Raw genomic sequence first — 115343 nt, forward strand, 5'->3', positions numbered from 1 at the left:
TTATTGCTGTGTTGTCTATATTAACAAGAAGCTGATAAAAATATGCAAATGGATAAAAAACTATTACAACGGTATATTGAAGGTAATGTCACGACAGAAGAAATAGAATCTGTTGTCGACTGGCTGGATCAGGATGAAAAGCATGTCAAGGAATTTATGTCTTTACATAAGCTGTATGATATTTCCATCATGAATCAATCGAAACAACAACAAATCCAAAGGAAGATGAATACATCCGTATCCCTGAAACGGATTGCGATCGAGTTGTTGAAGATTGCGGCTATTGTACTCATATTGATAGGAGGAAGGTCGTTATTGGATAAGAAGGAAACCGAAGAGGATATTCTCTTGTATCAGACATTGTTTGTTCCTTCAGGACAGCGTGCGGAATTGACTCTTCCGGATAGTACGAAAGTGTGGTTGAATGCACAATCCAGATTGATTTATCCCGTCACTTTCCAGAAAAACAGCCGCCAGGTCGAACTCGATGGCGAAGCTTACTTTGAAGTTATGCGTAATGAGAAGTCTCCTTTCATAGTAAAGACAGAGAAAATGAATATAAAGGTTTTGGGGACGGAATTTAATGTTTCTGCCTATTCGGAAGTCCCGGAATTTGAAATCTCCTTGTTGAAAGGGGTTGTTGAACTGGCCTCTGTAAACTCTTCCAACACTTACAAGATGAAGCCGGGAGAACAGATACGATTGGTCTCCGGGAAATACATATCCACAGGAATAAAGGATATGGATTATTTTAAATGGAAAGAAGGATTACTCTGTTTTACCAATTCACCGATAGAGGAGATCATTCATAAATTGTGCCTCTATTATGATGTAAAAATCGAGGTGGCGGCATTGCCTTTCCTGAAAGAATCCTATTCTGGTAAATTCCGGGTAAAAGACGGCGTAGAACATGTGCTGAAAGTATTACAGCTGGAGCACAAATTCTCTTATAAGATAGATAATGAATTAAACCTGATAACAATAAAATAGAAAGCCTATGATTAGAAGATAAGAAAGAACCTAAAAAAACCGGATTATGTTGCAACCATAATCCGGCCAAATGTCGGCCTACGACGTAATTAGCGAATTTAAATCAAGTACCAACATTTTAGATCAGTACAAATTTATGAAAAAAAAATGTACAAGGACATGTTATGTCCTGTTATTAAGCGAATTTAAACACCTTTATAGAGTTATGAAGTTAACCTTTGCTTTTATACTACTGTGTGTATCAACGGTTTTTGCTTTTAATGCAAACTCGCAGAATGCGCGTATCCATATTGATGCAGAGAACGTACAGGTACGGGATGTTATTAAACAAATAGAGGAACAGACCGATTATCTTTTTGTTTATAACTATAAAAAAGTGGATTTGAGTCAACAAATCTCCCTGAAACTATCGGATACGCCTGTGTCTGAAGTTTTACGCAGGATATTTGAAAACTCGGATATCATTTATGCAATGGAGGGCCACAATATCATGCTGATGAAGCGGGAATCCTTACCGCAACAACAGAAAAAACGTATCCGCGGATACGTTGAAGACCAGCATGGAGAACCGGTAATCGGAGCTAATATTGTGGAAAAAGGAACCGGCAACGGTACGGTAACCGATGTAAACGGCACTTTCTCTTTAGAGGTAGCTATCAATGCAACCTTACAGATATCTTATATCGGATATAACGAACAAGAGGTTAAAGTAGCCGGAAAAGATCAGATATCGGTTACGCTCAGAGAAGATATGCAGGCATTGGACGAAGTTGTTGTAGTGGGTTACGGAACTCAACGGAAAGGGAATATGACCGGAGCTATCTCGAATATCAAATCCGGAGAACTAACCGTTTCCCCGATTGCCAGTACTTCAAATGCATTGGCTGGACGTCTTCCCGGCTTGGTTGCAGTGCAGTCCAGCGGACAGCCGGGTGCTGATGCTGCTGCCCTGAAAATACGTGGTTTCGGAGATGCTTTAATTATTGTGGACGGCGTTGAATCCGACTTTAATAATATCGATGCCAACCAGATAGAATCTATTTCCATCCTGAAAGATGGTTCGGCTTCTATTTATGGAGCAAGAGCCGGTAACGGTGTTATTTTGGTAACAACCAAACGGGGTATAGATTCGAAACCTATGTTCTCATTGAACGTTTCCGGGACTTTCCAGGGAGTGACTAAAATTCTGAAACCGTTATCGAGTGGGCAATATGTGGAAATAAAGCGTGAATCCCATTTTAATGGCGGAGGTACTGAAGAGAATGCCCCTTATACCAAAGAGGCTATGCAAGAATATTATAAAGGAACGAATCCGCTTTATCCGAATACGGATTGGTATGATGTGTTGATGCGGAACTGGTCACCACAGCAGCAATACAATCTTTCCGTCAGAGGGGGATCCGATAAGATCAAATATTACGGATTTATCGGTTTCATGGATCAGCAAACAATGATAAAGAAGCATGGAGGTAATTACCGTCGGTATAATCTGCAATCGAATATAGATGCAAAAATCAATAACAGTTTATCATTCCAGTTGGATGTAGTCGGTATTTTTGAAGACCAGAATACACCAGCTCGCGATATGGGAGTAGGTGGATATATGTGGGAAGATTACTGGTCTACTTTGCCTATCTATCATTCCAGTTTTCCGGATCCTACTAAGATACCATTTGCCCATGGCGGCGGAATGGGTGGACTACATATCACTTCAAACAGCGAACTGTCCGGGTATTATCAAGGCCGTAATCAGAAGTTCCAGGCTACAGGGTCATTGAACTATAAGGTTTTGCAGGTAGAAGGTTTATCTGCTAAATTCTTCGCGAACTATGTATTGGATTACAAATTCGGTAAAAACTTTACCAAGCCGGTCGACTTGTACACATGGGATCCGGAGAGTGATACCTACACACTGGCCGGAGCATTCGGCGACGTTTCCCGATTAACCCATACTGTCTCAAAAAGCCATACTTTGACTCTCCAGGGAATGGTCAACTACGATCGCATATTCAATGAAAAGCACCATCTGACAGCTGCCGGTATTTTCGAATGTATCGATTATCGTACCGATAATATATCGGCCGGAAGAACAAATTTCCTTTCAACGGAGATCGATTACCTGTTTGGAGGAAGCACGATCGGTATGTATAATGACGGGGATGCCTACGAAATGGGGCGTATGAGTTTCGTCGGCAGGTTCAACTATGCCTATGACAGGAAATATCTGATCGAAACAATTATCCGTGCGGATGCTTCGGCCAAGTTTGCTAAAAGTCACAGGTGGGGTTATTTCCCCAGTGTTTCTTTAGGATGGGTGATGTCTGAAGAACGCTTCATGAAGAATATGGATGTATTGGATAATTTGAAGTTAAGAGCCAGTTATGGGCGTTCGGGTAATGATGCCGTCGGTAGTTTCCAGTATCTGACCGGTTATAACTTCAATAAATTATATATGTACGGGAGCAATATTATTAAAGGACTTGCTTCTACTGGGCTTGCCAATCCTTTTCTCACTTGGGAAACGATGGATATCTACAATGTCGGAGTCGATTTTTCTCTCTTTAACCGGAAGCTCTATGGTGTTGCAGAAGCTTTTTACCGGGATCGGAAAGATATCCCTGCCAAGCGGCAATCCTCTCTACCTTCTTCTTTTGGTGCTGTCCTTCCGGAAGAAAACCTCAACAGTATCAATAACAGAGGATTCGAATTACTGTTTGGTACTTCGGGAAATGTGAAAGACTTTGTATATGATATTAGTGGCAACATATCCTGGTCGAGAGCTAAATACGGTCATTATGAAGAGCCAGAGTACACCGATCCGGATCAAATCCGTATAGAAAAGCGTTCCGGCCAGTGGGTTGATCGTGTGTTCGGATATAAATCGGACGGTTTATTTACAAGCCAGGCAGAAATCGATGCACTTGGTTTCGACCAGGATGGCAGCGGTAATAAAAATCTGAGACCTGGAGATGTCCGTCTGGTAGATACCAATGGAGATAAGGTATTAGACTGGCGCGACCAGGTCGAAATAGGGAAAGGCAGTATTCCTAACTGGATGTTCGGTGCAAACTTCAACCTGAAATATAAGGGATTCGATTTGTCTCTCTTATTCCAGGGGGCATTCGACTATTATTCGAATTTATCCCTTGAAGTGACTCGGGAAACATTCAATGAAAGGTGGACGGAAGAGAACAACGACCCTCACGCCCTTATCCCGCGTGTTGGAAGTATAGCTCCGACAGCCAATTACGCTTCCGATTATTTCTACAAAAGAGCCCGTTATATACGTTTGAAAACAGCATCTTTTGGATATAATCTGCCTAAAAGACTCATCACAGCCATGAATATAGAAAAGGCCAGGGTCTATTTATCCGGGACTAATGTCTTCACTCTTAGCAACCTGAGTAAATACGGTATAGATCCTGAAGCACCGAATATCGGGCATTATTATCCGCAGCAAAGAACGATAAGCCTGGGATTAAATGTAACATTCTAGTACTAATAACGTAAAATAATACGAAAATGAAAAGAACGATTCTATTTGCAATTATATCGGCTTGTATTCTTTCATCCTGCGATATTCTGGATAAAAAGCCGTTAGGATATATTTCAGATTCGGATGTGTGGTCCGACCCGAGTCTAATGGACAGTTATCTGGCCGAGCTATATGCCCAAACACCTGTGTTCACCAATGATGCAACAAGTACCGAATGGGATAAATACAGTGCCATCCAGGTCGGAATGTTCTATGTAAATGAACTTTCCGATGAGTGTACTTATAACTGGGGACTTCAAAACAGGGGTGACATCATCCGGTATAAAGGAGGAAACTGGACTATACGAGGTGGATTACTGGAATACTGGGAGCTGCCTTACAAGACAATCAGGAACATAAATATTTTCCTGGACAATATAAAGATGGCAAATGCCTCTGGCGAATATATTAAAACCCGTGCTGCTGAAGCCCGCTTTTTAAGAGTTTTTAATTATTTTGCTATGGTAAAAAGGTATGGAGGCGTCCCTCTGATTACCAAAGTGCAAGAGTTGAATGATCCGAAAGAAGAGTTGTATCCCAAGCGGAATTCAGAACAGGAAATCTATGATTTTATCTTGTCGGAAGTAGATGAAATCGTAAAAGATTTACCGGAACAAATCGAGTCGGCTGAGTTAGGCAGGATCAGTAAATATGCAGCATACGCCCTTCAATCGAGAGCTGCGCTATATGCCGGCAGTATTGCCCGCTATGGAAAGGTGCAGTTGGACGGCTTGTTGGGAATACCGGAGAATATGGCTGACAGCTATTACCAAAAGTCGTATGAGGCATCTAAAGCGATTATAAACTCAGGTATGTATACCTTGTATGACAAAGAGGCGGATAAGACGGAGAATTTTAAAAATATCTTTTTAGTGAAGGACAATCCGGAAGTAATCCTGGCGCGGAAATACAATGGTGTCTCCGATGGTGGCATTGCCTGGAAATATGATTTTGCCCAATCGCCTAAACCACAGGCATGGAATGCAGGGAATAAAAATGCTCCTTACCTGGAAATGCTCGAGTCGTTTGAAAAGATAGACGGAACTCCGGGAACCATCGACAGGCAAGAGTTAACATCCGGTCTTTATTCCATAGACGAACTTTGGGGAAACCGGGATCCAAGATTTCATGCTACCTTCTATACCGAAGGAACGCCTTGGAAAGGAGGTACGATAACTTTTTATAACGGACTTATAAAAGAAAATGGAGAGATTCAATCCGAAGGTTCATATAACGGAGTATTGGCACAAGGTGACCAAAGTGTAGACGGTCGTTTCGGTACAGGTTTCGGAGTTATGAAATATCTGGATCCGGATGCCAACAATATGGAAGGTATAGAAAATTCGAAAACCGACTATTTAGTGTTCCGCTATGGAGAGATCTTTTTGAATCTGGCTGAAGCTGCTTTTGAATTAGGAAAGCCTGGAGAAGCACTCGACGCGGTCAATACGATTAGAAACAGATCCGGGATGCCTTCCAAAACGAACATCGATAGGGAAGCTATTCGCGCGGAAAGAAAAGTAGAATTGGCATTTGAAGGCCACCGTTACTGGGATTTGAGAAGATGGAGACAAGCAGAAACGGTTCTGACGGGAGGAAGATCCGGTATTCGTTATTATCTGGATTATGCTACAAGAAAGTATAAAGTGGGAATAATAGAAAATGTGGAGATCTCTTTTGGCGATGGAGGAACACTTCCTTTGTTCAGGCCGCATTATTACTATTTCCCTATTACGACGACACGGACAGGGGCTAATCCGGATCTTATTGAAAACCCTGGATATAATTAATGTTGTAGTAAACACGAATATCCGGAAATAAGAAGGGAATGTAATCTGAATGACACTATGGTAATCGGATTACATTCCCTTTATTTTTATTATGCAACTTGTGCTGTTATTTCTTCACCGGCGGATAATCCAACGTATAATGCAACCCGCGGCTTTCCTTTCTTTCTATCGCCTGGCGCATGATCAGATACCCTACATTAATCATATTACGCAGTTCACAAATATCCTTCGAAGCGACCGACCGTTTGAACAAACTTTCCGTTTCCTCGTAAATGATATCCAGGCGATCCCATGCACGTTTCAGACGCAGGTCGGAACGGACGATGCCGACGTATGTACTCATGATCTGCCCCACCTCTTTTACACTCTGGGTGATCAATACCATTTCTTCCAGCGAAGTGGTACCCTCATCGTTCCATTCAGGGATACTTTCCTGGTAACTTAATGAGTCGATGATATTAAGACTATGTTTGGCCGCAGCGTCGGCATAAACAACCGCTTCGATCAGCGAGTTGGAAGCCAGGCGGTTGCCGCCATGAAGACCGGTGCAGGAACATTCGCCTACGGCATACAGGCGGTCGATAGAAGAACGGGCATCCAGGTCTACCTTGATACCGCCACACAGATAATGCGCCGCAGGAGCAACCGGAATATAATCCTTGGTAATATCGATACCCAGACTCAGGCACTTTTCATAAATATTGGGGAAATGCTTCTTCGTCTCTTCCGGATCTTTATGTGTAACATCCAGATAAACATGATCGTCACCACGTGTGTCCATTTCATTCTTGATGGCCCGTGCCACGATATCTCGCGGAGCCAGCGAAAGACGTTTATCGTACTTTTGCATGAACTCCTTTCCATCCAACGTACGCAAAACGCCACCATAACCACGCATCGCTTCCGTGATCAGGAAAGAAGGACGATCGCCGGGATGATACAATGCCGTCGGGTGGAATTGAACGAACTCCATGTCTTTTACAGTCCCTTTGGCACGGTAAACCATCGCGATACCATCGCCGGTAGCCACCAACGGATTGGTGGTAGTCTGGTAAACAGCTCCGACACCACCTGTCGCTATCAGGGTCACTTTCGAAAGGAATGTATCGATCCGTCCGTCCGGATCCATGATGTAAGCACCGTAGCATTCTATATCCGGCGTCTGGCGGGTGACGGTGACACCCAGATGGTGCTGCGTCAGTATTTCAATTGCAAAATGATTTTCAAAGACAGTGATGTTAGGATGCTTTTGGATCGCCTGTATCAGGCTGTCCTGTATCTCGGCACCCGTATTATCCTTATGGTGAAGGATGCGGAATTCGGAATGGCCGCCTTCACGATGCAGGTCGAAGTTCCCTTTTTCATCTTTATCGAAATCGACACCCCAGCTGATCAGCTCTTTGATTTGTTGAGGAGCGTTGCGCACAACCTTTTCAACAGCATCGCGATCGCTGAGCCAGTCGCCCGCAATCATTGTATCTTCAATATGTTTATCGAAGTTATCGACGATCAGGTTTGTCACCGAGGCGATACCCCCTTGTGCGAAATATGTGTTAGCTTCTTCCAGATTAGTTTTGCATACCAGGGCAACTTTCCCTTTACTGGCTACTTTAAGTGCGAAACTCATTCCTGCAATACCGGAACCTATCACTAAGAAATCGAATCTTTGTACCATAAGACATTACTGTTTAGACCGCCAAAGTTAGGAATTAACTTTTATGGTTGTACCTTTAGATGCCCCCTTTCCTTATAAATAAGGCTGAAATAGATATTCTTTTGCTATTTTTAAAGGAATAGCCCTGAACATTCGGGGGCTTCCCCTGTTCTAACATGGCATTGGATATCCGGCTTATTATTAATACTTAAACGTTTTGAAATATGAAATCTAAAGTTTTACTGTTAGCTTTAGCCTCTATGTTGGCAGGCGGGGCTATGGCACAGGATTGTACATTCTTTTTCCCTACGACAAAAGGTACTAAACTAGTGAAAAAGAGTTATGATGGCAAAGGTAACCTGTCAGGTGTGATGACTTATGTAGTGGATGAGGTGGAAAACAAACAAGGCGGACTGGAAGTCGAAGCCGATTACGTGTTCGTCAATAATAGCGGAACGGTTATCGATAAAGGCGAGCTGGAAGCTTTTTGCCAGGATGGCGAATTCTTTATGGATATGAAAGAGATTCTGTCCAACCCGTCTTTTGTTACTACAACGAATACCGCAGTGGCTGCAACTGATGCCGTGATCAATTACCCGAGCGTAGCACAGGGAGCTTCTTCGGATGATGTCTATTTCGACGATGCAGTGATCAACATTTATTCAAAGAAAAACCGTAAGGACAGAAAGAATATCTCGATTTACGACCGCGAATATGTGAAAACGGAAGAGATTACCACTCCGGCAGGAACATTCGATTGTACGAAGGTAAAATTTAAAATCAAATCACGTTCCCCGAAAGAAACAATCGAAGGTTACGGATACGAATGGTATGCTCCTAACATTGGAGTTGTCCGTACAGAACAATACAACAATAATAATGTATTGCAATCTTATTCCGTACTCGAAGAAGTAAAATAAGAGGAGTTCCCGTATTCGGCTCCTGAGTGCCCCGCAGTTTCTTCCGTAGGAAACTCCGGTTTCCCTAGGAGGAAATTACAGTTTCCCAGGGAGGAAACGCCAGTTCCCTATTCGGGAAACTCCAGTTTCCTAAAGTAGAAACTACGAGGAAACTGTAATCGACTGACAATTATCGTTATATCCTTTTTATGGGAATAAGGGGATTCAAGTAAAATATATTCCTTTTTGGAATTGTTTGACCGGTTTAAGTGGATACGCTGTTGCTGTGAAGCGGCGGCGTATTTTCTTGGTATTTTTACCAGAGACCAACAAGAACTAAGGTTTAAATATCCCCCATTTGGGATACAAATCCCCCAAAATAAGGCAGCATAGGTACTTCTTTTCCCTATTTTTCGTGTAAAAAGTAAGATATTCAGGCAAAATAAAGGCTATTATTAGCAAAAACTACCTTAGTTCTTGTTGGACTATGTTATTATTGTTCTTGTTTTCTTCTTTGAACTGGCTGGGGGTAACCCCTTTTATTTGTTTGAATATTGTGCTGAAATAACGTTGGTAAGTGAAACCCACTTCAAATGATATTTCGGAGATACTCAGGTCCGTATGTATTAACATGGAGGATGCTTTCTCTATTCTGAGTTTGTTGATGTAGTCATTTACTCCCATATCGGTGAGTGCTTTTACCTTATTATATAATGAAGCGCGGCTCATTGCCATATTACCCATTAAGAATTTGACATCCAGATCCGGATTTGACAGATTAGTATAGATCAGGTTATTCAGTTTAACCAAGAAAGTCTCATCTGCATTACTGATTGTCGAATCTTGCGGCAGAATAGTAGTTGCCCTCTCTTTGTATTTTTGTTTTATAGCCTCCCTGCTTTTCAGCAGATTGACAATGATCGTGAGAAGAAAATCCAGTTCAAATGGTTTTGACAGATAAAAGTCCGCACCGAGTTTATAACCGGTGGATGTACTATCCTGATCGCATTTGGCTGTAAGCAGAATAATGGGAATGTGGCTGATCTCGACATCTTCTTTGATATGCCGGCATAGTTCGTATCCATCCATACGCGGCATCATAACATCACTTACAATGATATCGGGTTGCCTTGTTTTTATGAGATCCAATGCCGTCATACCATCTTCTGCCGTATAAATATGATTGAATACGTCTTTGAACGAATCTTTCAGAAACATGCGAAGTTCCTGTTTGTCTTCGACGATTAATAATGAGTAGTTGGAACATGAAACGTTTATGGCAGATATATCCAGGGGAATAGGGATGTTTTCGCTGTTGTTGTCGTTCATCATTTCTTCCGGCAAAGATGTATCGGTGAGGATAGGTAATTCATAATAGAATGTTGCCCCTTTATCCGTATTGTTATAGGCACCGATGTTTCCTCCATGCATTTCGATTAATATTTTGGCATAAGACAGGCCGATGCCGCTACCGCTTTTATTGTGTTCTCCTTGGTAAAAGCGACTGAATAATCTGCCGGAATCAACATTCTGTAAACCAATACCCTGGTCTTTGACGGAAATCCGTACAAAGTTATTCATCCGTTGGGTCGATATTGTTATTTCTGTCTGCTGGTCGCTGAATTTTAAAGCATTCATAAGCAAATTGGACAGGATGATCTGGCATTTCCATTCGTCAAACCAGATATATTCGATAGAATCATCCAATTCGTATTGCAAGTTGATCTTTTTCTCTTCATATTCGTTTCTGAAATCCTCGGATACCGAGCGTACCCATTCATTTAATGTATGGGGAAGTTTCTGCAACGGCTCTTCTCCTGTTTTAATCCGGTTCAGGTCCAGTACCATGTTGATAATGTTTTTCATCTGCCGGGCCTGCTTATATATGCTGTTTAACTGATCTTTGATCAGTTCGGGTTTGAGCTTGTCGTTACTTCTGTCGATCAATCTTTTTAAAGGGGCATAAATCAGTGTTAATGGTGTTCGTAGTTCATGGCTGATGTTTACAAGGAAACGTATTTTCTCCTCATTGACAGTCTGTTCATGTTCTTTCATTTCCCATTTCAACTTGTTTTCTTTTTTCCGGATAATCAGATACACTATACCTGATAGCAATGTGAGAAATAATAGGATCATGCTGGAAATAAACCAATTGCTTTTATACCAGGGAGGCGTTATATGGAGTGTGGCAATCTTTATCGGCTGGCTCCAGATGCCGCTTTTTGTATTGCACGATACCAGGATGGAATAACTACCGGGGTTTAATGACGGTAATTCCAGCTTGTGATTATAGGATTCGATGTATTGATTGTTGAGGCCGGAGATACTGTAACGGAATAGAGCCTTGCGGAATACATCTTTTTCATTCAGGTTGATGGCTATGGATAAAGAGGTATAATTCCAGGGAATATTGATATTCTTCTCTTTCTCATCAAATTTGTTCATATAGGAGCTTCCGTTAAATATAATGTCGGCCAGTTCTATCTGGGGTTGTAGTTTATCGTTGTAGGATATGTTTTTATCAATTTTTACTAAGCCGTTTGTTCCTGCCAGATAAATGTTATTGGTTTTTGACGGTTTCTGGTACATGAATAATATTTCATTGGGAGAGAAGCCGTCCGATTCGCTCCACACAACGAATCTGTTCTCATTTATCACATAAGAGAAAAGCATGTTCTGGGCGCATATCCAAAGCCTGCCCTGGTTATCAAGAAATAAATGGGTGATGTTATTGAATAACCTGGTCTCAATCCTGTGTAAAATCTTTTCATTCTTGTTGTAATAGCTGAGTCCCCGGTCGCTGCCGATCCAGAATGTTCCCTCTTTATCGTATGAGAGTGAATGGATTGTTTCGGAAGGGTCGACACTGAATAAGATATGTATACTGTCATTTTTCTGTAATCCTTCCAGCACATAATGTTCTTTGATCAGGTAAGTCAGGGAATCGTCTGCATAAACCAGGTTAAGCGCTCCGGGATCAATTTCTTTCTCATTCATCTTGAGAGAAGAGAATTGTCTGGTGACCGGGTTATAGATAAGTGCACTTTGCGACAAGATATAGATTTTGTCTTCAGCAACTTTATGGGTAAGCGGCATGTATCCGGAATAACACTCCTCGATATTGGTGTCGTGGTCCAAAATGGTAAAAGGTTTGTATTCTCCTGTCTTTTTATTGAAGATAAAAACTTCTTTGCTATATAATGAGACAAGCAACTCAGAACGGGACAAAGATGTAATTGAAGCGACTTTATCTCCGTAGGTGGAAGGATAATGTCTGAACTTTCCTGTAAAAGGATTGTACCGGTTTATGCCTCCGCCATCCGTACCGATCCATAAAATACTGTCTTCGTCTTCGTGCAGGCTGATTATTGCTTTTTCGCTGAGTCCGTTAGTATTATTCAGCGCTACGTCTTTATATGTTTTTATATAGGTCTCTTTGATTCCGAATATGCCGCCTCTGACACTGCCTGCCCATAAGTTGTTTTCACTGTCTTTGTAAAGGACGGTGATGGAGTTTACCGGAAGTGAGCTGATATCACCGGGAATATGTTTTATGCAGCTGATTTCCTGGGTTTGAAGATTAAGTATATTGATTCCTCCTCCATCGGTCCCCATCCAGAGATCTCCGTCTTTCTCCAGGATGTCGAGAACTATATCATTACTTAATTGAGAGTTTTTGGTGGTGTAATTGGCTATTAGTTTTCCGTTCGGGCTATAGCAGAATAGTCCTTTATTGTAGGATGATAAATAGATATATCCGTCTGATCCCAGATATACGTCCAGCAGGGTGGTATGATTTCCGAACGGAAGTTTGTCCGTATGACCGGTTTTGTAATTATAGGTAAACAGTCCGTTGTTTTTGGTCGCAATAAGGACCAGATGATCGCTGAAAGATAGCAGCTTAATGATATCATGCAGCGGCAGATTGTTTGAGTCGAAGACTGCTTTCTGTAATTGTTTGTTTTCGGGATCGTATGTATAGAGACTGCTCTCTGCCCCTAGTAAAAGCCGGTTTGGTAAGTTCAGGTATGAGAAAACCTTTTCCTTGAGAATCAGGTCGAAAGAATTATTCTCAGGATTGTATAGGGCGAGCCCTGTATTGGTAGAGATCCATATATTCTTTTGCTGGTCTTCTGCAATGAACTGGATATAGTTACCGGGTAAGGAGTGAGGGTTTTCTTTTTCGTTGAAATAGTTTTTCAGCTCATACTGGTCGAAGCAATTGAGACCGGATTTGGTTCCGATCCACAGCATTCCCTTGTGGTCGCACAGGATACAGTTTATGCTGGACTGCGACAAGCCGTTCTCTATAGCGATCTGTTTAAAATAATAATTCGTATTGCTACCCCAACTATTACCGATGTATCCGCATACAGAGAACAAACAAAATAAAAATGTAATAATATGTTTAATCATTGCAATTTATTTGCTACAAAGATATATTTAAATATTAAGTTTCAAAGTAATTTCACCTATATAAAATATATCTGCATCTTTAGCTTACTCCTTTGTTTATGGGCTTTTTAGATGAAAATAGACAATAGAGGAACAGATTTAGACAGGATTTGATGCCTTTTCATTCCGAACCGCATACTTTTGCCAGCGTATGGATTATATACATAAAATAATTAAATTTTATAATCTTAGATCTATATGAATGTTCCTTGGTTTTATAAATCTTAAATTGAAATTCTTATGAGGAAAATTGTAATTCTGTATTTACTATGTTTAGTTTGGTGTACAGGTTTTGCGCAGCAAAAGATAAACGGAGTCGTCTATGAGGCTGAAACGATGGAGCCGCTGATTGGTGTAGCGGTAATGGTAAAGGGTACAACGAACGGCCAGACAACTGATCTGGACGGTAAATTTTCTATTACAGCTTCTGTCGGTGAAACACTTTCCTTTTCTTATTTAGGAATGGTGACACAAGAAGTGTCTGTAAAGAGCGGTATGGCGGATCTGACTATTAAATTAGTGAAAGATGCCATGAATATAGAAGAGGTGGTAGTCGTTGGATACGGTGTCACCCGTAAACGTGACCTGGCCGGGGCTATTACTTCATTGAAAACCGATGAAATAAAGGCTGGTGTTGTAACCAGTACGGCACAGTTGTTAAAAGGCCGTGCAGCTGGTGTACAGGTAAAACAAAACTCGACGGAACCGGGTGGAGGTATTTCCATTCGCGTCAGGGGAGCTTCTTCTATCAGTTCGAACAACGAACCATTGTATGTAATCGATGGCTTCCAGACAGAGATCGGAAACCAGATCAACCCCGAAGATATCCAGTCTATCGAGATCCTGAAGGACGCCGCTGCTACAGCTATCTATGGTGCAAGAGGTGCTAACGGTGTTGTTCTTATTACAACAAAGAAAGGTACGAAAGGAGCATTCAATGTCAGTTACTCCTATAATGCATCTGTGAAGAACCTACAGAACCCTTGGAAACTGATGGATGCCCAGGATGTGATGGGTTATAATATGAAAGTGTGGGAAGATAACGGCAGTTCCGGTAACCCTCCGTATACTCAGGAAGAACTTCAATATAAGGGAGCAGGAACGGACTGGATCGATGCAACCACAAGGACAGCAATGACACAGACTCACCAGTTCTCTATTACCGGAGGTAGCGATAAGATGACTATGTCTATTTCAGGTAACTATCTGGATGATCTGGGCGTATTGCAGAATACTAATTTCAACCGTTTCAGTGGCCGTATGAATATGGATTACAAATTGAACGATAGAATTCGTTTCGGTTCAAATCTTTATATGGCCCGTTCCAACAAGAACTTTCTGAATATGGGTACGAATACGACTACCGACAACGTTATTTATAACATCTTCATGATGTCTCCTTTGACAACTGTCACCGGTGATGATGTATTTGGTAAAAAAGGGAAGAAACCGGGCATCTTCAGTGAATTGAACGATGTGGATTTCGAAGATATCACAAATAATATGTATGTTACCCTGTATGGTGAAGCCGATATCCTGAAATCATTGACAGCACGTGTTCAATATACATACAGCAATGATAACGAAAAATATCAGAAGTACTATCCGAAAAGTACGAATGTCGGTAAAGCCAACGACGGTCTGGCAACGATCTGGAACTATAAGAATGATAAACAACAGATGGATGCTTTATTGACCTGGCACCAGCAGTTTACGGAAAAACATGACGTGAAAGTTGTTGCCGGTACGACCTATACCAAACATATCTACGAACAGAACGGAATGCAGGGGTTCGGTTTCTCTACGGACGAATTCTCCTTCAATAATATGGGAGCTGCCCAAACGGTACAATGGATCAATTCTTCCAGGGAAGACAATACGACCACTTCTTTCTTCGCAAGAGCGGAATATGTATTGAACCAGAAATATATTATCAATGCTTCTATCCGTGCAGACGGCGCTTCAAACTTCGGACCGGGTAATAAATGGGGATATTTCCCATCCGCTTCTGTAGCCTGGCAATTGGGTGACGAACCTTTTATGAGTTTCATCAAACCATTGTTCTATGATTTTAAACTGAGAGCCAGCTATGGTGTTACCGGTAATGACGGAATCGGTAATTATCTTTCACAGCGTAAATTTGCCATGACAGACGTATATCTGGGGGGCGGTTCGATCGTGAAAGGTATGTATCCTTCCAATCCGGAAAATAAAGATCTGAAATGGGAATCTACTTCACAGCTCGACCTGGGTATCGATTTTTCTTTGCTGAACAAGCGTATTGAAGTGAATTTCGACTACTACGATAAACGTACGAAAGACCTGTTGAATCCTATTTCAGTATCCAGTTCCACGGGTGGTTTCCAGACCATGACGGGTAATAACGGTAAAATCCAGAACAGAGGTTTTGAATTGTTCATCAAATCCAATAATATCATAAACCATAACTTCAGTTGGAATACGACATTCAACATTTCACGGAATAAGAACAAAGTGCTGGAACTGAATCAGGGGGAAGCCCGTTTCGAATCGGTTAGTCCGCAAGGCTGGTACAACTGGGAAGAATACGCTATGCTGAAGGAAGGTTACCCGTTGAGTTCATTATACGGTTATGTATTTGAAGGTATTATCCAGACTGGAGAAACGTATGCCGCACAACCGGGATCGGTTCCGGGTGACCCGAAGTTTAAAGACCTGGATGGTGACGGACAAATTACAATCAATGACCGTGAAGTGATTGGCGACGGTAATCCGGATGTGATCCTGGGTATCGGTAATAATTTCAAGATCCGTGATTTCGACTTCTCATTCTTCTTCGACGCCTCTATCGGTAACGACTTGCTGAACTTGTCGCGTGTGGTATTGGAAGACAACAACCGGTTGATTGATTCGAAAGACAGATGGACGCAGCATAATCCGTCCAATGAGATACCACGTAACGGATATAGAAAAGATGCCGGTGTTAAATACGGTTCTTATATTAACTCACGGTTTATTGAAAATGCAAGTTACCTGAGATTGCAGAATGTGGAACTAGGCTATACGCTGCCGTTGCAGAAATGGGGAAATATGTATAAGTATGTCAAGAACCTGCGTGTATTTGTCGGTGCACAGAACCTGTTTACCATCACCGGATACACAGGCTTTAACCCGGAAGTAAGTACGAATGGCGGTAAAGCTGTTTCACAGGGACTTGACTTTAGCTCTTATCCTGCTTACAGGACATTTAACTTTGGTGCAAAAATAATTTTTTAAATGAATACGGTTATGAATAACATATTGAAAAAAGGATTGATATATACTGCGGCTTTTCTTTCGGCAGGCATCATTACTTCTTGTGACAGTACACTGGAGGAGGTTGTCTATTCGGAACTGACATCAGAGAATGCATTTAAAACGAAAGACGATGCGACGGCAGCTGTTAACTCGATGTATGAACCTCTCCATGGGGTATCCAACAGGGCAATTTTCTATCTGAACGACATGACGACAGATGCCTGTTTCATGAAAGAAATGGACTGCGAGTTGTTGAATGAACAGAAAATGAGTACCAACCAGGATGTTTCGTCTTCCTGGAACGGTTATTATAAGATTATCAGCCGTGCGAATATCGCACTTGATAAGATCCCTGAAATTCCTGATACAGAATTCGGGGATGACGAGGCTGTCGCTGCAGAACTGAAGAGCAGATTATTGGCCGAAGCTCATTTCATGCGTGGTTTTGCCTATTATCAACTGACGGATTTATATTATACCGTACCATTGGTTGTTAGTAGTGATGTGGCTGTGGATGCCATCCTGCCTCCTGCTTCGATAGAAGAGATCGAAACACAGATCGATACGGATCTGAATGCTGCAAAAGGAGCATTACCCCAGAGCTATAGCGATAAACTGGATGCAGGAAGAGCAACTTATGGCGCAGCAGCAGGTTTCTTGTGTCGCCTCCATATGAGAGCTGCCGGCCGTGCCCGTTTGTCAGGGGGAGATGACGTGTCGGAATGGAGAAAGGCGCTCGAATATGCAAATGAAGTACTGGCGCTGAATGGCGGTGTTTATTCATTGCAACCGAAAGTATGGGATGTGTTCAACCCTGAAACAGATGCAACCTTATATAATAATGAGTTGATCTTTACTGTACGTTCCAGCCAGGATATTCCTTCCGGAAGCTCCGATATAGGTATGAACTTTACTCCGTGGGATTACGATATGGGATGGAACCTGTTCAGTGTCCCTCTGGAACTGACCTGGGTGTTCGATAAGGCGGACGAACGTTACTCAGAATTGCTGGTTACCCAGTTCAGAAACGTTTATGATAATGATGCTACTCCGAAGCCCAGATATTATATCATACCGGAATCAGTAGAAAAGGTAGGTACTGTCTATGCGGATTCAGAAACACAGACAATCAACGAATTGGGAGCTTCTTATACTAAAAAGTATAAATACCTCCGTCCGGGTACTTATAATTATAATACCAAGAATAACATGCCGATGCTTCGTCTGGCTGACATCATCCTGTGCAAGGCTGAAATCCTGAACGAACTGAACGGACCGACACAGGAGGCGATCGATTTGATCAACCAGATCAGAAGCCGTGCGTTCCAGGACGATGCCCACAATTTGTCTTTGGCTGCTTATTCTTCAAAAGATGCTTTACGCAGTGCCATCTGTGACGAACGTCTTTTTGAGTTGAACAATGAAGGTGTACGCCGTCCTGACCTGATTCGTATGGGATTGTGGAAAGATCGTTTGAATAAATATATAGCTGCCATAAAAGTGAAATCAGAATGGCGCCAGAAGAACTCAAAAGATCCGAATGCGGATTACACGTCCGAATGGAAAGTGTATCCTCAGGACCTGACGGATAACGATATCAGACGTTATTTCCCGGTACCGAAAAGAGAACTGGATCTGAATCCGGATCTGGCAAATTGCAGAAGTTTTTCCAAATAATTGATAGACAGATAGGTGCCTGCTTTGACAGGTGGCCTATCTGTAAATTTTACCACAATGAATTATAATAGACTGAATATGAAGAAATATATAGGCAGGATTCTTTTTTTGATGTTTATCCTGTGCACAGTCAACACCTATGCACAACCTCCGAAGAAAAAAGTCTGGAACTTTAATGATCTGGAAGGATGGGTGTATGCGCATCAGGATGATAACCCAGATCACCAATGTGTGTTGAAGAAGGGTAAGTTGCACATTTTTACGCGGGCCGGTTCATGGGACAGGAAGAAAGTCCGTACAACTGATAAAATTTATACGACCGGACGCTATACTTGGAAAACTTATATCCCGGAAATGGGGAAAGGAGATCAGGCCAGTGTCGGCTCCTGGATTTATTGTGATGACCACCATGAAATCGATTTTGAAGTAGGATATGGGAAACAGGCGGTACGGGAAGAGCTGGGAGCCGGACCTGATGAGATGATCGCCTATATGACTACGCAGGATCATCCGTTTAAGTCTGTCCCTGTAAAGATAAAAACAGGATGGCACATCTTTGAAATAGACCTTACTCTGGTGGATGGTAACTATAAAGTCGATTGGCTGATAGATAAGAAGATTGTCAGTACGGTACAGCAAACTTTTGGTACAGCTTTCGCATTTTATATCTTTTGCAGTGTTGAGAATCTGAAGTTTATAGGAGACAATCTTCCGGCACAGGAAAACTATGGTATCTTTGATTATGTAAAATACAGGTATCACGAATGATCCGTTAGCAGGACTCTGTTCAACAAAAATATAATCCCGTGAAAAATATAGTAACTATCTCATTGACGATTCTTTGTATTATATGCCTGGGTGCATGTAACAGTGATCTGGAAATAATAAAATCTGGAAAAAGTGATTATGTCATTGTAGTACCCCAATCTCCTACAATGATAGAGCAAAGAGCAGCAAAGGAACTGAATGAATATCTTAATAAAATAGCCGGAGTGATGCTGCCGGTCGTTGAAGATAACGTTACTCCTGTCGATTATGAAATTTCGATAGGGAATACCAATCGGCTTATTCCTTTGGCCATTTCACTGGATAAGCTGGAACAGGATGGTTTCTATATTAAAACGAATGCACATAAACTCTATATAATGGGTGGCAATAGCTATGGCACTCTCTATGGTGTTTATGAATTACTGGAAAAATATTGGGGATGCAGGAAATATACGCCTGCCGTGGAAGTCGTTCCGCAACGGTCGACAGTCTTATTGCCTGCCAATATAGATGACTGGCAGGTTCCGGTTATTACATCCCGGAATATGCTATATGTATGTGCCAATGACAATGCTTTTTTTGATTGGTTGCGGTTGACGCAGACTCCTACCAGTTGGGTGGACAGAGGCAAATGGGGGTTCTGGGTACATACATTCGACCGACTGGTCCCTCCCGGAAAGTATTTTGACCGGCATCCGGAATATTATGCAATGAATGAAAAAGGGGAGCGTGTTCCTTCGCAACTTTGTCTGAGTAATCCGGAATTGTTGAACGTTCTTTGTAAAGAACTCGATTCCTGCATATCTGAAAAGCCGGAAGCGCTCTATTGGTCGGTCAGCCAAAACGATAATTACAATTACTGTAAATGCGCAGTCTGTAAAAAGGTTTACGAAGAGGAGGGGAGCCCTTCTGGGTTATTGATCCGTTTTATTAATAAAGTGGCGGAGCGCCATTCGGATAAGATAATTTCAACCTTGGCCTATCAGTTTACCCGTAAAGCCCCTAAACTGGCGAAACCGGCTGGGAATGTGAATATCATGTTCTGTAATATCGAATGTAACCGAAGCAAGCCGATTCCTTTGGATACATTGAGTGCAGGCTTTAGAAAAGATATGGACGACTGGGCAAAAATATCTCATAATATACTTTTGTGGGATTATATAGTGCAGTTTAGCAATTTGTATACTCCTTTCCCTAATTTCAGAACCTTGCAGCCTAATATGAAATATTTTGCAGGCAATCATGTCACTTCCGTTTTCTCTCAGGGTAATCCGGAGCCTGCCGGGGAAATGTGTTATTTGAGAGCTTATGTCTCGGCTAAGTTACTGTGGAATCCGGATTGCGATTTGGATGCTGTGATCTATGATTTTCTGGAAGGTTATTATGGACAGGCCGGGAAATACATTAAAGAATATATGACCTTATTACATGATAATCTGGAGAAAAGTGGGGAGGAGCTAAGCATTTTCGGGAATGCTCTGACACCAGTCAATGGTTATTTGTCACCGGAGAATCTGGATGCCTATAACCGGTGTTTTGATAAGGCGGAGGAAGCCGTTGCCGGTGATAAGGACCTGACGGCACGTGTACAGTTTGCACGTCTACCTGTTATCTTTGCTGAGTTGGAACAGGCCAATCTGATGCCTGTCGGCAAAAGAGGATTTCTGGTTGACAACGAAGATGGAAACCTGGCGGTGAATGAAGATTTTATGCATAAATTAGATCATTTTATTTCTTGTTGTAAAGAAAATAATACACGTCGTTTATGCGAATGGATGACACCGATAGATGAATATAAAGAGGAAATGACGAACGTTCCCTTGCAATATCTGAAGTTTCTGGCTAAAGGAAACAAAGCGTTGGGAAAGCCTGTTACAGTGAGCCTGCCGTTAACCCAATATTGTGCAAAAGGTACCGGATCATTGACGGATGGCGTGTTGGGTGCCCGCAATTATGATGAAAACTGGTTAGGATTTAAACACGACGACTTCGAGATAACGGTTGATCTTGGAGAAAAAGAAATTGTTTCGGAAGTCGATGCCCGGTTTATCCAGTCTATTCTCGATCGTCTTTTCCTGCCGGAAGGAATGGAGGTGTTCGTTTCTGTTGATAACCGGACATACAGTTCCGTCGGTCGGATAGTGAATGAGATGGATCGGAAAAAGAATTATAAAACGAAAGTTTATGAGTTGAGATTCACTTCTTGTGAGGCTCGTTATATAAAAATTAAGGTTAAAGTAGTTCCGGTTTGTCCCATGTGGCATCGAGATGCCAGAAGTGATGTATGGACCATGGTGGATGAAATAGCAATTCGTTAATCAATAAATGTGATATTATGAAGCTAATGAAGTATTTGTGTATGATGTTACTGCTCGCATTCGTAGCGTGCAGTAATGATCCGGAAGGTGAGGTGCCTCCGACGGAACTGATTCGGGCGATACAGGTAGCCCCCAAATCGGATAATGTGTTGAGGATGGATGTCAATATAGAGTTCAGGCAAGCCGTGGACTATCAGATCGAGTATTGGAAAAGTGATGATGAAGCATCTAAAAAGATGACGGCACTGGCCGAGGCTGACGGTTCTTCTACCTCTACGTTAGTTTTATTAGAGCCTGAAACCGAATATACTTTTAAGGTAAAGGCTTCGACGGGAGCAGCTTCGACGGTCTCCGAAGGATATACCTTTACAACATCTTCGCTGCCATCAGGTGTTCCAGTCTATTCGATGCCCATCAATAAGATGGAAGAAGATCTTCCCGGTTATATCCTGTTGATGAAGACAGATAAACCCGGTTATATTACGATGGTGGATACTAAAGGTAACATTGTCTGGTATCAGAATATGGAAAAGGCTGTACGTGTGGCTAGTTTTGATGAGAAAACGAATACAATCTCCTGCATCATAGGTGCTTATGCGGAAAAGGATTATACCGGCAATGAAATCGTAGTGATGGATCTGACGGGGAAACGACTGCTGGATAAGGTATTTGATAAATTCTATGTTCACCATGATATCCGTCGCATGCCGGACGGGAACCTGATCCTGGTAAATTATACTCCTAAGACATTTGATCTGACAGAACGTGGAGGGAGTAAAGAAGAGATAGTATGGGGAGACGGCTATACAATCTTCGATATGGAAGGTAACAAGCTCGAAGAATGGGATTGTTTCGGCGAATTGCATCCGGCGGATGATCCTAATATCATGGAAATGGTACCGGTTACCAGCGTATTGGAGAATCCTATATGGTATAAAGATGATTGGCTGCATGCCAACTCGGTTAATTTTGATTCTGAAGGTAATATTTATATGTCTTTTAACTGGAGAAGTGAGTTGTGGAAGATAGAGAGAAAGACGGGGAAAGTTTTGTATAGGGTTGGTAGAGAGGGTAATGTCGATATGCCTGCGGCTGGTTATGCAAACGGTATGCATAGCGTTGACCCGTTAAAACCGAATGAAGTTCTGGTGTTTGATAATGGCATTTACAATCATCTTTCCCGTGCATTGATCTATTCGGTCGATGAAAAAGCCCGGAAAGCGGAGGTGACTATGGAAGTGACTTTACCGGAATACAGCTCTCCTTATATGAGTAATGTCCAGATATTGAATGACAATTTATTGATGTTCGGTTCGACACAAACCAGCACTGTTGTCTTTACGGATAAGAAAGGGACAATTTTACGCACGATCTTGGGATTACATCAGTCCTACAGGTCGGTTTATATACCTGAGATAGAGTATTGAATACGATCGAAATAACCTTTTACAATGAATACGCTGTTTCTGTAAAGTTACAGCGTATTCATTTTTCAGGGGATTTTTCGGATAGGAACAAAGAACTATAAAAATAACGGAATGAACTTGATTATAAGGATAAAAATGCTTAATATTGCTTATTACTAACTTTAATACGTAAAGTTATGGAAAAGAAAGCATTTAGAAAACGGATGATAACTCCGAAACATCTCTCGATTGCCGTTTGCCTGTTAATCATTTTCGGGTTATTCTATTTGAATGATGTGCCCTGGTTTATCTATGTTGCAGTTGTAGCGATCGCTTGCGTTGCCTTCCAGCCATACAGAATAGACAGTAAATACCTGACACAAGGAAATTTTGTGGCCATCCCTGTTGAAGCAATCGATAAAGTCTTTGTAAAAGAGTCGGGTAGCGTGGTAGTATATTATAGTAAACCTTATAAAGACGAAGAATATACGAACACGGTTCATCCGGTCGATACCGAAGGTTTTGTGGCGGCTTTACAACAAGTAAATGAAGAAATGACTATCTTGCGCGAAAATTCGTAAAATGGATAGAGTCTTTAAATCTAAGATCGGTTGGTGGTATCATTTGCTGATCATTGTGCTGGCAGTTTTGTGTGTGGTATCCGTATTGCACCAGAATGTTGCGGCTATTGTTATTTCGTTGGTCGCCAGTGCATTGACATTGCATGTGTTTTTCAATACCTATTATGTGGTTACGACAGACGGCATGCTGCTGCTCCGTTGCGGTTTCTTTCCTAAAAAGGAGATCGCTATTGCCGATATAGAGGCGCTGCAACCTTCTATCCTTCCGGTTTTCAGTTATTCTTTATCATTGGATAGAATCGTTATCTGGAAGAACGGACAGATGTGGATGCTGATATCTCCCCAGAATGAGAAAGAATTTGTCAAGCTGCTGAAGAAGTTTAATCCGGATATCGAGATTAGGAGTAATGCCGGGTTGTTATAACAAGAAAATAGAATCACAATATAAAACTTAATTAAATCTGATAACATGAAATACGATGTTGCTATAATCGGTGGGGGACCTGCCGGTTATACTGCGGCCGAAAGAGCGGCTGCCGGTGGACTTTCTACCATACTTTTCGAGAAAAACGCATTAGGCGGTGTCTGCCTCAATGAAGGATGTGTTCCAACAAAAACATTGCTTTATTCGGCCAAAGTGTATGATACCATTAAACATGCACAGAAATATGCCGTCAAAGCGGAGAATCCGACATTTGATTTTCCTAAGATCATTGCCCGTAAGAATAAAGTGGTAAAGAAACTTACCGCCGGTATCCGTATGAAGATGACGGAACATGGAGTGGTTGTAGTCAACGGTGAAGCTGAGATAAAAGGGCGTGCCGCTGATGGAACCATAACTATTGCCTGTGGTGAAGAAACCTATGAAGCGGCCAACCTGCTGCTGTGTACCGGTTCTGAAACCGTGATCCCGCCGATCCCCGGTCTGGCAGAGACAGAATACTGGACGAGCCGTGAAGCCTTGCAGACAAAAGAACTTCCCGCCTCTCTCGTGATTATCGGTGGAGGAGTGATCGGTATGGAATTTGCCTCTTTCTTCAATAGCATGGGAACGGAAGTACATGTGGTGGAAATGCTGGATAAGATATTAGGCCCGATGGATAAGGAACTATCCGAAATGCTTCAGGCTGAATATGCCAAAAGAGGGATCAAGTTCTATCTGGGCCATAAGGTGACAGCTGTTCACGGTGGTGAAGTCACTGTCGAGAAAGAGGACGAAAGCTTTGTTATCAGTGGAGAGAAAGTCCTGCTGAGTGTAGGCCGGCGTCCGGTGACCAAAGGTTTCGGCCTGGCAACTTTAGGTGTCGAACCTTTCCAGAACGGTATAAAAGTGAACCAATATATGCAGACTTCTCTGCCCAATGTATATGCCTGCGGCGACATCACGGCCTTTTCTTTACTCGCTCATACGGCTGTCAGCGAGGCTGAAGTAGCGGTGAAACATATCTTGGGAAAAGCCCGCGACGGAATGAGCTATAAAGCAATACCGGGTGTTGTATATACAAATCCCGAAATTGCCGGTGTTGGTAAAACGGAAGAAGAACTTCAGGCGGAAGGTATTCCTTATACGGTAAAGAAATTACCGATGGCTTTCTCCGGTCGTTTTGTGGCAGAGAATGAACAGGGAAACGGAGTCTGTAAATTGATCCTGGCCGAAGATGAAACAGTGATCGGTGCCCATCTGCTGGGCAATCCGGCTTCTGAACTGATCGTTATCGCAGGTCTTGCAATAGAAAAAGGCATGAAAGCCGACGAGTTGCGGTCGATCGTTTTCCCACATCCTACCGTTGGGGAGATTATTAAAGAAGCATTGTTCGTTTAATTACTTGGTTTAAATAGTTTCACCCTGATGAAACAACTGTTTCACCTAGGAGAAACAAGTGTTTCATCAGGGTGAAACTATAATCAGCAAAGCATTCGGATTTCCTGTTTTGCTGATTTTTTGTTCTGCCTTATATTATTCCCTATCTTTGCAGAGCTAAATTGCAATGCATGAATATGTTTGAAGGATATGTGGGAATTCGTTTGTGGGACGGACAGTTGGTGGATGATGTGATCTTCTCATTGCTGCTATCCTTGCTGGTTGCTTTTGCTGTTATATTCCGGGCTAATTATCAGCATTTTATAAAGATGCTGAAGGATGTCTTGTATTTAAAGGAACGGCAGAATCTGTTTGACGAAACAGTAGGGAAAAGTGAAACTTTCTTCCGCCATTTTATGATATTTCAGGCGCTTTTTCTGTGTAGTATAGCTCTGTTTACTATTGCCCGTACAAGAGGTATAGCCAGCCATTTAGGTGAGAAAGAAGTCCTTTTTACAATTGTTTTTATTTTTTGTGTGCTGTTCTTGTTCTTCCAGTTTAAGCAATTTTGTTATTCGCTGTTGGGATTTATTTTTGCTTCTCCTGAAAAATACAGATTTTGGAAGAAAAGTTATAATGCAACAATGGGTAGTTGGGGCATTTTATTATATATTCCTGTCCTTTGGTTATTATTCGTAGGTAGTAAAACAGTAGCACCCGTTATATTGTTTTGTATTTTCTATTTTTTGTGTCGTTTTGTAATAATTTATAAGACAATACGGATATTTCACAAGAATAATGCAGGTTTATTATATATTAGTTTGTACCTTTGCACCCAAGAAATTTTACCTCTTATATTTTTGTATGAAGGTATGATTTTTTTGTATAACTTTATCGAGACGAGTACTCTATGGCATTGAACATCAAAAAGTTGTTGGTATCGCAACCGAAGCCTGCATCCGAGAAGTCACCGTATTTCGACATAGCAGAGAAATACGGGGTTGAAATCGACTTCCGTCCTTTTATCAAAGTAGAAGCTCTTTCATCTAAAGAGTTCAGACAGCAGAGAATTTCTATTCTGGACTATTCGGCGGTAATTTTTACTGCCCGTACAGCTATTGACCACTTTTTTCATTTATGTGAAGAACTACGTGTCACCATTCCGGAAACAATGAAATATTTCTGTATGACGGAAGCTATTGCAGTTTATCTTCAGAAGTATATCGTGTATAGAAAACGTAAGATATTTTTCGGTCAGACCGGGAAGCCTGAAGATTTGGTTACCGTTATTGCAAAGCATGCGAAAGAAAAATATCTTGTGCCTGTATCAGACGTGCATAAAGAAGATCTGACCGCTATGCTGGATGCAAAGAAGATTAACTATACAAAAGCTATTATGTATAGAACAGTAAGTAACGAATTTGCAAAAGATGAGAAGTTCGATTACGATATGCTGGTATTCTTCAGTCCTTCAGGTATTTCTTCTTTATTGAAGAACTTCCCCGATTTTAAACAGGAAGATATAAAGATCGGTTGTTTTGGTCCTACTACAGCGAAAGCGGTAAAGGATGCCGGCCTCAGGCTGGATGTGGAAGCACCTACTCCCGAAGCTCCCTCAATGACGGCTGCTTTGGATTTATATCTGAAGAAAGAGTTGGGTGGAAATAAAAAGAATGGAAAATAAAAGGTATACCCTTTCTAAAGAAGAGCGCCTGTCGTGGAAACGTTACATTGACCTGTTGTTTGAAAAAGGACAATCGTTTGTGGCGTTTCCACTGCGGGTCGTTTATTTACCGCTGGAAGAAGAGATGGCTGCTCCTGTCTCTATCCTGATCAGCGTTCCCAAGAAAAAATTCAAACGTGCCGTTAAACGAAACCTGATCAAGCGTCAGGTACGTGAAGCCTACCGGGTACGTAAATATGATCTGATCGATCCGTTGACAGAAAAAAATAAGCGAATGCTCGTTGCCTTCCTGTATCTGGACAAAGAAATACATCCTTTTACCGATATGGAGAAAGCAATGACGAAAGCAATCAAAATATTGCGTGACAAAGAATAATGAAGAAATTCTTTACTACACTCCTTCTGTTGCCGGTCTATTTCTATAAATATTGTATCTCTCCTATGACACCGGCTTCGTGCAGGTACACACCTACTTGTTCCGAATATGCTGTGCAAGCCCTGAAGAAATATGGCCCGATCAAAGGGCTTTACCTCGCTGTTAAACGACTGCTCCGATGCCATCCCTGGGGTGGAAGCGGGTATGATCCGGTGCCGTAAATATGATTTACTACGATATACATACTCATCAACCCTCGGTTCATCCGGAGGATATCGCAATCGTAAATACGATTATAAGGGAGGAATGTGATTTATCCATGCCTGCTCAATGGTGCTCTGCCGGTATTCATCCGTGGTATATACATAATGTAGATAAGCAGATTTCCTGTCTTGAATCGGTTGCTTCTTCCTCTGCTATTGTCGCTATTGGTGAAGCCGGACTTGACAAGCTGGTGAAAACGCCTTTAGATATTCAGAAGAATGTTTTTTTAAGGCAAGCCGTATTGGCTGAAAAGTTGAATAAACCACTTATTATTCATTGTGTAAAAGCCTGGGGAGAACTTATTGCTGTCAGAAAAATAGTGAAACCTCATATCCCCTGGATCATTCACGGCTTTCGTGGTAACGGAGAACTCGCACAGCAATTGATTTTACAAGGTTTTTATCTGTCTTTTGGAGAACATTTTCAGATATCGTCTTTATGTAAAGCTTGGCCGGAACGTTTGTTGATTGAAACAGATGAATCGTCCTGTTCCATACAAGATATTTACCAACGTCTTGCTTCAGGTCTCCAAATCTCTGTTAATGAGTTGGGTAATCAGGTTAATCAAACGGTAGGCCGTTTGTTTCCGACCATATGATAAAGCTTTCTAAGTTGAATAAATGTTACGCTTTTGTTCACTTTATGATTTGTGTGTCTACATAAAGTCGTATCTTTGTCCGCATTAACTATATAATAATGAATAATTAAAACGATGAATTTTGTTGAAGAATTAAGATGGAGGGGCATGATTCATGATATGATGCCCGGAACAGAAGAGCAGTTACAGAAAGAAATGACTTCTGCTTACGTAGGCATTGACCCGACGGCCGATTCATTACATATCGGACACCTTGTTAGTGTAATGATGCTGAAGCATTTGCAGCGTGCCGGACACCGTCCTATCGCTCTGGTCGGTGGTGCCACCGGTATGATCGGAGACCCTTCAATGAAGTCGGCAGAACGTAATCTGCTTGATGAAGCAACGCTTCGTCACAATCAGGACAGCATCAAAAAGCAGTTGTCGAAGTTTCTGGATTTCGATTCAGATGCTCCTAATGCAGCCAAGTTGGTAAACAACTACGACTGGATGAAGGAGTACACCTTCCTGAATTTTATCCGTGATATCGGTAAACACCTGACAGTTAATTATATGATGGCTAAGGACTCTGTAAAGAAACGTCTTAGCTCCGAATCGAGTGTAGGTATGTCTTTCACTGAATTTTCTTACCAGTTGTTGCAAGGATACGATTACCTGTTCTTGTATCAGAATGAAGGTTGCCGCCTTCAGATGGGTGGTTCCGACCAATGGGGTAACATTACTACCGGTACGGAACTGATCCGCCGTAAAACAGGTGGTGAAGCATTCGCTCTTACTTGTCCGCTGATCACAAAAGCAGACGGAGGTAAATTCGGTAAAACAGAATCAGGGAATGTTTGGCTGGATCGCCGTTATACATCTCCTTATAAATTCTACCAGTTCTGGTTGAATGTAAGCGATGCCGATGCTGCCCGTTATATTAAGATCTTTACAGACTTGAGTCAGGAAGAGATTGCGACACTGGAAGAAGAACAAGCAGCAGCAGCTCACCTTCGTCCGTTGCAGAAACGTCTGGCAAAAGAAATCACTGTAATGGTTCACTCTCTGGAAGACTATGAGGCAGCTGTTGAAGCTTCTAATATCTTGTTTGGTAACTCTACCCACGAATCTTTGATGAAGTTGGATGAAGATACGCTATTGGCTGTATTTGAAGGTGTTCCGCAGTTTGAGGTAAATCGCGATGAACTGAGTGCCGGTGTGAAGGCTATCGACCTGCTTACAGAGAAGGCGGCCGTTTTCGCGTCGAAAGGTGAAATGCGTAAATTGGTGCAGAGTGGCGGTATCAGTATAAACAAAGATAAACTGGCTGATGCAGAAACTATTATTGACTGTTCTTCTCTGTTGAATGAAAAATATATGCTGGTTCAAAGAGGTAAAAAGAACTACTATCTTCTGCTTGCAAAATAAGAAAATTGCAAAAAATGCTTGCAGGGTAAGATTTTATTCTTACCTTTGCATCGCTTTAGATAAAGCGCCGGATTGTCTCATGGTGTAATGGTAGCACTACAGTTTTTGGTTCTGTCTGTCGAGGTTCGAATCCTCGTGAGACAACACACAATCGAAGAAAGCCGTTTATTATCAGTAAGATAGTAGACGGTTTTTCTTTTGCGGTAAGAATAGCGGTAAGAATTTCTCCCAACTTACGAACAGCCTCATTCCCTCATCTTGACAAATTGATTTTTAGTGTTACCTTTGTGATATCAATCAGTTAGATGTACAGCGGTACTCGTTGGTTGGTTTAACACATAGCGGGTCGGGGTGGTTCCTGGCCCGTATTTATTAAAACCCTAAATATTCATATAATTTTCTCCTTACATCATCAGTCTCCTTCCCCAATATTTGTGCATTGATTGAAGTAAGAACTTCTATATCATCCCTTAAATTTCTTTTCACAATTTCCTCCATTGATATCCCTTTCCAAGTTCGATACCCAGAACTCCATGCATTAAAGGTTGGATCATCTCCTGCTTCATATTCATATTCCGCATCAATATCATAAGGAATTGTAAATTCAATCAAATCGCAATCTGTAGGAGTTATCACAAATACATCATTCCTATATTGAGAAAAGTCAAATACAGATTTATGCAGCCTCCATTCTCGCAACCACGTAAAATCATAGGATTTTGGTTCAAACTCCAAGCATCGCCACTGTACATCCTCAGGAAATAACTTTAGTTCTTCTCCTTTCCCATATATAATATTTCGCGCGCCAAGGTTATATAGCAAATCTCTTGGTAAACCTATACCAAACTCTGTATACATGGGCCTAGGATACTGTTTCATAAGATCAAACATCTCTTTACAAGAAGTCAGCGGAGCTTCTGTAAAACATATTACACCTTGATCAGACCTCAAGCACTCCTCTGTAAGTATTTTTGAAAGAATAGCCTTCGGAGTATTATTACCTTTAATAAAGTGGAATAAATAAGGGGTAAGATCCTTTCTCTTATTCCTTATTTCAGTTGATCGATTTTCCATCTTCTTAATTGATTTTTCCGTAAAAATACAAATAAAGGCCGAAATGAGAATTCCCATAACGGCCTTATTTCTTTTTAGAATAACTGATACATCAGTCTTATTTTCTCAAAAGCCCAGGTCATTACCCCGGAATTCTCCGGATCTCTTTGCTCAAACCTCATCACCTCCTCGTTATACACCTGCTCAACACAGGAACAATTCCCGAAAACCAACATTGGTTTTAAGAGGTTATCATAATAAATCGTATCGGCGCTTACCAGGTAACACTTCTCGTCAATGGTATGGATAATGAAAAGCAGCTTGCGCTGAAACATGGGAGAGCTCGTCCCTTCTTTGTTTTTTGTGCTTATCTCATTCATGGGTTCACCTCCAATCCTTCGCAAATATCAGAATAAACGGTGTAACCAACCATCTCGCCTAGGCTACTACACAAACCGCCTATCTCCATCTCTATATCCAAAAACTTACTGCCATACAGCTTAGATACATCATTTTTCGCCTCTGCAAGATCACTAATACGGTGCTTAACATTAACGAGGTCTTTTATTGCATTTATCAATATCTCCCGTTCAGACTTCAATGATAAAGGCTTTTTCATAGCTTTACCTCCTTTCCTTCGATTACGTCTGACATGATACTGAACCCAATCATATCACCAAGATCGCTTAAACAAGAAAGCAAACGTTCCTCACAATCTTCAAGTTGCTTGCCATAACTCTCAGAGACATCACTATCTTCCTCTGCTAGTGACAATACTGTATGGCGAGATCTGGAGATATCACAGATCAATGTATAGATTTTATCCCGTTGAGGCTGGAGCGATATATAGTTTCTCACTTCTGACCTCCTTTCTGTGTTTCCAGCTTTTGGTTCAGCTGTACATTTTCCTTCTGCAGGTTCTCGATGAGGTGGCGCTGGTAGCTGATCATTCCCTCGATTCTTCCGATCCGGCGGCCGGCATCATAGGCGGCTTGGAGCTCTAGAGTTGGATACTTACCCGTTTCGTGGGTAGACGTTACAACCGGCTTACTATTGTTCTGCTGGTTGTAAATTTCATTGTTCTTGGTCATGCGAATGAAATTCACGGGCATAAAAAAGGCTGCCCTTCCCTTTTGTCCGACCAAGAACAATTGTTAAACATTAAGCTGTAACAATTCGCAGGAATAAGGCAGCCCCATATCTTTTGATATAGGCAATACATAGCCACGTAGACACTAATCAGTGTTACAAACTTAATATTTATATGTCTTTGTTCTGGTCGGAACGCCGCAAATGTAGGAAAGTTTTTTAATTTGTTCTTCTTTTGTCTTGTTTTTATTCACAGCAAATCGCATATTTGTAATTAAATAGTAAATTCCATCAAAAATAATTTAGCATGATAGATCCTATTTTTTCAATACTATATCAAACGAGCAATAAAGTTATCCATACAGGGACTGGATTTCTTGTATACAAAAATGGGGTATTTATTACTGCAGGGCATGTGTTTAGGAAAAAGGAAATCAATGGAAAACCTATTTCTAATGAATTGTTCAGAGCTGTTTTCTTTCATAATGGAGAACCCGTTATATACAAAATAAAACATACTCATTATAAATCAAATAAAATATGGCAACAGAAATATCCGGAATTCTTAGATATTGCTATAGGTTTACTAGAAGATTGTAATCTCGATTATCTGAGACTGGATAGAAGGCGTCCATTGAAAGGAGAACAGTTATGTGCAAAGGCTTACATAAATCAAGAAACACATAGCTACGGTGATTGTTTTTCCAATTTAAAAAATCTAACTTTGCTAGAACCTAAAAAATTGGATAACATGATAGTGTTAGAAGATAATGCCCTAATTACAGACCTTCCCCAATATTACAAAATGAAAAGAGATGAAGTACCTATTAAATATTTTTACAACAATTGTATTACATTATCAGAGAAATTTATACCATCAGCTAGTGGATGTCCCATTTTAGATGAAAGAAATTACGTACGGGCTATGCTTATAGGTGCTCCTAGTAAAGAGATAGATTTATCAATCACATATGCGTTATTAGCTAAGCATTGTTCAAAATCAATACAACATAGAAGTCCTTACATATATGAGCCTTTTGAATATTTATCGATTGACAAATAAAATGGCTTCGCCTGTCCCTTTGTCCTACACCAACCAAGGCAGTTACGGCCATTAAGCCGTATCAAGGGGGTACGAAGCCGCTATATCTATATCCGCAAAAATACGGATACGAAACGATCGGGCATAAAAAATGCCGACATAAAGATATGTTCGGCAGACGCTTCCACCTTGGTTGATAAAATAGGACGGGGCAAATATAGGAAAGTTTTTGGGGATTTTGTTGGTAGGTGTGAAAAAAGTGAATAATTTTGAGAAAATATAAACAATTGCATACAATGAATGAATTTGTATACCATTACACAACTTTATCTGCAATACCTGGTATTGTAGGAAGAAAGTGTTTGTGTTTTTGGGCAACTCATAGGGCTTTTCTTAATGATCCACAAGAAGGAGTATTTGGTCGTTCGATATTAAAAGATATTCTTCCTGGCTTTTCCTACTATGACAATTTTGAAACATTCATATTGTCTCTTTCTGCTAATATTAACTCAATTCCCATGTGGACTTCATATGCAGATGGAGGGAAAGGAGTAGTGCTTAAATTAAATACTAAGGCTTTATTGGATATAAGGCCCTCAATAAATATGACTCCTTGTTTTTACGGCCAAGAAGCACGTATTGAAGCTCAAAAAATGGTCAATATGACTAAATTGGGTATTATTGATCTTGGACAAGACCCAAATTCATCTGATAATCCTATTAATAATAAATCAAAAGCAGAAGAAATAAGGTTTTATACACAAATGAGAATGTATATAAATTTATTGAATTCTATAAAAGAAGAATATTATCGTTATGAAGAAGAATTCCGGATTTACAATGGATCAGATCCTGATAATGTAAAATTTAGAGAAAGGAAAAATATTTTAATCCCATATATTGAGATGTGGTTTCCTAAACAGGCTTTAAGTGAAATTATTATTGGACCAGCGAATAAAGAAGAACTGACTCCGGCATCAATTACTCAACTTTTGAAATATAGAAATTATAATAATGTGCTTGTAACAAAATCTAAGTTGCAATTTAGAGGGTAAAACTAAATTTTATAGTAATGAAATTAACAGATCAACAATTAAGAAAATTAGGAGCAGTTTTGGTTATTCATAAATGTCCTAATTGTGGCGATGAGAATAGAAGAATTCTTTCACCTGATATTTGTCATATTGTGGCATTGGAAACGACAGAAGGGGAAACAGAGGTTGCTAAAATGGGAGCAATGCCATGTGTAATGGCAACATGTAAGGAATGTGGCTATGTATCACTTTTCAACTTGAAGGTATTGGACGTTCTTAACCTGAATTCAGAATTGGACTGACAAAGATAGTGTAGTGAAAATTTCATTTGTGTCTTTTTTATAGCGTCGGAAAAGTCGGATTCTATGTATTTCACAGAATACAGCGTGAAGACAATTCAAATATGACAGATACAGAAGAATATAACAAATACAACGTATTGACTGGGGACTGGTATAATGTCTATTCCTCAGATTGCGCATACTGCGATTTGCGTAAGGAGAATTTCAGTGCAATGTTTCTTTGTTTAGGCTTAGAAGATGAGGTGCCTCTTAATATTTTATGTGGCCTCGAAAGTTGTTCTGTGTTTTCTGGAACACGTCCCGAATATCTTCAAAAAAGACGAGATATGAAAAAGCTTTGATTGCTTTTTTATATTGTCAAGAAAGTCAGATTTTCGCAATATCTACCTGAACGATTCGTTCCATCAAGTCAAGCCTTAAAGCTATAATTTTGTAGTTTTAGTGAGGCCGGATTTCTAGCCTTGCAATCATCTATAAGTTTGTCGAAGTAATGTTTATAATATCCACTAAATCAGCCAAACTATAATTCTGTAGTTTGACCTGCTGTCGCAAATCACGACGGTAGGTATAGTGGAGTCGTGAAACACGACGGGGTCTCTTTCTACGCCTATCCCAGGTCTTATCGATAGTTCCAATGACTCGCCGTAACATATCGTTACATCAGGGGGCAAAAGAGCCCCCCTGTAATCTGCCTGGAACAATCTTCCGGTAAGGTTAGGACTATTCTTCCGATCCTTATACGTGCTTCACGGAGTAGGAGTTGATGGTTTACCGATCCCTTGCACTTCTGTGGTTATGAGGTATCTACCATTGGGTGCCGTAAAGCAGTCGTACAACCTCGGTGCCGTACACCGTAGTTGTTAAGATTATCTATAAAAACGAAAGTAGTCCGATAGACCATCACACAAGGATGTGCAATCCAAGGCTGAATCTGTCAGGCTACTTTTTTTAGAAACGATGGTGAAACTTCCGTCTCCTTCCCTGTGTGCTTTCGCGCGGGATAACTTGAAGTAACACCTTCTTTTTACAAAAATATAAATAATCTCCTATAACGCAAAATTTCAGGCCTCAACTATTGTGCTCAGTACAACGGTTGAGGTCTTTGTTGTTATGCTGAGCATAATAACCCAAAAGGCCCGGTCACCAGCCCCGTGGAACTACAATCCACGACTTAGTGAACCGGGCCTTTGCTTTTATAGTCAGCCCTCTCGGAACTGCAATCCGGGAACTTTACTAAATACGCTTACACTACAAAGATATAAACCTTTCGCACAGTATCCAACTATTGGCCGGATGCCCATAGTTCTCGCGCGCGTTTTAGGGACTCTAATAATTTCGGATCATTCCAGATCATCGCAGGGTAGATCTGGCTGTTCAATCTCCGGAGCCGTTATGTCCGGACATTCTTCCGGTAAGATATTCCCTACGAAAGGATCTACCGGATCGCAGGCTTTTACCATCATGGCGAACCTCTGCCTGGTTTCCTTTCGTGGGAAAATGTTCTTTTTGGCCATTACCGGCTTTTAACATAAGGTGAACACTCATAATCCCGGACGGTAGGCTTTACCGTGTCGTCCTCATCAATGGTAAAGAAACCGGCCACATCTACGAGATTACTCGTAATCTCGCCTTTTATCATCTGGTAGAATCGGTTTAAGGCTCTCGTTGCCGCCTTATGAGCCTCATACATTTCTTTGGCCTTTGGTGTGGTCACGTAGATACTGTTCGCTTCTCTAAGAGCTTGTATCGCCTTTTCTGTGACGACAATATTTCCTTTCTCGTCAACGGATATGTACTTAAGTAAATCGTAGATCACATAACTATCCAACTTTTTATCCAGCTCCGCCAACGCAGCCGATACCTGTCCCAGCATCTCTTCCGCTTTTCGTCTCGCCTCATCCCGTAAATACATGGAAGGCGTTTCTTTTTCGATTTGCGCCATTATCTCTTTTCGGATAGCCAACATGTTATCAAAAAGGAGATCTTTCAAATATGCACCCGAAATAGGCCCCAATCGCAATCTTTCGAACTCTTGTTTTACTTTTCTTACAGCCGGAAGGATAATGTCTTGAAGTTTACCTAAACTTTTCCGTACTTCGAACTCATCTACATGAATCAGGATAGGTTCCTGTTGATCTTTTGGATCATTGCTTTTCTTTTAACGTTCTTTATTCAAATCTACTACACCATTGTTGAGATATTCACTACCATTCATCAGGTAAGCCCATTCCTCAACCGTCCGATCTTCCGGAACTGTATCTACATGACGGGAAACACGCCTTACATGATCTTCCGGATCATCATCCATATCCAAAGGCATTACACCCGGCGCGTTGGAGCCAGATCCATTCATAAACTCTGTCAGCTCCTGCTGGCTCATCTCATCTAAACTCTTTTCCATAAACTGTCTGTTTTTAATTCTTATTCTTGGTCGTTGACTAACACGACCTTTCTTGTTCTCATGAATGTCTCACATAGCTCTTGTATCCTCTTTCTCGATCGTCGGGATACCGCTCTTATTTCTGCTACCCTCCCAGTCAATCGCAAGGAATGCAATAATTCCACGATAGCAGAGTAAACGATCTTATACGCCTGGTATAGGACTTTCTTGTTCTCTGGGCCCGGCCATTTAGCAAAAGGCTCCCCTGCAAAGAACTTAAAAGTGAATACCCGTCTTTCCAATTCCGTAAGATCCAACCGATCGAATATATACCGAATCAGCCTCATCTCCCGGAGAGCTGTCTCGGCCTTGTCCCGTTCCTGGTCAGTCTCATCCATGATATCCAGATGTTGCCAGTTCACATTCTCATCTATCGGGATCGGTTTGTATTTATGCCGGTATGGTGAGGTTACAGACGTGATATTGAGTTTTATCATCTGAAGTACGAAGTAATCGAGCTCCCGGTATCTCCCTTTCTTTGCCTCATGCATTCTGAGCAAATAAGCCAGATCCTTCTCTAGCAACATCACCAATACCTCATTCAGGACATCTACCGCCTCATCGGGCATACAAGCGAGAGAGCAATGATATTTTGAGTAATCCAGCCATCGATCATATCGGGCTGTTATGTAACTGTTGATAATTTCTGTTCCCATAAGCCACAAGTATTATATTTTCAATTGTCCCTATAAATCTTGTGGTATGGTCAATCCCGGTTTCCGGCCGGGAAGACCGTACTAAAACGGTAACTCTTTATCATAATCTGTTATCTTGGTCAGGTTCTCGTTATACCGGAATCTGATATCCCCAGTAGCTCCATCACGTTGCTTAGCGATACGAATTACCCCAAAGCCTTTCTCTGCTTTTTCACTATAGTATTCTGGCCGATGGATAAACATCACGATATCGGCGTCTTGTTCTATAGCCCCGGATTCACGAAGATCTGATAGCATAGGCATCTTATCGGCTCTGCCCTCAACTTGGCGGGATAGCTGCGAGAGTAAGATTACTGGCACGCCCAATTCTTTTGCCATAATTTTAGCAGCTCGACTACATTGGCTAACCTCTTGCTCCCGGGTATAATTCCGGTTCGCAGAGCGCATATCGATTAGTTGTAGATAATCGATCAATATCAACCCGCATTTCCCCTTTCTCCGTAATTCCCTCGCCCGGGTCTTGATTTGTCGCATATTGATATTTGCCGAATCATCCAAAGAGATAGGAAGACATGAGATCCGGCCTATGGCATGGCATAAGCCCTCCTCCTCTTCCCTCAAGAGCGTTCCGGCCTTGAACCTGTCGCTATTGATTTCAGACTCGGAGAGGAGCGCCCGGTTGGTCAAGGCTTGCACCTCCATTTCCAAAGAAAAGATCACGACGGGGACACCTGAGATAGAGGCGGATTTAGCGAAATGGAGCAACATGGCGGTTTTACCCATAGCAGGACGTGCGGCCAATATGATAAGCTGCCCCGGTTTCCAACCTCCTGTGATATGATCTAACTTGCTTAGTCCGGTGGTCAGGCCTATTTTTCCCCCATTTCGTGCCATTTCCCGACGTTTTTCATATTCGGAGATACATTGTGTAGCCACAGTAGAGATATCAATCATACGGGAATTATACGCCGTGTTTTCGGCTATTCCCTCGATCTTTTTGATTACGGCGGTCAGTACATCGTCAATATCGGCTGTTGGGTCCGTAGCCATCTTGGTTATCTCCATACCGGCAATCGCTAGCTTACGTGCCAACCAAAGTTGATGCAGGTATTGCGCATGGTCCACGATATTGGCTGTTGAGGCGATATTTCCGGAAAGAGTTGATAGAAAGAAAGGGCCTCCCACTTTTTTCAATTCTCCGGACCTTATCAAGGTCTTTGTTACCGTCAATAAATCAGGTTTGATATTGTTCTCATACAAAGAGGCTATAGCGGAATATATCTTGCCTAAAGCCACGTCGTAGAATATATCGGCATTTAATATTCCAACGACTTCTCCGATAGCACCGCTTTCGATCAATAAAGCGCCTATGACCGCTTTTTCCGTCTCTTCACTATGCGGTAGGCTAATCAATAAATCTGTATTTCGTTTCATGCTCTGTCTTGTTTATTGGATCATTACTCGGTAACTCATCGTTCCAGCATTCTTGGTTTAGGAACGTCTCAAAGTTCTTACGATACTGTTTATCGGGAGTAGCCTCAACATAAGCTGGTATATAGGCTAAAACCTTCTCTTTTGCAGTTATGGATAACTTACCCCATTTACGCTCACTCGTTTTCTTGTTGCCTTTCTTTCCATAGAGAGACCAAATATTTTCGAATGATAGTGCAGTCGGTGAATCGACAGATTCGCCAATATTATTATTTATATCTTTATCCTTATCCTTATTAGCTTGTACTTTGGTTGTACTTTGGTTTGTTTTTGGTTGTACTTCGGTTGTATTTTTAGAGAAACGATTATTTTTATTACCCTTAGGTGCACCACCATTACAACCATTACGCCAACGTTGAATATTAGCATCAAGAATAGGACGGATCAACTTAAACAATGCTTTCGGAAACCCTGTTAATTCTGGTTCTTTTAAGTTGAGGCTATAATCAGATATAGCCTCATACATTACCAGTTTATCTGCATCTGAAAGATCGTTCATACAATCCTTGAAAGAACGATAAAAAATAAAAGAATCTCTATTTACCATTCCCCCTCCTTATATTAAAATATTCATTCAAAAGTCCATCATGAACGATCTGATATAACTTCTCCGGAAGGCAAAGAAGACTGTTTTCCGCCCTCTCTTTTGGATTCGACGTCCTCAGTATTCGGATAATGATCTCTTCATCCGGGAGACGCTTTATGCTGTTATCTCCCGGAATAAAAAAATTAAATGTCAACTGGATTGCCCCCTGTTGAGGACGCTTTCTTTTAGATCGGTTGTTGTACCTTTTTCTCATATCAAAGTCTCCTATCCTTTATGGCTGCTTCAACATCAGTTGATAGGTATAGAATGCGGCTACCGATCCGCTTAGATTTGAGGATACCGGTGCGGGTCCAGTCGGCTAACGTTGGCAGAGAAATACGGAGCTTGGCCGCAGTCTCTTTACGAGTAAGGTACTTTACCGGTTCCTGGTTGTTGGCCGGTTGTAAATTGCTTAACTTCTCATCCAATAGCTTGGATAAGGTCGCCTCTATGTCTGACATAGAAACGTTTTGTACTAATACGGCTGATTGCATCATAATTCGTTCGTTTTGAATTTTGATGCAAAGTTTCCCGGTTTTGGTCTCTTAATCTATACCGTATAGAAAACGGTATAGAATTTTGTTTATTCAATCTGTATCCTTTTTCCTTCCATAGGTCTTTCGTTCGCACTGGAACTATTATTCTTCAACATGCCCTCTATGGTTGATAGTTTGGTATTAGCAAAACAATCAAACCCATTTTTGAGGAATTGGGCTATTTCTGGCAATGAGTTTGTTATATAATCTTTATTCTTAGCCTGTCGTAACATATCCGTAAGAACATTTTTTTGACCACACCAGTGTAGGAGAAGATTTTTAATTTGAACATCATCCTCGCTTCGATCGTTGATCTTTAATTTATTTATTTTTGAAATAAATCCATTATACTCTGTTATATATCCTTCTAACATAGCATATTCAGCCCAAAGTTCAGTTCCAATTCCAATGTAAGATATTATATTTTCGATCTTATTTATAGCTTCCGTATATTCAGATTTGTCAAAATCACAACGGGTTAATATACTATCGGAAACTAGTTCTTTTTCCTCTATAGTTTGCTGTTTCCATAGTAGCGACTCTACAATATCAAAATAATAGCCAGAGATACGACCATTAACCCTACATCTCTCTATCAAATTGAATATTGCACATAAATTAATTTTCACACCATCTATATCATCTTTGATATTTTCTATATCAATAGTTTGGCCATATAGACATTCATAGAAGATACTTTTCATTACGCTAATGTATCCAAAAACTCTTTCCATAACAGTGATTTATTTAGATACAACCATCTGATTAAAAAACTTATGAGCTTTCAACTGTATAGCATTCTCCTTGTCGGATATCTTGATATATTTCATGAAAGCGGACTCTGTTTTATGTCCTGTAATTTTCATTATACTGATAGTTGGAACTCCGGCCAGAAATGCGTTGGTAGCAAAAGACCGTCTAGCCGTGTGGCTAGTAACTAAGCTGTATTTTGGAACTGTTTCTGTATAGCTGAGGCCACCTTTGGTTGTTTGCAAGAAAATTGATTCGTCTATGCCGGCAGCTTTCGTTACTTCCTTGATGTAATCATTGAATTTTTGATTGGATAGCATTTTAGGGAGCTCATTATTATATTTTGCTAATATTGTGCGTACAACGGTGTGAATAGGGATAACAACTGTTTTTCCTGTCTTCACAGTTTTAACAGTAATGGTTCCATCTCCACCGATATTGTCATATTTAAGTTGTGACAGATCACTGAAACGTAAACCAGTATAACAGCCGATCAGAAAGATATCACGTACTCGATCTAACTTTCTTTTTTTACTGAAATCACAGTCGTAAATTTTTAGTAGCTCATCATTGTTGAGGTAAACGGAGGTTGTTTCTTCTTTTGGTTTACTAAAACGTTTCTTTTTGAAATCAAGGTTTGTATGTAGATCACGCTCGTATGCTTCATTCATAAATAGCTTTAGCCCTTTCACTCGTGAGCCGATTGTATTGGGAGAATAGCCTTTTGCGGTCAAGAATTCAACGAATCCCAAATAGTAATCCAGATCAATATCATTGAACGTTGGCCGTTTCCTCATCAGTTCTGCATATTCGAATATATTGTTTCGGACTATCTTATATTGTTTGATAGTCGGTTTCTTTTTGTCCGTATTTTGTATGTAGTCGTCAATGAAGGATAAAAAATCGTCTGTCTTGATGGCTTCGACTTCCTTATAGTTCTTATATATCTTGTCTAGTTCACTGATCAGCAATTCATTGGTTATTGGTTGGCCGTCATTCTCTAATCGGCGTAATACGTCTTTTGCGGTAGCTTCAATGTTATCCAGGGCTGCTTTTAACTCTTTGTACTCAATTGAGTTTATTCGTTTGTTTTTCGCAGTTGGAGCAATGGGTGCTCCGGCTTTTATGTCCCACTTCTCCGGAAGAATAGATTCATTGGTGTAGTACTTTAATGGTAGATACTTTTTCTTCCCATTGGGTTGGATGGTAAAAGCACCATAGTTTAGTAGAAAATAAATTGCGGTCGGTTTGTCTGACTGTGGCCGCGTCAAATAAAATTTTACTGTTGCCATATCCGTTGTCTATTTGGTTTAACACGATGGCAAATATAGAGAATATTCTTACCGCAACAAACTTTTGCGGTAAGAATTGCGGTAAGAATAAGTTTTCCTTCTTTTATGTTTCTTTGATTCTTGTATGTTGTTATGTGTTGATAATTAGTGTATAATGTCTTTGACAGATAGAGGTTTAGATAAAGTTTGATAAATATTTTTGGTGTCCTCGTGAGACAACAGAAAAAGGAAAGGTCTGAAATTTTATTTCAGACCTTTTTTTCTATAATTCTCTCCTTTTTATTTACTGAATGTTTTTTGGCTATAACGGAAGAATTGATACTGCATGTAGGGACTGTGTTTCACTTTAGCAGGATTGATACTTTTTTTAGACTTAGTTTTTTAATGAAAGAATAGAGTTCTTGAGGAACTAAGGTACTTTTATAATGTTATATATCTGATAATCAAAATTATAAATGAATTATCTTACTCACTTACAAATACTCGTTTTTAAAGACTATTTTTCTATTTATAATGAAATCGTTGGATTAAAACACTGTAATTAACCATTTATAATATAAATAGTTTATATTTGTCACTGAAGAAATATCTTAGTTCCTCAAGAACTTCGTATTACAACTGATGAGGATTATTATGCAATTAAGTAATTTATAACTTGGGGCCTATTGATGTACATAGAATAAAAGAAGGAGATCAGGAAGCTTTTAAAAGATTTTTTGTTCACTTTTATCCGAAGCTCATGTCGTTAGCTTGCCGTTTCGTAGATGATCAGGCAGCTAGGGATTTGGTACAGGATATTTTTGCATATTACTGGGAACAAAAACATCAGATAGATGTAAACAATGTTCAATCCTATCTTTTTAAAGTCCTTCAAAACAGGTGCTTGAACTACCTGAAGCATCAAATGGTTATAGAAGAATATACAGCCAAAATACGAATAGCCGAAGCTCGTATTTCTTTCCTTAATGACCGGACTGATTCTAATGATGTTTTGAAACAAGTAATTGATTGGGATCTTCGTGAACAGATTGAGACTTCTGTAAAAAAATTACCACCAAAAGCAGCGGAAGTGTTCCGTTTGTGTTACTATGAAGATATGTCCCACAAAGAAATTGCAGATAAACTTGAAATATCAGTGCGCACAGTTGCGAGCCATGTCCGGACTGCAGTCCTTTTTCTACGAGAAGATTTGAAAGATTTGCTGATACTTTATATTGTTTTTCTCCGGATTATAAATTAAGTTGAATTTTTTCCATTCTTTGACTACGTAGTTTTGAATGTCTCAGTTGTCTTCTTTATATAAACGATAAGGAAGATGTATGAATGAGGAAATATTAATACGATTTTTAACTCACCGTTGCACACCGGAGGAAATAGGAGAAGTCGATGGATGGATTGCTGCCGATCAGGCTAATGCCGATTGGTTATTTGAGATGGAACGTATTTGGAGCTTGAAAGACCAGCTGCGTTTTTCTGACAAACAAGAAATTGAAATGGCCTATGCCCGTTTTATGTCCGGATTACAGGAAAAGGATATAAAAGTAGAGACAAGCCGAAAATCGTCCTATCTATTATGGGTAAAATATGCTGCAGCGATTATAATGATTGGATTATTAAGTACCAATTTATATTTTTTATTGCAGGAAGAACCTTCTTCTATGAATATAGTTGAAGTTCCTAATGGCCAAAGAGTTTCTTTGACCTTATCTGACGGAACAAAAGTCTGGCTAAATTCTCATAGTAAATTTACTTATCCTGCCCGGTTCTCTTCTAAGGATCGCGATGTAGAGCTTGAGGGTGAAGGCTTTTTTGAGGTTGCGCATAATGAGAAAGTCCCATTTGTCGTACATGCAGATTTACTTCAGGTAAAGGTATTGGGTACCAAGTTTAATATGAAAGTATACAATGAAGAACCTTCTGCAGTAACATTGGCAGAGGGAAAGGTAGAAGTCGCTACAAATGATAATGAACATAAAGTTACACTAAGACCTAATGAGCAGGTAACTTATTCTAAAGAAAATGGATTGACAGTTAATAAGTCAATCAATGCTTCTTTAGTCAGGTCATGGACAGTTGGTGAAGCTGCTTATGTAAATGAGCAGTTGATTGATATTGTAACTGATCTGGAGCGTCGTTTCAATATTCATATTACAGTAAAAGACCGGGAGCTCGACACTGAATTATTTACCTGTCGTTTTAAAGAAACTGCTAAAATAAATCAGGTACTAACATTATTGAAAGAAACCCGCAAACTGGATTATAAAATTCAGGGGGATCATATACAAATTTATAAACCTATAAAATAAGGATGCTTATGAAGAATACTTAGATGTTGTAAAAAATGAAGAACCGAAGATGCCGCAAACATCCCCGGTTCGGATTAAGCAAGTAACGTATTAGAGATGACCTAAATTTATTACTAACTAATCATTTACAAATGTATGAAATTTATTATGAAAAGCATGTCATGCGATAATAAGAAGTCGCCATGGCTCCGAAAAACATTGTTTATTATGAGATGTATCTTGTTGTTCTTACTATTGGGTACAATGCAAATTACTGCAAGTGTGACTTATTCGCAGTCGGTAAAATTTTCTCTGAATGTTGAGAACTCTTCGGTGCAGGATGTCCTTTCAATTATTGAACAGAAAAGTGCATTCTATTTTACTTATAATGTTAACCAGATTAATACACAACGTAAAGTCTCCATAACCATTGAAGACAAAACCGTTACAGAAGTATTGGATCAGCTTTTTGAAAAAGAAGGTGTAAAATATCTTATTAGCGATAAACATATTGTTTTATATAAAGCAGATAAAGCCGTTCCTGCTTTAGAAAATATCAATCAGCAAAAGGGTATTACTATTTCGGGTGTTGTAAAAGATTCGAATGGGGAACCAATCGTCGGCGCAAATGTCTTAGAGAAGTCTGCAACCAATGGAACTGTAACTAATATGGATGGTCAGTTCACATTGACTGTTTCTGCAAATGCCAAATTAGTTATTTCATATATAGGCTATAATACGCAAGAGATTAATGTAGCGGGAAGAACGGTGATAAATGTTACATTAAGTGAAGACTTTAAGGCGCTTGATGAAATAGTCGTAGTTGGTTATGGTACACAAAAGAAAGTTAACCTGACTGGTTCTGTAGCTTCTGTCAGTTCAGATGATATCAAAGACCGGGTACAGACAGATGTATTAAGCTCTATTCAAGGAACAGTTCCAGGTGTAACTATTATTTCCCGTCCTGGTAAGGACGTTTCTATCAATTTTCGTGGTCGTGGTAATTTAGGCACATCCGAACCTCTTTATGTAATCGATGGTGCTATTGCTGATGCAACTTTCTTTTCAAATTTGGATCCGAACAGTATTGAAAATATTTCTTTTCTGAAGGATGCTGCTTCTTCAGCTATCTATGGTTCACGTGCAGCCTATGGTGTCGTGTTGGTCACAACAAAGCAAGGGAAGGACGGACGAATGGAGGTTTCTTACAGCGGTATGGTGGGTATGAAAGCACCGAGCTATACACAGGATCTGGTCAACTCTTGGGAATATGCAGAATTGTATAATGAGGCATTGTATAATACGAACCCTTCCGCAGGGAAAAATCAGGGATATTCGGATAGTGATATAGAGCTGTTCAGAAAAGGAACTGAGCCTGATCTGTATCCGAATACGAATTGGGTGGACCTGGTATTTGATGATTGGACTGTTACTACCAAGCATTCTTTGAACTTTTCGGGAGGAACTAAGAAGTTGCGCTATTTTGCAGGATTAGGCTATGTATATGATACAGAAAATATCCGGAATCGGGATACCCGACGGTATAATCTGAATTTGAATGTATCATCAGATGTAACAGATTGGTTGACGTTTCGTGGAAGTGTGAAATATATCCAACGTAATAAAGATATTGACGGAGGAACACCTTCGTTTGATAATATGCTGATTGTTCCGAGTACTTTCGTAGCTCGCCAATCTAATGGTGAATGGGGATCAGTAGAGTCGGGGCATGAAGCCAGTGGTACGTTTGCCGGAGGTAATCCACTGCGTGCCTATAGTACGAATGATTGGACTAAAAATACGGTTGAAAATTCAATGTATGAACTGGCATTTGATTTGAAACCGATAAAAGGTCTGGTTATCACAGGCCAAGGTACCTATAAATCGTATGAATACAAAAATAAGGCATATACTAGTTTGAAAGACGATGTACCAAGCTTTTTGAATCCGGGTACGGTAATCGGTGGTACGGGTAATACTGTTAACTCAATGGAAGTAAACTGGAAAAAACACAATTTCTTGACTTATACAGGAACTGCCAGTTATAATTGGACAAAAGATATCCACTCGCTTTCAGCTTTGGCCGGTGTATCTTATGAACATTATCAGGAAGAAACACTAATGGCTTCCCGCCAGGACTTCCCGGCTGATTCATTTGACGACCTGTCAGCAGGAGCAACATCCGGTTCATTATATAAGAATGGTTCCAGTATGCAAGAATATAAGATGTTTTCTTATTTCGGCCGTATCAACTACACGTTGATGGAACGATATATGCTTGAAGCAAATTTTAGAGCGGATGCTTCTTCCCGTTTCCATGCTGATAATCGTTGGGGATATTTCCCTTCATTTTCAGCAGGCTGGAGGATCAGTGAAGAGTCTTTTATGGAAAGTACACGTCACATTATTGATAATTTGAAACTTAGAGCATCTTATGGAACGCTAGGTAATATTAATAATGTCGGTAATTATGATTATTTTCAGAACTATGGAAGTCGTAAGATTTCAGATGTAGATGCTTATTATTCTTTTGGTGATTCACCTGCCAAAGTGATCGAGGAAACGAAACCGGCTAATCCTTCACTGAACTGGGAAAAGGTGGCTTTGACTGATATTGGTCTGGACTTTGATTTATGGAATGGTAAATTGAGTGGTACAGCTGATTATTATATCAAAAATACCAGCAATATTCTGCTGGCTTACAATGTTCCACTGGAAACAGGAATTGCAAATGCTCCTTCACAAAATGTAGCGAAAGTACGTAATCGTGGATTTGAATTTGCATTGGCACATCGTAATACAATAGGAGATGTCTCTTATATGATCAGTGCAAATATTGCAACAAACAATAATGAGATAACTGATTTATCTTCTTCAAACGATATAATCAAGAATCTGGAAAATGGTCATGGTGTGGCTAAATATATTTTGCGTGAAGGAGAATCTATTGGCTCTTTCTATGGTTTCAAGAGTGACGGTTTATATACCCAGGAAGAGATTGATGCCGGACATTATTATACTTATGGCGGAGTTACTCCCAATGCAGGTGATACCAAATTTATCCCTCAACGTAAGTTGAATTGGGGAGAAGAAATTACGGATAATGATCGTACGATTATTGGTTGTGAAGTACCTGATTTTACTTATGGCATCAACCTTTCGGTAAATTATAAGAACTTTGAATTTTCAATTTTTGGACAAGGAATTAGTGGTGCAGACGTGGCCTTTGAAGTTTATCAGGTACATCCATTCTTCCATGGTCAGGATAATCCGAGAAAATACCATATGGGCAGATGGACGGAAGCTAATCCCAATCCTCATGCCATTTATCCGAGAATTTATACGGCAAGTAGCCCGCATACTACTTATAATAGAGCTTTTAATGACTATCATTTGTTTGATGCAGACTATTTCCGTTTCAAAACAATGACTTTAGGGTATAATATCCCAAAGAATGTAGTGTCACGTTTGGGTATCTCTTCATTGAAGGTATATTTGACCGGAGAAAATTTGTTTACTATTCGTGCAGACAAGAAGATGAAGGATTTTGATCCGGAGGCAACCAGTAGTACTGTTCGTGCTTTAGGTAGTAAATCTTTAGCGTTTGGTGTAAATGTTTCATTTTAATAGAAGGAGAATTGTTTATGAAATTACATATAAAAAGTTTAGTTCTATTTTGCACATTAACAGGAGTATTAACCTCTTGCGATATGGATGTGGTTCCACCGGCAGAGATCTCTGCCGAAAATTTCTGGCAAACGGAAAAGGATGCCTGGTATGCTTTGAACGGCTGTTATCAATCTATGCCGGGATTGGATATCTGGGATGAAATGTGTACGGATAATGCACACAGCCATAAGCCTTGGGAAGGTAATATGGAGATGGTTCAGCAAAACGGTATCAACACTGCTGCTACCTATGGTGATTATAAATTTAATGCGATCCGGACAGCTAACTCATATATAGCCCGTGTTGAAGGTTGTGATATGAGTGAAGAACTAAAAGAAAGGACAAAGGCTGAAGCTCGTTTTTTTAGAGCTTTCGCTTATCTGAATCTGACCCAGTATTTTGGTAAAATTGCTATTGTTACAGAAGAATTACCTTATGACGCACCAACTGTCGCTCGCAATTCCGTGGAAGAAGTTCGTAATTTTATCCTGACAGAACTGGCTGAGGCAGCAGCAATATTACCAGAGAGTTATAGTGGTGGCTTCATGAACGAAACAGGTCGTGTAACACGTTATGCAGCTTTATCTCTACGTGCCCGTGCCGCGTTGTATTTTGGTAATTATGCGGAAGCAGAGAAATCAGCTAAAGCAGTAATGGATAGTGGTAAATATTCATTATTTAAACTGACATCATTAAGTGCAGCTCAAGAGCAGGAAGCAAAAGAAATGGACTTGTATATAGATTTTGCAGGATTGGGTATTGATAAGGATAAATATGTGAAAGGCATGTTTAGCTACGAAGCTCTTTGGCAAGGTGCGAATGCAACACCAGCTAATCCGGAATATGTACTGACTCATGAATATATGGAGGATCCATATGCTTACGATCAATACCGTTATACTTATTTTATTCCATTGTCAATGTCTATTCATCATGGTTATTCATCTTTTGAACCGATGCAGGATCTGGTAGATGCTTATTGGAATATAGATGGAAAGAGCATTCCGGAGAAAATCTCGGTGGATACCCGTAAGGCTAATTATGACAAGATATGGAACGACACCAAAGACTTAAGTGCCGGGGATTATAAGGCTTTTGCTACCGGTCCCAACTTGATGACCTATGATTATATGAAAGAGTTCAAGAATCGTGACAGTCGTCTGTATGTGACGTTGATGTTCCCGTTTAAAGGATGGCATGAAACAGCTGTTGGTGAGTTTTATTACAAATGGAACCCGGATGTGATCAACAAGAATGGTAATGAATCGTGGACTGGGTTTAGTTATCGTAAAATGGTATCCTGGAATCCTTACGTTGCTAGTCCATATGGTGCAGCCGAAGATTATCCAACTATCCGCTATGCAGAGGTCCTGCTGACATTTGCCGAAGCTCATTTAATGACAGTCGGTTATGATGATCAGGTTCGTTCTGCTTTGAATTTGCTACGTGATCGTTGTGGCATGCCGAATGTTCCAGTTTCTTTGGGTACACAGGAAGCAATCGATTTTTTACGTAACGAGAGACGTATTGAATTGGCTGTAGAAGGTCATCGTTACGATGATGTAAGGCGCTATGGAAGTGAATATTGCAATAAATACCTGAATGGCCCGTCAACTGCTCCGAATGGTTATATGGTAATTAACAAGAAATGGGACGATCGTTTGATGTTGATGCCGATACCTACTACTGCTATAGATGTGAATCCATTGTTGAAGGATGATCAGAATCCAGGTTATTAATGTATAATCAATGATGAATCGATGAAAAAATATATAGGATATGTAGGACTGTTCTTATGTTTGTTGTCTTGTTCCCCAAAAACAGAAACTCTGAATGGCGATAGTCAGTATCTTCCGTTTGCCCCGGATGGGATACCTTTCATGGTGGCGGATAGTATGTGGAGAGCTGATATGCAAGGTAATCACAGAGCAGTGGTGCAGGTTTCCGATATAAATGGTAATACAGCTGTTAAGGCTGTATTACCATGGCGTCGGCCGGATTTACGTCCTGAAACCAAAAAGATTATAGTTGTTGATGCGCAAACAGGCCAGGAGATCAGGAATGTAGAAGTTTCGGATTTTTCTTCGGAGTCTGGTACAGTTATTTTTGAGCCTGTATCAGGAAAAGGGCTTTACTATATTTATTATTTGCCTTACAAATATAGAAAAGGATGGGGAGATGCCCGTTATGGTAAGCCTTGGAATGACTATCTGTCTCCGGTTTATGAAGCGGATAATACATGGAAGTCTGCATTGTCCGGAGATCTGCCTGAAGCAGAAGTACTCCGTTTTGAAAGCCGTTCTAAATTTGATGCTTTTACTCCGATGGGAATTATTGCAACGGCTGCTGAAACGGATAGTTTACTGAGACAGTATCCGGAAACTCCGATCTTATTCCCGGAAGACAGGGCTTTTCCGATTCGTTTACCTCACCAGCTACCTGTTCGTTGGGTAAAAAACGGACCAGCCGGATCGTTTGCAGGTGTTGCTTTACGAAATGAGTATTATGTTTGGCAGATTGGAGTTTGGGCTGCCCGTGAGGAATTGAATAACGTCAGGCTTTCATTCAGCGATTTGAGAAATGGTTCCGCTACGATTGCTAAAGAGGAAATCACTTGTTTTAATCAGGAAGGCATTAACTGGGATGGTAAACCGATCACTTTTAATATTCATGTGCCGAAAGGAGATATTCAGGCTCTTTGGTGTGGAGTTCAGATTCCTGAAAATGCAAAAGCTGGAGTTTATCGTGGGACTGTCGATTTTTCAGCCGAAGGGATTGCTTCAAAAACAATTCCGGTTAAAATAACTGTTACTGGAGAGATTCTGGCAGATAAAGGAGAAGGTGACCTTTGGAGACATGCCAGGTTGAGATGGCTGAATTCCCGGATAGGTGAAGATAATGAACCGGTTACTCCTTACCAGGCAATGGAGGTCGATGGCGACAAGATTCAGGCTACTGATAAAACGCTGCAAATTGCATCTAACGGCTTGCCTGCTTCTATCCAAATCAATGGCGAACAGGTTCTGGCAAAGCCATTCCGTTTCGTTATCGTTACAAATAAAGGACCTGTTTCTTTTGATGCGACTGACGCTGTTTTGAAGAAAGATGCAAATGGCCTGGTTTCCTGGAAGTCCTCTTATTCTAAAGACGGTATCCATTTTACGAACTATGCTTCTATGGAGTATGATGGATATGTCCATTATGATTTACAAGTTTTTGCAGAACAGGATATGGTAGTGAAGGATGTACGTTTGGAAACCGACTATACACCTTATGCTTCGGAGTATTTCATGGGGACAGGTTTTGGCGGAGGCTTCCGGCCAGTCTCCTATCAATGGAACTGGGAAGGTCCATGGGATAGCTATTGGATGGGAAATGCGAAAGCAGGTTTACACGTAGAGTATAGAGGGGGAGGTTATCATGGTCCTCTGTTGAATGACTACAAACCGGCAGCACCCAGAGCTTGGTCGAACCATGGAAAAGGTACGGTTCAGATATCAGGGGCTAAAGGGCGAAGCGCTAGGGTTGTGGCAAGTACAGGTGTCGATACTTTGTCGGTACAACCTCGGAGTTACGAGTTTGCCTTATTAATTACACCGCTTAAGCCATTGGAGCCAGCTAAGCATTTTTCTGAACGCTATTATCATGCGGAACATACGGGATTTGATAAAGCGGCCGAGGAGGGTGCGAATATCATTAATATTCATCATGCAAAACCTTTGAATCCGGTTATTAATTATCCGTTTATCGTACGGGATTCGTTGATTGGATTTATCAAACACGAACATGAGTTCGGACGAAAGGTCAAGTTATATTATACCATTCGTGAATTGACGAATTATGTACAGGAGATATATGCTCTGAAAAGTTTGAAACATGAGATATTTGTTTCTGGTCCGGGATATGGTTTACCTTGGCACTGTGAACATTTGATCGATGATTATCGGGCAGCTTGGTATTCGGAAATGCCTAATGAGACTTCGGATGCAGCTTTGGTATTAAATGGTTTTTCCCGTTGGATCAACTATTATCTGGAGGGGCTGCGTTGGATGTTTGAGAACTATGATCTGGATGGAATTTATATGGATGACGTTTCATTCGACCGTCCGGTGATGAAGCGTATGCGGAAGATAATGAATCAATATCATCCGGGGGCTTTGATAGATTTACATTCTAATACATGGTATTCCGTTGGCCCCGCAAATCAGTATACAGGCTTTTTCCCATATGTAGATCGGTTATGGTTTGGCGAGAGCTTCAAGTACAACGAAATGCATCCGGATGAATGGTTCGTAACTTTCTCCGGTATTCCGTTCGGTGTAATGAGTGAGATGTTACAGGATGGTGGTAACCGTTTCCTGGGTATGGTGTACGGAACGACTGCACGTCATTCTTATGGAAAATATTCACCGGCTCCGGTTTGGGCTTTGTGGAAATCGTTTGGGATAGAAGAAGCAAAGATGCTTGGTTACTGGGATGAGGCCTGTCCGATCAAAACCTCCGATCCGGAAGTGAAAGCGACGGCTTATGTAAAGCCAGATAAGGTGCTGATATCGATTGGAAACTTCTCCAATCAGGATAAAAGTATTCATCTGACCTTTGACTGGAAAGCGTTAGGCATGAATGAAGCAACTGTTTCATTAGAAGCTCCGTTTGTAAAAGATTTTCAGCAAGCTTCTACTTTTAAACTGGATGACAGGATTCCTGTAAAAAGTAAAGAAGGTTGGCTGTTGGTTTTATCAAGAAAGTAATAGTCTCTGGTTTTATTACGTAAAGCGATGATGACCTTTAGATCTTCATCAAAAATACTATGAAAAGAAAAGGAAGGTCTTTGCTCTGATCCTGTTTGGAGAATATTGGAGAAGAACTTCCTTTTCTGTTTTATATCTCTTCTTAAAAATTTTGATTTACTAATATAGATTATCATGAAAAATAGTATACTACTCCTTTGCGTAGTCATGCTGGTACAGCCTTTGTTTGCACAGCAACAGGCAACTATTTCCGAAAGTGTGGAAACAATTAAAACGTATCCATTCTCCGATCCGGATCCGGTGGCCAATCCATCCGATCTGTATTATCCCTATTTCCGTTTTGACGGTTTCTCTGCTAAAGGGACTGATAAACAATGGAAAGTAGTTTCACTTGAAAACGAGTATATCAAATTGACTCTTTTCCCGGAGATCGGCGGAAAGATTTGGGGGGCAGTAGATAAAACTACTGGGAGGGAATTTATCTATAATAATCATGTCGTTAAGTTTCGTGATATTGCGATGCGCGGTCCCTGGACATCGGGGGGAATTGAGTTTAATTTTGGTATTATTGGCCATGTGCCGACCTCTAGCACTCCGGTTGACTATGTAACCAAACAGAAAGCAGACGGAAGTGTGAGTTGTTATGTCTCTTCCTATGAACTGGTAACTCGAACATTTTGGACAGTTGAAGTTAATCTACCGAAGGATAAGGCTTACTTTACGACAACAACGACTTGGCACAACAGTTCTTCCATTGATCAGCCTTATTACCAATGGATGAATGCTGGCTATCCGGCAGCCGGAAATGTCGAGTTCTGTTATCCTGGAACTAACTATATCGGGCACGGTGGAGAACTCCATTCTTTCCCTCTGGATGAACAGGATCGGGATATTTCCTGGTATGAAAAGAACGACTTTGGTAATTCTAAATCATACCATGTAGTAGGAAAATATAACGACTTTTATGGTGCTTACTGGCATGATTATGATTTTGGCTCTATTCATCATGCAGATTATGATGAGAAGCTGGGAATGAAGATTTTCTTATGGGGGCTTTCCCGTGAAGGTGGTATCTGGGAGGATTTGTTGACAGATACCGATGGTCAGTATATCGAACTTCAATCTGGGCGTATGTATAATCAACCTGCTTCTAACAGTAGCTTTACTCCGTATAAACATACAGCGTTCGGGCCGCAGGTAACGGATCAATGGACTGAGTACTGGTTTCCTGTAAAAGGAATCAAAGGAGTATCGAAAGCAGGTCGTATCGGTGCCCTGAATGTATTGCGTGAAAAAGGTTACCTAAAATTGTATTTTTCTCCTCTGCAGAAACTCTCTACGACTGTAAAGCTTTATGAAGGAGAAAAGGAAGTGGGTTCTTTCGCTCTTAACTGTGGAGTGCTTGAAACATGGAAAGATTCTATTCCGTTGAATGAGAGTGTTGCTGCCGGGAAACTGAAAGTAGTGGTAGGTGAGAACCTGTTGGTCTATTCAGAGGCTCCTTCAGATAATATAACGAGCCGTCCTAAACTAACACCAGTCGATTTCGATTGGAATTCCGTGTATGGTCTTTACACTCAGGGAGAGCAATGGATGAACCAGAAAGTACTTGATAAAGCGGAGAAGTATTTATTGTCCTCGCTGGAAAAAGATCCTTATTTCCTGCCCGCCTTGATTGGTTTGTCTTCTCTTTATTATCGCCAGGGTCATTATGAGGAGGCTCTTTCCCGTTGTAAAACCGCTTTGAGTATTAATACGTATGAAGGGAAAACGAATTATCTGTATGGTTTATGCAACATGGCATTGGGAAATAAAACGGATGCCAAAGACGGTTTTTCGGTAGCCTCTTATTCAATGGATGTCCGTAGTGCAGCTTATGAGAAGTTAGCAGAAATGTACCTGATGGATAATAACTGGTCGAAAGCCGAACATTATGCCTTGAGAAGTAAAGAGTTCAATCGTATGAATCTGAGTGCGGATCATGTTCTAATGGTGGTTTATCGTAAAACCGGTCAGCCGGATAAAGCGAAGGCTATTATCGACCCATTGTTGGAAGACCTTCCATTGTATCATGCCGCACGTTTTGAGAATTACCTGCTGAACAGAATGGATGAAAAAGACTTCGGATCTCTGATTCGTAACGAGCTTCCTTTCGAGATTTACATGGAATTGGCAGAATGGTATGAAGCAGTAGGTTGTAATGAAGAGGCCCTGACCTTATTATCTTTTGCAGAAAATTATCCGATTGCAGCTTATAAAAAAGCTTGGCTATTGCATAAGAGTGGAGATGAGGCCGGAAGCATGATTGCGTTAGAAAAGGCAAACGCTCAGTCTCCGGAAGTTGTATTTCCTTTTCGTCCTACTTCTTTAAAAGCGTTGGAGTGGGCAAAGACGATTCGGCCAGACTGGAAAATCAGCTATTATGAAGGTTTGATTTATTGGGTTAATCAGGATAAAGCGAAAGCATTGGCACTGTTTGAGGGGTGTAGCGGAGCGAATTATGCACCGTTTTATCTGAGTCGTGCTTCTTTAAAAGAGGGTGAATCCCGGTTGACGGATTTGTTAAAGGCAGAGCAGGTAGATGAATCGTGGCGCACCGGATTTGCTTTGATCAACTATTATATCTCCAATAATCAATGGCAACAGGCTGTTGAAATCGGAAAGAAATATATAAAAAAATATCCTTCGAACTATTATATTGGCTTGAAGTATGCAAAAGCATTATGTGAAACGGGCCAATATCAGCCATGTATCTCTTTATTAAGTAAAATACAGGTGTTACCGAATGAAGGTTCGTATGCAGGACGTGCAGTTTATCGTGAGGCCAATTTGTATCGGGCGATGGAACTACTGAGAAGCAAGAATTATAAACAGGTGATGAAAAGTGTAGAAGCATCGAAAGAATGGCCGGAGAACTTAGGTGTAGGTAAACCTTACGATAATATGATCGACAGCCGTCTGGAAGATTATCTGGAAGCAAAGGCGGTTGCCGGACAAGGAGATGAGCAAAAGGCATCTGCGTTGTTATCTGCCGTTGCCGGTTATCAGACATCCCATTCTTATTTCAATTCCGGAAATCTGTTAAGTGCTTTGGCTTTACGTGAGTTAGGAAAAGAGTCGGAGGCAAACCGTATGGTTACTTCTTGGAGTACGGATTTTCCGGAAAATCGTATAGCTGAGTGGTGTACTGCTATCTACCGTGGTGAAAAAGAGAAAGCTGCAGAAATGCTCAAGTCACGAAAGGAACAGACGGATACGACACCATGGGAATCTTCTTTCCGTGATTCTGATTTTGAGCTGATCGTCCGTTTGTTTTAATTTTTATGAGTTATTACTGCCTGTTTGTATGAATTGGCTGTAAGTGCATATCGACCTGGAGTGACACACTTATTGTTGCTTCGGGTTGTAATATGTTTCTTGGGCTTTTGTATTTTCTTTGGAGGATAAAATTATTATCTTTGGTGCTTTATTTCAGGAAGAAACATAAGAGCTTATGTTTAATGGAGGGAGATTGCGATAAGTATGGATAATGAACTTTTATATCGTCTTAAAGAAGGAGACAGGGATGCTTTTAATTCCGTCTATTGGCAGTATAGCTCCAAGGTATACAATACCGTTCTGTATTTGTTGAATGATTCTGATATTGCTGAAGATGTGGTACAGGAACTCTTTCTGACTATTTGGGAAAAACGTGAGAATATCCAGCCCGAGCTTAATTTTGAAGCCTATATTTCAACCATCGCCCGTAATTTAGCTTATAAATATATTGAAGAAGCTCTTCATAAAAATCTACCGGTTGAAGATCTCAATGATGTAAAATGGATGTCTAGCTCAGAAGAAGATGCGATTGAAGCCGAATCACTGCGGGAATACATTTTTAATGTTATCTCGTCATTTCCGGAAATGCGTCGGAAAGTATTTATCATGAGCCGTTTTGAAAACCTATCGCATGCAGAAATTGCGGAAAAACTATCCTTGTCCGAACGTACGGTAGAAGCACATATCTATCAGGCTTTGAAAGAACTTCGTAAAGTGCTTGGAAATAAAGCGATAGCTTTCCTTCTTATTTATCTTTCCATGTAGTATACACTTCTTTTTACTAAATACTTCTTGCTATAAATGATAATCAATCTGTGAATTAAAGTTAAACATGTGCGTATTTTATATTTTGACTAAGTAGTAGATACATTTAACTGACTATTATAATAAACGAGTCAATGATGAGAATAGAATTACTTCACCGTTTGATAGCTGGTTCCACTACCGAAGAAGAAAACCGGGAGCTGATGGAATGGTTCCGGCAGTGTGCATCCCAGGAAGAGTTCTTCATGCTTTTTGAGAATGTATGGAAGGATAGTCCGGATGAGATGCCTAGGGACGTACAGGAACGTATGTATCGCAGGCTGAATCGTGATTTGGGTGAAGAGAAAAAAACGATAAAAATTATTCCGTGGCATTCGTATTTTTCCCGGAAGATCTGGCAACGGGTTGCGGTGGCCTGCATAATCGTTGTTTTGAGTCTGGCTAATTATAATATGTTTCATAAACAAAAACAATTGTCGACACAAAATTTTACGGTATCGGCAGAGAAAGGGCAACGAGCTTTTGTCACCTTGCCTGATAGTACGAAAGTGTGGTTGAATTCTGATACGAAGATCAGTTATCCGGCAGATTATGGTATGAAAGAACGGAATGTGGCATTGATGGGAGAAGCCTATTTTGAAGTAGCTAAAAATCCGGATAAACGTTTTATTGTGGAAACAAAAGGTATGCAAGTAGAAGCTTTGGGAACTGCATTCAATATAAATGCATACAAAAATGATAATAAAATTATTGCATCGTTGTTTTCGGGATCTGTACGAGTGAGTTATGAGGATCATGTGACTATCCTTAAACCGCATGAGTCTGTGAAAGTCGATCTATTGACCCGGGATTTCTTCCAATACGAAGATAATACTATGAAGGATATAGCCCTTTGGCGGGAGAATGAAATCACATTCGATGGCGAGTCGCTGGAGGAAATCGCACACATAATAAATCGCCTGTACAATACGACTATATATATAGAAGATGAATCATTAAAGAAAGAATGTTATATAGGCACTGTCCGAAATAATAGCCTTGAAAACTTTATCGACATCATCAACCTGACTACTCCCGTGGTATATGAAAATAAAGGAGATACTGTATTCCTGAAAAGAAGGGATCCTTAACAGGGCCTGTTAACCATATATAGAAATAAATCTAATGTCTAATCTAACAAAATGCCTATGAGGAAGGAATAAAAGAAAAGAAGAGAGGTAACCCTTTACAGAGTTACCTCACCAATACAGTTTTAGCAGATATCCCTAAAGTTGATATAGCCGATGTAGGAGACCGACTATTATTAACAGGACTCTTCTGCTTACAAAGTTACAAACATTTATTTTATCTACATCTTATTTCTAATTAAAAGAAAAATGAGTAACATGAAGCATTTATTTAAACAGATGGTTATTCTGACATTATTGTTAACCTTTCCGCTATTGGAAATCCACGCTCAGATAACCGTCAAAATGAAAGACAAACCCGCTTCGGAAGTGGTGAAGCAAATTGAAAAAGTAAGCAAATATCGCTTTTTTTATAAGAAAGGTCTTCCTGGTATGAATACCCCGATTACCGTTGAAACAAATGATCAAAGTATCGAAGTCGTATTGGGGCAAATCGTTCAACAGATACCTGTTGCTTATGCCATAAAAGGAGAGACTCAGGTAGTACTTACTGAACCTGAACTTCAGAATACGAATACCAATCTTACTAAATTTGTGAAAGGAACCGTAACTGATGCGAATGGAGAACCCATTATCGGAGCGAATATTATGGAAAAAGGAACGATTAATGGAACGATTACCGATATGGATGGTAACTTTTCACTAACTGTAAAAGAGGGAGCAATTTTGGTCGTTTCGTATGTTGGTTATATTACTCAGGACTTACCGGTTAAGAATAGGGCTACACTGGTTATTCATTTGAAAGAGAATTCGCAGGCCCTGGGAGAAGTTGTAGTTACAGCTTTAGGTATTAAAAGAGAAGAAAAAGCCTTAGGTTATTCTGTTCAAAAGATGAGTGGTGATGATATGCCGATGGCAAAATCTGTCGATATTACTACTTCATTAACGGGTAAAATCGCCGGGTTGAATATTCAGAACAACACTGAATTTGATCAGGATGCAACGATCTCTTTACGCGGTTCCACTCCTTTGTTGATTGTGGATGGTATTCCATATGCCAATTTATCGATAAATGAAATAGCTGCCGATGATATTGAATCCGTAGATGTCCTGAAGGGAGCAACTGCTTCTGCTTTATATGGGGCAAGAGGTTCAAGCGGTGCAATTATGATTACGACAAAGAAAGGATCGGATAAGGAAGGATTAAACATTAATATTAATAGTAATACTATGTTTTTCTCCGGTTATCTGGCTTTTCCGGAAACTCAGCATTCATATAGTGCAGGTACCGGCGGTAAGTATAATAATAATTCAGTGTGGGGAGATAAGCTGGATATAGGACGAACAGCCGTTCAGTGGGATCCGAAAACGTACGAATATAGAGAAATGGAACTTACATCCAAAGGAAAAGATAATTTCAAAAACTTCCTTCAGTTTAGCATGGTAACAAATAACAATGTAAGCGTTACCCAAAAAGGGAAGTATGGCTCCTTCAGAGCATCTGCAACACAGGTTTATAATAAGGGAGAATATCCGAATCAGAAGTTGAATAAAATGACTTTTTCCGTAGGTGGTGAAATGAAATGGCAAAAGTTCTCGATGGATGCAACGGCAGCATACAATAAACGTGTATCGTCAAACACAGTAGGTTCGGGATATAGTAGTAGCTATATCTATAATATGGTAATCTGGGGTGGTACTGAATATGATATCCGCGATTATAGGGATTACTGGGTAAAAGGGAAAGAGAATGAAATGCAGAACTGGTATGATAAGAGTTGGTATGACAATCCCTGGTTTAAAGCTTATGAACAGATTACTTCCTATGATACAGATGTGTTCAATACATCCATCAATACCAGTTATGAGATTACTCCCTGGTTGAAGGCGATGGCTCGTGCCGGTGCTGATGTCTATAATAAACGGGAAGAATCCAGAAATGCGATCAGTGCAAACGGAGCATGGGATAAGAAAGGATATTACAGTATAAATAAAGATACTAAGTTCAGTGTTAATGCGGATGCTATGTTAATGGCCGATAAGACATGGGGAAAGTTTAATTTGAATGGAATGTTTGGCGGTAACATATTTTATCTGCATAATGATGATATGTTGAGTAAAACGCAGGGGGGACTCTCGATCCCTGGATATTACTCATTGAATTCATCTTCCGATCCTGTCAGTGCAACAAGCGGTTTGAAGCAGAAACGGGTAAATAGTCTATATGGGAAGGCTTCTGTCTCTTGGAATAGTACCTATTATTTAGATATTACGGGACGTAATGACTGGTCGTCAACTCTACGTTCTGATGAACGTTCTTATTTTTATCCTTCAGTGGCTGGTAGTGTAATTTTGTCGGAAATATTGCCGTTACCTTCCTGGTGGAATTTTCTGAAGGTAAGAGGATCGTGGACTACAACCAAGCAAGATGCAGAGATATATGCTAATAATAATGTGTACGGCATTACAACGAACGTTTGGGATGGTTTGTCTACAGCTTCCTATCCTGAAACTTTGATTGGAGGGATTGTCCTTCCTCAGAAATCGGAAACTTGGGAAGCCGGTCTGGCTCAAACCTTTTTCCAGAAACGGTTGAATATAGACTTTGCCTATTATCATAAGTTAGAGTCTGATTTTATTATTAATGGAGGCGTAAGTGAGTCTACAGGATATAAATCTATCCAGACGAATAGTAAAGAACAGCGTTTACGTAGCGGAGTAGAATTAGTAGTGGGAGGGACACCCATCCAAACGAAAGATTTCAATTGGCATATTCTGACAAACTGGTCACACGATAAGTATACTTATCATAAGCTGGATCCTGATTATTCGACTAAACGTCCCTGGATTAAAGAAGGAGCCGATTGGGATTGGATTGCTATTAATGATTGGGAACGTGATCCGGATGGTAATATCGTTCATAACGGCGGTATACCTGTGCGGCAGACTTTCCAAAAGAAAGTGGGTAAATATGTCCCTGATCTGGTTTGGGGTATAACAAATACTTTTACTTATAAAAATTGGTCGTTAAGCTTTACGTTTGACGGACGTGTAGGAGGAACATCCTATTCCAAAACACATCAGATGTTATGGAATTCGGGAACACATGTGGATTCGGATAATCAGTATCGATACGACGAAGTAGTAGACGGAAAAATATCTTATGTTGGAGAAGGTGTAAAAGTTGTTTCCGGTGCTGTGAGAAGAGATCCGGATGGCAATGTGCTGGAAGATACCAGAGTCTTTGCTCCTAACGATGTTGTGGTGTCTTATGAAAGTTATATTACGAAATATCACGATTCCCATGCCAGTCCAAGTTGGCAAAATATGTTGAGCCAGACATTCTTTAAACTTCGGAATTTGTCGTTGACATATCAAATACCCTATGCTGTCTGCCATAAAGTGGGCATGAAGAATGCAGCAGTCAGCTTTACCGGTCAGAACCTGCTTTTGTGGGCTAAAGATTTTAAATATGCAGATCCGGAAAAAGGTGGTGAGAAAGAAGAACTGAACTCTCCCTCTCAACGATATATGGGTTTTAATATTAAAGTTGATTTCTAATAAAGTATACAAATGAAAAATATAAAAAGTATCAAAATAGTAAGCTGTTTACTGATCTATGTTCTTTCGTTTTCAGCTTGTACATCGACTTTTGACGATATGAATACGAATCCGGATGCTACGACACAAGTCAAGTCGTCTATGTTGGCAACCAACGTAATAAAAGATATGGTTACAAAGATATGGGAATATAATGAATTCCTGAGTCGACGGATGTTTTGGGGTGAACAAATTAATAATGCCCAGTATAACCGTTTCGGAGCAGATGATTTTTCTTATATTCGGATACTGACTAATGCGAAGCAAATGATGGAGTTAGCTTCTGAAGATGATAAAGATGCCTATTCCGGGTTATTCTATTTCATGAAAGGTTGGAACTTCTGGCGTTGTACGATGAGTATGGGGGATATCCCTTATTCTCAGGCTCTGGATATTGAGGCATATCGTTATCCGGTCTATGACAATCAAAAAGATGTTTTTATTGGTGTTTTATCGGATCTGGAAAAAGCGGATGAGTTCTTCGCCACAGCCAAAAGTTTTGAAGGGGATCCGTTTTATAAAGGAGATCCGGTGAAATGGAGAAAAGCAACGAATGTTCTTCGTCTGAAGGTGTTGATCTCCTTGTCGAAACGAGTAGATGATACACCAGAGTTGAATATTAAGGACACATTTGCAGAAATAGTGGCAGAAGGTAATCTGTTCCAAAGTAACGATGACAATTTGCAGGCTATTTATTCAGATAAGCAGGGGCAGCAGAATCCGTTTCATAATAGTTTTGTGAAAAGTATTAATGAGTATGCAGGTTCTTCTCTGTTAATCGATCCGTTGAAGAAGTTTGAGGATTATCGTTTGTTCTATTATTTTTCTCCGGCTCAGGCTATGACCGATGAACTGTATCTGGCTCCGGGACAGGAACTATTGGAGCCGAGTGACTGGAATGCTTATCAGGGATTGGATGTTGCTGCTGTATTTGGAGAAGAATCTAAAAAGATTGCAAATAAGTTGCATTCGCGCCCTAATGGTGTATACCGCTTAAGTTATGCAGGGGTACCTTATATTCGTTTAGGATATGCAGATATGAACTTTACGATTGCAGAAGCGATAGAGCGTGGATGGATAAAAGGAGATGCACAGAAATATTATGAAGAAGGTATCCGTGCTTCTTTCAATTTTGTGCGTACTACTGTTCCTGCGGAATATCGGAATGGAAGAGAAATAACAGATGAGTATATTGATCGTTATTTGAAAGGTTCTTATGTGGCTTATAATGCGAAAGGGACGCAGATGGATCGTTTGAAACAGGTCTGGATTCAGGCCTATATTGCTCGCTATTATCATATGCAATATGATGATTATTATGACTATCGTCGGAATACTTATCCGGAGTTCCCGATAAATCCGAATACGAACCTGAATGATGATAAGACTAAAATTCCGATGCGCTGGCAATATCCGGAGAACGAATTATTATATAATAAGGAACAATATCTTGCAGCATTGGATCGTCAATGGGGTGGGACGGATAATGTTAATAACGTGATGTGGTTGTTGAAATAGTTTTTATTGAAAAGAGATGATTATATGAAAAAGATATTATTTTTATTACTTTACCTGCTGAGTGTGCCGGTATGGATAAATGCGGAAAAAATAAATGATACTTTTACTGTTTTCCAGATGAACTTATGGCATGAGGGCTCGAAAGTTCCGAATGGATACCAGGGCATTCTCGATGTTTTGGATGAGGTTGATGCTGATGTTGTTTTCTTGTGTGAAATCAGAGATTTTGATGGGAAAATGTTCATGCCTAGAATTTTGAAGGACTTAGAAAAACGAGGAAAGCATTATTATGGGGAGACTTTGGGGATGGTAGTTGGTCTTTTAACAAAGTATAAACCGGATAGTATCGTAAAATGCTGTATTGTCCCCGGTGATGAGAGTAGGGCAATGTTGAAAGCTGCAATTACGATTGCCGGACAACCGGTTTCTTTCTATTCCTGCCATCTGGATTATTTGCATTATGAATGTTATATGCCTCGTGGATACAGTGGTATGAGTTGGGAAAAAATAGATTCTCCGGTAACGGATGAAAAAACAGTTTTGGAGGCTAATCGATTAGCATACCGGGATGAAAGTATCTCTGCTTTTATTCAGGATGCATTGGCTGAAATACAAAAGGGTATTCCTGTTATTATGGGAGGTGATTTCAACGAACCTTCTCATTTGGATTGGCAGGCGAATACCAAAGACCTATGGGATCATAATGGTGCCGTTATTAATTGGGATTGTTCTGTCATGCTGCATAATGCCGGATTTAAAGATGTTTACCGTGAGAAATATCCGGATCCGGTTGCATATCCGGGATTCACATTCCCGGCTGGCAATAAATTGGCTGAAGAGGCAAAGTTGGAGAAGCTGGCATGGGCTCCGGATGTTGATGAACGGGATCGTATTGATTTTATTTATTATTATCCGACCTATGCAACACTTTCTTTGAAAAAAAGTATTCTGGTTGGGCCGTCTGAAACTGTCATCCGTGGAAAGATAGAAGAGAGTGATTCTCAGGACAAGTTCTTCACTCCGAAAGGAATCTGGCCGACAGACCATAAAGGTAATCTGGCAACATTTAAGGTTGTTACCGGAAAATGATAGATAATAATGGGCAGGAAGCAAGGAATATTGTTATACCGGTATCTGATTAGAACGGTAACAATGTGCTGTTGTTTTGTTGTACTATTTTACTGTCGATAATTGTCGGCAAGCTTGTTGATAGTTATCGGCAAGCTTGCTCACAATTATCGACAGATTTGTTTATAATTGTCGACAAGCAATTACTATGACGGGATCTTATCTTTTCTTTGGGATGAAATTCAGGTTATATCGGGTTGTAACCATGAATATTACCCTTTCTCCTTCAATAATTGTTCTAGCAAAGCGGACTTTTCTTTTTCAACGGCCAGCATGCGTTCAAAAAGGTCGGTGGCTTGTTTGTTCAACTCCATTATCTTCTCTAAAGGATGAATGGTATTTTGATTGTATTGATCATTTGAAATTATTCCTGTATTATAGCTTCCACTTTCAAAATTATTATTTTCAATAATAACTGACAGCGGATTTTCATCCAGTTCTTCAATGATCTTGGGGGAAATATTTAAGATGTTCGCGATTTGGATCAAGGTATCTTTTTCGATCACCCGTTGGCTTTCGATACGTGAAACCGCTTGCTGAGTAGTGCCGAGATCTTTCGCTAATGAGCTCTGTTTGATCCCCATTATATTACGTAATTTGCGGACGTTCGAACCCTGGTGAACGTTCTTTTGGATTTTCTCTTCTGTTTCTTTTTCCATATCGAACTTATTTTATTTGAGACAAATATAAGGACAAAACGATAAACTCTTTGCTTGTCATATGGGAAATAACAATCTATCTTGCTTTTTTCTTTTCCTGCATGCGATGTAAAAAACCTAGCTGTTTTGTGTATTTTACCTAAGCATGAATATTGGGGCATGAAGATATACTACTTTTCTTTGTAAAGGTATCGTGAAAGTGAATTGATAAAAAAGGAATAATGGATATTGCCGGGCATTGCGAACTTTTACGATTTGTGGCAGCTTCGGTAAGAGGTGATTGGCGGATCAGAGGATAGTCCATCAAATAAGTAGTTTTATACTATTTTTTATAACAAAAATAAGTCTACATTTGCATTGGATTATAGCGTGCAATTATATAGAAAAAGATTTTAATTAGCTCATACAGCCATATCATTAAGAAATAGTCGTGATAATTACAGAATAATATTTGTTGAATATTTAACTTAATATATATTGAATATCTCTATTACAGATGATAAACTAATTGCTGCAATCGCAAATGATGATTACACCAGTTACAATAAGCTGTTTGTCCGTTACTACAGCCGTCTGTGTTGTTATGCCTATCGTCTGTTAGGAGAGAAAGAGGATGCTGAGGATGTTGTGCAGGAACTATTCCTTACCCTTTGGAACAACCGGAAGAGGATATTGGTTGGAGAGAATGTTTCCGGCTACCTGTATAAGATGGCGAGAAATCTGGCATTGAATCATATTCGTACGCGAACAAATTACAAAACAGTTTTAGAGAACCGGGAAGAAGAACTTCCTTATTACGAAGAAAATCCGCTTGAGACTGAAGAATTTCGCATGGCTCTTTACGATTGTATCAACCTGCTGCCTGGCAGGTGTAAAGAGGTGTTACTCCTTCACCGCGTAAAAGGGCTGAAGCAAAAAGAGATTGCAGACCAGTTATCCATTTCAGTCAAAACAATTAAAAATCAGATATGGGTATCTCTCCAGAGATTGAAAAAGTGCCTTGAAGTAAAAGGTATATAAAATTTTTTAGGTCCGTATAGGACCTTTTTTGTTTTACTGTGTCTTAATTATAAAAGGAAGATTCATGGAAGAAAAAGAACATATAAGTGATCATATAATAGATTACCTGCTCAGCGGTGAAAAAGAGGTCACCGACCCGATCCTACAGGAATGGTTGGATCGAAATGGGGAGAACTGTCAGGAACTGGAGCGGTATCGCAGGATCTGGAAGGAATCCGGACATTATATGGATCCCGGTGTTTTTAATGTGGATCGTGCCTGGGAGAAAGTAGATACGTCTAACAGACAGAAGGCTCTTCTCCGGAAACGTATGAATAATATTTATTATACATTGTCAGGTATCGCAGCCTCTGTCTTATTGATGGTTGTTCTTTCTGTTACCGGAGTATTTGATAGGGAGCAGGATATCTCTGTCAGCTTGACCGCCGATTACGGGAACCGTTCGGAAATAGCGTTGCCTGACGGGTCGGTCGTAAAGTTGAATTCAGGGTCGGATATTACCTATGTGTATAACTCGAAGAAGAAAATTCGGGAAGTTCGTTTCCAGGGGGAAGGATATTTTGATGTATCGAAAAGTAAAATCCCTTTTATTGTGAAAATGACTGATGGAGTAGAGGTGAAAGTATTAGGTACATCTTTTAACCTGAAAGCGTATGCAGATGACCCGACTATACAAGCTTCGTTGGTGGAGGGGCATATTGAACTGGGACATAATAATGACAAACTGAAGATGAAAGCAGGTGATATGGCAGAGTTCGATAAGCGGACTAGTACATTGAAACAGCTTAGTGGTGATTTGTCCCATTCTTATGGATGGCTGAATAATAAGCTTTACATGGATGATATGTCATTGGGGGATGTCTGTAAATATTTAGAAAGATGGTATAATGTCGATATTCATATTCAGGGAGATTTAGGTAAAAATATACATTACAATGGTGTAATACAGGAAGAAACAATTGCAGATGTATTGGAGGCCTTATCCCATTTAAGTAACATAGCCTATCACGTGAAAGGAAAAAATATAAGTATAACCCCTAAATAAGTTTGCCTATGAAGTAACAACCATGAAGCACGAAAAACGGGAAATGCAGCAACACTTCCCGTCCTATTTTTTGATCATTAATACACAGTGTGTCCAGCACTATTGTTAACTAACAATCAAATTACAAATATATGAAATTTTTTAATTTGTCAAGGTCGGAATCGTATCCGACCCTTAAAAAGGTATACGCTATTATGAGATTGACAACATTAGCTTTAATTGCTTTCTCGCTCAATATCTCGGCTACCGTTTATTCCCAAAAGACGAAATTATCGTTGAACGTAAACAATCAGTCCATCAAGGAAATCCTTTTCCTGATAGAGAATCAGTCCGAGTTCCGGTTTATTTATGAGAGTGGAAAAATCAACCTAGATAAGAAAGTCTCTGTCCGCGAGAAAGACCAGAGTGTCGAAACGATCCTGAACCGTCTGTTTGCAAAGGAAGGGATCAAGTATGAGATCACAGAGAATAATCTTATTCTGATCAACCCGGCGGAAAAGAGTGGTGGTCCGGGAATGCCGGTTGTGGCACAGGGGAAAAAAGGAAATATTACAGGTGTGGTTACAGATACTAGCGGTGAGCCGATTATCGGTGCCAACGTGGTAGAGAAAGGAACAACGAATGGAACAATTACAGATATCGATGGGAAATATACTCTGGATAATGTTTCCGGAAAAACTCTTCTGATTTCCTACATCGGCTATATCAGTCAGGAAGTGCCTGTACGCGAAGGAGCTTCTGTTAATGTGAAACTACTGGAAGATACCCAAAATCTGGAAGAAGTGGTCGTTGTTGGATATGGTATCCAGAAAAAAGTGAATCTGACCGGGTCGATATCTTCTGTCAGCGCGGAGGATATTCAAGATTCTCCCGCAGGTAGTTTATCTAGTGCACTTGTCGGTAAGATGGCGGGGGTATTGTTGACACAGTCCGGAGGTAAACCCGGTGCCGGTGCCGATATGACGGTACGTTCTAAAGGAACCTGGAATGATTCGGCTCCTTTATATGTAATTGATGGGATTGTCAGAGACAAATTTGCTTTTGACGGCTTGGATGCAAGTGAAGTGGAAAATCTGTCTGTCTTGAAAGACGGAGCGTCTGCTGCTATTTACGGAGCACGTGCTGCAAACGGTGTTGTGTTGGTTACTACCAAGAAAGGTAAAATAGGAAAGCCAACCATCGCTTATTCCGGTTCTATCGGTTTATCGGATGCAACTATGATTCCGGAAACACAGAATGCTTACAACCAGGCAGTTTTTATAAATGATAACAGGATTGTGGAAAATGTCGATCCTACGGATTTGAGTTATTATACGGATGACGAGTTGGAGTACTTCAAAAATAACAATTATAACTGGTTGGATGAAGCATGGAAGCAACCGTTGGTAACCAGGCATTCTTTGAATGTCAGTGGAGGTAACGAACGTGTCCGTTATTTCATTGGCGGTAACTATTACTATGAAACAGGTTCTTTTGATAATCTGAGTTTCAAGAAATATAATCTGAGAAGTAATCTGGAAGCGAACATAACAAAAGACCTGATCGTTTCTCTGAATCTGAATATGGATACAAGAAACGATGATAAACCATATTGGAGATACGACAATGATTCTGATAAGATGGATAACCTCTACAGGGGGTTGCTTTTCCGGACAGGACAGGTGCCTCCCTATATTAATGGGAAGCCTACCGGAAGTTTTGTGGAATGGCATCCGATTGAGCTGTTGGGAGGTAATACCGGTTATAACAGAAAGAAATATTCCAATTATGAGGCGAATATTTCATTACAATATAATGTCCCCTTTGTCAAAGGTTTGAGCCTTAAATTATTATTTAATAAATATGATAGGCACACTTTTATAAAACAATTCAACCGTCCTTATTCATTATATGAATATAAAATGACAGGCGGCCACAATCATATTATAACAGATGTAATAGACCGTGTCAAAGTGAGATCTGACGGTGACTTCTTGGAAGAGAAGTATGATACCCGTGACAGTTATCAGTTAAATGGATATATTACATATGCTAATAAATTCGGTAAACATGATGTAGGGGCATTATTTGTATATGAACAGTCGGAAGGAACGGTGGATTGGTTTAACGGCGTGAGAAATTACTTTATCTCCTCTGCGGTGGACCAGTTGTTTGCCGGTAGTTCTGACTCAAAGAACTCGACAGTGGACGGAAAAGGTGAAGAAACAGGACGTATCTCTTATATTGGTCGCCTGAATTATGGTTATGATGACAGGTATCTGGTGGAAGCCTCTTTCCGTTATGACGGTTCTGTCAATTTTGCTCCTAAAAACCGCTGGGGATTTTTCCCGTCTGCTTCATTGGCATGGAGAGTATCGGAAGAGAAATTCTTCAAAGAGAATGTAAAGTTTATCAACTATCTGAAATTAAGAACATCTATCGGATTGTTGGGAAATGACGGCATCGTATTGAAAGATAAGAATGCGATTAGCGGATGGCAATGGATGCAGCGTTATAATCTGGTGAACGGAGCATATTTCGGTTCGTTGAGCAGTGGAGTTGCTGCAGATGTAATTCCTAATGTGGATATTACCTGGGAAAAGTCTTTGACATACAATTTCGGTCTTGATGCTACTTTCCTGAACAATAAGCTTTCGATGACAGTAGATGCATTCTACAGGCATACATATGATATTTTGGGAGATCGGGCTGCCAGTATTCCAGCTACTTTTGGCGCGAAGATGCCTTCTGAAAACTATGGAGTGATCGATGCTAGAGGTTTTGAAGTAGAATTGGGCTATAATGACAGAATTGGAGATGACTTTAAGTATTATGTAAAAGGAAATCTGGGATATGCGGTGAATGAGGTGATCACAAAAGATGAGGCGGAGAATCTTCGTTCTTATAAGTCTGAGATCGGTTATAGCACAGATCGTAAAATGGGATATATTGCAACGGATATTATCCGTACACAGGCGGACTTGGATGCGCTGCCGGAAGGATATACAATCTTTGGTCAGAAACCCGAATTAGGTATGCTGAACTATAAGGATTTGCGTGGAGCGAACAGTGATGAGCCCGACGGTGTGATCGATGATAATGATAAAGACTGGATTATAAACCATACGACACCTCCTCTGAACTACGGTATTTCTTTAGGCGGTTCATGGAAAGGTATTTCTTTGGATATATTCTTACAGGGAGTAGCCGGACATGACGTGATGATCGCTATGAGAGGTGCTCAGGCACGTCCGCAGGAAACGAACTTCGATTTTTGGACTGACCACTGGACTCCGGAAAATGTAGGTGCTGCTTTTCCGCGTGCCTCTCGTAATGCAGCTGGTGAGGAATCGACATTCTGGATGCGTAACGGTTCTTTCCTGCGTTTGAAAAATGTGAATCTTTCTTATGCGTTGCCTAAATCGGTGTTGACTAAATTGGGGGTTGCCCAGCTGAAATTCTTTCTGACTGGAAATAACCTGTGTTTGCTTCAAAATAAGGTGAAATATTACGATCCGGAAAGTTCGACGATTTTCGATTATCCTATGATGAAGAGTTACTCTTTTGGTGTGAACCTTAGTTTCTAATATTAAAATTAAAGCATTATGACGATCAAATATTTATTATACGGCTCATTGTTAGCTATGAGTGTGAGTTGTTCAGATATCCTGAATAAAAAGGATTTATCTGCTGTGACAGACGACCAGGTTTGGGGAGATGCCAAATATGCAACAGCTTACCTGAACAGGTTGTATGAAAAGAATCTGCCCAAATGGGAAGGAGAGCAAGATAGGGATGGAGATGGTGCTAATTCTATTTTTTATTCATCTTATTCGGATGAATCCGATGGCGGCGGCGGTGTGATGTACGGTCAGTTAACGACAGCTTCAAGCGATTATTGGTATTATGAAGATATTCGTAATATTAATATGTTATTTGAAAAACTGGAGAATAATGAGGCTATAGACACGGAGACCTGTACAAACCTGAAAGCTCAGGCTTCTATCCTTCGCGCCTGGCGTTATTTCTGTATGGTGCGTGTGTATGGCGGTGTCCCTATGTTGTTGTTACCACAGAAACTGACTGATGACTTACTGGTGTCACGTAATAAAACGTCTGAGTGTATCGATATTATCATCAAGGACCTGGATTATGCTTATGAAAATCTTCCCTGGAGTTGGACTGGTGATGATTTGGGACGGGCAACCAAAGCTGCAGCATTGGCTTTGAAAGGACGTGTTTTATTGTATTATGCCAGCCCTCAGTTCAATCCTGATAACCTGACGGATCGTTGGGAGGTAGCATATAAGGTCAATAAACAGGCAAAAGAAGAACTGGAAGCGAATGGCTACGGATTATATGCCGATTATGAAAAGATATGGTATGATGAAATGAACAGAGAAGTTATCTGGGGACGCAGATACCAGGAACCGGGGGCTACGAACAAATGGAATGCAGCGACCCGTCCTTTGTCTGAGGCACAAAATTATACAGGAGCGAATCATCCGACTTTGGAGATGGTAGAGTCATATCCAATGATAACAGGTGTTCCTATCACTGAATCTACCGATTATGATCCTGTTTTATATTGGAAGAACAGAGATCCGCGTTTCAATATGACTATCGCTTACAATAGCTGTACTTGGGAATTGAGTGGTAAAGCAGGCAGAAAACAATGGACGTATGTGGGGGCTGAATTGAATAATCCCACAGCAACAGGTTTTTATTGTAGAAAGGCTGTTGAGACAAGCTATACCTCTTATTATACAGAAAGAAGTAGTACAGACTGGATCGAGATTCGGCATGCTGAGGTGTTGCTGAACTATGCAGAATGTGCAGCTATGCTGGGTAAGACGGATGAGGCCTATGATGTATTGAAAGCGATCAGGGCAAGAGCCGGTATACTTGCAGGTGATAATGGCATGTATGGATTAAAGCCGGAGTTATCGTCAGGGCAAATGATTGATGCAATCATGCTGGAGAGGAAGTTAGAACTATCTTTTGAGGGTAAACGTTATTGGGATTTGCGCCGCCGTCGGTTGTTTGAGGCTGAGTTGAATGGGAAAGTACGTCATGGTGTCCTGCCAAAACTAAATATACCGGAAGAAGAATTTAATAAGATAAAGGATACGGCTGATTTTGAGAATGATTATGCTACTTACTTCAGAGACTCGCTGGTTATCCTGGATAAGAACTTTACGATTGATTTTAAAGACAATTATTATTTCTATGCGATACCTAACAAGTATCTGGAAACGAACTCCAAAATGGAGCAGACGCAAGGCTGGAGCGGTGGAACGTTCAATCCGTTAGATTAATTTTATAATTACAGAAGGCAGAACCCTGTGATTCTGCCTTCTTTTAAATGAGATATATGAGAAGATATTTTGTAGCAATCTGTACTCTTTGCATTTTGAGTGCATGTAATAATTCTCCTCAAAACAAAGGAGGAGTCGAATGGAAAGAAGAGGTAGCAGGCGTGTGGAATGTTTCTGTCGGTACTCCTGAGAAGATTAACCTGCTGAGTGAATTGAATATTAGTCCCAAGTTCGATGCTATCAGGAAAATGGGAGAAGCCTCCCTGCCTGTCTCCCAAGAGGATATCAGTTTTGAAGTGGTCGATGGGAAAACCTATATCCGTTTCCCTCTGGAAAAGGATGAGAAGATATTCGGTTTGGGCCTGAATTTTAAAACGGTTGAACAGAGAGGACGGATCATGCGTCTGCATGTAGATCATTATACCGGAAAAGATGATGGACGTACACACACTCCGGTTCCATTTTTTGTTTCTTCTAGGGGATATGGTGCCTTTATCAATTCAGCCAGATACATAGATACATGGGTAGGTACGAGTGTGAGGAAAGACAGCAAGAACCCACCAGTCGTAAGAGACCGGAATACAGACAAGAATTGGGAAGCCCAGCCGTATTCGGATAATCTGGAGTTTCTGATTCCGGCAGAAGGAGTAGAAGTTGTCCTGTTTGCCGGACCGACGATGTTGGATGTAGTTCGTCGTTTTAATTTGTATAACGGTGGCGGTGCATTACCTCCGAGATGGGGACTTGGCTTTTGGCATCGTGTACCTTCTTTATTCTCCGATAAGGAAGTGAATGAAGAAGTTGCTCAATTTGAAAAACGAGGTTTCCCGTTGAGTGTAGTCGGACTTGAACCTGGTTGGATGAGCCGCTCCTATCCATGCACTTACGAATGGGATAGAGTTCGTTTCCCGGATCCGGATCACTTTGTGAAAAATCTGAATGACCAGTATATAAAAACGAATGTATGGATCAATCCTTATGTATCACCAGATGGTGAACTGTACGATAAAATCGAACCCTATACCGGATCGCATACGGTGTGGTGCGGGATTGTCCCCGATTATTCGATGCCCGCAGCACAGAAGATCATGGTGGAGCATTTTGAGAAACATCAGTTGGATAAAGGCATTAGCGGATATAAGATGGATGAAAATGACGGTTATGATTTCTGGCTTTGGCCGGATGTTGCCTCTTTTCCATCCGGTATGCCGGCAGAACAGATGCGTCAGATATATGGTTCCCTGATGCAAAGTGTTACAATGGACATGTTCCGTAAACGTAATACGCGAACTTATGGATTAGTCCGTGCTGGGAATGCAGGGACGAGTTCGTACCCTTATGTCATTTATAACGATTATTATGCTCATCGTGATTTTATAACAGCACTGATAAACAGTTCTTTCATCGGTGTTCTTTGGACGCCCGAGGTTAGATCTTCCGGGACGGGAGAGGAGTGGTTAAGACGGATGCAGACCGTTTGTTTTTCTCCTGTAGCTCAATTGGATGCCTGGGCGGACGGAACAAAGCCCTGGAGTTTTCCGGAAGTGGAAAAAGAAGTACGTGAGATTGCGCAGTTACGTATGCAGTTGATCCCTTATCTCTATACAGCTTTTGCCGATTACACCTTTGAAGGAACTCCTCCCATGCGTGCCATGAATCTGGAAGAAGGCTACCAAGCGGATATCCAAACAGAAAAGGGGGTATTGGATGCGACAGCTAATCCGTATGCGATGGCTGTTAAGCGGGAGGTTAAAGACCAGTTTATGGTAGGTCCGAGTTTACTTGTCGCTCCTTTGTTTGCCGGTGAGAAAGAACGCCAGGTGATCCTTCCGCAAGGTAAGTGGTATGATTTCTATACCGGTGAGTTTGCAGGGGAAGGGGAGGTGATAACGGTCTCTCCTGGCTTGTCAAAGATCCCTGTATATGTGAAAGAAGGGGGAATCATTCCTCTATGGCCTGCTGTGACAAAAGTGAAGGATGAGAAACTTCCGCTGGAAGTTCGTCACTATGGTAAAACTTCCTCTTCTTATAATTTATATGATGATGATGGAAAGACATTCGATTATGAAAAAGGAGATTTCTCTCGTATTGTATTGAAAGTGGATGTAAATACGAATGGCGATAAAACAGGAAAAGCTATTATTCCTGAAGGGACGAAAGTCTGGTCGTTCAGTGATTATAATTTTCGTTTTATGACTGGTAAATAAAATAATAGTTCAAAATAAAACCGAAGCGTTTATATCCAGGATTTGGAATACAGTAAAAACTGTACCCTAAATCCTGGATTTTGCAAAATAATGCTCGTATTTTGTGAAGACTTATGCTGGGTTTGTTTCCTATTTTTACCATTTCAATGTTTGAAAATCTAATATCACTTAAAATGAACAATAGTATATCTAAGTTTTTAGTAATTGCATTGCTTTTGTTAAATGTAAATCAGATAGTAAAAGCGAAGGTCGTAGACGCAGTATCTGGTGCTACCCCGGTAAAATTGAAAATAGAGGCGAATGCCGATAAACAATTGGTGCTGGATGTCTCTTATGAGGAAAATTCAGTTATTCGGGAAGCTCCTTTAGGTTTGAATGTCGATCACCGTCAGCTGGGAAAAGACGTTCAGCTGCTTAACAAGGAAAAAAAGGAAAATAATACGCTTGTTTATCAGTTACAGCAAGCCGACGGAAGCCTTTTTTATCTGGATGCCCGGATATTTCCTGATGGTATTGCCTTGCGTTACCGTATTCCGGTAGAAGGTCCTGCCTGTATTTATGGAGAGGAAACTTCATTTATCTTTCCGTCAAAAACTAAGACCTGGTATGCCAGCGGTCCTTTCCAGTATGGCTGGCTGCAACAATATCAGGAACGGGAGACCGATCATATCACTGGTGAATTGCTGGCACCGCCTGCCACTTTTCATTTACCGAATGGAGTTTATGCAGCGATCACGGAAGCGAATCTGTTCAATTATCACGGAGCGGTACTATTTGGAACAGCTCCGAACCGTGTACAATTTGGCTATGTAGAAAATAAAGGGCATGTGGAAACTGGAATAATAACCGGTCTTCCGCCTACGAAATACTGGCATGAAGAAGTACGTGATACGCCATGGATTGTTTCTCCGAAAGACCAGAGTAAAGAAATTGTAACCCCCTGGCGTATACTTATGTTGGCAAAAGATTTGAATGGCTTGGTGAATAACCGGATTATTGAACAGGTATCCGACCAACCGGATAAAACACTTTTCCCTGACGGGGCGAAGACTGACTGGATCAAACCGGGCAGAGCAACATTCACTTGGTTGGTGGAAGGTAATGACCGGCTGAGTGTAGCCAATCATAAAAAATATGTGGACGGATGTGCTGAACTGGGAATCGAGTCTGTTGTTGTGGATGATGGCTGGGAGTTGTGGCAACAAACGGAAAAAGATGCAAACGGTCGGACCAAGTGGGAGATGTTGAAGGAACTGGTGGATTATGCAGGGAAAAAGAATGTAGATATCTGGGTATGGCGTTCCTCGTCTCCTCGGTTTGGAAATAAATCTGATGTGGGTTTGGTCGATGCAGAGGAGCGTGCCGACTTTATGAAGAAGTGTGCGGAAGTAGGGGTGAAAGGGTTGAAAATAGACTTTTTCCATACAGAGAATGCTTTTACGGTCAATCTGATGGAGGATATTCTGAAAGCTGCAGCCAAAGAAAAATTGATGGTTATCTTTCATGGTGTGAATAAGCCTACAGGCGATTCGTATACCTACCCGAACTTGCTGGCGAAAGAAGCTGTAAGAGGACTGGAGTGTGTGGGCGGAGAGAACAGCTGGGCTCCGGGTCCGCCCTGGCCTTATCATAATACGGTATTGCCATTTACCCGCTGGCTGGTTGGGCCGGCTGATTATACACCGATGAATTTTCGTGCTTTTTGTCATCCATCCGTGACCTTTGGACATCAGTTGTCGTCAATTTATATGTTCACTTCTCCGATGTTGATCTTTGCGGCAGATATGGAAGATATGCTGTCGTGTCCGGGTAGATCGTTTATAGAAAGTGTGCCGGTAACCTGGGATGAAACGATCGTATTGCCGGAAAGTGAGATCGGACAGTTGGCTGCTCTGGCCCGGAGAAAGGGAGATGTCTGGTATCTGACCGTTCTTAACGGAGAGACTACCAGGACGTTTGATGCAAAGTTGGACTTCTTGCCTAAAGGTAAATATAAGATAGAAATAGCTTCGGATACTCCCGGTAATCGGAAACAGATCGAGGTGAAGAAAAGTAAAATACATTCCGGACAGCGAATAAAGGAAGAATTGATGTCGGGGGGAGGTTTTGTGGCACGCATCTCCATGCAAAAATAATAAGGTATTATAATAATGAATGTATATACAATATTCCAAAGATCCCGATTGGGAACATCTATGTTTAGATCGTGTATTCTGAAGACTATTTTGGGGTGTATAGTTGTTTCTATGATTTCAATCTCTCCCCTATCTAGTCAGCAGAGAATGGATAAAATGTGGGGTGAGCAGCAAGCGAAGGCGACAAATGTAACAAATGTACGCGGACATCTTTTCGAATGGGGAAATTACGCCATGTTTATCCATTGGGGGCTTTTCTCTCATTTGGGGAATAAATGGCAGGGAAAAACCTATTATGGAATCGGAGAGTGGATGATGGATGTAAATATGGCGAATGCAGATAAAAATGAATATAAAGCAGTAGCCCGAGAGTTCAATCCCTCGCAATTCGATGCCATGAAGATTGCCCGGTTGGCGAAAGATGCCGGAATGAAGTATATTATCATTACAAGTAAACACCATGACGGTTTTGCCATGTTCGATTCACAATGCGATGAGTTCAATATTGTAGATGCGACTCCCTTTGGCCGCGATCCGATGAAGGAATTGGCTGATGCCTGTAAGCAGTTGGGATTGGGCTTTGGGTTTTATTATTCCCACAATCAAGATTGGACTACTCCCGGAGCTTCCGGCGCATCGCGTGTGGATGCAAAAGGAAATCCGAAAACATTTGATGATTATTTCCATGAGAAGTGTCTTCCGCAAGTGGAGGAAATAACAAAGAACTATGGAGATATAGAACTCATCTGGTTTGATACGCCGGGAGGTATTCCTCAGAAGTATGCCGAAAAATTGGTGGAGGTCGTTCATAAGAACCAACCTGGTGCACTGGTTTCCGGTCGTATAGGTTATAATCTGGGGGATTATCAGACGTTGGGTGATATGGAAGTCCCTTTGGAAAACATAGACGGTCTGTGGGAAAGTGTGGATGTGACGAACGATGCATGGGGATATGCCTGGTACGATCAGAATTGGAAAACTCCTAAACAGATCCTGATGTATCTGATATCCACAATAGCACGTGGAGGAACCTATATGATGAATATTGGTCCTGATGGACTGGGAAATGTTCCGGACTATGCGGAACAGACGCTTCTTTCATCCGGCAAATGGATCGGAAAGTATCCGCAAATGATTTACGGTGCCGATCCGTCTCCTTGGAAACATGCCTTACCTTGGGGAGATGTAGTCTGCCAAGATAATAAACTTTATCTGGCAGTATATGACTGGCCTGCGACTGGCAAATTATATATTCCCGGCCTTAAATCGGAAATAATATCTGCTGCCATTATCGGTGAAAAGAAGCCGCATAAGGTAAAGATTTCGAAAGAAAGCTCATGGACAGTACTGGATATTCCTCATAAAGCACCGGACCCGATGATCTCTATTATCGAACTGACAATAAAAGGGGACATTGTAGTGGATAACACAATTGCTCCAGACCCTGAAACCGGTATAGAAGAGCTCTCTGTGAAATTTGCATCTGCTAAGGATTGTACGATACGAAAAGAAAGTTGGATGGAGAAATTCGGAGAGTGGAAGCATGTTTATTGTGTGAGTGATCTGTTTAAAGATGGCAATGTTACTTGGGAAATAGAAGTTAAAGATCCTGGGATATATCATGTTGATTTGAAAGTAAAGGGTAATGGGCGTCAGGTATGGGAGATCAGTACGGATGAAGGTCTCCGGATACAGAATCAGCAAGGCTCTTCCTCTATTTACGGATTTAAGCCTGTTGGTTGGATACGTTTTGATAAACCGGGTAAACATACTGTTTCTGTTCGATTATTAGAAGGCAACCGTCAAGATGTTAGTTTATCCGCGGTCAAAATAAAGCCTGTACGATTCTGATTGAAAACAAGGTTCTGTAAACAATAATAGTCCACCGAATAGGCAGTTATTTGCTATTTTCTAAGGAAACATGGTAATTTATATTTGCGTTGGATAATAAAGTACTACTATATTTATGAAACGAAATCTATTTATCATTCTTTGTTGTACAGTTTCGACCATGTTATCGGCGCAACATCAGGATTGCCGATTGTGGTATGACAAGCCGGCAAAAGATTGGAACGAAGCTTTACCCGTCGGGAACGGTCGTTTGGGAGCGATGGTGTATGGCGATTACCGCCGCGAAACCATTCAGTTGAATGAAGAAAGCCTATGGGCCGGAGCTAAGAGTGACGCCAATGCAGAGTCTGCCGCTAAACTACCCGAAATACAACAATTGCTGTTAAATGGAGAGATCGGAAAGGCGGTGGAACTGTCGGAGAAATACATGAAAAGCGATCCGTTGCGTATTCGTTCTTATCAATCGTTTGGTAATATTTATATAGACTTATTGACCGGCAGCGTCAATCCGGCTGTTTCCGGCTACAAGCGGGAATTGGATCTGGAGACCGGCATCACCTCTGTCTCCTATGCGTTAAGCCAGGTGACTTATAAACGTGAAGTGTTCGTCTCTGCTGAAAATGATGTTGTCGTTATTCGTTTGTCGGCTGACAGGCCGGGGGCTTTGACGTTCCGGTTGCATTATGACAGGGAACAGGATGCTACAGCTTATCCGGTTTCGGCCAACGAGTTGGAGATAAAGGGGCAGATTGTAGATTTGCCGGAAGCGGAAACAGGTGCAATCGGTCCACATATGCGTTTTGCCGGCCGGATTGCCGGGTTTCATAAAGGCGGACAACTGATGACACTGAATAATGGGTTTTATGTGGAAAAAGCCGATGAGGTTGTCTTTTTCCTGACGGCGGCTACAGACTATAATCTGTCGCAACTGGATGTTGACCGGGAAATCAATCCGTCGGAAACTTGCCAACGTATCCTTGCTCGGTTGGGTAAGGATTCTTATGAAAAGATTAAACAAACACATATAACAGAGCATAGTAGTCTGTTCAACCGGGTGACGTTCAACATGGGGGAATCTTCCGTATTGCCGACCGACCGCCGGTTGGAACGGGTGAAGAACGGAGAAACCGATCTTTCTCTTATTACTCTTTATTTCCAGTACGGACGTTATCTGCTGATGAATTCCTCCCGGACACCGGGTGTACTTCCGGCCAATTTGCAAGGATTGTGGAACGAAGATATGTATGCTGCCTGGAGTTCCGATTTCCATACGAATATTAATATTCAGATGAACTACTGGCCGGCTGAAGTATGCAATCTGTCGGAGACGGTAGAACCTTTTTCAAATTTCATCAACGCGCTTCGGGTACCGGGTAGGGTAACAGCTCGCAAAACCTATAATGCCAAGGGCTGGACGATGAATCACCTGACCGATCCTTTCGGCCGAACAGCTATTGCCGATGGAGTAGGATGGGGAACATTCCCGATAGCAGGTGCCTGGTTGGTTTTGCATCAATGGGAACATTTCCTTTTCAGCAACGATAAGGAATATCTGAAGAACGAAGCTTATCCGGCCATGATGGAAGCGGCTGAATTTATCATGGATTATTTGGTGGAAGATAAGAACGGCTATCTGGTGACGGCTCCTTCCAATTCACCGGAAAACAGATACAAGTTGCCCAATGGCGAGCATTATATGCTGACCTATGGCGCAACGATGGATATCGAGATTATATACGAGTTGTTCAATGCTTGTCTGAAGGCCGGCAAAGTGATAGGCTCCGATCCGAAAACCGACAAACAGCTTTCCGCGACCTTGCGTAAACTGCCTCCTATACGGGTGAGCAAACGTTATCAGACTATTCAGGAATGGATTGAAGATTACGAAGAAGTAGAACCGGGTCACCGCCATATTTCGCATCTCTTTGGTCTTTATCCCGGTACTTCGATCAATTCGAACAAGAAAGAGTTGTATGAGGCTGCCCGGAAAACCATAGAACGTCGTCGCTTCTACAATGAGAACGAATCGAACCGGCAAGGTTCTTATACCGGCTGGAGTCGTGCCTGGATGATTAATTTCTACGCTCGTTTGCAAGATGGGGAAGAGGCCGGCAATAATGTACAGATGTTGCTGAGCAAAACTACTCAAAATAATTTGTTCAATATTCATCCGCCTTTCCAGATTGACGGTAATTTCGGAGGTACGGCAGGTATTGCCGAAATGTTGTTGCAAAGTCATAACGGAGAAATTCATCTGCTGCCTGCATTGCCTGCCTGCTGGAAAACAGGAGAGATACGTGGCCTGCGTGCACGTGGAGGATATACGGTAGATATGCAGTGGAAAGAAGGAAAACTGGTTTCTGCCCGGATCTATTCGGACAAACCACAAAAGGTGAGCGTCCGTTATGGTGATAAGGTGAAGAAATTACAGGTTGCTGACGGAACAAATGTAATAATGAATTAAAGAATGGCCGGCAAAAGGTCTTTTATCTTATGAAAACATATTTGAAACTTTTTATGTTCCTTCTTTTGGGAGGTTTCCCTTGGGGAATGATGCAAGCTACGCCTTATAATATTGCCCCGAAAGCCCGTGCGTCGGCTTCCTCTTCCGTGGATGCCGGTCGTGATGCAAGCAAGGCAATCGATGGAGTGATACGGGTATTGGATAAAGGCGAATGGGTATCCAAGAGTACTGAAACTTTCTGGGGGCAGATTGATTATCCCTGGATACAGTTGGACTGGGAGCAACCTGTGAATATCAATAAAATCATTTTGTATGACCGTCCGGCCAAGGAATCTCATATAGCCGGAGGCGTATTGCATTTTAGTGACGGCAGTAAGATCAATGTTTGGGGAATAGCTAACGACGGGAGCCCCAAAGAGGTAGAGTTTGAATCGAGACAGGTCGAATGGGTACGATTTGAGGTGACCGATGCCGCCGGTACTCAGGTAGGACTTTCAGAGATCGAGGTCTTTCCTTCCCCTGATGATTATACGGACTACGTATCCTGGGTCAATCCTTATACCGAGACTGCCCGGGGACGGTACTTCTTCTTTATCACCGGAAATCAACCTTATGGGATGATAGGGGCCGCACCGCTGACAAGAAATAAAAATCAGTATGGCGGCGGATATAATTATAATTCGACGGAAGTGCTGGGTTTCCCACAGATCCATTGCTGGATGCTTTCCGGGTTGACGGTAATGCCGGTTACGGGAGATGTAGACCCGACAGGCGGCGAACAACTCTGGAAATCCTCTTTCCTGCATCAGGGAGAGATTGTTCAACCGGGTTATCACAGGTTGTTTCTGGATAAATATAAAATGTGGGTGGAACAAACGGCTACCGACCGTGTCAGCTTCTACCGTTTCACCTATACGGAAGACAATCCGGCTGATATCCTGCTGAATTTGGGTGGTTATGTCGGCACTTCCACAATGGTAAACGCCCATGTGAATAAGAAAGGGAACAACAGTGTAGAAGGTTATTTCGATACCACCGGACGGTTGTGGGGAGGGCCTGATGTAGTTCGGATCTATTTTGCCGTGACGTTCGATACTCCTTTCAAGGCTTTGGACGGTTGGGTAGACCAACAGCGGCTTACGGATATAAACGAGTTACAGGGGACGAAAGAGAGTACTCCCAGAAACCGGGGAATGAGTTATCATGATGCCCCTACTTCCGGCGTGAAGGCAAATTATCAGGTACAGGCAGGTGAACAATTGCAGATGAAGGTCGCTATATCGTATGTCAGTACGGACAATGCCTGGGAGAACCTGGAGCAGGACTGCAACCACTGGAACTTTGACCAGGTACGACAGAACTCACAACAGGAATGGAATGAATGGCTGGGCCGTATCGATGTGAAAGGAGGAAGCCACAACCAGAAGATGAAGTTCTATACCGATCTATGGCATTCCTTGTTGGGAAGACATAAACTCGACGATTATAATGGTGAATATCCCGATTATACGGACGGAACCCGGTCGGGAGCACAGACGAAAAATATCCGTTTTCATGTGCGGCAACTGGAAAAGGACAAACAGGGAAAAGTGAAACATCATATGTACAACTCCGATGCCTTCTGGTTGACTCAATGGAACCTGAATACGCTTTGGGGACTGGCTTATCCTTCCGTACTGGATGACTTTGCAGCTTCCCTGCTCGAGTACGATGTAAACGGCAACCTGCTTCCCCGTGGCCCTTGTGCCGGTGGCTACTCTTATATCATGTCGGGATGTCCGGCCACATCCCTTATAACGAGTGCTTTCCAGAAAGGGCTTGTGAAGAAGTGGAATCCGCAGAATGCTTTCCGCGCTATGAAACGGAATCACTCCAAAGGAGGTATGCTGGCGTTGGATATGGATAAGGAACTGGACTTTTATGTCCGCAACGGATATTGTCCCGGAAATGCAGGACTGACGATCCAGTGGGCTTTTGAGGATTGGGCTTTGTCTGAAATGGCTGCTAAAATGGGAAAGAAAGGGGATGCCGATTATTTCCGTAAACGGGCAACCGGATGGCCGGCTTCCTTCAACAAGGATTTGGGATTGATTCTGCCGAAGAAGGCCGACGGGGAATGGCTTCATACCGACCCATTGAGCGGTAACGGATACGTCGAAGCGAATGCCTGGCAGGCCACCTTCGGAATTTCGCATGCAATCCCTGTTCTGGCGAAGATGATGGGGGGTAATGACTGCCTTTGCAGTAAATTGGATTATGCTTTCAGGGGATCGGAAGATACCGATTTTGTGTATGGATATGGTAGTGGCTATGTCAGCTATGCGAACCAGCCGGGATGTTCGAACGCCCATGTCTTTTCACATGCCGGAAAACCCTGGTTGACGCAATATTGGGTGCGCCGGGTGAAGGAGCAGGCCTATGGAGCAATTGGCCCCGATAGAGGATATGGCGGACATGATGAGGATCAGGGCCAGATGGGGGGTGTAAGCTCTTTGATGGCGATCGGCTTGTTTGCCCTGGATGGTGGTTCTTCCCGTGATCCGCAATATGACATAACCAGTCCGGTATTTGATGAGGTGACCATTTCGTTGGATGCTGATTATTATAAGGGAAAGTCTTTCAAGATAAAGACTTACAACAATTCGGCAACCAATTGCTATATCCAACGTGCACAGCTTAACAGAAAGGAATATAATTCTTTTCAGATTCCTCATACCGTCTTTTCGGATGGAGGAGTATTGGAATTATGGCTGGGCGATACTCCCAATGAAGCTTGGGGCAAATAAAATGTTCTATGTAACCTATATAGTCTCCGGAGATATTTTAAGTATCTTTGGGGACTTATATATATTCTAACTTTTAACTACCATGAAAAAGATTCTTTCTTTATTTCTCCTTATGGGAGGATTTTTCTTCTCTGCTTGGGACGCAAGTGCCCAAAATACAATTTCTTTGCCTGAGATGGATCTGTCTCTGGCTTATCAACAGTATGGATCACCTATGAAGAATGCAGCCGTTACCGGTGAGAAACTGGCGGTGGCCGGTGAACAGTTTGGACAAGGGATCGGTGTGCAGTCAAATAGTAAGATCAAACTGAGCCTGCGAAAGAACACCGGGCAATTCACCTGCAAGGTTGGTGTAAACGACCGTTCGCTGGATTATAAAAAAGAAGACTTCAGTAAAATTCCGATGACGGACGGGACGATGCTGTTTTACCGTACCGACGGTACCGGAGGGAAGAAACAGTTTGTCGGAGTCGGTTCCGGGGACGGTTCTTTTGATAAAGGAAGTGTTGTTTTCCGTCTGGTAGGTGACGGGAAGGAAATGTATAACAGCGGAATGGTTCGCGGAGGAGAGAAAGCTCGTGAGATCTCACTCGATGTATCCGGAATAGATGTATTGGAGTTGATTGTGGATGATGGTGGTGATGGCGTCAGCGGAGACCATGCCGACTGGATCGATCCTGTTTTCTCTTATAACGAGATCAAACCTTCGCTGGTAAATGCCGATTATAAGGGAGCCGTTGAGACAATGCCTGCTGAAATAGAAAGGACATTGCGAAGTAAGATTGCCACTTTACCGGCGATCGATCTGCCGGTGGTACGTCCCCAAACAGACTGGTTGCTCGATGCCAAAGGCATACAAGCCGGCGTGTATCAAACACATAACGGAAAAGACATTGTCCTTTACAACGGCCTGGTAAGTCGTATATTCCGTATCTATCCGAATCTCGCTACCGTCGATCTGATCAATCAGATGACAGGCGAAAGCATGCTCCGTGCCGTTAGTAATGAAGGAGTTTTGAAGATCGATGATAAGATTTATACGCTCGGCGGTCTCGACGGACAATTCGAGTATGGTTATACACAATATAAATGGATAGACAGTTTAACTATTCTACCGAATTCTTTCCGTGTGACTGGATTTGATATTACAGAATTAACGCCCCGCATTCAGTGGGCAAACAAACGCTGGTCGCTTGTGAAGCCGGGAGAAACATCCGGTAAAGTACTTTCTTTCTACCTGGAAGGGCCGGATTATCTGAAAGGTGTCAAAGTCAAACTGAATTATGCCCTCTATGACGGCCTTCCCTGTATCAGCAAATGGTTTGAGATCGAGAATAAAACCGGAATGCAGATAACGTTGGATGAATTTACACTCGAACAGTTGGCTATGGCCGAACCCGAATCCCCGGTAGAAGCGAAAAGGCCGGAGCAGTTCCTTAAACCGAATATCCATGTGGAAAGCGACTGGGCCTTCCTCGGTTTTACCGAACGGGAAGCGGAACGGACGGAAAACTGGAGCGTGGATCCTCGTTATACTTCTCAATGTAATTATCCCTTGTTGACACCGTGCCTGCTGGAAGTAAAATTGCCTATGGGGCCTGATGAAGATATTCCTGACGGTGGTAAATTTGAAAGCTTCCGTACCTGGCTGATGCCTTTCGATAGCGACGACCGTGAGCGGAAGGGCCTTTTCCAGAAACGGATGTATCGGAAGATCGCTCCCTGGACAACTGAGAACCCGATCTTCCTGCATTGCGTCTCTTCCGATCCGAAGGTGGTGAAAACGGCGATCGACCAATGTGCCGAAACCGGCTACGAAATGGTGATCCTCAGCTTCGGTTCAGGAATGAATATGGAGGATGAAAGTGAAGCGAACATTGCCAAATTCAAGGAATTTACCGAATATGCCAATTCCAAAGGAATAGAACTTGGCGGTTACTCCCTGCTGTCCAGCCGGTGGATCAGCGATGAAGTGGATGTAATCAATCCGGAGACAGGAAAACGGGGAGGTATGATCTTCGGAAGTTCCCCCTGTCTCTCTAGCGAATGGGGCTACGATTATTTCCGCAAGATACGCGGCTTCTTTGAAAAGACCGGAATGACTGTTTTCGAGAACGATGGCTCTTATCCGGGGAATGTCTGCGCCTCTACCACGCATGCACATCATAAGGGCTTGAAAGACTCCCAATGGAAACAACGTAAACAAATAGTCGACCTGTATCAGTGGATGTGTGAAACCGGTATTTATACCAACATCCCCGATTGCGGTTATATGCTGAATGGCGGATCGAAAGTCGGTATCGGTTACCGTGAGGTAAACTGGTCGCTTCCCCGCGAACGTCAGTTGGTGCTGGGACGTCAGGTGATGTATGATGGTTTGTGGGAACGTCTTCCGGGCATGTGTTGGACATTCGTCCCGCTTACCCAATACCACGGAGGTGGAGCGGCCGCTACCTTGGAACCTCTGAAAGATCATATCCCCGACTATAAAGCCCACATGATCCAGAATTACGGAGCCGGCGTACAGGCTTGTTACCGTGGCCCCCGTCTATATGACACCCCGGAAACAAAAGCGGCCGTAGTCGAGGTGATCGACTGGTATAAGAAATACCGTAATATCCTCAACAGCGAACTGATCCACCTGCGCCGTGCCGACGGACGCGATTGGGACGGCTTTATGCATGTGAACCCGGACGAAAAAGAAAAAGGGTTTGCCTTGTTGTTCAACCCGACCGACCGGGCTATCACCCGTACGATCCGGCTTTCGCTTTATTACACTGGTATCTCCGATGTAGCGAAGATCAGGGAAAAAGAGAATGCTCCGGTTGCCTATAAACTGAATCGCGATTATACGATAGATATTACGGTGACTATTCCTGCTCGTGGAAATACCTGGCTGGTGATAGAGAAATAAAAAGGTTCTTTTACTTCAGTATTGTTTAATATAACTATCACACTATCATTCATGGCTTGATATCTGTTGAATAACAATGTGTATGAGCTGTGATAGTTGGTGTGATAGTTCATATTATTTAAAGGATGGTTTGTCTTTATTTTGAGCATCCAGCTTTATGTAAAATAGATCAATAAACGTATTTTAAAGTTAAGCAGGCGTATACTCTATTTGTGTAAAAAGTATTTTATATCAGCTTGTTATTTGAATATTAAGATGGGAACTCGTTGTAACCTTTCTTAAATAAGTGATTTAGTCCGATAAGAACTCTTTCAAAAAAGGGATATCTAAAAAACAGAAATATGTAAAAAAGGCTTTAGAGGTGTTCTATATCATAAAGATTTGAGTGAGAAGAGTATCAAATTCTTATTTTTTTTAATATAAGAAACTGACATTAGTGTATTTTTTATATATTTGGCAAAAAAATGAAAGAGTTCTTATCGAACTCAGGTCAATTGTTGGTATTCTGACAAGTTTACTGTAAAGGGGATGCAATTGTATGCAGATATAAATCTAATAATTTAAATTTATGAACAACGCTTTACTGAAAGAAAATTTTACTGCAAGAGCAGTGGATTCTCAGACGCGGAAGGTGTTATCAAGATCCGGTCTTATAGCTGGATTATGTATATCTTCCCTCGTTTCTTCGTATGCTATTCCTGGTGGAGTGGATGCAGCGAAAGCAAAGAATGAAAGTGTTATGGTCACTCAACAGGCTAAAAAGGTGTCGGGTGTAGTAACGGACAGTGCCGGAGAGCCCATACCGGGTGCCAATGTTGTGCAGAAAGGAACCACAAATGGTACAGTTACTGATGTGGGCGGTAAGTACACCCTAGATGTACCTAATAATGCAACTTTGGTTATTTCTTTTATTGGTTATACTACGAAAGAAATTAAAGTAGGTACCCAGCCTGTGGTAAATGTCAGTTTGGCTGAAGAAGCAATCGGCCTGAATGAGGTGGTTGCGATTGGTTACGGCTATGTGAAGAAAAAAGATTTGACAGGTGCTGTTTCGACTGTATCGGCTGATGATATGGTGATGGGTGGTACGGTAAGTAATGCAGCACAAGCACTGCAAGGTAAAACGGCCGGTGTACAAGTGTCGCAAAGTTCAAAAGCACCGGGAGGTACTATTTCAGTACGTGTCCGTGGTAACAACTCAATCTCGTCTACAAATGAACCGCTTTATGTAGTGGATGGTTTCCCCTCTTCGGAAGGCTTGAATTTGAACCCGAATGATATTGAGTCCATGCAAATACTGAAAGATGCGTCGGCCACGGCTATTTATGGAGCACGTGGGGCGAATGGTGTCGTATTGATTACGACGAAACGAGGAAAAGCGGGTGAAAATAAAATCTCTTACAGTGGTTATCTGGGAGCTCAGAAGGTGGATAATCCGTTCGATTTTATCAATGCAAAGGATTATATGAATTTGCAAAACGCGTTGTATCAGGAGATCGACGGCCAGGCGGGGAACCCGAACGGGGCTTATACGCCGTCGCAATTGCAGTCTACCGTAGATACCGACTGGTTGGATGTCTGTACGCGGACTGCTTTGGTACAAGATCATAACATCCAGTTCCGTGGCGGCTCCGAAAAGACAAAAGTCTTGACCAGTCTTGGATATTATAAGCAAGAGGGTGTTTTGAAGAATACGGATTTTAATCGTATTTCCGGACGTATAAATGTTGACCAAACTATCAACGATTTTATTAAGGCCGGTGCTACGATGTATGCTCATCGTGAACGTTCGAATGCTCAGACTTATAGCGGTAATATTTTGGGCGAGAATGTAATGTTGAGTGTGATGGGTTACGATCCGACGGTAAAGCCTTACAACGAAGACGGCACGTACGGGCGTGTTCCTGGTGGTCGTGGAGATAACCCGCTGGCCAATTTGCTGGAACGTAAGAAAGAGGTGGTAAATGACAAGTTCAACGGGACGGCTTTTCTTGAAATTCGTCCGTTTGAAGGATTTACGGCAAAAGCTACAGCCGGTGTTGAACTGTTACATAATTTCAAAGGCTCTTATTTGCCAAAATCTACTACTTATGCGGGAGAAATAGAAGGAGGTATTGCTTCTACGTATGATTTCAGGGCAACTCGGCAGGTATTTGAAGGTATTTTAAATTATATGAAGACTTTCAACAATATGCACGACTTGAATGTGATGTTGGGATATTCGTATGAGAAGTATAGTGCAGAATCTCGTTCAGCAAACGGAAAAGGCTTCTCTACCGACTTATTCGAATGGAACAATTTGGGAGCTGCTTCCATTAAAGGGGTTTCTTCTGCCAAGACTGAGAATTTGTTGGCTTCATTCTTCGGTCGTGTGAATTATACGTTCAATGATAAATATCTTGCAACGGTAACGGTTCGTCGGGATGGTTCTTCCCGGTTTGGAGCGAATAATCATTGGGGAACATTCCCGTCGGGTTCTTTGGCTTGGCGTGCCAGTGAAGAAGATTTTGTGAAGAATTGGGATGTTTTTAGCAACTTGAAAGTACGTGCAGGTTACGGTGTCACGGGTAACGAACGTATCGGCGACTATGCATCGTATGCTTTGGTTTCTACCAACCATGTCACTTTGGATGGTTCAAGCAATATGCCGGGTACGCATCTTAGCCAAAGTAGTCCTGAAAATGCCAGTTTGAAGTGGGAAACGACAACTCAGTATAATGTTGGTTTCGATATGGGATTTTTTGATAACCGTTTGTCTGTAACGTTGGATGGTTACTGGAAAAAGACAAAAGATTTATTGCTGAAAGTTTCCTTACCTTATTATACCGGCTTTACTTCCGGTCAGCAGAATGTTGGTGAGATCTCGAATCGTGGTTTTGAATTGGATATTACTTCTCATAATTTGACTGGTGATTTCGTTTGGGATACGAAGTTTAATTTGGCACTCAACCGCAATAAGGTATTAGACTTGGGGAGTAGTGGTGACATACGTATCACATCTTCAAAACCGGTGGGAACTGTATCGGAAAATGCTTATGCTATTGTACGTGAAGGAGAGCCTTTGGGCTCTTTGTATGGATGGAAATATATCGGTGTATTGCAGGAAGGAGAGACATATGCTCCACAACCCAATTCCAAACCGGGTGATCCGAAATTCGAAGATGTGAATAATGATGGTAAGATAGATGCCGATGACCGTACGATTATAGGTAATGCCAATCCGGATTTGATTTTTGGTTTGACCAACAACTTTGCCTGGAAAGGATTTGATTTGTCTATTTTCTTCCAGGGATCTATCGGTAACGATTTGTTGAACATGACACGTATGAACTTGGAGTGGAAACGTACAACAGACGCATTGAATCGTTGGACGCCTTCGAACACGAATACGGATATTCCGCGTAACGGTTTCTACTATTCGCAGTATGGTGGATATGTGAACGATCATTTTATCGAAGATGCTTCATTTCTTCGTCTGAAGAATTTGACATTGGGTTATACGATTCCGTTTAAAAAGGTGGTAAGTTCTTGCCGGGTATATTTCTCTGCAGAGAACTTGTTTACAATCACAGGTTATTCCGGTTGGGATCCGGAAGTGGATACGAAAGCTAACGAGGCTGCCCAGTCAGGTGGAAGCCAACAAACGGCGAATGCTGGTGCTGGTATGGATTTCAATGCTTATCCTGCTATGCGTACTTATACGGTAGGTTTGAATATTACGTTCTAATGGAAAGGAGAATTTGAAAATGAATTGTAAGAAATATTTATTAGGTCTGGTTACGATGGGGTTGGTTTCGGCTTGTACCGATCTGGATCCTGAAATATATAGTAATTTGACGACAGCGAATGCTTATGGTACGGAGTCGGATATTGAAGCAGCCGTCGTGGGTTTATATTCGGATATGAATCCTTATCCGGGAGATGCTTGGTTATATTACGGGGGGTATATGATTATGATTACCGATTATGCTACCGATATAGGTTATTCTACTGCGGCTGGCGACCCGACTAAACTGAGTAATATGACGTATGATGCCAGCAACCGTTATTTCAGCAACAACTGGAGGGATATGTATAATGTGGTATCGAATGCCAATACGATTCTGGATAATGTAGATGCTGTCAATATGTCGGAAGAAAAGAAGAACTTGGTGAAGGGACAGGCTAAATTCTTGCGGGCGATGGCTTATCGTGATTTGACAGATGCATGGGGGGCAGTTCCTTTTATCACTTCGTTGGTGAAGAATCCGTTTACCATGAATGATGCGACATTGACTCCGGTAGCCGAAATTGAAGCGACATTGATTTCTGATTTGAAAGAATGTATCAATCTTTTGCCTGCTAGTTGGAGTGGTCAGGATTTGGCTCGTGCCACGAGTGGAGCCGCCGCTACATTGCTGGGAAAGATCTACTTGCGTAATCATGATTATGCGAATGCGAAAACGTATATCGACATGGTGTTGAACAGTGGCCAGTATGAATTGGAAAGTGATTTCAAATATGTATGGTCGGAAAACAACAAGTATGGAAAGGAGATGATCTTTGCTTTATTGCATGAAACAGGGCAGAATGCTGCGGAGATTGCTTGTCACTTTGGTCCTTCGGATCATCCGGATGTACCGGGACGTTGGCAATATTATGGTGTATCCCTTCCATTTTGGCGTAGTTATGACAAAGAAGATCCGCGTCGTGAGTTCTTTTATTATGATTATACGGGGGATGCAAAACGGGATGATCAATCTGATTACGGTTTCCATTACATGGTTCCTGATGAAGGTGTAACGGTTGTTCCGAATGATACAACGAAGTATATGCAAAACGTAGCTACTATGAAATATACTTACGATATGATTTCAGATGCTTATTATGATGGGCGTACGGTTTGTATTTTCCGCTTGTCGGATGTGATCCTTTGTAAGGCGGAAATCGAGAATAACTTGAATGGTCCGGCTGCAGCTCTTCCTTATTTGAATCAGATTCGTGCTCGTGCCGGTGCTCCGGAATATGGAAAGCATAATCGTTTCCCGGCTCCTTCAACGAAAGAAGCAATGAACGATGCTATTCTTAAAGAACGTGGTTATGAACTTGTGTTTGAATTCCAGCGTCGTGCAGACTTGATTCGTTTTGGAAAATATGAGGAAGTCGTAAATGCGCATTTAAAGAAGCTGGGTATCGCTCAGCCGACAAATGTAACTTCTAGTTTGCGGTATTTCCCGTATCCGTTGAATGATGCTCAATTGAATCCGAATTTAGCAGCAGAGAATCCTTCACGGTTACCGAAATAAATAATGGGGGAGGATGTGTGGAAAGCCGGAAAGAGGTTAGGAGCACATCCTCTTTTTATTTAATTTAATAGTTTAAGATAGATATGAAGCGTTTGATTACAATGGTTGGTGTTATAGGTTGTGTCGTGTTGGTATTTTTTTGTTGGATGGAAAAAAATACATTGAAATCAGTTATTTTGACTTCTCCTAATAACACGGCGATGTATAATAAAGTCGATATCTTGTTGGCAAAGCCGGCTCCGGTATATATTGAATATACGGAAAAGAAGACTGGAAAATCGTATCGTACCCGGATATCCCGAACAGACACGCTTCATCATATTGATTTGTTGCTTTTAAAGGCTAATACCGAATATACATATCGTGTTATTATAGATAATTTATTTAAACAGAAATCGAAAGACTTGACTTTTAAGACCCGTGAACAATCACCTTGGTTGGTGAACCATTGGTTTAATGAGGGGCATCCCCATGACACGACGGCTTTGGGAGACGGAATGATATTAGTATGTTTTGGCCGTCTGCCCGGTTATATGATGCTGATCGACAACGAGGGCGAGGTTCGTTGGTATTGGCAGGTTGAAGATATTGGCGTACGTGCCGTTTCACTGACTCCGCGGGGAACATTCCTAGCAATGCTGCGTCCGTTTGTGAAGGATGTAATAGATGATTATACGATGACTCCGGAGCAAGTACGTAACGATGAACATAAAAAACCGATGCGACGCGGTTCGATCGGGTTTGCCGGTGGAACCGGATTGGCAGAAGTGTCGCTGACGGGCGAAACGATGTGGCGTCTTGACTTGGATAAGATAGAAAAGGGAAAAGATTATCAAGTGATTCATCATGATATACTAATGGATGAGGATCATCATATACATACATTGTATCGCCCGAAGAAAGTGGCAACAATTCCGGTCAATGGTAAAATAGAGACGGATACATTAGGAGGTGATGGTATTATGGTTATCGACACATTGGGGAATGTATTGAAAAAATGGTCTGCCTGGGATGTATGGGATATTGAGAAGGACCCATGTATCGCAGAATATCGTTATGACCGTTTTCATATTAATGGGCTTTGCTTTGATAAAGATGGCAATTATTTATTGTCGGCCCCTATTGAAGATCAGATTTGGAAGGTGGATGCCAAAAGCGGCGAACTAGTCTGGCGTTTTGGGCGTGACGGAGACTTTAAAATGGATACAACGGCTTATTTCTCTTTTCAGCATTCGCCTTATATTATGGAGAATGGCGATCTGATGCTTTTCGATAATGGTTTACATAATCAGCGTTCCGGAGGGAAGGCTTTCCGGTTGGATGAAGAGAACCGTACGGCCGAAACAACAATCAATGCTTTATTACCTGCCGATAAATATACTTCACGGATGGGCAATGCCTCTATGTTGCCAAATGGAAACTTGCTACAGTGCAGTTCGAAGACTGGTTCGGTGATGGTTACGGATAAGAAGGGAAAGGTACTTTGGGAAAGTGTTTTGCACTTTGCCCCCTATCGGGCGGTGTACGTACCGGTAGAAACCTGGGATCAATATTTTAAAGAAATCAAGTAAAATGGGACAAGTTTCGCTTCTATATATATTTCTTACGTTCCTGAAATTGGGCGCTACGGCGTTTGGCGGTTATATGTCGCTTATTGCTATCGTACAGAAGCAGTTAGTAGAAGTAGACAAGAAGCTGAAAGAAGAAGATCTGCTGGATGGCATTTCGTTGACGTCCGTATTACCGGGGCCTGTAGCGGTTAATACGATCGCTTATGTCGGGTACCGCCTGAGGGGAATTTCCGGAGCGATTGTCGCTTTTATCGGGATCATTATTCCTTCCTTTTTGTTGGTGATCCTTCTCTCCTGGTTGTATTTTTCCTATGGTAATATTCCGGCGGTTAAAAATATATTCAGCGGGATTACACCGGCTATCACGGCCCTGATCATTACGGTAGCAATCGGGATGATGCGCAAGACTGTGAAAGTTCCTGTGCAATGGGTCATTTGTCTGCTGGCCGCTTTATTGCTGATCTTTATCGGAGGCTTTACGGTTACATTCTTATTGCTTGTAGGTAGTGGAGTAGCCGGCGCTTTCCTGTTCCGTCAGCCTGCCGGGACAGATACGATATCTACCGGTAAGAATTTTATAGGCAGAAAACAACTGATCGTATCCGGTATAGTGTTGTTGTTATTGCTTTGCACGTTGTTATGGGGCGGACAAAGCCCGGAAGCTCCGAAAGATATTCAGATTTTATCTACTTTCTCCGGAATAAGTCTTACCCTGTTTGGCGGAGGTTATGTCGTTATTCCGGCATTACATGAATTGTTCGTGGAGAATCTGAAATGGCTTACTTCGGCAGAGTTTGCGGATGGGATTGCTATCGGGCAGATCACTCCCGGTCCTATTTTTATTACGGCAGCCTTTATAGGCTATAAAGTGGCCGGGGTATTGGGGGCTTTGCTGGCTACCCTTGCCATATTTACTCCACCGGCTGCCCTGACAGTTTTGTTATCCCGTTTTGTAGAAGTGTTAAATCATTCTTCTGTAGTAAAAGCGGCGATGAAAGGTATCCGGGCGGCTGTTATCGGAATGATCTTTGCTTCGGCGATAACGATCGGGCAGACCATTACGCTGTCGGTTGCTGCTGCGGCTATTTTTGTTGTTACATTCTTTATCTCATTTAAATACACAATCAGCCCGATCTACCTGATCCTTGGAGCAGGTGTGGCGGGTTTTATCTTATTCTAATTCTATGAATACAATACAAGGAATACAAATGATTGGAACGCAGCGATCTGGTTCCAATCTGCTGCGTGTGATGCTGGATGGTATAGAACAGATTGTCGCTCCGCATCCACCGCATATTCTTCAGCGTTTCCTGCCCTTATTGCCGAAGTATGGCGACCTGTCGGATCAGTCGAATTTCCATCGGTTGGCAGCGGATATCTGCGAGCTGGTCACGGTAAATCCCGTACCCTGGGAGGGAATAAGCATCCGAACCGATGAAATACTGGCAGCCTGTAAACAGCAAACAGTCTATGAACTGTTCCGTGTGATCTATGAAACGGCAGCCCGCCAAACCGGAGCTTCTTTCTGGCTTTGCAAGAGTATGAAGAATATGTTTTATGCTGAAGGGATCGAGTCTACGGGTATTCAACCTTATTACATCTATCTCTATCGTGACGGACGTGATGTCGCCCTTTCTTTTAAAAAAGCGATTGTAGGAGAAAAGCATATTTATGCGCTGGCTCAAAACTGGAAGAAAGACCAGGAGGCGGCACTTCGCTTAAAAGAAAAGACTGCGGAAGATCATTTTTTTATGCTGAATTATGAAACGCTGATTGCCTGTCCGGAAGAAACGATGCGCCGCCTTTGTGACTTCCTGCATGTCCCTTATTCCGATCGGGTAATGGAGTACTATAAGAGCCGGGAGTCAGAAAATACAGCCGTAGCCGGTAAGATGTGGTCGAATGTAACCAAGCCGATCCTAAAAGATAATACGAATAAGTTCCTGCGTGAATTATCTTCGGAAGATATTACTATCTTTGAATCCGTAGCCGGAGATCTTTTGCAGCAACTGGGGTATTCCTTATGTACTCCCCCTGATCTACTGAGAGATAGCTTTTCCGACAGGGAGATAGCTGTTTTTAATGAAGAAAACAGTCGTTTAAAGAACGCTTTTATTCAGCAGGCCGATTCGACCGACCTCGAGAAAAGGCGTCCGCAGGATGAATTGATCAATCGAATAAAACAATATTAATCGTTAAACACTAATGCGTATGAAACAAATGCTATTTACTCTGCTTTGTTTGTTTACCTTCAGTAACTTACAAGCCCAAACCGTGCCTACCGACGAGTTGTACGGGTTGGGAACCTGGGATGCCGACTCCCTGGGAAACCATCGGGTAGTCGTTTCGGTAGAGAAACCGTCGGATGCCGTGCTGGCAACGATCGAATGGCGTCGCCGTGATTTGAATCCGGAAGATAAGAATCTGATTGTGGTGGATGCTGCTACGGGAGAACGTATTACCAATGTATGCCGTTTTACAGTGAACCGGGAGAAAGGGGAAGTCGCTTTCCAACCGCAGACGGTTCCGGGCGAATATTATATCTATTACCTGAAGAATGTAATGAGCGGCAGCCCGTATTATCCGACCGTTAATTATCCGCCGTTCGAAAATACGGCTTCAGCCGATTGGGTGAAGAAGAATAAATTGTCGGGAAAGAAAGCGCCGTCGCTTCCGGCTGCGAAGGTGGTACAATTCCAAGCTATAAACCAGTTGAACAGTTTCTATCCGATGGAAGTGATTGCTACGGCTGATGAAACGGCCCGCTTACTGAAAGGGCGTTCGGGAGAAAAATATATCCTGTTTACCGAAGACCGGGAATATCCGATCCGTATGACGACCGATATTCCTTATAAATGGATTGCCGACGACCGTCACGACCATTTCAGCGGCCAGGCGGACAAGGGCGAATATTATGTTTTTCAGTTAGGTGTATGGGCTGCCCGTTCAAAGGTGGAGAACCTGCACGTAGACTTCTCTGCTCTGACAAATACAGCTACCGGCGAGCAGATTCCGGCCTCTTCATTTACCTGTTTCAATACGGAAGGAACGGATGTAACGGGTACTGTTTTCAAGAAAGACTGTTCTGTCGAGCAAGGCAAGGTTCAGGCGTTATGGATCGGAACCCAGTTGCCCGAACATCTTTCTTCGGGAACGTATCAGGGGACGGTTATTGTGTCTGCCGCCAATGCGGAAAGTAAGACTGTACAGGTTACGTTGAATGTCTCTAAGAATATAATAGCCAATCATGGGGATAATGAACCCTGGCGTCATTCCCGCTTACGTTGGCTGAACTCACAGATCGGTTTTGATGATGAGGTGATTGCTCCTTACACGCCATTAGTCCTGAAAGATAAAACGATCAGCTGTCTGGGACGTGAAGTGAAGCTGTCTTCTCTCGGACTACCGGCAGATATCACCAGTTACTTTAAAGAAACGATGACCGGTATCGGTACCGATGGCCGTTCTATCCTGGCCGCACCTATGGAACTGGCGGCAGACGGTGGTGCTTGGGAAAATCTGAACTTCGAAATCACAAAACATAAACAGGGAGCTATTGCCTGGAAGGCGTTGAACCAGAACAGCCGTTTTCTGATGGATCTGGAAGGACAAATGGAGTCGGATGGAAATATCGAATATAAGGTGACGCTGGTTGCCCGCGAAAATGCATCCGTCGAAGATATCGGTCTGCGTACTCATCTGGCTCCCGGCATCGGACGTTATATGATGGGACTGGGAGAGAAAGGCGGCTATTGTCCTAACGACCTGCGTTGGGAATGGGATGTTGAAAAGAACCAGGACGGCCCGTGGGTAGGCGATGTAAATGCCGGCCTTCAGATCCGTTTCTACGATAATAAATACGAGCGTCCGCTGAATACGAATTTCTATCATCAGAAGCCATTACATATGCCTCTGTCCTGGTGTAATAACGGAAACGGAGGTATCGACATTAATAACGCTTCCGACGGAACACGGATCAATGCTTATTCCGGCAAACGGGAAGTAAAGAAAGGCGATAAGCTGTATTACTATTTCAATGTGGCAATTACCCCGTTCCGCCCGATCGATACGGATAAGCAATGGCGCGAACGTTATTATCATAGTTATGACTTTATCGAAAAGGTAGAGAAGCTGGGTGCGAATGTGCTGAATATTCACCATGCAACGGGTATCAATCCGTTTATCAACTATCCGTTCCTTCGTACGAAGGAAATGAAGGCTTATATCGATGGCGCACATGCACGGGATATGAAGGTGAAGATCTATAATACTGTCCGCGAGTTGTCTAACAGTTGTGTGGAAATGTATGCCCTTCGCAGTCTGGGAAATGAGATCTTCTCGGAAGGCCCTGGCGGTGGTTTCTCCTGGTTGCAGGAGCATCTGGATCAAAATTATATCGGAGCCTGGTTCGTTCCCCACCTGAAAGATGCTGCGATTGTGAACAGTGGTGTTTCCCGTTGGCATAATTATTATCTGGAAGGACTCGACTGGCTGGTTCAGCATGTCGGTATTGACGGTCTGTATATCGATGACCTGGCATTCGACCGTATGACGATGAAACGTATCCGTAAGGTACTGAACCGTACGAATCCGGGCGCAATGATCGACCTGCATTCCGCTAATCAGTATAATCCGAAGGACGGTTTTGCCAACAGTGCCAATCTTTATCTCGAGCATTTCCCGTATCTGGATCGTTTGTGGTTCGGTGAATATTTTAATTATGACTTCCCGCCCGAATTCTGGCTGATTGAAGTATCCGGCATCCCTTACGGATTGATGGGTGAAATGCTGGAAGGCGGCGGCAACCCCTGGCGCGGAATGTTGTATGGCATGACCGGGCGTAGTCCGCGGGTAGACAATGGACCGTTGTGGCATCTTTGGGATTCATTCGGCATGCAGAAAAGTGAAATGATCGGCTACTGGGTGAAAGATAATCCGGTGAAGACGAACAGCGATAAGACATTGGCAACCATTTACAGCCACCCGGGAGAGAAGACCTTGATCTCGCTGGCTACCTGGGAAGATGGCGATGCTAAGGTCACTCTTTCTGTTGACTGGGCGAAACTGGGTCTCGATCCGTCGAAAGTAACGCTGTATGCTCCGGCCATAGCTGATTTCCAGACCGAAGCAACCTGGAAACCGGGTGATGAGATCACAGTACCAAAAGGGAAAGGCTTGTTAATTATTGCAAAATAACGCAGGCTGATATAGTATAATTGACAGTAAATGTACTCCTTAATTGTATAGGGGGAGAATTGCTCCCCCTATACAATTGTTTATTATTTAAAGAAATTACCATGAAAAAGATTCTCATCCTTCTTTGTGCAACCGCTATATTGCAACCTTTATCTGCACAACAACAGGCTACTGTTTCTGAAAGTGTACAAACGGTTAAAACCTACCCTTTCTCCGATCCTGATCCGGTGGCTGATCCTTCCGACCTGTTCTATCCCTATTTTCGTTTTGATGGCTTTGCCGCTAAAGGGGTGGATAAAGAGTGGAAAGTGGTGGCACTTGAAAATGACTATATCAAACTGACTCTTTTTCCCGAAATAGGAGGGAAGATCTGGGGAGCAGTGGATAAGACTTCCCAAAAGGAATTTATTTATAACAACCATGTCGTGAAGTTCCGTGATATTGCCATGCGTGGGCCGTGGACTTCCGGCGGTATTGAATTTAACTTCGGCATTATCGGTCATGCACCGACTTCCAGTACACCTATCGATTACCTGACCCGGAAGAAAGCCGACGGAAGCGTAAGCTGTTATGTATCTTCCTACGATCTGGTGACCCGTACGCTCTGGACAGTGGAAGTAAACTTACCGAAAGACAAAGCTTATTTTACAACAAAGACAACCTGGCATAACAGTTCTTCCATTGATCAGCCATATTATCAATGGATGAATGCGGGCTATAAGGCAGCCGGAAACGCACAGTTCTGTTATCCCGGAACTAATTATATCGGTCATGGGGGCGAACTATTTTCTTTCCCGCTCGATGAACAGGGACGTGATATCTCCTGGTATGAAAAGAATGATTTCGGAAATTCCAAATCCTATCATGTGCTGGGTAAATACAACGACTTCTACGGCGCTTATTGGCACGATGACGATTTCGGTTCCATCCATCATGCTGATTACGACGAGAAGCTGGGTATGAAGATATTCCTTTGGGGACTGTCCCGTGAAGGCGGTATCTGGGAAGACCTGCTGACAGATACGGATGGCCAGTATATCGAACTGCAATCCGGCCGCATGTATAACCAACCGGCGTCTAACAGCAGTTTTACCCCGTATAAACATACCGCATTCGGCCCGCAGGCAACCGACCAGTGGACAGAATACTGGTTTCCGGTGAAAGGCATAAAAGGCGTATCCAAAGCCGGACGTATCGGTGCGTTGAATGTGTTGAGGGAAGACGGTTTCCTGAAACTGTATTTCTCTCCGTTGCAACAGCTGTCCACAGAGATCAAGCTTTATGATGGTGATAAGATGGTTCGTTCCGTTCCTCTCCGTTGTGGCGTTTTGGAGACATGGAAGGATTCTGTTCCATTGGATAATGCGGTTGCTGCCGGAAAGCTGAAAGTGGTAGTCGGCAACGACCAGCTGGTTTATTCGGAAGTCCCGTCGGATAATATTACCAACCGCCCGAAACAATTGCCGTCGGACTTTGACTGGAATTCTGTTTACGGCCTTTATACACAGGGCGATCAGTGGATGAACCAGAAAGTATATGATAAGGCAGAGAAATACCTCTCCGCTTCATTGGAGAAAGATCCTTATTTCCTTCCGGCTTTGACAAGCCTGGCTTCCCTGTATTACCGGGAAGGACGGTACGAAGAAGCATTGAAGCATTGCCGTACGGCGTTGAGCATTAATACGTATCAGGGAGAAGCCAACTATCTGTATGGCTTATGTAACAAGGCGCTTGGAAATAATACCGATGCTAAGGACGGTTTCTCTGTTGCTTCTTATTCCCCGTCGGTACGCAGTGCCGCTTACGAGAAACTGGCTGAAATGTTCCTGCTTGACAAGAACTGGGCAAAAGCTGAACATTATGCCTTGCAAAGTAAGGAGTTCAACCAAATGAATTTGAGTGCCGATCATGTTTTAATGGTAGTTTATCGTAAGACGAACCAACTGGAGAAAGCAAAAGCGCTTATCGAACCGTTGCTGGAGGGGCTTCCGTTGTACCATGCTGCACGTTTTGAACAACTCTATCAGGGCGACGGCTCCGGACATCCGATAGATGATTTTCAGTCATTGATCCGCAACGAACTTCCTTTCGAAACTTATATGGAGCTGGCTGAATGGTACGAATCGGTCGGTTGCACGGAAGAGGCTTTGTCTCTCTTGTCCTGTGCCGGCAACTATCCGGTTGCCCTCTACAAACAGGCTTACCTGTTGCACCGGACAGGCAATGACGCTGAAAGCCTCCGCGTGCTGCAACGGGCTAATGAAGCTTCTCCGGAGATGGTCTTCCCTTTCCGTCCCAGTTCTTTGGAAGCATTGAAGTGGGCTGAAACGGTTCGTCCCGACTGGAAGATCGGTTATTATCAGGGTCTTATTTATTGGGCAAACCAGAATAAGGAGAAAGCACTCGAACTCTTTAATGGCTGTGGTGAAGCGGATTATGCTCCTTTCTACCTGAGCCGTGCGTCATTGAAGAGCGGCGAAGCCCGGTTGGCCGACCTGCTGAAAGCGGAGCAGACAGAAATGTCATGGCGCACCGGTTTTGCATTGATCAACTATTATATCTCCAATAACCAATGGCAGCAAGCGGTTGAAACAGGAAAGAAATACACTAAAAAGTATCCGTCGAACTACTATATCGGTTTGAAGTATGCAAAAGCATTGTGTGAGACAGGCCAGTATCAGCCGTGTATCTCCTTATTAAGTAAGATACAGGTTCTTCCCAATGAAGGTTCTTATGCCGGACGGGCTGTCTACCGTGAAGCCAATTTGTATAAGGCAATGGAACAACTGGGTAAAAAGAGTTATAAACAGGTTTTGAAGAATGTGGAAACATCGAAGGAATGGCCGGAAAACTTAGGCGTAGGCAAGCCTTACGACAATATGATCGACAGTCGCCTGGAAGATTATATGGAAGCGCAGGCATATGCGGGATTGGGCGATAAGCAGAAAGCGGAAGCTTTATTGGCATCGGTTGCCGGATATCCTTCTAGCCGTTCTCATTTCGGTTCCGGAAATCTATTGAGTGCACTTGCTTTGCGTGAATCGGGAAAACAGGCCGAAGCGGATCGTATGGTGGCTTCATGGGCTACCGGCTTCCCGGAAAACCGTATCGCCCAGTGGTGCGCCGCCATTTATAACGGTGAAAAGGAGAAAGCCGCCGGAATGCTTAAATCCCGTAACGATCAGGCGGATACTACGCCGTGGGAAACTTCTTTCCGCGACGCGAACTTTGATTTGATCGTCCGTCTGTTTTCAAATGACGGTAATAGCTTCCGCAAATAGTTTCTCTATAGTGAAACAGTTGTTTCTTCTAGGTGAAACAACTGTTTCATGCCTATGAAACTTTTCTTTTACCTATAGGATACCGCATAGATATATGGAACCGATGATAGCTGTATAGGCGTTGGAACTTGTCTAATCTTAAATTAAAAATAGTATGTGCAGAATAATTAATCTTCTGTTTGGCTTGCTGCTGGTTTTTCCGGTAATGGGACAAACCGGTCAGAGAACTTCTAATCCGGACGATCCTTCCAGGATAACGACAAACCGCAAAGATGGTCGTTTCTTAAGCTCGAGAGGAACTGTCCAGTATATGTTGAAAGAGATGAAACCGGCGTATGCATTCAATCCGGATTTTACTGAAACTGAATTTAAAGAATGGCAGGCCGGCTTACGCTCTGCAATGCAAGAGCTGATGCATTTCCCGGAGATCGCGGATTCACCCGCCCCTGTTTGTGTCAGGACAGTAAAGCGGGATGGTTACCGGATCGAGAAATGGGAGTCTTATCCGTTGCCCGGTAGCGTTGTTCCCTATCTGGTTTTGATACCGGATGGTGTCGGTTCCGGACATAAAGTTCCTGCTATGCTTTGTATACCCGGATTTGGTGGTAGCAAAGAGGGGCTGGCAGGTGAGACGGAGGGCGATTATGAACTGGCTTCATCACCTGTGGAACCGGTAAAAAAGAATGCGATGGCTTTACATTATGTAAAAAAGGGTTTTGTTGCGGTCGCTGTGGATAATCCGTCATGTGCCGAACTTTCGGACAACGGGCATTTCGACTATCTCAACACCTCGCGTATCCTGCTGGAGATGGGATGGAGTTATCTGGGCCTTACCGCCTGGCAGGACTGGAATATCCTTAACTGGATGAAAACACAAAACTATGTGGATAAAGAACGGATTATTGTCAGCGGTTTCTCTTTGGGAACCGAGCCGTTAATGGTTCTGGGAGCTTTGGATCCTTCAATCTATGCCTTTGTTTATAATGATTTTATGTGCCGTACGCTCGAACGGATACTCGTAATGACCCAGCCGGATTCGAAGGGAGTTCGTCCTTTCCCCAACTCGATCGAACACCTGATCCCCGGTTTTCTGAAGCAATTCGACTTTCCCGATCTGGTTGCCGCTTTGGCTCCCCGCCCGGTGATCTGTACCGAAGGCGGATTGGATCGTGATTTCAACCTCATAAAGAAAGCGTATCGGTTGTCAGGTAAACCGGATAACTTTACCTTCTATCATTATAAAAAGTTTGCCGATCCGAAAGACCGGAAACAACTGGAGCAGGTTCCGGAAGGAGTGGATCGGGATACTTACTTTAATCTGGCGAATGTAGATCCGAAGAATCATTATTTTAAAGAAGAATGGGTATTGCCCTGGCTGGATGAGTTATTGAAGTAGATTTATTTTACTTATATTTGTAGCATCTAATTAATTATCAATTCTAATAGCATGGAAAACATTTCAAGAAGAACTGCAATTAAGACCGCATTAGTTGGAGGAGCAGCGATAGCTGTATCCGGCCTGGAGGCTGCAAATCCGGCAAAAAAGAAAAAAGCGGAAGCTCCCCAACCCCTGAAAGGGAATATCCGCCATTCCGTAAGTAAATGGTGCTTTGGCGATTATGAGTTGGAAGAGTTTTGCGAAATATGTAAGAAGATTGGTATCGAATCCATCGAATTGCTCGATCCGAAGGACTGGCCAATCGTTCAGAAGCACGGCCTTACCGTGGCGATGGCACAGGGTGCCGGCCTGGGTATCGACAGAGGATTCAATGATCCGAAGCTGCATGACGAGTTAGTTGCCAGCTATGAACAGGTGATCCCGTTGGTCGCCGAAGCCGGACTGACCAATCTGATCTGCTTCTCCGGTAAACGGAATGGACTGACAGACCTGCAAGGTTGGGAAAATTGCGAAAAGGGTTTGAAACGCCTGATGCCGCTGGCTGAAAAACATAATGTAGTCCTTACTATGGAATTGCTGAACAGCGTAGGGCATAAAGACTATCAGTGTGACCATACGGTCTGGGGTGTTGAATTATGCCGCCGTGTAGGATCTCCTAACTTCAAATTGTTGTATGATATCTACCACATGCAGATTATGGAAGGAAATATCATTGAAAATATTCAAAAATATCACGAATATTTCTCCCATATCCATACCGGAGGTAATCCGGGTCGTGCAGAGATAGATGAGACACAGGAACTCTATTATCCGGCTATCATGAAAGCGATAGTAGAAACCGGCTATAAAGGATTTGTAGGGCAGGAGTTTGTTCCCCGCCAGCCGGATAAGATCGCTTCCCTTGAAAAATGTATCCGTATCTGTGATGTCTGATCAAATGAGTAAGATAAGAATGATACAGCTTTGCATCCTGTTGTTCGCTCTCGTGTTCGCAGGATGTAAACCCGAAGGATCGTTTACTCCGGGTGAATTGTGGCCGGACAATAACGGCGTGCATATTAACGCTCACGGTGGCGGTATCTTGCATGTCGGAGATACTTATTACTGGTTTGGTGAACATAAGACGGAAGGAACTGCCGGGAATAATGCGTTGGTGGGTGTCCATTGCTATTCTTCCAAAGATTTATATAACTGGAAAGATGAAGGCGTCGCTTTATCCGTTGTGAAAGACGATCCTACGCATAGTATTGCGGAAGGTTGTATCCTGGAGCGTCCCAAGGTGATCTATAATAAGAAGAATAATAACTATGTGATGTGGTTCCATCTGGAACCTAAAGGAGCTGGTTATTCCGGTGCGCTTAGCGGTATCGCTGTCAGCGACCAGGCGGCAGGCCCTTATAAATTTCTCCGTGCCGTTCGTCCGAATGCCGGTTACTGGCCGCAGAATGTGCAGGATGTACATAAGACTAAGGTGCCTTTGACTGATCGTGAAGGTTTTACAGGCGGTAGTCTGCCTGCACATCCCGATAGCCTGAACCTCTTGGGACGGGATATGGAAGGCGGCCAGATGGCACGCGATATGAATCTTTTCGTAGACGACGATGGTAAAGCGTATCATATCTACTCTTCCGAGGAGAATAGTACATTGCATATCTCTCAACTGACAGATGATTATACAAACTATTCCGGTACTTATTCCCGCTTCTTCCCCGGACGTTTTATGGAGGCGCCGGCCATGTTCAAACGTGACGGTAAATATTATCTGATCATGTCCGGTTGTACAGGTTGGGCACCGAATGCCGGTCGTTCGGCTGTAGCTTCTTCTATCTGGGGGCCTTGGGAAGAACTTGAAAATCCGTTTGTCGGACCAGATGCCGATCTTTCTTTCCATTCGCAGAGTACGTATGTATTGCCTGCTCCGGGCAAACCGGGACAGTTCATCTATATGGGCGACCGCTGGACTCCCGAGAATGCGATCGATGGCCGTTATATCTGGCTTCCCATCCGCTTTGAAGGTGACCAGCCTGTCATAGAATGGCAGGATAAATGGAGCTACTGATTTTTTTTATAAATTCATCAGGGCCATATCAATAAATTGATTTAATCTTGATTAATTTTGCAGCTTCGCTTTCGCGGGGCTGCAAAATTTGTTTTGTGGCAATAGATCTTTAATACATAATAAACATTTGAAATGAAACCTTCTTTATCAGTTACTTCACGACAATTAATGTGGAGGGAAATGCATGATTATCTGATGATCGCTCTGGGAATGCTTTCCTATGCCATTGGGTGGACTGTCTTTCTGTTGCCCAATGACATTACTACCGGAGGGGTGCCGGGTATTGCTTCTATTGTATATTGGGCAACCGGCCTGAATGTACAGTATACCTATTTTGCGATTAACGGTGGCCTGCTGATCGCTTCTCTGGTTGTTCTTGGATGGAAGTTCAGTGTGAAAACTATTTTTGCCGTATTGGTCATGACTTTTATCCTGCCTATTATCCAGAGTGCGACATCCGGTTTGCACTTACTTGGTGATCAGCCGTTCATGGCTTGTGTGATCGGTGCTTCTTTTTGTGGAAGTGGTATCGGTATCGCTTTTTCTGCCAACGGCAGTTCGGGAGGTACGGATATTATTGCCGCAATCATCAATAAGTACCGTGACATTACATTGGGACGTGTGATCCTGATGACGGATATGATTATTATTTCTTCCAGTTATTTCGTACTGCACGATTGGGAGAAGGTTGTTTATGGTTTCGCCACCCTTTATATTTCCAGTTTTGTGCTCGACCAGGTGGTGAACAGTGCGCGTCAGTCTGTACAGTTCTTCATCATTTCCAAGCAATATGAAGAGATTGGACGCCGTATCAATAAAGATCTGCACCGTGGGGTGACGGTGATTGACGGAACCGGACTGTACACCGGCTTGGGGATTAAGATGATGTTCGTTCTGGCCAAAAAGCGCGAATCGACCACTATCTTCCGCTTGATCAAGGATATAGACCCGGAAGCATTCGTTTCACAGAGTTCTGTTATCGGGGTATATGGGGAAGGGTTCGACCATATTAAAGTGAAATAATGACTCTCTATAATAACTTTTACTCAGGCACGGATCTCACAAATTCCGTGCCTGAATAGTTTGTTGAAAAGCTTTTGTACATAGTTTTCCCCACTACAATGGGGATAATGCCCCACTATAATGGGTATGAATCCCCGCTTATATGGGGAAAACTCCCCACTCTAAAAAAATAAATGGGGAATTTTGATGACAATTTAGGACATTCATTCTTCTTCCCAATTTAACCTATTATAATAAAAATGAGTTATATTTGCAGTTGTTGGTGTGTTTGTTCTAACAGAAGTATTTCCAAAATTATAGGTAGATATTTATATGCAAATATCCGATGAGAAATTATGGGGATTATGTTTGACAGGGGATAGGGAGGCTTTCAAGGAAATTTATTGCCGTTTCTATTTTTTGTTATTTAACTATGGTTCCAAACTTGTTTCTGATAAGGATTTGGTAAAGGATTGTATTCAGGATGTTTTCATTAAACTAATTCAGAATAGCGGTTCTCTTTCTTTTTCCTCTAATGTAAAAGGGTATCTAATTAAAGCATTGCGTAATAAGTTATACGATGCATTGGAAAAAGAGAGGTTAACCGAAAATATTACTCTTTATGAAGAAATATTTATAACAGATGAACTATTGTTGTTGTTTCCCTTTGACGATTCGGTGTCGGATTATCGTGTTAAACGGTTAATGCAGGTTTTCACCCAACTGTTGCCCCATCAGCAGGAGATAATCTATCTGTATTATGTGAATGAACTTAAGCATGAAGAAATAGCAGAGATTATGGGAATAAATTATCAGTCGAGCAAGAATCTGTTATTTAGGTCTTTATCTGCTCTTAGGAGATTATATCTAGAAAATAATTGATTTTATTAAAATAAAGTGAGTACCAAATAAGATTTTTCCCGTTATAAAAATAAGAGAAGTTTATCGTGGATAAAGAACAAAATATATTAGATAAGAAATCATTTAAACAGGCGAGGTAAGACTTTTAGAAGGTTCATGAGACCGAGCAAGGTGACAGGCAGTCTGAATATACCATTATGGATACGCAAATGGATAAAGATAAATATAATCTACAGTTTGAAGTATTGGATGGTAATACTTATTTACTGACTGATGGCAACAAAGTATATGTCTGTATGTTTTCTCTTGGTGGACCTTTATCAATCCGAAGTTTATTATGTTCCGAAATCTGATTTAAAACAAATATTGAAGCGAATAGTATTAATAACCTGTAAAAACTATTTTTATGAAAAAGGAAGTAATTATTGCTGCGATCACTTGCTTGTTAGGAGTGAGTTTTAATGGACAAGCTGTTAAGTTGGAAGAAAATTTGTCTGTACAACAGAGTGTCGATTTGGAAGAGCGACAAAGGATGACAAGAGTTATTCAATATTGGGTCCCAAGGTGGCATACTGAAGGATATACTGTAGAGATGTATAAAGATTTTAAGTATATGCGAATTTTACCGGATAAAATTATAAGTCGTTTTGAGAGATGTTTGCAAATATATGCGAACAAGAAATATCCTATAGATGAATTTTCTTTTGTTATTTATAAAAGACAAGATTCTTCTTCTACTACTTATAAAGTGATGGGAGTTGAGGATACAAATGTTGCTCCTCCTGTTAAATTTATGGAAGCTGATATATGTACGTGGTTGGATCACGGGCATGAAAGTCCATCTACAGAGCATTAAAAGTTTCTCTGACACTGTTCTCAATATTGTGTAAATAGAAAGCTTCAGGATTCAAATTTTATATTTGAATCCTGTTTTTTTATATAGCCAAAAACTGATTAAAAGCCTCCAGTTCCAATTTTATTTTTGTCATTAATGAAATGAAAGGGGGTTGCTTTCATATGACAGTAAAGGATTGGGTTATTTTTTGTATGTTTTTTGTCTTTCTATTTTTGTGGTCGAATTCAATGTATGTGCATATAAAGAGGATACTTCAGCCTCTGTGGTTCTGGTGAACGGAAGTGTGGAGGTTCGGATGGGTAGGAATAAAAAATCACAGCTTTCTCCCAGCCAGCGGATTGAAATCGATGAGAAGGGTTCGAATATAAGCGAAGTAGATGTATTTGAATATATTTGTTGGAAAGATAATATGATGTTACTGAACGGTCGGAAAGCTGGAGAGACTCTCGACCGTCTTTCGCGCTATTATGGACGTGGTATCTGGTATAATGAAGAAATAGGAAATATTCCTCTTTCCGGAAAACTGGACTTGCGTGAGAACATAGAAGATGTGATCAATATCCTTTGCCAGTCTTTGTTCCTGCAATACAAAACTGATGCGAACAATAACATAATAATATCAAAATAGAATGCCTATGTGAAAGTCGTCAAATGAAAAAACGAACCGAATGATACGGCCATATCACCCGGTTCAATAGTTTTTGTTTAATCTATTAATTTATGTATCAAAGAAAAAACATTACAAATGTATGAAAAAGAATGAAGAATTCAGCCGAAAACCGGCTCATTTTCTTAAAAGTGCATGTCTAGCCTTATGTCTGGTAAGTTATGGAGGATCTGCTATCTGTGCAGCATCAGTCTATGCGGAGCAAACCACATTGACTGTCCGCATGAACAACCGGACTGTAAAAGATGTATTTAATTACATTGAAAAGAACAGTGAATTTATTTTTGTGTACCATGGTTCAAATATTAATTTGAACAGGAGGGTGAGTGTGGACGTTAACAGCAAACCTGTTGAAACCATTTTGGATAATATGTTTGCCGGAACGGATATTGAGTATATTATTAATGACCGTCAGATTATCATCCGTAGAAATGAAACGAAAGTAAAGCAAATGCCTGTGGCGGCTCCTCAACAGGAAAAGAAAATTACTGTAACAGGAAATGTCAAAGATGGGACAGGCGAGCCACTGATCGGTGTGAATGTCTTGGTGAAAGGTACAACTATCGGTGGTATAACGGATATAGATGGTAATTTCTCTTTATCGGAAGTGAATCCCGATGCAACGATCAGTATTTCTTATATAGGTTACAGAACACAAGATATTGCGTTGAAAGGGAAAAGTGCGCTGAATATCACCCTGAGCGAAGATAGCGAATCGCTGGATGAAGTGGTTGTTATCGGTTACGGTACACAGAAGAAAGTGGATTTATCCGGAGCGGTGGCAACTGTTTCAACAAAAGTATTGGAAAACCGTCCGGTTTTGACAGTCGGACAAGCTCTGCAGGGATCGGTTGCTAACATGACAGTTTCGATCGGTAGTGGTCAGGCTACGGATTCTCCAACATTTAACATACGTGGTACAACCTCTATTAACGGTGGTGATCCGTTGATCGTTATCGATGGAGTAGTTTCTACCTCGGAAGAATTAAACCGTATGAATCCTTCCGATATTGGAAGCATCTCCGTTCTGAAGGACGCTGCTTCGGCTGCTATCTATGGTTCACGTGCAGCATTCGGTGTAATTTTGGTGACAACGAAGACGGCAGGACAGGAAAAACTGACCGTTAATTATAGTAACAATTTTGCCATGCGTAAGTTGAGTAGTATGGCAGAGGTGATTACTGACCCTTATACAGTGGCAACGGCACGTAATGATTTCTACTATCCCTGGGGTGTTAATCATAATCAAGAAGAGTTAGAATATGCGAAACGTGTTTCGTCTGATCCGAGCGTATCTCCTTATTTCTTGAAGCCGGATGGAACTTATGCTTATTTCGGTCAGACCGATTGGTTTGGTGAAGCCTATAAAAACCTGGCATTCTCAACGAACCACACTGTCGATGTCTCTGGAAAGACCGACCGTCTGAACTACTATTTCTCTGCCGGTTATAACTTCCAGGATGGTATGGTTTCGCAAGGAACAGATAAGTTCAACCGATACAATCTTCGTTCCAAACTGGACTTCAAACTGACTGATTGGTGGACGTTGGGCAATAATACTAGTTTGGTAATTTCTGATTATGATGCTCCTTACTTTTTGGGAGATGATTATTATTGGGCTGTGAACCGTCGTAATGCATTGGTGCCTATAAAGAATCCGGATGGTTCTTATACTGAAGACGGCGCCGCTATCATGGGACGTTTTGCGGAAGGCGGACGTAAGAAAGAAAACAAAACAACTTTGACAACGCAGTTTACGACTAAGCTGGACATTATTAAAGATGTTCTTTTTGTTAACGGTTCGTTTGCCTATGTCGCTAACCGGAATAATAAGGACGGTGCGCAATTGTCTGTTCCTTACCGGAAAGGTCCGGAAACTCCTATTCTGTATCAGAACTCGGTTTCTTCCGCTTTCTTCGATAATACGGAAGCGTCAACGGTTACTTTCGATGCGTATGCAACTTTCCATAAGTTGTTTAATGACAAGCACGATTTCACGGCGATGGCGGGTTACAACCAGGAAAGCTGGAGTGAATCTTATGAGTATGCTCAGCGCAAAGAGCTGATTACTGACGGACTGCCTACACCGAATCTGGCTACGGGTGACATGACTGTTACTCAACGTATCAGAGAGTTGTCTTTCCGAAGTGTTTTTGGGCGTTTGAATTATACGTATGATAATCGTTATATCTTGGCGGTGAATGCCCGTTATGATGGAACCTCACGTTTCCCGACAGATTCCCGCTTTGTGTTCAACCCGTCCGGATCTGCTGCATGGGTCATTTCACAGGAAGGTTTCTTTGAGCCTCTTAGAGATGTGGTTAACTTCCTGAAATTACGTTTTTCTTATGGTAGTTTGGGTAATCAATATCTGAAAGACAATTATTATCCTTATTTGGCAACGATGAGTTCCGATAAGTCGAAAGTTATATTGGATGGCAAACAACCTGTCTATGTTTCTTCTCCGGGATTGGTTGCCGGCGACTTAACTTGGGAAACGGTGACGACTGCTGACTGGGGTATGGATGTCAACTTCTTCAATAATCGTTTGACGGCAACAGTTGATGGGTATATTCGTCGTACGAAAGACATGTTGAGAAGCGGTGCGAAGCTGCCATCAGTATTGGGAACGGATGTTCCGTTAGAAAATGCTGCCGACTTGAAGACTACCGGTTGGGATTTAACAATCAGCTGGCGTGACCAATTTAAGTTGGCAGGCAAGCCGTTCAACTATGGTGCAAGCTTTAATATTGGTGACAGTCGTTCAAAGATTACAAAATATGCCAATGAAACAGGTAGCTTAGGCGATCATTATGTAGGCAAAGAATGGGGTGAAATCTGGGGGCTGGTGAATGATGGTTTCTTTACTTCTCAGGAAGATATCAATAACAGTGCCGACCATACAGAGGTTGATCCGTATCCCGGTACACCTCCTATGGCTCCTGGTGACGTTAAATATAAAGATTTAAACGGCGATGGCAAGATTAATAAAGGCGCTAACACATTGGCCGACCATGGTGACTATACGGTCATAGGTAATGATCAGGCTCGTTATGCTTTCGGTTTCACTGCTAATGGCGATTGGAACGGATTCGATTTCAGTATATTTATACAGGGTATTATGAAAAAGGATTATTATCCGACTCGTGACCCGTATTTCTGGGGTATGTATTTTGATCCGTGGACAAATCTTACGTATGGTAACTACAATGACCATTGGACAACAGAAAATCCGAATGGATTCTTTCCGCGTGTCAAGTCTTATCAAGCGTATGTTACTGATAGGGGACTTGCTATTCCGCAGACACGTTACTTGCAGAATGCAGCCTATGCCCGTTTGAAGAACCTGACGTTTGGTTATACGCTTCCGCAGAAATGGGTGGAAAAGGTTAATATCAGTCGCCTTCGTATTTTCTTCTCCGGCGATAACCTGTGTGAAATCACTGGTCTTTACAAATACTATAAGATGGATCCGGAATGTTTGGGCGGACAGATTTATCCGTTGCAGCGCTCCTATTCTTTCGGTTTAAATGTTACATTCTAATTTTAGCAAGACATAAGTTATGATCAAGAATAATATAAAAATATGGATGTTCGGGTGCATCGGTTTTTTAGGTTTAAGCGGATGTAACGACTCTTTTCTGGAAAAACATCCGGAAACTTCAATCACGGAAGACGGTTTTTTCAACAATACTAGTGACTTGGAAGCCTATACAAACGGTTTGTATGAGAAGATTACTTCGGGTTATACGGATGCTCCTTCCGATAATATGATTTATACGGAAAGTAAGGATATTTACAGCATGATGCGCGGAGAGGTGAACCCGGATAACCGGAGTACCTGGGATTGGGAAGATATTCGGGATGTCAATTTTATGTTGGCCAGAGCCGACAAGGCACAAGGTGATCCTGCTGAAATTAATCATTATATCGGATTGGCTCGTATGTTCCGTGCGAAACTGTATTATGACAAGGTTTTGTCTTTTTCAGATGTGCCTTGGTATAGTCGTGACTTGCAGACAACAGATAAGGATTTGCTTTATAAAACACAAGATCCCCGCTCATTGGTCGTAGATTCTATCATGGCAGATTTGGAGTTTGCTGTTAATAATATGACAAACGGAACCAGCCGGACTCGTTGGTTTAAGAATGGTGCTTTGGCCATGCAGGCTCGTATTGCCCTGGATGAAGGCTGCTGGCGCAAATATCATCCGGAATTGAACCTGAATGACTCAGAGCGTTTCTTGCAGGTGGTGGTAGAAGCTTGCCAAAAGATTATGGATTCAGGCATGTATGAATTGTCAACAGCCAAATCTGGTGAGATAGATGCTTATGAAGCCTTGTTCTGTAGTCAGGATTTGAGTAACAATAAGGAAATGATTATTTATGAGGATTATGATAAAGCATTGGGACGTACTCATAATGCCGGAGGATCATTATTCGACTTCAATTCCAGTATGTCACGTGATTTAATGGAAGATTATCTGGTGGTAGAAGATGGAAAAACGAAACGATTCCAGGATATATCGGGGTATGCAACTAAAAAATATACAGAGGTGTTCGAAAATCGAGATCCTCGTATGCGACAGACTTTTATGACACCGGGTTTTGTTCGGGCAGATAAAGTAGATGCATATCGTCCGAAGTTAACTATGGGTGGTTATCCGCAAGTGAAATTCTCCCCTCGTACAGCTGATCAAATAACTTGGAATAACTCCTATACAGACCTTCCTTTGATTCGTTATGCCGAAGTATTGTTGATGTATGCCGAAGCAAAGGCTGAACTGGGAGAGTTAACGCAGGATGATATAGATCGGACGATCAATTTGTTACGTGATCGTGTAGGAATGCCACGTGCTTCATTGACTGATTGGTTAAGTAATATAGACCCGGTTCAAGCCAATCGTTATTCGAATGTTTCTTCCTCACAAAAAGGAGCGGTTTATGAGATACGCCGTGAACGTCGTATTGAGTTGGCTTGTGAAGGTTTTCGTTATGGTGATTTGAGACGTTGGGGCTGTGGTAAATTGCTTGCCAACGTTCCGGAAGGTGTTTATTTGGAACCAGGCTATTTGGATGTGACTGGTGATGGACAACCGGATTATGCTATCGTAGCTACAAAGGCAGATGCAGATGCTATTCCCCAGGAGGATAAGGATAAATATAATTTGCAGGTTGAAATATTGGATGGTAATACGTATTCGCTTACCAATGGTGATAAGGGATATGTTCGCATGATTTCACAAGTTGGTCGATGGACCTTTGTTGATCCTAAATATTACTATACTCCGATTGCAACTGAAGACTTGACTTATAATCCGAACTTGGTTCAGAACCAATACTGGAAGTGATGTTTTATTGCTTCTTACTCTCAGTAAGAGCTGATAATTCTTATATCTCAAAAGCTGTATCTTTTGCATTAACAGATACAGACTTTTGAGATATATTTTTGATTCGTTTTTATCTTTCTATCTTTGTGGTTGAATTATATTAATATCGATAAGTTATATACATGAAAACACAAATTCTTACCAGTGTTACATTGGTAATACTCCTTCTGGGCATGTTCACCTCTTGTTCAGAACAACAAAAAGAGCAGCACCTCACCGTCCTCTCCTGGAATATCTGGCATGGCGGACATTCTAAAACCTATGGGCAGAAAGCCTGTGACGGGATTATCGGCGTACTGAAGAAAAGTCAGGCCGATGTCATCCTGATGGTCGAAACCTACGGATCCGCCCCTATGGTGGCCGATTCGCTGGGCTATAACTATCACCTGATATCGGATAATCTCTGTATCTACAGCCGCTATCCGATCGTAAAGAAATATGCATTCCCCGATCAGATCGGGACATTCAACTTCGGCGGGGTGGAGATCGATATGGACGGTACACCTGTCCGCCTGTTCGATACCTGGATACATTACCTACCCGATATGCGTCTTGTTCCGACAGACAAAACGGAAGAAGAGATACTGGCCTGGGATGATGCCGGCACTCGCGACGAAGAGATCCGTAAGATCCTTTCCGTCCTGAAACCGATGATCGCAGAAACCGACAGTATTCCTCTTATCATGGGCGGCGACTTCAACAGCCATTCGCATCTCGACTGGACGGAAGCGACCAAAGATCTGTATAACCACGGTGGTGCCGTTGTCAATTGGACTGTCTCCAAGGAGATCGCAGCCGCTAACTTTAAAGACAGCTTCCGTGAGATCAACCCCGACCCGGTAAAAAATATCGGAACTACCTGGCTGACTGATGCCGACTCGCTGGAAACCGTCAACCGCCAGGATCGCATTGACTTCATCTATTATCAGGGCAAGACCATACAGGCTATCGAGTCTGAATGCTATGATAATATCCTCGGTGAAACGTTTTCCTTCAAGGGAGAAGATTTCTTCTATGCTTCCGATCACGGATTTGTACTGACAACCTTTAAAATCAAGAAATAATCAGATGAAACACTTATTCTTATCCCTTCTTGTCTGTCTGGGCTTTGCCGCCTGCCAGAAAGAAACGAAACCCGTTACGTTCGCCGTCGTCTCCGACCTTCATCAGGATATAGCACACGATGCGGAAGAACGCCTGGGTACTTTCCTGCGTGCAGCCAACGATAACCAGGTCGACTTCATTATCGAGCTGGGCGACTTCTGTATGCCCAAGGAAGAGAACAAACCTTTCCTGAAACGCTGGCTGGATTACGCCGGTGAGAAATACATGCTGCTGGGTAACCATGATATGGATAACTGCTCGAAAGAGGAAGTCATGCAGTTTATCAGTATGAACAACCGCTATTATTCCTTTGATAAAGGAGATTTCCACTTCATCGTCCTCGACCCTAATAATATATATGATGGGGAAAAGTATATCCCATA

General features: G+C 41.8%; 76 protein-coding genes (1 of these 76 running past the window's edge). 60 read left to right on the top strand and 16 right to left on the bottom strand.

Features of this window, described 5'->3' with window-relative positions:
* The first annotated feature begins 48 nt into the window (after positions 1-48).
* The 3 genes from HMPREF1212_RS21355 to HMPREF1212_RS21365 all read left to right on the top strand — a co-directional run bounded on the left by HMPREF1212_RS21355 (position 49) and on the right by HMPREF1212_RS21365 (position 6315).
* Entirely contained in the window at positions 49-990 is a 942-nt protein-coding gene (locus HMPREF1212_RS21355; RefSeq protein ID WP_046151279.1) for a FecR family protein, read from the top strand.
* A 205-nt stretch (positions 991-1195) separates the two neighbouring features.
* Positions 1196-4486, top strand: coding sequence for a TonB-dependent receptor (locus tag HMPREF1212_RS21360; RefSeq protein ID WP_046151280.1), 3291 nt, complete (start codon positions 1196-1198; stop codon positions 4484-4486).
* A 26-nt stretch (positions 4487-4512) separates the two neighbouring features.
* Complete coding sequence (locus HMPREF1212_RS21365) at positions 4513-6315, top strand: RagB/SusD family nutrient uptake outer membrane protein (protein ID WP_046151015.1); 1803 nt, start codon at positions 4513-4515, stop codon at positions 6313-6315.
* 106 nt (positions 6316-6421) lie between these two features.
* Here HMPREF1212_RS21365 and nadB read toward each other — a convergent pair whose 3' ends face one another.
* On the bottom strand, positions 6422-7990 hold the full coding sequence (gene nadB, locus HMPREF1212_RS21370; RefSeq protein ID WP_046151016.1) for an L-aspartate oxidase: 1569 nt from the start codon (positions 7988-7990) through the stop codon (positions 6422-6424).
* 203 nt (positions 7991-8193) lie between these two features.
* Here nadB and HMPREF1212_RS21375 point away from each other — a divergent pair, with 203 nt between their 5' ends.
* Positions 8194-8889, top strand: coding sequence for a TapB family protein (locus HMPREF1212_RS21375; RefSeq protein WP_046151017.1), 696 nt, complete (start codon positions 8194-8196; stop codon positions 8887-8889).
* Positions 8890-9333: 444 nt separating this feature from the next.
* Here HMPREF1212_RS21375 and HMPREF1212_RS21380 read toward each other — a convergent pair whose 3' ends face one another.
* The gene (locus HMPREF1212_RS21380) at positions 9334-13284 is read right to left on the bottom strand and encodes a two-component regulator propeller domain-containing protein (RefSeq protein ID WP_046151018.1); all 3951 of its coding nucleotides are present in this window, start codon (positions 13282-13284) and stop codon (positions 9334-9336) included.
* A 279-nt stretch (positions 13285-13563) separates the two neighbouring features.
* Here HMPREF1212_RS21380 and HMPREF1212_RS21385 point away from each other — a divergent pair, with 279 nt between their 5' ends.
* The 14 genes from HMPREF1212_RS21385 to tyrS all read left to right on the top strand — a co-directional run bounded on the left by HMPREF1212_RS21385 (position 13564) and on the right by tyrS (position 29479).
* Positions 13564-16578, top strand: a complete 3015-nt coding sequence (locus tag HMPREF1212_RS21385) for a SusC/RagA family TonB-linked outer membrane protein (RefSeq protein WP_046151019.1) — start codon at positions 13564-13566, stop codon at positions 16576-16578.
* 12 nt (positions 16579-16590) lie between these two features.
* Positions 16591-18276 (top strand): RagB/SusD family nutrient uptake outer membrane protein, encoded by a 1686-nt coding sequence (locus HMPREF1212_RS21390; protein ID WP_082099972.1) that lies wholly within the window; start codon positions 16591-16593, stop codon positions 18274-18276.
* Positions 18277-18354: 78 nt separating this feature from the next.
* A complete protein-coding gene (locus tag HMPREF1212_RS21395; protein ID WP_046151020.1) occupies positions 18355-19044 on the top strand; it encodes a hypothetical protein in 690 nt (229 codons plus the stop codon).
* Between the two features lie 38 nt (positions 19045-19082).
* Positions 19083-21362 (top strand): DUF4838 domain-containing protein, encoded by a 2280-nt coding sequence (locus tag HMPREF1212_RS21400; protein ID WP_157317092.1) that lies wholly within the window; start codon positions 19083-19085, stop codon positions 21360-21362.
* Positions 21363-21379: 17 nt separating this feature from the next.
* Complete coding sequence (locus HMPREF1212_RS26435) at positions 21380-22789, top strand: aryl-sulfate sulfotransferase (RefSeq protein WP_082099959.1); 1410 nt, start codon at positions 21380-21382, stop codon at positions 22787-22789.
* A 176-nt stretch (positions 22790-22965) separates the two neighbouring features.
* The gene (locus HMPREF1212_RS21410; protein ID WP_028730115.1) at positions 22966-23349 is read left to right on the top strand and encodes a hypothetical protein; all 384 of its coding nucleotides are present in this window, start codon (positions 22966-22968) and stop codon (positions 23347-23349) included.
* Position 23350: 1 nt separating this feature from the next.
* Positions 23351-23773 (top strand): PH domain-containing protein, encoded by a 423-nt coding sequence (locus HMPREF1212_RS21415; RefSeq protein ID WP_028730116.1) that lies wholly within the window; start codon positions 23351-23353, stop codon positions 23771-23773.
* A gap of 45 nt (positions 23774-23818) precedes the next feature.
* Positions 23819-25171 carry a dihydrolipoyl dehydrogenase gene (gene lpdA / locus HMPREF1212_RS21420; protein WP_046151021.1) on the top strand — a complete coding sequence of 451 codons (1353 nt, stop codon included), beginning with the start codon at positions 23819-23821 and terminating at the stop codon, positions 25169-25171.
* A gap of 170 nt (positions 25172-25341) precedes the next feature.
* Entirely contained in the window at positions 25342-26070 is a 729-nt protein-coding gene (locus HMPREF1212_RS21425; protein ID WP_046151022.1) for a DUF4271 domain-containing protein, read from the top strand.
* Positions 26067-26834 (top strand): uroporphyrinogen-III synthase, encoded by a 768-nt coding sequence (locus HMPREF1212_RS21430; protein ID WP_028730119.1) that lies wholly within the window; start codon positions 26067-26069, stop codon positions 26832-26834. Before HMPREF1212_RS21425 ends, HMPREF1212_RS21430 begins: the two co-directional genes overlap by 4 nt.
* Complete coding sequence (rnpA, locus tag HMPREF1212_RS21435) at positions 26824-27210, top strand: ribonuclease P protein component (RefSeq protein ID WP_028730120.1); 387 nt, start codon at positions 26824-26826, stop codon at positions 27208-27210. The genes HMPREF1212_RS21430 and rnpA overlap by 11 nt, the downstream gene beginning before the upstream one ends.
* Positions 27210-27431, top strand: a complete 222-nt coding sequence (gene yidD, locus HMPREF1212_RS21440; RefSeq protein ID WP_028730121.1) for a membrane protein insertion efficiency factor YidD — start codon at positions 27210-27212, stop codon at positions 27429-27431. The genes rnpA and yidD overlap by 1 nt, the downstream gene beginning before the upstream one ends.
* Positions 27432-27433: 2 nt before the next feature.
* The gene (locus HMPREF1212_RS21445) at positions 27434-28072 is read left to right on the top strand and encodes a TatD family hydrolase (RefSeq protein WP_046151023.1); all 639 of its coding nucleotides are present in this window, start codon (positions 27434-27436) and stop codon (positions 28070-28072) included.
* Positions 28073-28186: 114 nt separating this feature from the next.
* Entirely contained in the window at positions 28187-29479 is a 1293-nt protein-coding gene (gene tyrS / locus HMPREF1212_RS21450) for a tyrosine--tRNA ligase (RefSeq protein WP_046151024.1), read from the top strand.
* 372 nt (positions 29480-29851) lie between these two features.
* Here tyrS and HMPREF1212_RS21460 read toward each other — a convergent pair whose 3' ends face one another.
* The 4 genes from HMPREF1212_RS21460 to HMPREF1212_RS21480 form a co-directional block, all read right to left on the bottom strand.
* Positions 29852-30553, bottom strand: coding sequence for a hypothetical protein (locus tag HMPREF1212_RS21460; RefSeq protein ID WP_157317094.1), 702 nt, complete (start codon positions 30551-30553; stop codon positions 29852-29854).
* Positions 30554-30627: 74 nt separating this feature from the next.
* Positions 30628-30912 carry a hypothetical protein gene (locus HMPREF1212_RS21465; RefSeq protein WP_046151026.1) on the bottom strand — a complete coding sequence of 95 codons (285 nt, stop codon included), beginning with the start codon at positions 30910-30912 and terminating at the stop codon, positions 30628-30630.
* Entirely contained in the window at positions 30909-31151 is a 243-nt protein-coding gene (locus tag HMPREF1212_RS21470) for a hypothetical protein (RefSeq protein ID WP_046151027.1), read from the bottom strand. Before HMPREF1212_RS21470 ends, HMPREF1212_RS21465 begins: the two co-directional genes overlap by 4 nt.
* Before the next feature lie 235 nt (positions 31152-31386).
* Positions 31387-31623, bottom strand: coding sequence for a hypothetical protein (locus HMPREF1212_RS21480; protein ID WP_046151284.1), 237 nt, complete (start codon positions 31621-31623; stop codon positions 31387-31389).
* Between the two features lie 305 nt (positions 31624-31928).
* Between HMPREF1212_RS21480 and HMPREF1212_RS21485 the strand changes: the two genes are divergently transcribed.
* From HMPREF1212_RS21485 to HMPREF1212_RS21500, 3 genes are all read left to right on the top strand, one after another.
* Positions 31929-32684, top strand: a complete 756-nt coding sequence (locus HMPREF1212_RS21485; RefSeq protein ID WP_046151029.1) for a serine protease family protein — start codon at positions 31929-31931, stop codon at positions 32682-32684.
* 275 nt (positions 32685-32959) lie between these two features.
* Complete coding sequence (locus tag HMPREF1212_RS21495) at positions 32960-33718, top strand: DUF2971 domain-containing protein (protein WP_046151031.1); 759 nt, start codon at positions 32960-32962, stop codon at positions 33716-33718.
* Between the two features lie 17 nt (positions 33719-33735).
* Positions 33736-33999 carry a hypothetical protein gene (locus HMPREF1212_RS21500; protein WP_046151032.1) on the top strand — a complete coding sequence of 88 codons (264 nt, stop codon included), beginning with the start codon at positions 33736-33738 and terminating at the stop codon, positions 33997-33999.
* A 1340-nt stretch (positions 34000-35339) separates the two neighbouring features.
* Here HMPREF1212_RS21500 and HMPREF1212_RS27045 read toward each other — a convergent pair.
* The 9 genes from HMPREF1212_RS27045 to HMPREF1212_RS21545 all read right to left on the bottom strand — a co-directional run bounded on the left by HMPREF1212_RS27045 (position 35340) and on the right by HMPREF1212_RS21545 (position 41750).
* Entirely contained in the window at positions 35340-35513 is a 174-nt protein-coding gene (locus HMPREF1212_RS27045; protein ID WP_157317096.1) for a hypothetical protein, read from the bottom strand.
* Positions 35513-35989, bottom strand: coding sequence for a hypothetical protein (locus tag HMPREF1212_RS21505; protein WP_157317098.1), 477 nt, complete (start codon positions 35987-35989; stop codon positions 35513-35515). The genes HMPREF1212_RS27045 and HMPREF1212_RS21505 overlap by 1 nt, the downstream gene beginning before the upstream one ends.
* Before the next feature lie 168 nt (positions 35990-36157).
* Positions 36158-36400 carry a hypothetical protein gene (locus tag HMPREF1212_RS21510; protein WP_046151034.1) on the bottom strand — a complete coding sequence of 81 codons (243 nt, stop codon included), beginning with the start codon at positions 36398-36400 and terminating at the stop codon, positions 36158-36160.
* 20 nt (positions 36401-36420) lie between these two features.
* Complete coding sequence (locus HMPREF1212_RS21515; protein WP_229102413.1) at positions 36421-37095, bottom strand: hypothetical protein; 675 nt, start codon at positions 37093-37095, stop codon at positions 36421-36423.
* An 81-nt stretch (positions 37096-37176) separates the two neighbouring features.
* Positions 37177-38529: a replicative DNA helicase gene (dnaB, locus tag HMPREF1212_RS21520; RefSeq protein ID WP_046151035.1), complete on the bottom strand. Its 1353-nt coding sequence runs from the start codon at positions 38527-38529 to the stop codon at positions 37177-37179.
* Positions 38501-39133, bottom strand: a complete 633-nt coding sequence (locus tag HMPREF1212_RS27415) for a DUF6291 domain-containing protein (protein ID WP_229102414.1) — start codon at positions 39131-39133, stop codon at positions 38501-38503. The genes dnaB and HMPREF1212_RS27415 overlap by 29 nt, the downstream gene beginning before the upstream one ends.
* Positions 39134-39387: 254 nt before the next feature.
* Positions 39388-39633: a helix-turn-helix domain-containing protein gene (locus tag HMPREF1212_RS21535; protein ID WP_157317100.1), complete on the bottom strand. Its 246-nt coding sequence runs from the start codon at positions 39631-39633 to the stop codon at positions 39388-39390.
* Positions 39634-39755: 122 nt separating this feature from the next.
* On the bottom strand, positions 39756-40442 hold the full coding sequence (locus HMPREF1212_RS21540; protein WP_046151037.1) for a hypothetical protein: 687 nt from the start codon (positions 40440-40442) through the stop codon (positions 39756-39758).
* Positions 40443-40451: 9 nt separating this feature from the next.
* A complete protein-coding gene (locus HMPREF1212_RS21545; RefSeq protein WP_052725077.1) occupies positions 40452-41750 on the bottom strand; it encodes a site-specific integrase in 1299 nt (432 codons plus the stop codon).
* Positions 41751-42405: 655 nt separating this feature from the next.
* Here HMPREF1212_RS21545 and HMPREF1212_RS21550 point away from each other — a divergent pair.
* The 11 genes from HMPREF1212_RS21550 (at position 42406) to HMPREF1212_RS21600 (ending at position 63872) form a co-directional block, all read left to right on the top strand.
* On the top strand, positions 42406-42990 hold the full coding sequence (locus HMPREF1212_RS21550) for an RNA polymerase sigma-70 factor (protein ID WP_044193558.1): 585 nt from the start codon (positions 42406-42408) through the stop codon (positions 42988-42990).
* 79 nt (positions 42991-43069) lie between these two features.
* A complete protein-coding gene (locus tag HMPREF1212_RS21555) occupies positions 43070-44056 on the top strand; it encodes a FecR family protein (RefSeq protein ID WP_028730125.1) in 987 nt (328 codons plus the stop codon).
* A 207-nt stretch (positions 44057-44263) separates the two neighbouring features.
* Positions 44264-47662: a TonB-dependent receptor gene (locus HMPREF1212_RS21560; RefSeq protein WP_046151038.1), complete on the top strand. Its 3399-nt coding sequence runs from the start codon at positions 44264-44266 to the stop codon at positions 47660-47662.
* Between the two features lie 17 nt (positions 47663-47679).
* Entirely contained in the window at positions 47680-49443 is a 1764-nt protein-coding gene (locus tag HMPREF1212_RS21565; protein WP_046151039.1) for a RagB/SusD family nutrient uptake outer membrane protein, read from the top strand.
* A gap of 21 nt (positions 49444-49464) precedes the next feature.
* Positions 49465-52455 carry a glycoside hydrolase domain-containing protein gene (locus HMPREF1212_RS21570; protein ID WP_052725078.1) on the top strand — a complete coding sequence of 997 codons (2991 nt, stop codon included), beginning with the start codon at positions 49465-49467 and terminating at the stop codon, positions 52453-52455.
* Positions 52456-52629: 174 nt separating this feature from the next.
* A complete protein-coding gene (locus HMPREF1212_RS21575) occupies positions 52630-55773 on the top strand; it encodes a DUF5107 domain-containing protein (RefSeq protein ID WP_046151040.1) in 3144 nt (1047 codons plus the stop codon).
* A 204-nt stretch (positions 55774-55977) separates the two neighbouring features.
* Positions 55978-56538 (top strand): RNA polymerase sigma factor, encoded by a 561-nt coding sequence (locus HMPREF1212_RS21580; RefSeq protein WP_046151041.1) that lies wholly within the window; start codon positions 55978-55980, stop codon positions 56536-56538.
* A gap of 134 nt (positions 56539-56672) precedes the next feature.
* Positions 56673-57668: a FecR family protein gene (locus HMPREF1212_RS21585; RefSeq protein ID WP_232430177.1), complete on the top strand. Its 996-nt coding sequence runs from the start codon at positions 56673-56675 to the stop codon at positions 57666-57668.
* Between the two features lie 255 nt (positions 57669-57923).
* Positions 57924-61226, top strand: a complete 3303-nt coding sequence (locus HMPREF1212_RS21590; RefSeq protein WP_225607964.1) for a SusC/RagA family TonB-linked outer membrane protein — start codon at positions 57924-57926, stop codon at positions 61224-61226.
* A 12-nt stretch (positions 61227-61238) separates the two neighbouring features.
* Complete coding sequence (locus HMPREF1212_RS21595) at positions 61239-62783, top strand: SusD/RagB family nutrient-binding outer membrane lipoprotein (protein WP_028730133.1); 1545 nt, start codon at positions 61239-61241, stop codon at positions 62781-62783.
* Positions 62784-62807: 24 nt separating this feature from the next.
* Positions 62808-63872: an endonuclease/exonuclease/phosphatase family protein gene (locus HMPREF1212_RS21600; RefSeq protein WP_046151042.1), complete on the top strand. Its 1065-nt coding sequence runs from the start codon at positions 62808-62810 to the stop codon at positions 63870-63872.
* 251 nt (positions 63873-64123) lie between these two features.
* Here the strand turns inward: HMPREF1212_RS21600 and HMPREF1212_RS21605 are convergent, their stop codons facing one another.
* A complete protein-coding gene (locus HMPREF1212_RS21605) occupies positions 64124-64570 on the bottom strand; it encodes a helix-turn-helix domain-containing protein (protein ID WP_028730135.1) in 447 nt (148 codons plus the stop codon).
* A 477-nt stretch (positions 64571-65047) separates the two neighbouring features.
* On the opposite strand from HMPREF1212_RS21605, the gene HMPREF1212_RS21610 reads away from it, so the two are divergent.
* The 28 genes from HMPREF1212_RS21610 to HMPREF1212_RS21745 form a co-directional block, all read left to right on the top strand.
* Positions 65048-65590 carry an RNA polymerase sigma factor gene (locus tag HMPREF1212_RS21610; RefSeq protein ID WP_232430178.1) on the top strand — a complete coding sequence of 181 codons (543 nt, stop codon included), beginning with the start codon at positions 65048-65050 and terminating at the stop codon, positions 65588-65590.
* Positions 65591-65654: 64 nt separating this feature from the next.
* Positions 65655-66635 (top strand): FecR family protein, encoded by a 981-nt coding sequence (locus HMPREF1212_RS21615; RefSeq protein WP_046151043.1) that lies wholly within the window; start codon positions 65655-65657, stop codon positions 66633-66635.
* 194 nt (positions 66636-66829) lie between these two features.
* Positions 66830-70201: a TonB-dependent receptor gene (locus HMPREF1212_RS21620; protein ID WP_046151044.1), complete on the top strand. Its 3372-nt coding sequence runs from the start codon at positions 66830-66832 to the stop codon at positions 70199-70201.
* Positions 70202-70219: 18 nt separating this feature from the next.
* Positions 70220-71932: a RagB/SusD family nutrient uptake outer membrane protein gene (locus tag HMPREF1212_RS21625; RefSeq protein ID WP_046151045.1), complete on the top strand. Its 1713-nt coding sequence runs from the start codon at positions 70220-70222 to the stop codon at positions 71930-71932.
* Positions 71933-71988: 56 nt separating this feature from the next.
* A complete protein-coding gene (locus HMPREF1212_RS21630) occupies positions 71989-74139 on the top strand; it encodes a TIM-barrel domain-containing protein (RefSeq protein ID WP_046151046.1) in 2151 nt (716 codons plus the stop codon).
* A 173-nt stretch (positions 74140-74312) separates the two neighbouring features.
* Complete coding sequence (locus tag HMPREF1212_RS21635) at positions 74313-76274, top strand: glycoside hydrolase family 97 protein (RefSeq protein ID WP_046151292.1); 1962 nt, start codon at positions 74313-74315, stop codon at positions 76272-76274.
* Between the two features lie 147 nt (positions 76275-76421).
* Positions 76422-78125, top strand: coding sequence for an alpha-L-fucosidase (locus HMPREF1212_RS21640; RefSeq protein WP_082099961.1), 1704 nt, complete (start codon positions 76422-76424; stop codon positions 78123-78125).
* Between the two features lie 115 nt (positions 78126-78240).
* Complete coding sequence (locus tag HMPREF1212_RS21645) at positions 78241-80589, top strand: glycoside hydrolase family 95 protein (RefSeq protein WP_198293292.1); 2349 nt, start codon at positions 78241-78243, stop codon at positions 80587-80589.
* Positions 80590-80642: 53 nt separating this feature from the next.
* Positions 80643-83375, top strand: a complete 2733-nt coding sequence (locus tag HMPREF1212_RS21650) for a GH92 family glycosyl hydrolase (RefSeq protein WP_369800858.1) — start codon at positions 80643-80645, stop codon at positions 83373-83375.
* 82 nt (positions 83376-83457) lie between these two features.
* Positions 83458-86289, top strand: coding sequence for an NPCBM/NEW2 domain-containing protein (locus tag HMPREF1212_RS21655; RefSeq protein ID WP_046151048.1), 2832 nt, complete (start codon positions 83458-83460; stop codon positions 86287-86289).
* A 568-nt stretch (positions 86290-86857) separates the two neighbouring features.
* Positions 86858-90016 (top strand): SusC/RagA family TonB-linked outer membrane protein, encoded by a 3159-nt coding sequence (locus HMPREF1212_RS21660; RefSeq protein ID WP_028730145.1) that lies wholly within the window; start codon positions 86858-86860, stop codon positions 90014-90016.
* Positions 90017-90035: 19 nt separating this feature from the next.
* Positions 90036-91574, top strand: a complete 1539-nt coding sequence (locus tag HMPREF1212_RS21665; protein ID WP_046151049.1) for a RagB/SusD family nutrient uptake outer membrane protein — start codon at positions 90036-90038, stop codon at positions 91572-91574.
* A gap of 146 nt (positions 91575-91720) precedes the next feature.
* Positions 91721-93145: an aryl-sulfate sulfotransferase gene (locus HMPREF1212_RS21670; RefSeq protein ID WP_198293293.1), complete on the top strand. Its 1425-nt coding sequence runs from the start codon at positions 91721-91723 to the stop codon at positions 93143-93145.
* 1 nt (position 93146) lies between these two features.
* Complete coding sequence (chrA, locus tag HMPREF1212_RS21675; protein WP_046151051.1) at positions 93147-94325, top strand: chromate efflux transporter; 1179 nt, start codon at positions 93147-93149, stop codon at positions 94323-94325.
* A gap of 4 nt (positions 94326-94329) precedes the next feature.
* Positions 94330-95337 (top strand): sulfotransferase family protein, encoded by a 1008-nt coding sequence (locus HMPREF1212_RS21680; RefSeq protein WP_046151052.1) that lies wholly within the window; start codon positions 94330-94332, stop codon positions 95335-95337.
* Between the two features lie 19 nt (positions 95338-95356).
* Positions 95357-98341, top strand: coding sequence for a glycoside hydrolase domain-containing protein (locus tag HMPREF1212_RS21685; protein ID WP_046151294.1), 2985 nt, complete (start codon positions 95357-95359; stop codon positions 98339-98341).
* Positions 98342-98442: 101 nt separating this feature from the next.
* The gene (locus HMPREF1212_RS21690) at positions 98443-101622 is read left to right on the top strand and encodes a DUF5107 domain-containing protein (protein ID WP_046151053.1); all 3180 of its coding nucleotides are present in this window, start codon (positions 98443-98445) and stop codon (positions 101620-101622) included.
* 154 nt (positions 101623-101776) lie between these two features.
* A complete protein-coding gene (locus HMPREF1212_RS21695; protein WP_052725079.1) occupies positions 101777-103018 on the top strand; it encodes an alpha/beta hydrolase family protein in 1242 nt (413 codons plus the stop codon).
* A gap of 51 nt (positions 103019-103069) precedes the next feature.
* A complete protein-coding gene (locus tag HMPREF1212_RS21700; RefSeq protein WP_046151054.1) occupies positions 103070-103954 on the top strand; it encodes a hydroxypyruvate isomerase family protein in 885 nt (294 codons plus the stop codon).
* A 19-nt stretch (positions 103955-103973) separates the two neighbouring features.
* Positions 103974-105080 carry a glycoside hydrolase family 43 protein gene (locus HMPREF1212_RS21705; RefSeq protein ID WP_232430203.1) on the top strand — a complete coding sequence of 369 codons (1107 nt, stop codon included), beginning with the start codon at positions 103974-103976 and terminating at the stop codon, positions 105078-105080.
* A gap of 132 nt (positions 105081-105212) precedes the next feature.
* Positions 105213-106103: a YitT family protein gene (locus HMPREF1212_RS21710; protein ID WP_028730155.1), complete on the top strand. Its 891-nt coding sequence runs from the start codon at positions 105213-105215 to the stop codon at positions 106101-106103.
* Positions 106104-106415: 312 nt separating this feature from the next.
* Positions 106416-106964, top strand: coding sequence for an RNA polymerase sigma factor (locus HMPREF1212_RS21715; protein ID WP_046151055.1), 549 nt, complete (start codon positions 106416-106418; stop codon positions 106962-106964).
* A 385-nt stretch (positions 106965-107349) separates the two neighbouring features.
* On the top strand, positions 107350-107799 hold the full coding sequence (locus HMPREF1212_RS21720) for a hypothetical protein (protein ID WP_046151056.1): 450 nt from the start codon (positions 107350-107352) through the stop codon (positions 107797-107799).
* A 214-nt stretch (positions 107800-108013) separates the two neighbouring features.
* Entirely contained in the window at positions 108014-108427 is a 414-nt protein-coding gene (locus tag HMPREF1212_RS21725) for a FecR family protein (protein ID WP_232430179.1), read from the top strand.
* A 121-nt stretch (positions 108428-108548) separates the two neighbouring features.
* Complete coding sequence (locus HMPREF1212_RS21730; RefSeq protein ID WP_046151057.1) at positions 108549-112010, top strand: TonB-dependent receptor; 3462 nt, start codon at positions 108549-108551, stop codon at positions 112008-112010.
* A 19-nt stretch (positions 112011-112029) separates the two neighbouring features.
* Entirely contained in the window at positions 112030-113817 is a 1788-nt protein-coding gene (locus HMPREF1212_RS21735; protein WP_046151058.1) for a RagB/SusD family nutrient uptake outer membrane protein, read from the top strand.
* A 161-nt stretch (positions 113818-113978) separates the two neighbouring features.
* Complete coding sequence (locus tag HMPREF1212_RS21740; protein WP_046151059.1) at positions 113979-114920, top strand: endonuclease/exonuclease/phosphatase family protein; 942 nt, start codon at positions 113979-113981, stop codon at positions 114918-114920.
* Positions 114921-114924: 4 nt separating this feature from the next.
* A protein-coding gene (locus tag HMPREF1212_RS21745) for a metallophosphoesterase family protein (RefSeq protein WP_046151060.1) crosses the window boundary here: on the top strand, positions 114925-115343 show its 5' end (the start). It continues 541 nt past the right edge of the window; only the first 419 of its 960 coding nucleotides appear in the window; its start codon is at positions 114925-114927; its stop codon lies beyond the right edge, outside the window.

Origin of the sequence: Parabacteroides sp. HGS0025 (assembly GCF_000969845.1) — a bacterium.
GTDB classification, from domain to species: domain Bacteria; phylum Bacteroidota; class Bacteroidia; order Bacteroidales; family Tannerellaceae; genus Parabacteroides; species Parabacteroides gordonii.

Bases quoted from the DNA above. Each gene is read 5' to 3' on its own strand.
- HMPREF1212_RS21355 (WP_046151279.1), top strand. From the start codon at position 49: ATGGATAAAAAACTATTACAACGGTATATTGAAGGTAATGTCACGACA.
- HMPREF1212_RS21360 (WP_046151280.1), top strand. From the start codon at position 1,196: ATGAAGTTAACCTTTGCTTTTATACTACTGTGTGTATCAACGGTTTTT.
- HMPREF1212_RS21365 (WP_046151015.1), top strand. From the start codon at position 4,513: ATGAAAAGAACGATTCTATTTGCAATTATATCGGCTTGTATTCTTTCA.
- nadB (WP_046151016.1), bottom strand. From the start codon at position 7,990: ATGGTACAAAGATTCGATTTCTTAGTGATAGGTTCCGGTATTGCAGGA.
- HMPREF1212_RS21375 (WP_046151017.1), top strand. From the start codon at position 8,194: ATGAAATCTAAAGTTTTACTGTTAGCTTTAGCCTCTATGTTGGCAGGC.
- HMPREF1212_RS21380 (WP_046151018.1), bottom strand. From the start codon at position 13,284: ATGATTAAACATATTATTACATTTTTATTTTGTTTGTTCTCTGTATGC.
- HMPREF1212_RS21385 (WP_046151019.1), top strand. From the start codon at position 13,564: ATGAGGAAAATTGTAATTCTGTATTTACTATGTTTAGTTTGGTGTACA.
- HMPREF1212_RS21390 (WP_082099972.1), top strand. From the start codon at position 16,591: ATGAATAACATATTGAAAAAAGGATTGATATATACTGCGGCTTTTCTT.
- HMPREF1212_RS21395 (WP_046151020.1), top strand. From the start codon at position 18,355: ATGAAGAAATATATAGGCAGGATTCTTTTTTTGATGTTTATCCTGTGC.
- HMPREF1212_RS26435 (WP_082099959.1), top strand. From the start codon at position 21,380: ATGAAGCTAATGAAGTATTTGTGTATGATGTTACTGCTCGCATTCGTA.
- HMPREF1212_RS21410 (WP_028730115.1), top strand. From the start codon at position 22,966: ATGGAAAAGAAAGCATTTAGAAAACGGATGATAACTCCGAAACATCTC.
- HMPREF1212_RS21415 (WP_028730116.1), top strand. From the start codon at position 23,351: ATGGATAGAGTCTTTAAATCTAAGATCGGTTGGTGGTATCATTTGCTG.
- lpdA (WP_046151021.1), top strand. From the start codon at position 23,819: ATGAAATACGATGTTGCTATAATCGGTGGGGGACCTGCCGGTTATACT.
- HMPREF1212_RS21425 (WP_046151022.1), top strand. From the start codon at position 25,342: ATGAATATGTTTGAAGGATATGTGGGAATTCGTTTGTGGGACGGACAG.
- rnpA (WP_028730120.1), top strand. From the start codon at position 26,824: ATGGAAAATAAAAGGTATACCCTTTCTAAAGAAGAGCGCCTGTCGTGG.
- yidD (WP_028730121.1), top strand. From the start codon at position 27,210: ATGAAGAAATTCTTTACTACACTCCTTCTGTTGCCGGTCTATTTCTAT.
- HMPREF1212_RS21445 (WP_046151023.1), top strand. From the start codon at position 27,434: ATGATTTACTACGATATACATACTCATCAACCCTCGGTTCATCCGGAG.
- tyrS (WP_046151024.1), top strand. From the start codon at position 28,187: ATGAATTTTGTTGAAGAATTAAGATGGAGGGGCATGATTCATGATATG.
- HMPREF1212_RS21460 (WP_157317094.1), bottom strand. From the start codon at position 30,553: ATGGAAAATCGATCAACTGAAATAAGGAATAAGAGAAAGGATCTTACC.
- HMPREF1212_RS21465 (WP_046151026.1), bottom strand. From the start codon at position 30,912: ATGAATGAGATAAGCACAAAAAACAAAGAAGGGACGAGCTCTCCCATG.
- HMPREF1212_RS21470 (WP_046151027.1), bottom strand. From the start codon at position 31,151: ATGAAAAAGCCTTTATCATTGAAGTCTGAACGGGAGATATTGATAAAT.
- HMPREF1212_RS21480 (WP_046151284.1), bottom strand. From the start codon at position 31,623: ATGACCAAGAACAATGAAATTTACAACCAGCAGAACAATAGTAAGCCG.
- HMPREF1212_RS21485 (WP_046151029.1), top strand. From the start codon at position 31,929: ATGATAGATCCTATTTTTTCAATACTATATCAAACGAGCAATAAAGTT.
- HMPREF1212_RS21495 (WP_046151031.1), top strand. From the start codon at position 32,960: ATGAATGAATTTGTATACCATTACACAACTTTATCTGCAATACCTGGT.
- HMPREF1212_RS21500 (WP_046151032.1), top strand. From the start codon at position 33,736: ATGAAATTAACAGATCAACAATTAAGAAAATTAGGAGCAGTTTTGGTT.
- HMPREF1212_RS27045 (WP_157317096.1), bottom strand. From the start codon at position 35,513: ATGGCCAAAAAGAACATTTTCCCACGAAAGGAAACCAGGCAGAGGTTC.
- HMPREF1212_RS21510 (WP_046151034.1), bottom strand. From the start codon at position 36,400: ATGGAAAAGAGTTTAGATGAGATGAGCCAGCAGGAGCTGACAGAGTTT.
- HMPREF1212_RS21515 (WP_229102413.1), bottom strand. From the start codon at position 37,095: ATGGGAACAGAAATTATCAACAGTTACATAACAGCCCGATATGATCGA.
- dnaB (WP_046151035.1), bottom strand. From the start codon at position 38,529: ATGAAACGAAATACAGATTTATTGATTAGCCTACCGCATAGTGAAGAG.
- HMPREF1212_RS27415 (WP_229102414.1), bottom strand. From the start codon at position 39,133: ATGGTAAATAGAGATTCTTTTATTTTTTATCGTTCTTTCAAGGATTGT.
- HMPREF1212_RS21535 (WP_157317100.1), bottom strand. From the start codon at position 39,633: ATGTCAGACATAGAGGCGACCTTATCCAAGCTATTGGATGAGAAGTTA.
- HMPREF1212_RS21540 (WP_046151037.1), bottom strand. From the start codon at position 40,442: ATGGAAAGAGTTTTTGGATACATTAGCGTAATGAAAAGTATCTTCTAT.
- HMPREF1212_RS21545 (WP_052725077.1), bottom strand. From the start codon at position 41,750: ATGGCAACAGTAAAATTTTATTTGACGCGGCCACAGTCAGACAAACCG.
- HMPREF1212_RS21555 (WP_028730125.1), top strand. From the start codon at position 43,070: ATGAATGAGGAAATATTAATACGATTTTTAACTCACCGTTGCACACCG.
- HMPREF1212_RS21560 (WP_046151038.1), top strand. From the start codon at position 44,264: ATGAGATGTATCTTGTTGTTCTTACTATTGGGTACAATGCAAATTACT.
- HMPREF1212_RS21565 (WP_046151039.1), top strand. From the start codon at position 47,680: ATGAAATTACATATAAAAAGTTTAGTTCTATTTTGCACATTAACAGGA.
- HMPREF1212_RS21570 (WP_052725078.1), top strand. From the start codon at position 49,465: ATGAAAAAATATATAGGATATGTAGGACTGTTCTTATGTTTGTTGTCT.
- HMPREF1212_RS21575 (WP_046151040.1), top strand. From the start codon at position 52,630: ATGAAAAATAGTATACTACTCCTTTGCGTAGTCATGCTGGTACAGCCT.
- HMPREF1212_RS21580 (WP_046151041.1), top strand. From the start codon at position 55,978: ATGGATAATGAACTTTTATATCGTCTTAAAGAAGGAGACAGGGATGCT.
- HMPREF1212_RS21585 (WP_232430177.1), top strand. From the start codon at position 56,673: ATGATGAGAATAGAATTACTTCACCGTTTGATAGCTGGTTCCACTACC.
- HMPREF1212_RS21590 (WP_225607964.1), top strand. From the start codon at position 57,924: ATGAAGCATTTATTTAAACAGATGGTTATTCTGACATTATTGTTAACC.
- HMPREF1212_RS21595 (WP_028730133.1), top strand. From the start codon at position 61,239: ATGAAAAATATAAAAAGTATCAAAATAGTAAGCTGTTTACTGATCTAT.
- HMPREF1212_RS21600 (WP_046151042.1), top strand. From the start codon at position 62,808: ATGAAAAAGATATTATTTTTATTACTTTACCTGCTGAGTGTGCCGGTA.
- HMPREF1212_RS21605 (WP_028730135.1), bottom strand. From the start codon at position 64,570: ATGGAAAAAGAAACAGAAGAGAAAATCCAAAAGAACGTTCACCAGGGT.
- HMPREF1212_RS21615 (WP_046151043.1), top strand. From the start codon at position 65,655: ATGGAAGAAAAAGAACATATAAGTGATCATATAATAGATTACCTGCTC.
- HMPREF1212_RS21620 (WP_046151044.1), top strand. From the start codon at position 66,830: ATGAGATTGACAACATTAGCTTTAATTGCTTTCTCGCTCAATATCTCG.
- HMPREF1212_RS21625 (WP_046151045.1), top strand. From the start codon at position 70,220: ATGACGATCAAATATTTATTATACGGCTCATTGTTAGCTATGAGTGTG.
- HMPREF1212_RS21630 (WP_046151046.1), top strand. From the start codon at position 71,989: ATGAGAAGATATTTTGTAGCAATCTGTACTCTTTGCATTTTGAGTGCA.
- HMPREF1212_RS21635 (WP_046151292.1), top strand. From the start codon at position 74,313: ATGAACAATAGTATATCTAAGTTTTTAGTAATTGCATTGCTTTTGTTA.
- HMPREF1212_RS21640 (WP_082099961.1), top strand. From the start codon at position 76,422: ATGGATAAAATGTGGGGTGAGCAGCAAGCGAAGGCGACAAATGTAACA.
- HMPREF1212_RS21645 (WP_198293292.1), top strand. From the start codon at position 78,241: ATGAAACGAAATCTATTTATCATTCTTTGTTGTACAGTTTCGACCATG.
- HMPREF1212_RS21650 (WP_369800858.1), top strand. From the start codon at position 80,643: ATGTTCCTTCTTTTGGGAGGTTTCCCTTGGGGAATGATGCAAGCTACG.
- HMPREF1212_RS21655 (WP_046151048.1), top strand. From the start codon at position 83,458: ATGAAAAAGATTCTTTCTTTATTTCTCCTTATGGGAGGATTTTTCTTC.
- HMPREF1212_RS21660 (WP_028730145.1), top strand. From the start codon at position 86,858: ATGAACAACGCTTTACTGAAAGAAAATTTTACTGCAAGAGCAGTGGAT.
- HMPREF1212_RS21665 (WP_046151049.1), top strand. From the start codon at position 90,036: ATGAATTGTAAGAAATATTTATTAGGTCTGGTTACGATGGGGTTGGTT.
- HMPREF1212_RS21670 (WP_198293293.1), top strand. From the start codon at position 91,721: ATGGAAAAAAATACATTGAAATCAGTTATTTTGACTTCTCCTAATAAC.
- chrA (WP_046151051.1), top strand. From the start codon at position 93,147: ATGGGACAAGTTTCGCTTCTATATATATTTCTTACGTTCCTGAAATTG.
- HMPREF1212_RS21680 (WP_046151052.1), top strand. From the start codon at position 94,330: ATGAATACAATACAAGGAATACAAATGATTGGAACGCAGCGATCTGGT.
- HMPREF1212_RS21685 (WP_046151294.1), top strand. From the start codon at position 95,357: ATGAAACAAATGCTATTTACTCTGCTTTGTTTGTTTACCTTCAGTAAC.
- HMPREF1212_RS21690 (WP_046151053.1), top strand. From the start codon at position 98,443: ATGAAAAAGATTCTCATCCTTCTTTGTGCAACCGCTATATTGCAACCT.
- HMPREF1212_RS21695 (WP_052725079.1), top strand. From the start codon at position 101,777: ATGTGCAGAATAATTAATCTTCTGTTTGGCTTGCTGCTGGTTTTTCCG.
- HMPREF1212_RS21700 (WP_046151054.1), top strand. From the start codon at position 103,070: ATGGAAAACATTTCAAGAAGAACTGCAATTAAGACCGCATTAGTTGGA.
- HMPREF1212_RS21705 (WP_232430203.1), top strand. From the start codon at position 103,974: ATGATACAGCTTTGCATCCTGTTGTTCGCTCTCGTGTTCGCAGGATGT.
- HMPREF1212_RS21710 (WP_028730155.1), top strand. From the start codon at position 105,213: ATGAAACCTTCTTTATCAGTTACTTCACGACAATTAATGTGGAGGGAA.
- HMPREF1212_RS21715 (WP_046151055.1), top strand. From the start codon at position 106,416: ATGCAAATATCCGATGAGAAATTATGGGGATTATGTTTGACAGGGGAT.
- HMPREF1212_RS21720 (WP_046151056.1), top strand. From the start codon at position 107,350: ATGAAAAAGGAAGTAATTATTGCTGCGATCACTTGCTTGTTAGGAGTG.
- HMPREF1212_RS21730 (WP_046151057.1), top strand. From the start codon at position 108,549: ATGAAAAAGAATGAAGAATTCAGCCGAAAACCGGCTCATTTTCTTAAA.
- HMPREF1212_RS21735 (WP_046151058.1), top strand. From the start codon at position 112,030: ATGATCAAGAATAATATAAAAATATGGATGTTCGGGTGCATCGGTTTT.
- HMPREF1212_RS21740 (WP_046151059.1), top strand. From the start codon at position 113,979: ATGAAAACACAAATTCTTACCAGTGTTACATTGGTAATACTCCTTCTG.